The sequence below is a fragment of the Pseudomonas sp. THAF187a genome, assembly GCF_009363395.1.
GTDB lineage: Bacteria > Pseudomonadota > Gammaproteobacteria > Pseudomonadales > Pseudomonadaceae > Aquipseudomonas > Aquipseudomonas khazarica.
This window is the reverse complement of the sequence record NZ_CP045349.1, coordinates 57,672-169,341: the sequence shown is the minus strand read 5'-3', so window position 1 is coordinate 169,341 and position 111,670 is coordinate 57,672. Positions and strand designations below refer to the sequence as shown.

Genomic DNA, 111,670 nt, shown 5'->3' with positions numbered 1-111,670 from the left:
AAGGCGTTGGACAGCAGGTTGCGCAGGATCTGCTCGGCGCGCTGACGGTCGGTGAACAGCACGTCCGGCAGGTCGCCCTGCAGGAGGATCTCGAAGCCGAGGCCGCGTTCACGGGCCAGCGGCCCGAACACGTCGCGCAGGCCCTCGAGCATGCCCGCCAGCTGCGTGCGCTCGGGACGGACCTCGAGCTTGCCGGCCTCGACCTTGGCGATGTCGAGAATGTCATTGATCAGGTTGAGCAGGTCGTTGCCGGCGGAGTAGATCGACTCGGCGAACTTGACCTGCTCCTCGTTGAGGTTGCCCGCCGGGTTCTCCGCCAGCAGCTTGGCCAGGATCAGCGAGCTGTTCAACGGCGTGCGCAGCTCATGGCTCATGTTGGCGAGGAACTCGGACTTGTAGCGGCTGGCCCGCTGCAGCTCCTCGGCACGCTCCTCCAGCTGCGCCTGGATACGGCCCAGGGTGGTGTTGCGCTGGTCCAGCTCGTCGCGCTGGTCGGCGAGCACCTGGGTCTGCTCGGCAAGCTTCTCGTTGGTCTGCTCCAGCTCGGCCTGCTGGGTCTCCAGGTGCGCCTGGGACTCCTTGAGCACGCGGGCCTGCTGCTCGAGTTCTTCGTTGGCGGCGCGCAGCTCTTCCTGCTGGGTCTGCAGCTCCTCGTTGAGCTGCTGGGTCTGACCCAGGACTTCCTGCAGGCGCTGGCGATAGCGCGCCGCCTCCAGCGCGGTGCCGACGTTGCTGGCAATGGCCCCGAGGAACTCGCGCTCACGCGCATCCAGCTGGCGCATGAACGCCAGCTCGACCACACCGTTGATGCGGTCCTCGGACTGCAGCGGCACCAGGGCGACGCTCACGGGCAGGCCCTCGCCGAGACTGGAGGCGACCTTGATGTAATCACCCGGCAGACTGTCCAGGTAGACCGGACGACGCCCCTGGGCGGCCCGCCCGACCAGCCCCTCGCCCCGGTAGAACTGTTCCTTCAAGCTGGCGTCCTCACTGAAGCCGTAACCGGCCACGCGCTGCAGGTCGCCGCTCTGGGCATCGCGCAGATAGAGTGCCGCGACCACGCAGTCGAGGTACTCGGCGAGGAACTCCAGCGAGCGGTCGGCCAGTTCCTGCACCCGCGGCTGGCCGAGCAGGCGCTCCGCCAGTTGGGTCTGGCCGGCACCCAGCCAGGCCTGATCGCCCTGCTTCACCGCAAAGTCCGCCTGCCTGGCCATGGCCTGTGCATAGGTGCTCGAGAGGTTCATCAGTTCGCGGCGGCCGAACAGCGCGAGCAGCGCGCTGAACAGGATGCTGATCACCAGGTAGGTGCCGGCGCCCCACAGGGTGCCCGTGCTGACCTCGGCGTTGCGCTGCTGGCGCAGCTCACGCTCGCTGCTGATGAAGGTGTCCAGCTCGCGGCGCATGCCATCCATGAGGTTCTTGCCGCGCCCACTGCCGACGTCGCCGAGGAAGTCGCCCCCGTCGCGACGGCTGGCGATCACCTCCTCGGCATAGGTGTCCCATTGCTCCTGCAAGGCACGCAGACGCTCGATGCGCTGTATCTGCGGCGGATTGTCGACGACGATCTCGGCGAGCTGTTCGGTCAGCGGGCCGAACTTGCCGCGTGCGAGTTCGTAGGGCGCCAGGTAGTTCTCGTCGGCACTGAGCAGGAAACCGCGCATCCCGGTCTCCATGTCCAGCGTCAACTTGTACACCTCGCTGGCCCGGTTGAGCACCTGGTCGGAATGCTCGACCCAGCGCATCACGTTGAGCAGGTAGCCAATCAGCACGGCGAAGAACAGTGCGCCTACCAGCCCCAGGCCGAGGGGCAGCCCGACATTGCGATTGAGGATTCGGCGAAAACCAGCCTCGTCCATGGCGGACTCATTCGACATTGGGACGTCCATTCGATGATTGTCTCGCTGCTTCTTATAGTGGGAGGTGGCCTGTGGCAAACTGACCATGCGCAGACCCGGAAGTTTGCCAAACATTTGCGTCTTCTGCGCGCCCAAACAGAGAGCCCCATGACCGCGACCGATTCCGCTGCCGAGAAGACCATTCTGCTGGTCGAGGACGATGACGTCGTTCGCCACCTGACCGTGGAGGTTCTCGAAGAGTTCGGCTATCGCGTCCACGCCCTGCGCGACGCCCCCAGCGCACTGGAACTGCTGCGCGGCGACCAGGCCGTCGACCTGCTGATGAGCGACATCGGCCTGCCCGGCATGGACGGCCGCGAACTGGTGCAGAACGCCCGCCAGGTGCGGCCGACCCTGCCAGTGTTGTTCGCCAGCGGCTATGACGAGCGCGAACTGCTGGAGGAAGTGCGCAGCCGCGACGCCGGGGCCGCCACGGCCAGCATCGTCAAACCCTACGACTTCGCGCTGCTGGCCAGCCGCCTGAGCGAGCTGCTCGAGGCCTGAGGCCGCGACGACGGCAGGCGCCGCCATGCATCGCCGGTCATCATCCTCATCGATAGCGCTTGCCTGCCGGCACGACTCACCCCCAGGCTGACTCGATCAGCCACCGAGGAAGTCGCCATGCCCAGCCTCAACCCCAGCCGCGAACAGATGCGCGCATTCGCCGAAGCGATGCCGGCCGATACGCCGATCGTGATGCTCAACCTGCTGCGTTTCAGCCCCCAGGCCAACTACCCCTCGGGCTGCGACGAGACACCCTGCAGCGGGCGCGAGGCCTACGCGCGCTACAGCCGTACGGCGCTGGCCAAGGTGCGCGGCGTCGGTGGCGAAGTGCAGTGGCTGGGCACGGCCCATGTCGCCGTCATCGCGCCAAACGACGAGCACTGGGACCAGGTCCTGCTGGTGCGCTATCCATCCTCCAGCGCCTTTCTCGCCATGCTCGCCGACCCCGAGTACCAGGCCGCGACGGTGCATCGCAGTGCCGCGCTGGCCGACTCGCGCCTGATCGGCACGACACCGGCCTGATCACTCCCGGCGGGCGGCGTTCTGCTGGTTCAGCACCAACAAGCGCGCGGCGGTCTCGGCATCGGGCTGGCCATCGTAGTTGGCCGGGCGGTACTTCATCTGGAAGGCGGCGATGACATTGCGCGTCGCCTCGTCCAGCTCACCCTGCCGAGGCACGCTGTAGCCGTTGCGCGCCAGCTGCTCCTGGAACCACTCCACGCTGGGCAGGCTGAGGGCGAACAGTGCCTGCTGACGCGCCACCGCAGCCTCGTCCGGCCAGGGCACCAGCCCCTCGTCGGCCAGGCGCTTCCAGGGGAACAGCGGGCCCGGATCGACCTTGCGCTGAGGCGCCACGTCGCTGTGCGCGATGATCGAGCCCAGCGGCAACTGGTGACGCTTGACGATATCCTTGAGCAGCACGATCAGCTTGTCGATCTGCTGCGCCGAGAAGGGCTGCCAGTAGCGCCCGGCAGCGGTCTGGTAATAACCCTGATTGACCAGCTCAATGCCGATCGTCGTGCTGTTCAGCCAGGTGCGCCCCTGCCATTCGCTGACCCCCGCATGCCAGGCGCGGCGGTCCTCGTCCACCAGGCGGTAGACGGTCGCCGGGGCATCGCCGATCAGGTAGTGGCTGCTGACCTCGGTGTGCGTCAGCAGGTCGAGCGAGCGCTGCAGATCGGCGGAGGTGTAGTGCAGCACCACATACTGCACGCGACTGTTCTGGCCAGTGGCCGTGTGACTGTCATCGATACGCAGGCCGCCCGTGCAGCCCGCGAGCAGAACAACGATTAAAGCGAGGCAGAAAGACTTCATGCGTGACCGAATACGCTCTGCAGGTTGTCCAGCAGCATGTCGACGCTGAGCATGATCAGCAGCATGCCCATCAGCCGTTCCACCGCCATCAACCCGCGATTACCAAGAAAACGCTGCAGGAACGAAGCCTGCAGGAGAATGAACGCCGTCGCCGCCCAGGCCAGGATCAAGGCCAGATACAGCTCCCAGATCGGCCCGACATGGGTGTTGCGCAGGGTCATCAGCACCGCCAGGGCCGAGGGCCCGGCCACGGCCGGCGTCGCCAGCGGCACCAGCATCGGCTCGCCATCCGGTACATCGCCGAGCAGCCCCTGCGGGCTGGGGAAGATCAGGCGCATGGCGATGACGAACAGGATGATACCGCCGGCGATGGCGGTTGCCTCACGCGACAGGCCGAGTCCGGTGAGGAATTTGTCACCAAAGGTGAGGAACAACAGCAACAGTCCGAGGGCGAACAGCAGCTCGCGCGCGGCCACCCACAGACGCCGACGTGGCTCGACGTTCTTCAGCGCAGCGATGTAGATGGCGATGTTGCCGAAGGGGTCGGTAACCAGAAAGATCAGCACGGCGATGCTGAAGATGTCCATAGGCGCCTCCAGTGGCTAGTGCGCATAGTCTAGGGGTTGCGCCAGGCGGGTGCGAGCGGACGTAACGGTCCGCCTGCGGGCGCCAGGCCGGAGTGAAGCAACTTCGTGACCGGATCGAGGGGAGGCGTCCTGACAAAGACCACTCGTAGAAATGTATACAAATAGTTAGATTTTTAACCCATAAAATGTATACATTGACCCAACAAGAACAACAGCGAGTAGTTTCCCATGACCTCCCCCGCCCAGCGCCCCGAGGACGAGAACCTCGGTCTTGGCTCCAACCTGCTCTACGGCCTGCAACACGTACTGACCATGTACGGCGGCATCGTCGCCGTGCCCCTGATCGTCGGCCAGGCAGCCGGCCTGACGCCGGCCGACATCGGCCTGCTGATCGCTGCCTCGCTCTTCGTCGGTGGCGCCGCCACGCTCCTGCAGACGCTCGGCCTGCCGTTCTTCGGCTGCCAGCTGCCGCTGGTGCAGGGCGTGTCGTTCGCCAGCGTCGCCACCATCGTCGCCATAGTCGGTGCCAACGGCGGCGAAGGGGGCTTGCCGGTGGTGTTCGGGGCCGTGATCGGCGCCGCGCTGATCGGCCTGCTGATCACGCCGGTCTTCTCCAAGATCACCAGGTTCTTCCCGCCGCTGGTGACGGGCATCGTCATCACCACCATCGGCCTGACCCTGATGCCGGTCGCGGCCCGCTGGGCCATGGGCGGCAACAGCCAGGCCGCAGACTTCGGCAGCATGGCCAACATCGGCCTGGCCGCCTTCACCCTGGCCACCGTACTGCTGCTGAGCAAGGTCGGCAGCGCCAGCATCTCGCGCCTGTCGATCCTGCTGGCCATGGTGATCGGCACCCTGGCCGCCCTGGCATTCGGCATGGCGGACTTCTCCCGCGTCGGCGCGGGCCCGTTGCTGGCCTTCCCGACGCCGCTGCATTTCGGCGTACCGGTGTTCAAGGTGGCGGCGATCATCTCGATGCTGATCGTGGTGATGGTGATCCTGGTGGAGACCTCGGCAGACATCCTCGCGGTGGGCGACATCATCGACACCCGGGTCGACTCCAAGCGCCTCGGCAACGGGCTGCGTGCAGACATGATCGCCAGCGTCGTCGCGCCGCTGTTCGGCTCCTTCACCCAGAGCGCCTTCGCGCAGAACGTCGGGCTGGTCGCCGTGACAGGCGTGAAGAGCCGCTACGTGGTGGCCACCGGCGGCCTGATCCTGGTCACCCTCGGCCTGCTGCCGGTCATCGGCCGGGTGATCGCCGCCGTGCCCACGTCGGTGCTTGGCGGTGCGGGCCTGGTGCTGTTCGGCACGGTCGCCGCCAGCGGCATCCGCACCCTGGCCAAGGTCGACTATCGCAACAACATGAACCTGGTGATCGTCGCGACCTCGATCGGCTTCGGCATGATTCCCATCGCCATGCCGAGCTTCTACCACCACTTCCCGGCCTGGTTCGAAACCATCTTCCACTCGGGCATCAGCTCGGCTGCGGTCATGGCCATCCTGCTCAACCTGCTGTTCAACCACTTCACCGCCGGCAACTCCGATCAGCAGTCGGTGTTCGTCGCCGGCACCGAGCGCAGCCTGCGCTATCAAGACATCGCCGCCCTGCACGAGGGCGACCACTTCATCGGCGGCAAGCTGTACGACGCGCAGGGCATCGAGGTGCCGTTGCAGGAGGACGCGGCTCACGCGCCTCGGCCACGGGCCGCCGGGGCAACCCCGGCGACAGGCAGGAGCGAGGAGAAGCTACCGTCCTAGCGGGACGCACGCGCGAGGCAGCGCCGCCTGTTCGCTGATCAGGCGGCCTGCTCGACCCGGTTGCGACCAGCACCCTTGGCACGATACAGCGCCTGGTCGGCGCGCTCGAAAGCCGTCTCGGCCGATTCGCCATCGCGGAACTCGGCGATGCCGGCGGAGAGGGTGATGGTCACCGGCTCGCCCTTGAAGTGGAACGGGCAGGCCTCGACCGCGCTGCGCAGGGTTTCGAGCAGCTGCAAGCCACCCTCCAGCGGCGTCGCCGGTACCAGCAGGACGAACTCCTCGCCGCCGAAGCGCGCCATGAAGTCGGTCTTGCGCAGGCGCCTGTTCAACTCACCGGCGATGATCTTCAGCACCCGGTCCCCGGCCAGATGGCCGTAGCCATCGTTGATCCGCTTGAAGTGATCGATGTCCAGTACCGCCATCAGCAGCTGGCCGCCATAGCGCTGGCGGCGGGCGACCTCCAGCTCGAGACGCTCGCTCCAGGCGGCGCGGTTGGGCAAGCCGGTCAGGGGATCGAGCAGGGACTTCTGCCGCTGTTCCTCGATGTGCGCACGGAACTGCTGCGCCTCGCTCTCCATCTCCGCGACACGCTTGACCAGGCCCTGCAAGCGCTCGGCGACATCGTCCTCGGCGCTGTCGCGCTGGCGCTGATGGTTGCTGACGCTCTGCAGCAGACCTTCCAGGCGCTGCTCCAGCGCCTGCTTGAGCGCGTCCAGGTCGACCGCTTCCTGCACGCTGTTCTGCAGGTCGGTGACCTGATCCTGCAACTGCTGGTTGAAGTTGCGCGCGCTCTGCGCCGAAGCGCCGTAGCCCTCGTGCGCCTCGCTCAGGGTCTGGATGAAGGCCGCCAGGCGCTCGTTGAGCTGCTTCAGGTAACCGGCGAACTCGCGCTGGCCGCCGTTGTTGACCGCCAGTAGCAGCACCGCCAGGTCGTCCAGCACCGGTACCAGCTCGTACCAGTTGAGATTGCCCTCCAGGCGCTCGCGCAAGGCTTCGCCCTGCGGCAGGTGGCTGGCCGGCAGGTCCAGCTCGTCGAGCAGGTTGCGCAGGCTGTTGGCGATATGCGGCGCCACGGCACTGTAGCCCGGCTCGCTGCTGGGCAGGGAGAACGGGCCATCACCCTCGTCATCCAGCGGGACCAGGCCAGGCGGTACCGGCAGGCTGTCGAGTACCGCCGGCACCTCGGCGGCCTCCTGGCGCACCGGCGCCGCACCGGCAGCGGCCTCGGCGACAGGTGCAGGTGCAGGTGCAGGTGCAGGTGCAGGTGCAGGTGCAGGTGCAGGTGCAGGTGCAGGTGCAGGAATTGACGCAGGCGCAGGCGCGGCCGGCAAGGGCTCGTCGACAGGCAGCGACGGTGCAGCGGGCTCTGCCGCTGGCGGCACATCGGCGGCGGGTGCGGGCGCCGGTGTCACGGGCGCGTCGCTGGCACTCTCGCTGCGCGAGCCGAACAGGCGCTGCAGCAAACCGGGTTGATCCTGCGCAGGTGCCTGCTGCACGGCCAGCGCCTGCGCCTGCAGATTGCTCAACTGGCTGAGCAGGGCCGGCAGCAGGTACTGATGGCTGGCCGCCTCGTCCAGTTGCTTGCCCAGCGCCTTGAGCGCCTTGCGCACCTCGCGGGGCGGCTCCAGGTCCTGCAACTGCGTGACCAGGCGCGCCAGGGCAGTGGCCGCCTCCGCAGCGCGCTTCTGACGGCGCTGCTCGGATTCCAGCACGGCCTTTTCCAGGCGCGGGATCAGGCCACCCAGTGCCGCGTCCATGTCATCGCGACGCAGGATATCGCGCATCTCCTGCATGCACTGATCGACCGCCTTGTCGGCGCCCTCGGCAGCCAGACTGCTGCGCACCAGACCCCGGCGCAGCAGATCCAGGCGCAACTCCCAGCGGCGCTCGAGCTTTTCGTGGCGCTCCAGGCTACTCAGGTATTTGTCTTTCCAGCGTTGCGCGTCTTCGCTCATACGGCTCACTCGGCAGATGGCGTCTTCAGCATAGGCAGTTGCCCCGTATTCTGGGCCTGCGGCAGGCGGATTTCCACGGCCACGGGCAGGTGATCGGAAATCGGCTGGCTGAGGACATCGACGCGCCCCAGCTCCAGTTCGGAACTGAGCAGGATATGGTCGAGGCAACGCTGCGGGCGCCAGCTGGGGAAGGTCGCCTGCGCCTGCGGCGCGACCAGCCCGAGGTCGCGCAAGGGGGAGTTTTCCAGCAGGTCGACGGCATGGGTGTTCATGTCCCCCATCAGCACCAGGTGGCGGAACTCGCTGACCCGTTCGCGGATGTAGGCCAGTTGCCGGACGCGGGTTCGCGCGCCCAGCGCCAGGTGCATCATGACCACGCCGAGCGCCTGCTCACCCTCGCCCAGGCGCAGGAAGATGGCGCCCCTACCCGGCGGCCCCGGCAGCGGGTGATCCTCCAGCAGCGTCGGCCGCAGACGACTGAGCACCCCGTTGCTGTGCTGGGCGAGGCGGCCGAGATTGCGATTGAGCTGTTGGTACCAGTAGGGGAAGGCGCCCTGCTGGGCCAGGTACTCGACCTGATTGACGTAGCCGGAACGCAGGCTGCCGCCGTCGACTTCCTGCAAGGCCACCAGATCGAAATCGGCGAGCAGATCACCGATGCGCTGCAGGTTGCCGGCGCGCCCCGCGTGAGGCAACAGGTGCTGCCAGCCACGGGTGAGGTAATGGTGGTAACGCTGGGTATTGATGCCGACCTGGACGTTGAAACTGAGCAGGCGCAACAGGCCGTCGGCTGGCCAGTCGCCCTGTGGCGAACACTGCGGGTTGACCTGTGGATCGCACAGGCCAACCGTACGTGTCTGTCGCCAGCGGCGCAGCATGTCTTGCGCCTGCGGCCGCTTACAGCGCGGCGCGTTCCTTGGCGATCAGGTAGTCGGCAACACCGAGGGCCTCACGCGGGCCGCCGGAGGAGCCGATGTCGAAGCGGTACTTGCCGCCGACGATCATCACCGGTACGCCAGTGACCTGGTACGCCATGGCCAGCTTCTTGGCCTTTTCCATCTGGCCTTTGACGGCGAAGGAGTTGAAGGTGCTGAGGAAGGTGTCGCGGTCCACGCCCTGAGTGGCGACGAAGTCGGCGAACTCTTCGGCGGAAGCCAGCTTCTTCTTCTCCTGGTGGATGGCGTTGAACACCGCGTCATGCACCTTGCCCTCGACCTTCATGCTTTCCAGGGTGAGGAAGGCCTGGCCGTGCACGTTCCAGATGCCACCGAACAGCGCCGGGACGCGGACGAAGTTGACATCTTCCGGCAGCTCCTCGACCCAGGGATTGAGGGTCGACTCGAACTGATAGCAGTGCGGGCAGCCATACCAGAACAGCTCGACGACCTCGACCTTGCCCGGTTTGGAGATCGGCACCGGGCTTTTCAGCTCGACGTATTGCTGGCCGGCAACCGGCTCGGCGTGGGCGCTGAGGCCGAAAAGACTGCTGATCGCCAGAGCGGCGCCGAAAATCAGGTTACGCATGGGGGTACTCCTTGGCTGGAAAGCGTCGCCCTGGTGGCGATTCGAGACTATGACTCGCTGGCACCGGGCCGGTTCCGCCCATTGTAGCCACCGCGCCCAATAAAAAGGGCGGCCGCAGCCACCCTTTGTCTTACCAAGTGCAACGGCGGTCTGTTAGTGCAGACCCTGGATGAAGCTGGAAACCGCTTCGATGTCCTTGTTGCTCAGCTTGGCGGCGATGGAACGCATGATCATCGAGTCGCCGTCGTTGGTGCGGTTGCCTTCACGGAAGTCGGTCAGCTGTTTGGCAACGTACTGCGCGTGCTGGCCACCCAGGTGCGGGAAGGCAGCAGCGGCCAGGCCAGCGCCGTTCGGCGAGTGGCAACCGGTGCAGGCCGGCATGCCTTCTTCCAGCTTGCCGCCACGGAAAAGCGCTTCACCACGCTGGACCAGCTTGGGATCGGCAGCACCGACGCTCATCTTCTGGCTGGAGAAGTAGGCAGCGATATCTTCCAGATCCTGGTCGCTGAGGTTGTCCAGCATGCCGGTCATCTCGACCACCTGGCGGTTGCCGGACTTGATGTCGTGCAGCTGCTTGAGCAAGTAACGCTCGCCCTGACCAGCCAGCTTGGGGAAGTTTGGAGCAGGGCTGTTGCCATCAGCGCCATGGCAGGCGCCACAGACAGCGACTTTGCCCTGACCGGCTTCGGCATCGCCAGCAGCCTGCGCCACGCCAGTGAGGCCCAGGGTCAACAGCAGACTCACGAGTACTTTGTTCATCAGCTAATCCAACTACGGCTAAGAGAGAAAAGGGTTATCGGTCGGGTTTACTCATTCGCTCATCAATTTGATGACCGCCTGGTAATCCTCGGCCGTGCAGTCCATGCACAGGCCGCGCGGCGGCATGGCATTCAAACCATTGGTGACGCTCTGCACCAGTGCATCCGTCCCCTTGGCCAGACGCGGCTCCCATGCGGCCTTGTCGCCCTTCTTGGGCGCCGTGGGAATCTGGCCGTTGTGGCAAACACCACAGGCACGGTCATACACAGCTTGCGGATCCTGAGCAGCATAGCCGTTGAAAGACAGCATCAACACGGCAGCTGCGAGCAGCATTTTCTTCATCAGATCAACCTCATCAGGGTAGAGAGCGTTCTGCTTTCTATCGAGCAGAGATGTAATCGCTCCCAGCAATCGGGTTCCTGCGGGTGGGACAAAGCGCACACAAAATCTGCGGCATTATATACTGGCAACGCTGAAACGGAAACGACGCCGCTTGCCGCGCCACCTGGCGTACGGTAGGTGCGCGGAAATGTCGCAAGCCCTCGAGCGCCTCAATCGCCTCGCGGCAACCACCGGATACCCCCATGCTCCCGAAGAATCCCATCATCGGTCTGTGCCAGCAGGCCAGCTTCCTCATCAGTGCCGCCAAGGTCGATCAGTGCCCCGAGGACAGCGGTCTGGAAGTCGCCTTCGCCGGCCGCTCCAATGCGGGCAAGTCGAGCGCCTTGAACACCCTCACGCATGCCAGCCTGGCGCGCACCTCGAAGACCCCCGGGCGCACCCAGCTGCTCAACTTCTTCAGCCTGGACGAGGAGCGTCGCCTGGTGGACCTGCCCGGATACGGCTACGCCAAGGTACCGATCCCGCTCAAGCAGCATTGGCAGAAACACCTCGAGGCCTATCTGGGCAGCCGCGAGAGCCTGTGCGGCCTGGTCCTGATGATGGACATCCGCCACCCGCTGACCGAGTTCGACCGCATGATGCTGGACTGGTCGGTGGCCAGCGGCATGCCGCTGCACATCCTGCTGACCAAGGCCGACAAGCTGGCCTTCGGTGCGGCGAAGAACGCACTGCTCAAGGTTCGTCAGGAGATCCGCAAGGAGTGGGGCGAAGGCATCAGCATCCAGCTGTTCTCGGCGCCCAAGCGCATGGGCGTGGAGGAGGCGCAGATGGTGCTGGCCGCCTGGCTGGACCTGCTGCCGGAGGAAGATGAGGAAGGCACTGAGGCCTGAGTCAGGCTGCGGCTAGGGGCAGCTGAAGAAGATCGTTCAACGCCCGCTTTGAGTTGGGATGCCTCAAAGAAGCCCGCTCCCGCCCTTCGGGAACCCCGGCTTTGGCATCCTCCTGCATCCACGCAGTCGTCACCCATAAATGGGAGAGGCTCAGCAGAATGCCGCTGGCGGCCGCTTTTTTTCAGGCAAAAAAAACCCCGAGCTTCGTATGGGGAGGGAGAAGTTCGGGGTTCAAGGTCTGAACCGCTAGGGCGGGGTCCAGATGTCTGCCAACACTTAACACAACAAAGGAGCATTGAAGGGCTTAACGGCCATTCACGAACTCTGACCTGGCTGCCTGGCGGAAAGTTCATCGCTTTTTTAAAAACCATTTGCAATAAGAAAGCGCCGTTTGATGCCCTGAAACCCATAAGCTAGAGCGGCCGCGGCTTTGCGCCGCGGCACCGGGTATCAATGCGCTTCATCCCAGTTGGCACCGACACCCACTTCGACCAGCAACGGCACATCCAGGTCGGCGGCGTCCCCCATCAGGCTCTGAAGCTTGGCACCGACCTCGTCGACCAGGTCCTCGCGCACCTCCAGCACCAGTTCGTCGTGGACCTGCATGATGATTCGCGCATCCACGCCGCTGTCCTGCAACCAGCCGTCCACCTTGATCATCGCGCGCTTGATGATGTCCGCCGCCGTGCCCTGCATGGGCGCGTTGATCGCCGCCCGCTCGGCCCCCTTGCGCATGGCCTGGTTCTGCGCGTGGATCTCCGGCAGGTACAGACGCCGGCCGAACACGGTCTCCACGTAGCCCTGCTCGGCCGCCTGCGCACGGGTGCGCTCCATGTAGCTGAGCACGCCGGGATAACGGGCGAAGTAACGGTCGATGTAGGCCTGGGCCTCCTTGCGCTCGACGTCGATCTGCTTGGCCAGGCCGAAGGCGCTCATGCCATAGATAAGACCGAAGTTGATGGCCTTGGCCTTGCGCCGCTGATCGCTGCTGACCTCGTCCAGCGCCACGCCGAACACCTCGGCTGCGGTGGCCTTGTGCACGTCCAGGTCATTGCGGAAGGCTTCCAGCAGGCCTTCGTCCTTGGCCAGGTGGGCCATGATGCGCAACTCGATCTGCGAGTAGTCCGCCGCCATCGTGCGGTAGCCCTTGGGGGCGACGAACGCCTGGCGGATCCGCCGCCCCTCGGCGGTACGGATCGGGATGTTCTGCAGGTTCGGGTCACTCGAGGACAGGCGCCCGGTCGCCGCCACCGCCTGGTGGTAGCTGGTATGGATGCGCCCGGTACGCGGGTTGATCTGCTCCGGCAGCCTGTCGGTGTAGGTGCTCTTGAGCTTGCTCAGGGAGCGGTACTGCATCAGCACCTTGGGCAGTTCGAAGTCCTGCTCGGCCAGCTCGGCGAGCACCGCCTCGGCGGTGGACGGCTGACCCTTGGCGGTCTTGCTGATCACCGGGTAACCGAGCTTCTCGTAGAGAATCACACCGAGCTGCTTGGGCGAAGCCAGGTTGAACTCCTCGCCGGCGATCTCGAAGGCCTTGCGCTCCAGTTCCACCAGCTTCTCGCCCAGTTCGACGCTCTGCTGACCGAGCAGCCGGGCATCGACCAGCGCACCGTTGCGCTCAATACGCGCCAGCACCGGCACCAGCGGGATCTCGATCTCGCGCAGCACTTTGGCCAGTGACGGCACGGATTCGAGGCGGCCCCAGAGTTCCTGGTGCAGACGCAGGGTCACATCGGCGTCCTCGGCGGCGTACGGCCCGGCCTGCTCCAGCGGAATCTGGTCGAAGGTCAGCTGCTTGGCTCCCTTGCCGGCGATGTCCTCGAAGCGGATGGTGCTGTGGTTCAGGTACTTCAGCGCCAGGCTGTCCATGTCGTGACGGGTGGCGGTGGAGTCCAGCACGTAGGATTCGAGCATGGTGTCGAAGGCCACGCCCTGCACCGCGATCGGCGTACTGGCATTGGCCAGCACATTGATGTCGTACTTGGCATGCTGGCCAACCTTGGCCTTGGCCGGGTCTTCGAGGATCGGCTGCAGCGCCTTGAGCACGGCATCGCGGTCGAGCTGCTGCGGCACGCCCATGTAGCTGTGGGCCAGCGGCACGTAGGCGGCCTCGCCGGCCTTGACCGCGAAGGACAGGCCGACCAGTTGCGCCTGCTGGGCATCGACGCTGGTGGTTTCGCTGTCGAAGGCGATCAGCTCGGCCTGCTCCAGCTTCTTCAGCCAGGCATCGAACTGCGCCTGCTCCAGCACCAGCTGGTAATCCCCGCTGCTCGCCGGCGCGGGTTCGGCAAGCGCCTCGGCAGCACCGGCGACCGGCTCGGCGAACAGATCACCGGCAGGCGCAGCGGCCTTGGCCGCCAGGCCCTTGTTCTGGCGCAGCAGGTCGTCCAGCCAGTTCTTGAATTCCAGTTCGCCATACAGCTCGACCAGCGCCGCCTGATCCGGCTCGCCCGGATGCAGGTCATCGATGGCGATGTTCAGCGGCACGTCGGTCTTGATGGTCGCCAGCTGATAGGAGAGGTAGGCCATCTCGCGGTGTTCCTCGAGCTTGGCCGGCAGGCCCTTGGCGCCGCGAATCGGCAGCGCCGGCACCTTGTCGAGATTGGCGTAGAGCACGTCGAGACCACCACCGATGCCGACCAGCAGGCCGAGCGCGGTTTTCTCGCCGACCCCGGGTACGCCGGGAATGTTGTCCACCTTGTCGCCCATCAGGGCCAGGTAATCGATGATCAGCTCGGGACCGACACCGAATTTCTCCTTTACGCCACCTTCGTCATAGACGCTTCCGGTCATGGTGTTGACCAGCGTAACGTGCGGGCAGACCAGTTGCGCCATGTCCTTGTCGCCGGTGGAGATCACCACGTCGCGCTGCTCGCCGGCTGCCTGCCGGGCCAGGGTGCCGATCACGTCGTCGGCTTCCACGCCTTCGACGCACAGCAGCGGCAGGCCCAGGGCACGCACGCTGGCATGCAGCGGCTCGACCTGGACACGCAGCTCGTCCGGCATCGACGGGCGGTTGGCCTTGTACTCGGCGAACAGCTCATCGCGGAAGGTGCCGCCCTTGGCGTCGAAGACCACGGCGAACGGACTGTTCGGGTATTGCTTGCGCAGGCTCTTGAGCATGTTCAACACGCCCTTGACCGCCCCGGTGGGCATGCCCTTGGACGTGGTCAGCGGGGGCAGGGCGTGGAAAGCGCGGTACAGGTACGAGGAACCGTCGACCAGAACGAGGGGAGCTTGGCTCATGCGCGGGATCAACCTTTTCGGCGGGTGCAGCGGTAGAATGGCTGCATCGGTGAATATCAAGGAGCAAGGTTATCATGGGTACATTGAATCGCCTGTTGCTGGTCAGCCTGCTGGCCTGTCTTCCGCTCGCCGCTCACGCCGAGGACCCGGTTTCCGCTGACCCCGACGTAACCATCCGCCAGGACGGCGACCGCACCATCCAGGAATACCGGGTCAATGGCTTCCTCTATGCCATCAAGGTCATTCCGAAGAATGGCAAACCCTATTTTCTCGTGCGCGCCGATGGCAGCGACGGCAATTTCATTCGTTCGGACGATCCGGACATGCTCATCCCGTCATGGGAAATCTTCAGCTGGTAAGGCAATAAAGGTCTGATATGTCGGTATTCACCCCCCTGGAGCGTCATGAGCTCGAAGTCTTCCTGGCGCCCTACGGGCTCGGGCGCCTGCGTGATTTCCAGGGTATTGCGGCGGGCAGCGAAAACAGCAACTTCTTCGTCAGCCTGGAGCAGGGCGAATACGTTCTGACCCTGGTCGAGCGCGGCCCGGTGGGCGACCTGCCGTTCTTCATCGAACTGCTCGACGTCCTGCACGATGCCGGCCTGCCGGTGCCCTACGCCCTGCGTACCCAGGATGGCCTGGCCCTGCGCAGCCTGGCCGAAAAGCCGGCACTGCTGCAGCCGAGGCTGTCCGGCAAGCACGTGCGCGAGGCCAATGCCCACCACTGTCAGGAAGTCGGCCGCCTGCTGGCGAACATTCACCTGGCGACGCGGGCCACTCCCGTCGAACGACGCAGTGATCGCGGGCTGGACTGGATGCTCGCCGAAGGCCCGAGCCAGGCCCTGAAACTCGACGAGCAGGCGCTGCCTCTGCTGCGTGATGCGCTGCAGGAGATCGCCGAGCTGAAGCCGCGCATCCTCGCTCTGCCACGCGCCAACCTGCATGCCGACCTGTTCCGCGACAACGTGCTGTTCGACGGCAATCACCTGGCGGGCGTGATCGACTTCTACAACGCCTGCTCGGGGCCGATGCTCTACGACCTGGCCATCACCCTGAACGATTGGTGCTCGCACGAAGATGGCAGCCTCGATGGTGCCCGTGCCCGCGCGCTGCTCGGCGCCTATGCTGCGCTGCGGCCGTTCACGGCGGCAGAGGCCGAGCTGTGGCCCGCGATGCTGCGCGTGGCCTGCGTGCGCTTCTGGCTGTCACGCCTGATCGCCGCCGAGTCGTTCGCCGGGCAGGAGGTGCTGATTCATGACCCCGGCGAGTTCCAGCGTCGCCTGGCGCAACGCCAACAGGTAGACCTGCCCCTGCCGTTCGCGCTGTAGGCTGGACCACGCTTCATCGGTCCACCGTGGCAGGCGCTGCGGTGGATGAGAAGAGCGTCATCCACCCTACGCAGGGGTTTGCCAGCAGCGACAGACTTGCAGAGCGGGCGAGCCGCCAACACCGTAGGGTGGACCACGCTTCACCGGTCCACCGTGGCGGGCGCTGCGGTGGATGAGAAGAGCGTCATCCACCCTACGCTGGAACTTGCCGTCAACTGCCGGAAACCAGCCCCGGCAGTTGCTCGGCCAGCTTGGCGTTGTTGATCGGCGCGCGGATGAAGCCGCGCTGGGTGCCATCCGGGCCGACGATCACCAGGTTACCGCTGTGATCGACGGTGTAGTTTTCCTTGCTGGTGTCGGCCGGGATGTAGGGGATGCTCACCGAATTGGCGAACTTCTGCAGCGTCGCCTCCTCACCGGTCAGCCCTTTGAAGCCCGCATCGAAGTAGCCCAGGTACTTGCTCAGTTGCTCCGGCGTATCACGGTGCGGGTCGACGCTGACCATCACCACGTTCAGCCGCGCACGGGTTTCTTCCGGCAGCTGGCCCTGCAGCTGGCGCAGCTGGGCGAGGGTGGCCGGGCAGATATCCGGGCAGAAGGTGTAGCCGAAGAACAGCAGGGTCCAGTCGCCCTTGAGCTGATCGACCGCCACGGCCTTGCCATCCTGGTTGGTCAGGGTCAGCGCCGGCAGGCTGCGAGGCTGCGGCAACAGGACGATGCCGGCATCGAGCAGCGCCGCCGGATCACCCTGGCCCTTGCTGCTGAGCACCTTGTTGACGGTCAGGCCCAGCACCAGGGCCACGATGGCGACAAGAACGAAGACGGTTATGTGAGTACGAGTCATGAAAGCCCTTAGCACGTCGTGAAAGCCAGCTGCGCCGCCGCGGCTCGCTAGACATTCAGCAGCAGGTAGTGATCCGCCAGCAAGGCGATGAACAACAGGAACAGGTACCAGATACTGTACTTGAAGGTGTTGATCGCCGCGTGCGGTTTGCTGTCACGGTACAGCACCCAGGCCCAGTGCAGGAAGCGCCCGCCGAGCAACAGCGCACAACCGAGATAGAGCACCCCGCTCATGTGGATGGCATAGGGCAGCAGGGTCACGGCGAACATCGCCAGGGTGTAGAGGAGGATGTGCACCTTGGTGTAATGCTCGCCGTGGGTCACCGGCAACATGGGAATGTCGGCCTTGGCGTATTCGGCCTTGCGATGAATGGCCAGGGCCCAGAAGTGCGGCGGCGTCCAGGCGAAGATGATCAGTACCAGCAGCAGCGGTTCGGCGCTCAGGTGCCCGGTCACCGCCACCCAGCCGAGCAGCGGCGGCGCGGCGCCCGCCAGGCCACCGATGACGATGTTCTGCGGCGTGGCGCGCTTGAGGAACCCGGTGTAGATCACCGCGTAGCCAAGCAGGGAGGCCAGGGTCAGCCAGGCGGCCAGCTCGTTGGTGAACAGCAGCAGCAGGCTCATGCCGGTGATGGCCAGCGCCAGGGCGAATGCCAGCGCGGCCACGGGCGAGACGCGCCCCGAGGTGACCGGTCGCTTGTGCGTGCGCGCCATGATCGAGTCGATGCGCCGGTCCACCACATGGTTGACCGCCGCCGCCGCCCCGGCGCACAGGCCGATGCCCAGGTTGCCGAACAGCAGCACGGTCCACGGCACACCGGCACGGGTGGCGAGGAACATGCCGACCAGGGAAGTGATCAGCATCAGCAGCACCACCCGAGGCTTGGTCAGCTCGAGGTAGTCGCGCCAGCTTGCGGAGGCGGCGTGAGCAGTGAGCACGGTAGCCATGGTCATTCTCCTCTTCTTGTCATTTGCCGAGTGCCGGCGCCAGCTTGCTGGCCATCACCCGTTGCACGGCAGGTTCGCCCGCCCTGGCACGCTCCACGGCGCTGCCACGCAGGCGATAGTTGATCAGCACCATCGTCAGCAGCAGGGCCGCGCCGCCAGCGTTATGCGCCACCGCCACCAGCAGCGGCAGGTGGAAGATCACGTTGCTCAACCCCAGGCTGATCTGCAGTGCCAGCGCGACCAGCAGCAGCCCGGCCAGGCGCGGCAAACCGGCCGCCCGCAGGCGCCAGGCCAGCAACAGCAGCGCCAGCGTGACCAGCAGGGCGCCGATGCGATGGCTCATGTGAATGGCGGTGCGCGCGTCACTGTCGAGCTGGCCGCCCAGGTAGTTGGGGCCGATGTGCTGGGTGAGGTGAAAGCCCTTGCCGAAGTCCATCGCCGGCCACCACTCGCCGTGGCAGGTGGGCAAGTCGACGCAGGCGACCGCCGCGTAGTTGGAGCTGACCCAGCCGCCGAGGACGATCTGCCCGATCACCAGCAGCAGGCAGGCCGCAGCCAGCGCGCGCAGGCCGGCCGGCAACTGCAGCGGTGCGAAACGCCCGGACAGGCGCAACGTCAGCAGGGTCAGCAGACTCAGGGTGGCGAAGCCGCCCAGCAGATGCGCCGTGACCACCTGCGGCCAGAGTTGCAGGGTGACCGTCCACATGCCGAACGCCCCCTGCAGGATCACCAGGGCCAGGATGGCCAGTGGCAGCTTGAGCGGCTGCGTGGCATCGGCGCGGCGGCGGATGGCCTGGGTGGCGATGGCCAGTATCACCAGGCCCAGGGAACCGGCGAAGTAGCGGTGGATCATCTCGTACCAGCCCTTGGCCACTTCCACCGGCGCCTCCGGGAAGCGCGCCTCGGCGATGGCCTGCTTGTGCTCGCTCATCGGCACGCCGAGAAACCCGTAGCAGCCTGGCCAGTCCGGGCAGCCCAGGCCGGCGTGGGTGAGCCGGGTGTAGGCCCCGAGCAGGACCACCACCACGGTCAGGAGGGTCGCGAACAGCGCTAGACGATAACCTGGCTTGTGCATGTCTACTCCTTGGGCACTGGGCTTGGCGCTCTGCCGGCGAAGGCCGGGCGGAGCCTCAACCGATCAGGGAAATCTTCAGCAGGTAGCGCAGGTCATCGAGGATGGCCTTGCCGTCACTACCGGCGGGGTAGCGCAGCACCAGGTTGCCGTGCGGGTCGACCAGCCACAGCTGGGCGCCGGATGCCGTCCCGCTGGCCTTGTCGTAGGCCTGCGGATCCAGCGGGTAGCGCCCCAGGCGCGGGTACTCACGCTCGAGCTTGGCCTGGTAGTCGGCGGGCAGCGCCTCGGCCAGGGCCAGCGCATGACTGGCCCGGCCCGTCTCGCGGTTGAGGCCGATCTGGATCTGCCGCGCCAGGTAGACCAGCTGCTGGCAGTCGGCATCGCACGCCCCAGGCGCCGTGACCAGGATCTGCCACACCGGCTGCACCTCGCCCTGCACGCCGAGATCGGCCAGGGTGCGGCCATCGCCGATCAGCACGCCGTGGTAGCTCCGCGTCTCCGGCACCCAGAAGCGCCATTTGTACATGGCGCTGGCGAGCAGCATCGGGCCGATGACGATGGCCAGGATCAGCAACAGCTGCAGGCGGCCACGCCCCTTGCGCGGAGCCTCAGGCATGGCGATGGCTGGGTTCATGGCGAATCTCCCGTGCGTTGTGTATTCCGAGATAGATGAACAGGCCGAGCAGTGCCGCAGCCAGAGCGAACCACTGCACGGCATAGCCCACATGCTTGCTGGGGCTCATGGAGACGATCGGCCAGTCGACGCGATAGCTGGCGGGCCCGGGTTCCAGGCGCACCTCGAATGGCAGGCCACCGCGCCCCAGGCGCTGCCACAGGTCGGGGGCCTCGACCTGGGTGATCAGCCGGGGCCAGCCGTCCATGACACCGGACTGCAGGTGCAGGCCGCCCGCAGGTGCCACGTAGACCCAGGCCGTGAGCTGCATGACGCCGTCGGGGCTGGCGAAACGGGGCGGCGTGCGCCGGTCCGGCCAGGGCAGCCAGCCACGGTTGAGCAACACCCAGAGCCCGCTGGGCTGGTCGTAGAAGGGTTGCAGCAGTTCCACGCCGGCATGGCCGTCACGAATCCGGTTGTCCAGCAGCAGGCTGTGCTCGCTGTCGAAGTAGCCATGCAGCTGCACGCGCCGATAGGCGGGGTCGCGCAGTGGCTCGAGCTGGTCGAGGCTGATCGGCTCGGCCTGGCGCCGTGCCTCGAAACTGGCCAGCAGCTGGCGCTTCTCGTCACCGCGCTGCAGTTGCCAGAAACCCAGCCACAACAACCCCGGCAGGAGCAGGGCGACCAGCAGGCTGGGCAGCCAGCCGGGACGGAAGGCGCTCATCGCAACCTGCCGTTGGGCTTGGAGTGGCTGGCTATACTGCACTGCATCAGTCGATTCCCCCGGAGTCCCGCATGCTCAAGGCCGCGATCATCCTCTTGCTGCTGGCCACGCTCACCAGCCTGTTCAGCGGCCTGTTCTTCCTGGTCAAGGACGAAGGCCATGGTTCCCGTGTCCTCGGCGCCCTGGCCCTGCGCGTCGGCCTGACCGCCATCACCGTCGCCCTGATCGCCTGGGGCTTCTATTCAGGGCAACTGGTGTCCCACGTCACCTGGTAGCGCAACGCCTGCGGTGATCCGCAGCGCGTTTCTTGCAGCGTGAAGCGTGTGGCTGACCGCTGCCTCACAGCACGTAGACGAAGATGAACAGGCCCAGCCAGACCACGTCGACGAAGTGCCAGTACCAGGCGGCGGCCTCGAAACCGAAGTGCTTGTCGGCATCGAAATGCCCGCGCAGGATGCGCACCAGCATGACGGTCAGGATCAGGGTGCCGAGCGTCACGTGGGCGCCGTGGAAACCTGTGAGCATGAAGAAGGTCGCCCCGTAGATGCCCGAGCCCAGCGTCAGGCCCAGCTCGGTGTAGGCTTCGATGTACTCCTCGACCTGGAAGAACAGGAAGCTCAGGCCCAGCACGATGGTGGCCGCCAGCCAGGCCTTGAGCGCCCCCCGGTGATTCTTCTTCAGGGCATGGTGGGCGAAGGTGACGGTGAAGCTGGAAGACACCAGCAGGATGGTGTTGACCAGCGGCAGGTGCCACGGATCGATGACCCCGGTGGGCGGCGGGAACAGCTTGGAGTCGGGGTTCTGCAGCAGGGGCCAGTTGTACTCGAAGCCCTCCCAGAGCATGTTCGCCACACCCTTGTCGCCTTCACCGCCCAGCCAGGGCACGGCAAAGGTGCGGATGTAGAACAGCGCGCCGAAGAAGGCGGCGAAGAACATCACCTCGGAGAAGATGAACCAGCTCATGCCCCAGCGGAACGAGCGGTCCATCTGCGCGCTGTACAGGCCGCTGCGACTTTCCTTGATGACGTTGCCGAACCAGCCGAACAGCATCCAGGCCAGGATCAGCCCGCCGACGAAGAAGATCAGCGGGCCGTTGGAACTCTCCCGCCCCGCCGACAGGTCGTTGAACCAGGTCCCCACGCCGAAGAAACTCACCAGCAACCCGATACTGGCGACGATGGGCCACTTGCTTTGCGCCGGTACGTAATAGTTTTCGTGACTCGACATTGTTGTTCTCCTTATGGAGTCGCCCGAGCAAGGGTCGCCTGTACCACTGGCGGTTTGCGTTCGGTGATATCGAACAGGGTGTAGCTCAGGGTCAGGTGTTTCACGTCCTGTGGCAGGTCGCGGTCGACGATGAAGCGCACCGGCATCTCGATGCGTTCGCCGGGCTGCAGCACCTGCTGGCTGAAGCAGAAACACTCGGTCTTGTGGAAGAAGGCCGCCGCCTTCGAAGGCGAGATGCTGGGAATCGCCTGCGCGGTCATCGGGTGGTCGCTGGGGTTGTAGGCGACGAACAGCATGTCGCGGGTTTCCCCCGGATGAACCAGCAGTTCGTCGGCCTTGGGCGCGAACTCCCAGACCATCTCGGCCGAGTTGGTGGCGAGGAACTGCACGCGCACCTGGCGCACCTCATCGACCACCTGCTCGCCCTGATAGGGGCCGGCGGTCTTGCCGTTGATCCCGAACACGCGGCACATGGCGTCGTAGAACGGCGGCAGGACGAAGACGCCGAAACAGAACATCACCACCACCACGACCAGCAGGCGGGCGACCAGGCGACGCGTCGCGATGACCTCGCTCACGGCGGACCTCCTACTTCACTTCCGGCGGCGTGCTGAAGGTGTGGTAGGGCGCCGGCGAGGGCACCGTCCACTCCAGCCCCTCAGCGCCATCCCAGGGCTTGGCCGGAGCCGGCTTGCCGCCGCGGATGCACTTGATGACGATGAACAGAAACAGCAGCTGGGTCGCCCCGAACAGGAAGGCGCCGATGCTGGAGACCATGTTGAAGTTGGCGAACATCAGGTTGTAGTCGGGGATGCGCCGTGGCATGCCGGCCAGGCCGACGAAATGCATCGGGAAGAAGGCCAGGTTCATGCCGACGAAGCTCATCCAGAAGTGCAGCTTGCCCAGGGTCTCGTCATACATGTGGCCGGTCCATTTCGGCAGCCAGAAGTAGGCCGAGGCGAAGATGCCGAAGATCGCACCGGGCACCAGCACGTAGTGGAAGTGGGCCACCACGAAGTAGGTGTCGTGGTACTGGAAGTCCGACGGGGCGATGGCCAGCATCAGCCCGGAGAAACCGCCGATGGTGAACAGGATGACGAAGGCCACCGAGAACAGCATCGGTGTCTCGAAGGTCATCGAGCCCTGCCACATGGTGCTGGCCCAGTTGAACACCTTCACCCCGGTGGGCACGGCGATCAGCATGGTGGCGTACATGAAGAACAGCTCGCCGGTCAGCGGGATGCCGACGGTGAACATGTGGTGCGCCCAGACGATGAACGAGAGAAAGGCGATGGCCGCCGTCGCATAGACCATCGAGGTGTAGCCGAACAGCGGCTTGCGCGCGAACGCCGGGATGATCGAGCTGACCGCACCGAACGCGGGCAGGATCATGATGTACACCTCGGGGTGGCCGAAGAACCAGAACACATGCTGGAACAGCACCGGGTCACCACCGCCGGCGGCGTTGAAGAAGCTGGTGCCGAAGTGGATGTCCATCAGCATCATGGTCACCACGCCGGCCAGCACCGGCATCACCGCGATGAGCAGGAAGGCGGTGATCAGCCAGGTCCAGACGAACAGCGGCATCTTCATCAGCGTCATGCCGGGCGCACGCAGGTTGAGGATGGTGGCGATCACGTTGATCGCGCCCATGATCGAGCTGATGCCCATCAGGTGGATGGCGAAGATGAAGAAGGTGGTGCTCTCCGGCGCATAGGTGGTCGACAGCGGCGCGTAGAAGGTCCAGCCGAAGTTGGGCCCGCCGCCCTCCATGAACAGGGTGCTGACCAGCAGACCGAAGGCCGCCGGCAGCAACCAGAAGCTGAAGTTGTTCATGCGCGGCAGGGCCATGTCCGGCGCGCCGATCATCAGCGGGATCATCCAGTTGGCCAGGCCGACGAAGGCCGGCATCACCGCGCCGAAGACCATGATCAGGCCGTGCATGGTGGTCATCTGGTTGAAGAACTCCGGCTGCACGATCTGCAGGCCCGGCTGGAACAGCTCGGCACGGATGACCATGGCCATCGAGCCGCCGAGCAGGAAGGCGCAGAAGCTGAACCACAGGTACATCGTGCCGATGTCCTTGTGGTTGGTGGTCAGCACCCAGCGCATCAGGCCCTTGGCCGGGCCATGGTGGTGGTCAGTATGACCGTGGTCGATCACTGCACTCATGTCCTTACTCCTGCGCCTTGGAGAAATCGAGAATGTCCTTGGGCGTGACCATGTCACCGACATTGTTGCCCCAGGCATTGCGCTCGTAGGTGATGATGGCGGCCAGGTCGACCGGCGACAGCTGCTTGCCGAACGCCGCCATGGAGGTTCCCGGCCTGCCGTGGAAGACGATGTCGATATGGCCTTCGGCCGGCCCGGTGGCGACGGGCGAACCCTTGAGTGCCGGGAACATCGGCGGCAGGCCTTCACCGGTGGGCTGGTGGCAGGCGGCGCAGGTGGTGTTGTAGGCCTTCTCGCCACGCGCCATCAGCTCTTCCATGGTCCACTCCTTGCTGGTCAGCTCGCGCTCGGCAGCGGCCGCCTGCTTGCGCTCGGCCAGCCAGGCGGCGAAGTCCTCCTTGGACTTGGCCTCGACCACCACGGGCATGAAGCCGTGGTCCTTGCCGCACAGCTCGGTGCACTGGCCACGGTAGATGCCGGGCTCCTCGATGCGGGTCCAGGATTCGTTGATGAAGCCGGGAATGGCATCCTTCTTCACCGCCAGAGCCGGCACCCACCAGGAATGGATCACGTCGGCCGCGGTGATGAGGAAGCGCACCTTGGTGCCCACCGGCACCACCAGCGGCTCATCCACCTCCAGCAGGTAGTGTTCGCCCTTGTCTTCGCGGTTGGTGATCTGCGTGCGCGGCGTGGCCAGGTTGCTGAAGAACTCGACATCCTGGCCCAGGTACTTGTAGTGCCACTTCCACTGGTAGCCGGTGATCTGGATGTCCAGCTCGGACTCGGACGAGTCGTAGATGTCGATCAGCGTCTTGGTCGCGGGAATCGCCATCGCCACCAGGATGAACAGTGGCACCACGGTCCAGAGAATCTCGACGGTAGTGCTTTCATGGAAGTGCGCGGGCTCCTGGCCGGTGGAGCGGCGGTGCAGGATCATCGACCAGAACATGGCACCGAACACCAGGATGCCGATCACCACACAGATCCAGAAGATGGTCATGTGCAGGTCGAAGACGGAACGGCTGACCTCGGTGACACCGGGCGCCATGTTGACCGTCCACTGGGCGTGCGCCGAGCCCAATGCCAGCCACAGCAGGAGGCCCATCCAGACTCGTGGATGTCGCATCATTGCGGGTTCCCCTTGATTGTTCTTGTTATCCCGCCGGCTGAGCCTGCGGCTAAGGGATCGACTGCCATCGACGAGGTAGCACCTGGCTCACTGCCTGGGCTGCCCCGCCTGACTGCTGGCAACTGCTGTCAAAACCTTTCCGTGCCTGAGCCCGTCCGGTTCCATCAGGTACTGCCTTTCGAAATCGAGTATAGACGGCGACTTTCAGCCCGCAATGTGCCGGAAAGGCCCTCCATGCCCTCCCGACGCCGATGCTGAAGAGCGCGCCCGGCGCGGGTTGTAGCGTTTCTGATACAGGTAGATATAGCGGACTCGCATAAGTATGAAAAAGTTATGACAATCGCGTCTTAGCCCGCGAATTACGCCGGCTAAGGTTCACGTCCATGTCCTGAATTCGTAGGAGCAGTCATGAACACCGCCGCCCTTCGCCAACTGATCGCCCAGGCCCGCCAGCAGGAAGCCGGCGAGCAGACCCTCGCCCGCTTCCTCCAGACGCAGCTGGAACGCCTGCATCCCTCCATCCGCCTGCCCGAAGACAATGCATCGGGGGCGCTGAGCGCTTTCGTCATCGCCTATATCGAAGAGGTGCCGGACGTCCTCGACGCGGCCGCCGACGTGGCCCGCGAAGCCGGGATCGAGGCGGCGGTGAAACCGGTGCTGAAGATCGCCGAGCAGTTCTTCCTGCAGCCGCCGACGCTGGTGGCGGGGCACGAAGGGCTCGAAGGCCTGCTCGACGAGGCCTACCTGGCGCATCGCCTGGTCGAAGAGGTCAACGACCGCTACATCGCCCACCTCGGGCAGCCATTGATCCCGCTGGATACCACCCGCGCCAACCTGATCGCCCACCAGTTGATCGGCGAGCCGTTCGCCAACCAGCTGGACGAAGCGGTGCACCATGCCCTGGCCGGCATGCTCGACGACAGCAGCTTCGACCAGCCGTCCGTGCAGGCCTACCGCGAGCGCCTGGCGGCGCCGAATACCGCGTCGGCCTGGCAGCGCTGGCCCTGCCTGTCGCAACAGCTGGGGGTGGAGCTGCAGCTCACGGCGTGATCAGCAGCAGGATCAGCGACAGGGTGAGCAGCGAGCCCAGGGTCGAGAACAGGATCGCCCGCGACACCAGCCCGGCCTCGCGGTCGTAGTACTCGGCCAGCATGAAGGGTCCGGTGCCGGTTGGCAGCGCGCTGAGCAGCAGCGCAGCGTGTGCCCAGAAGGGTGGCAGGTCGAGCAGGACGAAGGCGATGAACCAGGTCACCAGCGGCTGCAACACCAGCTTGAGGCCTACCAGGGGCCAGGCCCCGGCGCCCGAGCCGCTTTGCCGCTGCGCCAGGAACAGCCCCAGCGAGACCAGGGCGCAAGGCACGGTGGCAGCCCCCAGCAGGCGCAGGAATTCGTCCAGCGCCGCGGGCAGCTGAGCCCCGCCCAGGGCCCAGGCGGCGCCGAGCAGCGGCGCCACCACCAGCGGGTTCTTCAGCAGCGCGACGAACACCTGGAGGATCGCCCCGGCCAGCCCCTTCTTGCTCTGCAACCCCACCTCGATGCACACCACCGCCAGGCCGAACAGCACGCAGACCACCATCAGCGAGGCGATCAACGCCGGCGCCATGCCGTCGTCGCCGAGCACCAGCACGCACAGCGGAATGCCGATGTAGCCGGTGTTGGCGTAGCCGGCGCTGAGGCCATCGATACTGGCGTCGACCAGACTGCCCGTGGCTTTCCAGCGATACGCCAGGGTGATCAGGAACACCGCCAGCATGCCGCCGGTGAAGGCGAGCAGGAAACCCGGCTGCCAGATATGCGCCCAGTCGGCCTTGGCCGTGAGGCTGAACAGCAGTGCCGGCAGGCCGAGCCAGACCACGAAGCGGTTCATCTCCGAGGCGGCGGTCGGTCCCAGGCGGTTGGTACGTCGGCAGATGTAGCCGATCAGGATCAGGCCGAAGATCGGCAACAGGACATTGAGAACGGTGGACATCGTACTGCGCCAGCGAAAGGGGAGACCGAGACTAGGGGCCCGCGCCTGCCAGAGCAAGCCGTCGTCTGTGATTCCACCTCGCCCGCCGGCGTCTAGGATTGACATGCCGGGGCAACCCGGCGCCGCCGCGAGCCAGCCCAAAGTCAGCTGCGCGTCGGCCATGCTGCTCGAAGGACAAGCTCGAAATGCTCATTCACCGCTCGTAAAGTCGAGCGCGACTCCTACCGGTCCTCGCCTGCTTGATTCGCTGGCGCTCACCCTTCGGGCCAGCCCTGGGCTGTGCATCCCGCTGGTCGTTGCGCCTTGCATGGCTCCAGCTCGCGAGACTTTGAACAGGCTCTACCCATGCAAGCGCTGTTGAACGAAATTCTCGATGAAGTCCGCCCGCTGATCGGCCAGGGCAAGGTCGCTGACTACATCCCCGCCCTCGCCAGTATCGTCCCCGATCAACTGGGCATCGCCGTGTACGGCAACGATGGCCAGCTGCATGTCGCCGGCGATGCGCGCACGCCGTTTTCCATCCAGAGCATCTCCAAGGTCTTCAGCCTGGTGCAGGCTATCGGCCACAGCGGCGAAGACATCTGGCAGCGCCTCGGCCACGAACCCTCGGGGCAGCCATTCAACTCGCTGGTACAGCTCGAGTTCGAACGCGGCAGGCCGCGCAACCCCTTCATCAACGCCGGCGCCCTGGTGATCTGCGACATCAACCAGTCGCGCTACGCAGCACCGGCGCTGTCGATGCGCGACTTCGTCCGGCGCCTGTCGGACAACCCGGAGGTGACGGTGGACAACCATGTCGCCGAGTCGGAGTACCAGCACCGCGCACGCAACGCGGCGGCGGCCTACCTGATGCAGTCGTTCGGCAATTTCCACAACGAGGTGGAAGCGGTGCTGCGCAGCTACTTCAGTTGCTGCGCCTTGCGCATGAGCTGCGTCGACCTGGCGCGAGCCTTCGGCTTCCTGGCCAACCAGGGGTTCTGCCAGCACAGCGGCGAGCAGGTGCTGTCACCGCGCCAGAGCAAGCAGATCAACGCCATCATGGCCACCAGCGGGCTGTACGACGAAGCCGGCAACTTCGCCTATCGCGTCGGCCTGCCGGGCAAGAGTGGCGTGGGTGGCGGGATAGTCGCGGTGGTGCCGGGGCAGTTCAGCGTCTGCGTGTGGTCACCGGAGTTGAACGCCGCCGGCAACTCGCTGGCCGGCATGAAGGCCCTGGAGCTGCTCAGTCAGCGCATTGGCTGGTCGGTGTTCTGAGCCGATGGGCTATGGTCGCTACAGGCCGCACCGTCGTGCGGCCATCGAGAAGACCAGGAGTGCCCATGTCGATGCCCGAGTACCACATGTTCACCGCAGCCCCCGCACCGGTCGCGCCGTTCTCCCACGCCTGCGAAGCCGATGGCTGGGTGTTCGTCACCGGCCAGCTGCCCATCGAGCCGGGCGATGAGTCCGCGCCCCTGCCCGAGGGCATCGAGGCGCAGACCCACAAGACCTTCGACAACCTGCTGGTGGTGCTGAACGGCCTTGGCCTGGGCCTGGAGAACGTGGTTTCGGCCCGCGCCTTCCTCACCGATTTCCACGCGGATTACCAGCGTTTCAATGCGGTGTACGCCAGTTACTTCCCCGAAGGCAGGCGCCCGGCCCGTACCTGCATCGGCACCACCGGCCTGGCCCGCCATGCGCGGGTGGAGATCGACTTCATCGCCAGGCGGCCATGACGGCCATCTACAGCAACTTGCGGTACTGGACGAAGCCCGAGCGCTCGCCGATGCGCTCGTAGAGCAGCTTGGCCTGGCTGTTGCTCTCGTGCGTCAGCCAGTGCACCCGCGAGCAGCCCGCCTCACGCGCCTGCTCGTAGACATGCTGGATCAGCCGGCGGCCGACACCGCTGCTGCGCTGGCCGCGCGCGACGAACAGATCCTGCAGGTAGCAGTAGTCGCCCAGCGTCCAGGTCGAGCGGTGCATGACCCAGTGCACCAGCCCGATGGCCTGCTCGCCCTGCCAGGCCAGGGCCGCGCCCATCGGCTCGGCGGGGTCGAGAAAGCGCTGCCAGGTGGCGGCGCTGGCTTCGGCTGGAATGTCGGTCATGTAGAAGCGCTGGTAGCCCTGCCACAGGGGCAGCCAGGCTTCGTGGTCGGCAGCAACTACGGGGCGAATCTCGACGCTCATCGTCCTTCCTCTGTGGGCAGGTGGATCAGTCGTTCATCTCACCACAGAGATCGCGCGCCAGCCAGTGCTCGACCTCGTTCTGCAGCAGGCCGGCCCCGAGCAGGGCGAACAGCTTGCCCAGCGCAGCCTCGCGCGTCATGCCGCCACAGGACACCAGGCCGACCTCGGCCAGGCGACTGCCGGCGGCGTACACACCGAACTGCACATGGCCCTGCGCGCACTGGCTGATCGCCGCCAGCACCACGCCACGCCCGTGCGCCTCGCGCAGCACTTCCATCAGCTCGGCATCGCCGGCAGGGCCGGTACCGCTGCCGTAGCACTCCAGCAACAGGCCCTGGACACCGCTCGCCAGCAGGGCTCGCAGGTGCCCGGCCTGCACGGCGGGGTGCAACGGCAACACGGCGACGTTCACCGCACGGCGAGCCTGGCGATAGTCGATGCGCGCGGTGATGGCCGCCCGCTCGGCCTGACGCTCGCGGGGCAGCACCTGGAAGGCGTCGAAGGCGTCGCTGCGCAGCTTCGAGCAACGTGCACCGTGCAGCAGGTGGCCGTTGAAGAACAGATGCACCCCCGGCTTCACCCCACGATGCAATGCGCGCATCGCACCGAACAGATTGGGCCAGGCGTCGCCGCCTTCGACACCCGCCGGCTGCATGGCGCCGGTCAGCACCACCGGCACGTTGAAGCCCAGCAACAGGAAGCTCAGCGCCGCCGCGCTGTAGGCCAGGGTATCGGTGCCATGCAGCACCAGCACCGCGTCATGCTCACCCGCCTCGACGGCCTCGACGATCAGGTCGCGCAGGGCCAGCCAGTGGCCAGGGTTCATGTTGGCGCTGTCGATCAGCGGCAGCAGCTCGCGAAACTGCCAGAGCGGCAGCTCGCTGCCATCCTCGCGCGCCTGCTGGTCACGCATGCGCGCCTCGAAACCGGAGGCCGGCGCCAGGCCGTCCGCGCTCATCTGCATGCCGATGGTGCCGCCGGTGTACAGCACCAGGAGTCTTTCTGGGGTAGCCATGGGCTCTCCTCGCAAATCACGGACATGAACCCCTTACAGGGGCTTCAGGCGTCCTGGCGGCGCCCTCTACAGGCAACCACCTAATATGACAGGCCAAAAAAAGGGGGCCTCGCCCCCTTTTTTCCGGATCAACTCAACGCTGGAAAACGCGGTCACCGACTTCCGCAGGGTCTGCGGCATTGCTCGGCTGGCTGCTCCACACAGCGGGGTCGAGGTCCAGATCGGCGAACTGCTTGGCGTCGAACACCGGGGACTCGACGCCAGCCTTGATCTGGCTATCGTAGTCGCGCATCAGGCGCACGCCTACCTTGAACAGCAGCGCCAGGGCGATGAGGTTGGCGATGGCCAGCAGGCCCATGGTCACGTCGGCGAAGGCGAACACGGTGCCCAGGTCCTGCACCGAACCCCACAGCACCAGAACCACCACCAGCACACGGTAGACCATCACCGGGGCGCGCTTCTGGCTGAAGAAGCCCAGGGCGTTCTCGCCGAGGTAGTAGTTGTAGATCAGGGTGGTGAAGACGAACAGCAGCAGGGCGATGCTGATGAACACGCGGCCCCACTCACCGACCACGGCGGCGACGGCAGTCTGGGTCAGGACCACACCGGCCTCTTCCATGCCCGGCTGATAGACACCGGAGAGCAGGATGATCAGCGCGGTGCAGCTGCACAGGATCAGGGTGTCGATGAACACGCTGAGCGACTGCACGATGCCCTGCGCGGCCGGGTGTTTGACCTCGGCGACGGCGGCCACGTTAGGCGCGCTGCCCAGGCCGGCCTCGTTGGAGAACAGGCCGCGCTTGACGCCCATGATGATGGCGGCGCCGATGCCACCGGCAAACGCCGGCTCCAGGCCGAACGCGCTCTTGAAGATCAGCGCGAAGGTGGCCGGCACTTCGGAGATGTTCAGGCCGATCACCAGCAGCGCCATGGCGATGTAGGAGAACGCCATGACCGGTACCAGCACGTCGGCGAACTGGGCGATACGCTTGATGCCGCCGAAGATGATCAGGCCGATCACCACGGTCAGGGCGATGCCGCTGACCAGCGTCGGTACGCCGAAGGTGTCATGCAGCGAGCTGGCCACGGTGAACGACTGCACCGCGTTGAAACCGAAACCGAAGGTCGCCAGCAGCAGGATCGACACGACGATGCCCAGCCAGCGCTGGCCGAGGCCATGCTGGATGTAGAACGCCGGGCCGCCACGGTAGGTGCCGTCGGCTTCGCGGCGCTTGTACAGCTGCGCCAGGGAGCACTCGAAGAAGCTGGTGGCCATGCCGACCAGGGCAACGACCCACATCCAGAAGATGGCGCCCGGGCCACCGAGCATGATCGCCACCGAGACGCCGGCGATGTTGCCCGCACCCACGCGGCCGGCCACCGACAGCATCAGGGCCTGGAACGAGCTGAGCTGGCCAGGCTGGCGCTGCAGCGCTTCGCTGAAGATGCGAAACATGCTGCCGAAGTAGCGGAACTGAACGAAACGTGAGGCGACGGTGAAGTACAGGCCGAGACCGATCAGCATCACGATCAGCAGCTTGCTCCAGATGAGGTCATTGAGAAGATCGAGCATGGGAGGCTTTCTCTCTTGTTGTTCTGAATAGGGAATGCGCCCGCCGGGCGGGAGGCGCAATGGTTGGTGAAGGCGCCGCAGGGGACAATTTCGCAGGTCGCGGCGAACTGACGCGAGTTGATGCTAGAATCGCATCTTTCGCATCAGCTGGAGAGGTCATATGTCCGATTCCCTCGGCAGCAACCTGAAACTGCTCTGCAGCCACTACCGTTCGATCGCCGAGGTGTGCCGCAAGCTGGCGATCAACCGCGCCCAGTTCAACCGCTACCTGGCGGGCCAGAGCAGGCCCACCGCGCACAACCTCAAGCGCATCTGCGATTTCTTCGGCGTCGAGCCGTTCGAACTGGCCATGCCGAGCGAGCAGTTCGCCCGCCTGATCGGCGCACGCAGCGCTGATGCGCCCAGCCATGGCGCCAGCGACCCCCTGCTGGAGCTGTTCGCCCCCCTGCGGCGCCAGGCCAGCCCGATGGACCGCTACTGCGGCTACTACTTCGAGTATTCCAACTGCATGTCGGTGCCCGGCCACGTGCTGCTGTCACTGGTGCACCTGCGCGAGGAGCGCGGCAACTACCTGTTCGAGCGCCAGGAACGCCAGGAGCGCCAGGAGCAGACCCGCGGCGGCAGCGAGGACTGGGTGCGCTGCCGCTACCTGGGCACGGCGCTGTTCCTGCAGGACCGCCTGTTCCTGGTGGACTACGAGTCGCTCACCGGCAACGAGATGAGCCAGACCATCCTGATCCCCAGCTTCAAGAGTCGCATCATCCGCCTCAACGGCATCAAGACCGGCGTCTCCAGCGGTGACCGGCGCACGCCGGCCTGCACCCGTGTGGTCTGGCAGTACCTGGGGCACGAGATCAACCGGGTCAACGCCTATCGCCAGTTGATGCTCTACGCACCGGATGACCCACGCATCGACGACGACGTGCGCCAGCGCCTGAGCGGCGCGCAACTGCGTGACGGCCTGTTCGAGATGGAGTAGCGCGACGCGCTGGACCGGCACATCGCCATTAACTAGCATGCCCGCCTCACGCCCGCATGCCTCACATCAAGGACGACCTGCCGATGCTTCACTCGACCACCCTGCGTGCCCTCGCGGCGATGCCCCTTCTTGCCCTGCTGCTGAGCGGATGCAGCATCCACGGCACCTACCCGGACGCCGGCGAAGCCGACGCGGCCAAGCTGCGTTTCATAAGCGGCCTGGATAGCGCCACGCTCGCGGTATTCGATGCCCAGCACTGCGCAGGGCAAACCACTGGAATACTCAATAACCTGTTCGTGGCCAACACCGCACGCCGGGTGGACATGTCCATCGCCCCGCCTGCCGACGCGGAGCCCTATCTGGAAATACGTCTGAAACCAGGCCGGGAGGCCGTGCTCATGGTGAACACCCAGGGCCGGAGCAGCGTGTGCGGGAGCATGTTCAGCTACACGCCACAGCCCGGAGCGGAATACGAGCTGACCTTCGAGTACGCCGACAAGATGTGCCGTGCAATGTTGAATCGTCTGCATCAGGTCGGCGACCAGGTATCGCGTTCCCCCGTGCCATTGCTCAGCAAGGGGCTGCCTGAATGCACAGGCAGCAACGGGCTGTTTCCCGTGACGCCTGAGGCGCAACCCGATACCCAGGAACGTGTCGGCATGATCGAACGGATCATCGCAGAGAGCCTCATCGAATCGATGAAGACCGAGCTGCCGCCGCTGGACAAGACGCTGCTCGGCGACAACTTCGACAAGCAGATCGACGAACGCACCCGACGCATGGGGTTCACTCTGCCAGCGGCCTACTGGGACGAGTACCAGCGGAACATCGACATCGCCACGCAGGAGCTCTCGACCAGCAAGCAGAGAACACTCGAACGCTACGAGAATGAATACGGCAAGTACCTCAGGCAACTGGACACGGCCGAACTGCGCAAACTGGTCCCCAACAGCACAGCCACGGACAAGACCCTGGCGCTCACAGTCAATATCCGCATGCTGCGCTACTACCGCAAGGCGGGTCAGGAGGTGCTGAAGGAAAGCCTCGACAGTCACCTGACACGCATGGCCGACCTGGACAAGCGCTATGCCGTGTGCGAGCGCTTTGCCGACTGCTGGAAGAAGTGATTCGCGTCATCGCCCACCAGGCCGGTACAGCCTCGAATCAGCCGCGCAGCGCCTCCAGGCGCTGCCGCTGCTGGCCCTGCTCGTCGAAGTTCTCCGCCGCCAGCCACAGCTGAAACGCATTCCGGCAGCCCGGCCACTCGCCGTCGATGATGGAGAACCAGGCGGTGTCGCGGTTGCGCCCCTTGCGCACCATGTGCTGACGGAACAGACCCTCGCGGGTGAAGCCAAAGCGCTCGGCGGCCCGCTCCGAGCGGGCATTGGCCGCATCGCACTTCCATTCCAGGCGGCGGTAGCCCAAGTCATCGAAGGCATGCCGCGCCAGCAGGTAGATGGCTTCGGTGGCACCGGCCGTGCGCTGCATGGGCGCGCCGAAGGCGACGTGGCCAATCTCGATGCTGCCATCGAGCGCCATGATGCGCAGGTAGCTGAACAGGCCCAGGGCGCAGCCCGTGGCCTGGTCGATCACGGCATAGAACAGCGGATCGCGACTCTCGGCATTGCCCGTCAACCAGGCGTCGAAACTGGCGCGCTCGGTGAACGGACCGTAGGGCAGGTAATCCCACAGCGCGGGATCCGGCCCCTGCAGGGCGCACCAGAGGTCCTCGCCATGACGCGCCACATCCAGCGCCTCGAGGCGCACGAAGCGGCCCTGCAGCACGCGCTGGTCCGGCTGCGGACGAGGTTGCCAGTGGGTGAGATCGGTGGTCATCAGAAGAGCTTCCTGTACTGGATGAAGCCGGAGCGCTCGCCAATGCGGTCGTAGAGCATGCGGCCCCGGTAGTTGGTTTCCTGGGTCAGCCAGTGCACGCGACTGGCACCGGCGGCCCGTGCCTCGCGGTAGACGTGCTCGATCAGCGCACGCCCGATCCCGGCACCGCGAATGTGCTCGGCGACATAGAGGTCCTGCAAGTAGCAGTAGTCGCCGCTGGTCCAGCAACTGCGGTGGTAGATGAAATGCACCAGGCCGATCGCCTGGCCCTCCTGCCAGGCCAGCGCAGCGTGCATCGGTTCGGCCGGGTCGAGAAAGCGCTGCCAGGTCACGGCGCTGGTTTCGGCCGCTATGTCAGCCTGATAGAAACGCTGGTAAGCCTGCCAGAGCGGCAGCCAGGCCGCAGGGTCGTCGGCGGTTACAGGGCGAATGTCGAGCATTGGGCACTCCTTGTGTCTCAGTCGGTTGGATTCATCTGCTGGGCCAGCTCGCGGTCACTGGCACGGGCCGACTCCGCCAGGCCCGCACGCACGCCGGCCTGGTCGCCGGCCGAACGGTTCTGGCTGAGCTTCCACTTGCCCTCGATGCGGCGGATCGGCAGGGCGAAGCCGACGATGGCGCGCAACATGGCGTCGATGTAGGCGCGCGGTGCGTCGCTCACCGCCCAGGGCCGGGCACGCCCCTGTTCATGACGGTCGCTGAGGCGGCTGACCAGGCGCAGCAGGCGCTCGGGGTCGTCGAACACCTCGGCCTGCCCCCAGGCATGCACGGCGATGTAGTTCCAGGTCGGTACCACCTTGCCGTGCTCGGCCTTGGCCGGGTACCAGCCGGGATGCACATAGCCATCCGCGCCACTGAACACCACCAGGGCCTCGGTGCCAGTGGCGAGGTCTCGCCAGTGCGGATTGGCCCGGGCGAAGTGGCCGTAGAGCGTGCCGAACTCGCCTTCGTGCGGCTCCAGCAGCAACGGCAGGTGGCTGGCCTGCAGCCCCTGTTCGCCGGCACTGCTGAGCAGGGCGAGGCCGCTGGCCTGAATCTGCTGGTGCAGGGTGGCCAGGTCGTCCTGGCGAAAAGCGCTGGGGCAGTACATGAGCAGCTATCTCCGATGCGATAGCGCCATGCTAGGCGGGATATTGGTCTGCTGTAAGATCCATTACCGATCATTTCCATGGAGCCAATCAGCCACCATGAAGCCTTCCGCACCGCTGTCGTTCGACCTCTCCGGCATCCAGCTGCAGGCTGGCCGTGGCCTGGCGCGCCAGCTCTACCAGGCGCTGCGCGAGCGCATCCTCGATGGTCGTCTGGCGGGCGGCACGCGCCTGCCGGCCAGCCGCGAGCTGGCGACATTGCTGGGCATTTCCCGCAACACCGTGACGCGTGCGCTCGATCAGCTGTATGCCGAAGGCTATGTGGCCGGGCGCGTGGGCGACGGCACCTATGTCGCCGAACTCGAGGCGCGCCGCCCGGCACCGCCACCGAGCGCCAGCGCGCTGCCTTGCAACCCGGTCCTGCAGCGCTTGCAGAGCCATCATCTGGCAGTGCCGCCCAGCGGTGCGCCACGCGCCTTTCGCATCGGCGTCCCGGCGTTCGACCTGTTCCCCTTCGACATCTGGGCGCGCTTGCACGCACGCTTCTGGCGCAAGCCCGCGCTGGCGCGCCTGGGCTACGGCGACCCGGCCGGCGACCTGGAACTGCGCCAGCTGATCGCCGCCTACCTGCGCACCGGGCGCGGCCTGGACTGCGACCCGCAGCAGATCGTCATCACCTGCGGCGCCCAGCAGGCCATCAGCCTCTGCGCCCAGCTGCTGGTGCAGGCGGGTGACCGGGTCGCGCTGGAGAACCCCGGCTACCGCGCTGCCGGCCATGCCTTTGCCCTGGCCGGCGCGCAACTGCAGGGCGTGGCCGTGGATGACGACGGCCTGCAGGTCGCGGCCCTGCAACGCATCGACGACTGCCGCCTGGTCTACCTGACCCCTTCGCACCAGTACCCGACAGGCGTGACCCTGTCGCTTGCCCGGCGCCTGGAGTTGCTGGAGTGGGCCAAGCGCGAGGACGCCTGGATCATCGAGGACGACTACGACGGCGAGTACCGCTACAGCGGCACGCCGCTGGCGCCGCTGGCAGCCCTGGATCGCCAGCAGCGGGTGATCTACATCGGCACCTTCGGCAAGCTGGCCTTCCCCGCGCTGCGCCTGGGCTACATGGTGCTGCCTGCGGCACTGGCGGAACCCTTCGCCCGTTGCCGGGCACTGGACATGCGCCACTCTGAAGTCGGCACCCAGGCGGTGATGGCCGAGTTCATCGCCGCCGGGCACTTCCAGCGGCACGTGCGGCGCATGCGCCAGGCCGCCCGGGCGCGCCGCGATGCGCTGCTGCAGGCCTGGCCGCACACGCTGCCCGGCTGTGCGCCGCTGCCGCAGGTGAACGCCGGGCTGCACCTGTGCGTACGGGTCGACAGCCTGATGCGCGAGCGCGAGCTGCTGGATGCGGCACACGCCGCCGGGGTGGAGATGAACGGGCTGAGCGGCTACTGGCTGGAGGACAGCCAGGAACCCGACGATGAGCGCGCCGGCCTGGTGCTGGGCTTTGCCGCCGTGCCCGAGGCGCAGATCGTCGACGCCGTGGCGCGCCTCAGGCAGGCCTGGCGCGTGTAGAGCACCAGACCAGCACGCTGCGTTCCACGGCCGCAGTGTTTCGCAGCAGCGGAAGTATCCGCGATCGGCGGCGTGGGCCATCCTCACAGCTCTGCGAATCGGGTCACTCCCGCAGATCCAGGGCCTTACGCTGCAACTGCAGTTCAGGCGCTGGGTCGCGGCTGGATTCCCTCGTACAGAGTGCGCAGGCAAAAAAAGGGATGGCCTGGGCCATCCCTGAAGGGTGAGGCTGGTGAGGCCTCCTATGAAATCGTATGCGCCAGGTTGTGGATAACCTGACGCCGAAGAACATCAAGCCTCGTTGTCGCTGTTATAGACGTCGCGATCCAGTTCGTTCTCGCTGCGCGCGACCAGGGTGGTGGTCATCAGGTCGCCCGTGACGTTCACCGTGGTGCGGGCCATGTCGAGGATGCGGTCGATCCCCGCGATCAGCGCCACGCCTTCCAGCGGCAGGCCCACCGAACTCAGCACCAGGCCGAGCATGATCAGGCCCGCACCGGGGATGCCGGCAGTGCCCACCGAGGCCAGGGTCGCGGTGAGGATGATCATCAGGTACTGGCCGGCACTCAGGTCGATGCCGAAGGCCTGGGCGATGAACAGCGCCAGCACGCCCTGGTAGATCGCGGTGCCGTCCATGTTGATGGTGGCGCCCACCGGCAGCACGAAACCGGCCACGCCCTGGGATACACCGAGGTTCTTGCGCGCGCACTCGATGGATACCGGCAGCGTGCCGGAACTGCTCGAGGTGCTGAAGGCCACCGCCAGCGCCGGTGCGATGCCACGGAAGAAACGCAGCGGGCTGAGGCGCGCCAGGCCACCGATCAGGCTGCCGTAGACCAGCAGCATATGGGCGATGCTGGCCAGGTAGATCACACCGATCACACCGGCCAGGGGCAGCAGCACTTCGATACCGTGGGAAGCCACCACCCCGGCGATCAGCGCGAACACGCCGATGGGCGCGAAGCGCATCACCAGGTCGGTGAGCTTGTAGAGCACCTCGGCCAGGCTGTCGAACAGGCGAATCGCCGGTGCGGCCTTCTCGCCGACCAGGTTCATGCTCACGCCCAGGGCGATGGCGAAGACGATGATCTGCAGGATGTTGCCTTCGGCGAAGGCGGTCACCGGGTTGGTCGGCACCAGGCCCACCAGGATCTGCACCAGCGACGGCGCCTGCTTGGCCTCTGCGCTGCCGCTGGCGACCATGTGCATGCCCTCGCCGGGGCTGAACAGGGTGCCGAACGCCAGGCCGATGCTCACCGCGAAGGCGGTGGTGATCAGGTAGATGGCGATGGTCTTGACGCTGATGCGGCCGAGCTTGGCGCTGTCGCTCATGGCGGTGATGCCCGCCACCAGCGAGATGAACACCAGCGGCACGATGAGCATCTTGATCGCGTTGAGGAACAGCGCACCGACCGGGGCCAGTGCCAGTGCACCCGGCTTGTACAGCATGCCGACGACGACGCCGAGTACCAGGCCGACGAGAATCTGCTGCCACAGCGGCACGCGCGCAAGGAGAGAAGGGGAAGCGGTGTTGCTTTGACTCATGTGGTTGTCACCCGGATTGTCATTGTTGTGGGGTCGTCTGCCCGACCTCGGGCACCGCCTGCCGGCAGGCCATGGGGCAGAAAGAAACGCGCCGCACTCGAATGAGTGCGGCGCCGATGTTGCCGGTCGAATCAGCTCTGCAGCGGTACCAGGCGCGGAGCGATCATGTTCTCCGGGCGCAGGATGTCGGCCAGGGTGGCCTCGTCGAGCAACTGCTCTTCACGCACCAGTTCCAGCACACCGCGACCGCTCTCCAGAGCGACCTTGGCGATGCGGGTGGCGTTCTCGTAGCCGATGTAGGGGTTGAGCGCGGTGATCAGGCCGATGGAGTTCTCCATCAGTGCACGGCAATGCGCCTCGTTGGCGGTGATGCCGTCGATGCACAGCTCGCGCAGCATATCCATGGCGCGGGTCAGCAGGCGGATCGAGTCGAAGATCTTGTAGGCGATCAGCGGCTCCATGACGTTCAGCTGCAGCTGGCCACCCTCGGCCGCCATGGTCAGTGCCAGGTCGTTGCCGATCACTTCGAAGGCCACCTGGTTGACCGCCTCCGGGATCACCGGGTTGACCTTGCCCGGCATGATCGAGCTGCCCGGCTGGCGAGCCGGCAGGTTGATCTCGTTGATGCCGGTGCGCGGGCCGCTGGAGAGCAGGCGCAGGTCGTTGCAGATCTTCGACAGCTTCACCGCGGTGCGCTTGAGCATGCCGGAGAACAGCACGAAGGCGCCCATGTCGCTGGTGGCCTCGATCAGGTCGGCGGCCGGCTTGACCGGATGACCGCTGATCACGCCCAGGCGCTTGACCGCCAGGGCCTGGTATTTCGGGTCGGCATTGATGCCGGTGCCGATCGCGGTGCCGCCCAGGTTGACCTCGTGCAGCAGGGTCGGCGCGAGCATCTTCAGGTGCTGCAGGTCTTCGCCCAGGGTGGTGGCGAAGGCATGGAACTCCTGGCCGAGGGTCATCGGCACGGCGTCCTGCAACTGGGTGCGACCCATCTTCAGCACATGGCCGAACTCCAGGCCCTTGGCCGCCAGCGACTGGATCAGCTTGTCCAGGGCGTTGAGCAGGCTTTCGTGACCCAGCAGCAGGCCCAGACGGATGGCAGTGGGGTAGGCGTCGTTGGTCGACTGCGCCATGTTCACGTCGTTGTTCGGGTGCAGGTGCTGGTACTGGCCCTTCTCATGGCCCATGGCTTCCAGGGCGATGTTGGCGATGACCTCGTTGGCGTTCATGTTGGTCGAGGTACCGGCACCGCCCTGGATCATGTCGACCACGAACTGGTCGTGGAACTCGCCCTGGATGATGCGGGCACAGGCGGTGCTGATCGCCGTGTGCTTGGCCGCGCTGAGGTGGCCCAGCTCGCGGTTGGCATCGGCCGACGCCTGCTTGACCATGGCCAGGCCGATCACCAGTTTCGGGTAGTGCGACAGCGTCACCCCGGACAGGCGGAAGTTCTGCACGGCACGCAGGGTCTGGACGCCGTAATAGGCATCAGCGGGGACTTCGAGGGTGCCGAGCAGGTCTTTTTCGACGCGAACAGATGCAGCAGAGGACATGATAGCGATGACTCTTGGGAAATACGGCGAGTGCCGCGATGCCCATAGAATATGGCCTCATGCCGTCTTGCGACCAATGCCGTTGCTTGCTGCCCTATGCACAATCGGCATAATGTCGACGTGACGTTCGCTGCATTCGCAACGTATGAGCCCAGGGTGGACGACGCTTCGCCTGCACAACCTCGCCCGGCAACGGAGACGCGATGAATCTGGAAACCAAATGGCTGGAGGACTTCATCGTCCTGGCCGCCACCCGCAGCTTCTCCCAGGCCGCCGCCAAGCGCTTCGTCACGCAGCCGGCCTTCAGCCGGCGTATCCGCAGCCTGGAGGCCATGCTCGGACTGACCCTGGTCGACCGCTCCTGCACCCCCATCGAACTGACCGAGTCGGGCCGTCTGTTCCTGGTCACCGCGCGCAGCCTGGTGGAACAGCTCGGCGAGGTGGTGCGCCATCTGCACAATCTGGAGGGACAGCGCGGCGAGGTGCTGTCGATCGCCGCGGCGCACTCGCTGACCCTGGGCTTCTTCCCCGAATGGATCGCCCGCCTGCGCCGTGAAGGGCTGCCGCTGACCACCCGGCTGGTGGCCACCAACGTCGGTGAAGCGGTGCACTCGCTGCGCGAGGGGGCCTGCGACCTGATCCTCGCCTACTACGACCCTGACGCGGCCCTGCAGATGGACCCGGAGATCTTTCCCTCGCAGCACCTGGGTGCTACCTCGATGCTGGCGGTCTGTGCGGTGAATGAGACCGGCGCGCCGCTGTTCGACCTCGACGCCGGGCAGAGCGTACCGCTGCTGGCCTACAGCGCCGGCGCCTTCCTCGGCCGCTCGGTCAACCTGCTGCTGCGCCAGCGCGCCCTGCGCTCGACCACCGTGTACGAGACCGCCATGGCCGACAGCCTGAAGAGCATGGCCCTGCAGGGCATGGGCGTGGCCTGGGTGCCACGCCTGTCGGTCACCGCCGAGCTGGCGCGTGGCGAGCTGGCCATCTGCGGTGGCGAACACTGGCAGATCCCCCTGGAAATCCGCCTGTACCGCTGCGCCCTGGTGCGCAAGGCGGCGGTACGCTTGCTCTGGCGCAAGCTGGAGACGGGGGAGCCGGCGCGTGCATGAGGACGCCACGCCACAGGCAGCGCGCCCTGGCCGACGTCAGGACTGACCGACCACGACCTCGCTGATCTGCATCACGGGCACCAGGTCGGTGTAGTTGGCGATGTCCGCGAGAATCTCCTGCGCATGCGGCGCAAATCCAGCTTGAAAGGCTTCGACGGAGTCCGCATAGACATGACACATGCCAACGTAGGCGGGCGGATCATCGGGCGAGCCACCGGCCACTCCCTTGTCGACGGTGTAGAACAGGCAGGCATCGCCCATCCTGGCTTTCACCAGCGGCATGTGCGTGTCGCGGTAGTAGGCGTGGTCGAAACGCGCGCCCGGCTTGTAGGGATACATCACACTGACCTTGATCATCTGGCTCTCCTGAGTGCCTGCAGAACGCCACGGCGACATCGGCCCGGCGCGCAGGGAAAGATAGCTGAAGCAGAAGCTGGCAGACTGCTGCAGCGCCCCCTTATCCACAGCTGACACGCGAGAGACGACGATGGCACCCACAAGACCCGGCCTGCGGCTCATCGCTGCGATGGAAGCCTGCAAAGGCCTCATCTCGCTCGTGGTCGCGCTTGGCCTGCATGAGCTGGCCGGGCGCAACCTGCAGCAGGTGGCCGAGGCGCTGGTCAGCCATGCGCACCTCAACCCTGCCAGTCACCTGCCCGGCATTTTCCTGCACGCGGTGAAGTCGCTGCCCGACATCGACCTGTCACTGCTGGCCATCGGCGCACTGGCCTACGCCGTCATCCGCCTGATCGAAGCCTATGGCCTGTGGAAAGGGCTGCTCTGGACGGAGTGGTTCGCCTTGGCCAGCGGGGCGATCTACCTGCCGTTCGAGGTCTACGAAATGCTGACCCGCAGCAGCGCCCTGAGCGCCGCCGTGTTCGTGCTCAACCTCCTCGTGGTCGGCTACATGGCGCGCGTGCTGCTGGTGCAGCGGGGGCAGGCCAGCCACCCGCGCTGACGCCCGGCACGACAGAGCGCACGGAATGCGTGCGCTCTGCAGGAGTGGCTTCAGCGACTCACTTGCCCGACTTGATCGACGTCCAGGCGCGGGTGCGCACGCGCTCGATCTTCTGCGGCAGCGGCTGTACCACGTACAGCGACTTCTGCATCTCGGCGGTCGGCGTCAGGTCCTGATCGGCGGCGATTTCCTCGCTCACCAGCTTCATGCCTGGCACGTTGGGGTTGGGGTAGCCGAGGAAGTCGCTGATCGGGGCGATGACCTGTGGATCGAGCAGGTGATTGATGAAGGCAAGCGCCTCATCCTTGTTCTGCGCGCTCTTGGGAATGGCCCAGGTGTCGAACCAGATCGGCGCGCCTTCCTTCGGCAGACGCCAGTTGATGACCACGCCATTACCCGCCTCCTTGGCGCGGTTGGCGAACTGATAGAAGCTGCCGGAGTAGCCGATGGCCACGCAGATGTCGCCGTTGGCGATGTCGGTCATGTACTTGGCGGAATGGAAGTAGGCCACGTACGGACGCACCTTCAGCAGCAGCTCGGTGACCTTGTCATAGTCGGCCGGATTGGTGCTGTTCGGGTCCAGGCCCAGGTAGTGCAGGGCGATGGGGATGATCTCGCTGGGCGAGTCGAGCATGGCGACGCCGCAGGATTTGAGCTTCTCCATGTACTCGGGCTTGAACACCAGGTCCCAGCTGTTCACCGGTGCATCCTCACCGAGGGCGGCCTTGACCTTGTCCGGGTTGTAGCCGATCAGCACGGTGCCGTACATGTAGGGCACGCCGAACTGGTTGCCCGGATCGTTCTTCTCCAGCAGCTTGAGCAGCACCGGGTCGAGGTTCTTCCAGTTGGGCAGCTTGGACTTGTCCAGCGGGGCGAACACGCCGGCCTTGATCTGGGTTTCGAGGAACTGGTTGGACGGGATCACCAGGTCATAGCCGGAGTTGCCGGTGAGCAGCTTGGCTTCCAGCGCCTCGTTGGTCTCGAAGGTGTCCCAGGTCAGCTGGATACCCGACTGCGCCTGGAAGTCCTTGGGCACGGACGGCAGGATGTAGTCCGCCCAGTTGTACACACGCAGCTCCTTGGCCTGTACCGCACCGCTGAGCAGGGTGGCGCCGCACAGGGCGGCGCCGAGCATCTGTTTGATGGCTTTCATCGTTTCTCACCCCTGAAGTGTCGTTATTGGTTTTTGGGTAAGGTGGACGACGCTTTATCCGTGCACCGAGCGTATGGCGGTGGACGAAAAAAGCCTCGTCCACCCTACGCGCCTTCGAAACCTTCCAGCACGTTGACCGCGTTGACGCCGATGGCCTCGACCGCGTAGCCGCCTTCCATGATGAACAGCGTCGGCAGGCCGAGCGCGGCGATTCGCCGGCCCATGCTCAGGTAGTCCGGGCTGTCGAGCTTGAACTGCGAGATCGGGTCTTCCATGTAGGTGTCCACGCCGAGCGATACCACCAGCACCTCGGCGCCGTATTCGGCGATGCGCTGGCACGCCTGCTCCAGCGCCGCGCTCCAGGTCTCCCAGGAGCTGCCCATCGCCAGCGGGTAGTTGAAATTGCAGCCTTCGCCCTCACCCTCGCCCAGCTCGTCGGCGTAACCGAGGAAGAACGGAAACTCCTCGGCGGGGTCGCCATGGATCGAGGTGAACAGCACGTCGCTGCGGCGATAGAAGATGTCCTGCGTGCCGTTGCCGTGGTGATAGTCGACATCGAGGATCGCCACCTTCCTGCGCCCCTGGTCGATGAAGGCCTGGGCGGCGATGGCGGCATTGTTCAGGTAGCAGTAGCCCCCCATCACGTCGGCGGCGGCATGATGGCCTGGCGGACGGCACAGGGCGAATGCAGCGTGGGCGCCAGCAGCGATCTCGGCCTGGGCGCTGAGGGCCACCTGGGCGGCGCTGTAGGCGGCCTGCCAGGTGCCGGCGGTGATCGGTGCGCCACCGTCGAAGCTGTAGTAGCCGAGCTGGCCATGCAGGTCACTGGGCATCATCGCGCGCAGGGTGCGGGCCGGCCAGGTGAACGGCAGCAGGTCACCCTTGCCGCCCTGTGCCTGCCAGCGCGTCCAGGCGCCCTGGAAGAAGTCGAGGTAGGGCTTGCTGTGGATGCGCTCGATCGGCGCCAGGCCGAAATCCCTGGGCGCATGGACATCGCCGAGCTGGCGGTCCCTGACGCGCGCGAGGACATGATCGGCACGCTGCGGCTTCTCGAAGCAGGGCATCAGCTGCCCGTCGATCAGCTCGCACTTGCCGTGATGCAGGTGGTGGTCGTCACTGTAGTACGTGAGCATGCAAAGCGCTCCAGGCCTGTTGTTGTGCCTGCATTGTTCGCTCACTCGCGCCGCATCGAGAACGCTGACAATGGCCAAAAGGGGATCGAAATGGCCAAATCTCGCTGTCACCGGGGGACTGATCGCTCCTCGCGCTGCGCGCAGGACGCTACGGCGGCCAGGCAGCGCAAACGGGGATACCTTGGCAGGTACGTCAGTGCCGAGGGCTTTCGCGGCTGAAGCCGCTCCTACGGAATCGAGCCAGCCTGTGGCCCGGCGCGCTATGCGCGGAAACGACTCGGCGGCACGCCGCTCCAGCGCTGGAAGGCATGACGAAAGCTGGCGGTCTCGCTGAAGCCGAGCACCTCAGCTATCCGGTACACCGGCCACTGCTCTTCGCCGAGCAGGGCCTTGGCCCGTTCGAAGCGCAGCTCATCGAGCAACCCCTGGTAGCTGGTGCCCAGCTCCTGGAGGTGACGACGCAGGGTGCGCGGCGAGCAATGCATCTGCTGCGCCAGGCTCTCCAGCCCCGGTGGCTCGGCCAGTTGCGCGGCAAGCAGCTGACGCACCCGCTCCAGCCACGCCTGGCGGCTGCTGAACTCGGCATTCAGGCGGCGGCAGCGCTCGACCATGTCACCGTGGGTGACGCTGTCAGCCAGCGGCAAACGGCGCTCCAGCAAGGCAGCGGGAAAGGCGAAGGCGTTGCGTTGCGCATCGAACCGCAACGGGCAGGGAAAACTGAGTGCATAGCGCGCCACGTAATCCGGCTGTGCATGGGTGAACTCGGCACCCTCGAGCGCGAGCGGCTGACCGAGCAGCTCGTCACCGATCAGCTTCAGCGAAGCCAGGCACATCTCCACGTTGAATACCTCCAGCGCCTCGGCATCGCGATAACCGCTGGCGCAGACCCAGGCCAGTTCGCCCTCGACCTGCAACTCCAGGCGGAAGTAGGTGCCGAGCAGCGCCGGGTACTGCAACAGCAGGCGCCAGGCGTCACCAAAGGTGGCAGCCGACAATGCGGCGTAACCGAGCAGCCCATAGGAGGAAACATGCAGGCTGCGCCCCAACTCCAGGCCCATGTCGGCTCGCAGGGTCAGGGCATTGGCGCACACCTGCAGTTCCTGCACTCGTTTGATGCGTACGTCCGGGCTGTCCAGATCGGCCGCACCAATGCCGCTTCCGGCCAGCAAGCGCGGGTGCAATTGCGGATGGTCGGCGAAGCGTTGCAGAACCAGGGAAACGACGTGCAGGGTGGTCAGAGGAGCGTGCAGCATGATGCGTTCCGTGTGCGCAGACGAGCAAAGGAACGCAAGAAACATGCCGCGAGGCGGGCCGAAACCCGTCCGCGCCGGTCAGCGGTTACGCAGGATGGCGTTGATGAAGTCGCCCTGATTCGCTTCTTGCGGATGGGTGGTGAACAGCAGCTGTCCGTCCTTCTCGTGCAGTTTCAGCCCCTCGCCGAAACGGCAGTCGACACCCTTGAGGGTCTTGGCTTCGGCCTTGTAGCGATCATCCTTGCCGCACAGGTAGGCCATCTGGCTGACCACCTCGCCGCAGAAGCTCGGCACGCTGAGGCTCATCAGTTGCTCGTCGGAGAGCGCACTCCAGTTGACCTTGGTGCCCAGCGGGGTCGCGCAGGCCTTGCTCGCTTCGCCGTCCATCTCCTCCAGGCGCGCGCTGTAGTCGGCCACACGCTGCTTGCGATCGAACGCCGCGAGGCTCGCCTGCAGGCCATCTTTCTCCTGTTTCTGATAGAGCGCCAGCAGGTCGCCGGTCTTGAGCGACTTGGTCTTGCTCTCGTCATAACTGAGTTCGAAGCCCTGGGTGTTCGGCAGGTTGAGCTGGTAGCTCTCGCCGCCCCAGGCACGGCGCTTGTTCAGCAGGTTGTAGTCACGGCCATCGAGGCGGATGCCGTAGTCGCGCTGTTCGTTGCCCAGCTCACGGATATCGGTGAGGAACACCACTTCATCGAGCGGATGGTTGATGCCGCGCACTTGAACCAGCGCCTGCTTGCCGTCAGCCGACGGCGCCAGCGCCAGGCTTACGCCCTGGCCGGCATCGAATACCTGCGGGTGCTTGGCCAGCTCGACGGCCGAGACGTGTAGGGAAAGCACGGAAAGGGCAAACAGTGAAACGTACTGTTTCATGGCGATACGTCCTTGTAGGAATGACAGACGCACAGTATAGCCACGCCACCGGCGATGATCTGTGCGCCCGTCCGCGCTCGGCCTGTAGGAAATCTGCCTATCCGAAGCGGTTCTCAATCAGAACTGCAACACGATCCGCCCCTCGATCTGCCCACCACGCATCTGTTCGAAGATGCCATTGATGTTATCGAGTTTGTCGCTGTGCACCGTGGCCTTGACCAGGCCCTCGCCTGCGAAGTCCAGCGCCTCCTGCAGATCCGCTCGGGTACCGACGATGGAACCGGTGATGCTGATGGCCTTGAGCACCACATCGAAGATCGGCGTCGGGAAATCGCCTGGTGGCAAGCCGACCAGCGCTACCGTGCCGTGCCGGCGGGCCATGCCGATGGCCTGGCCGAACGCCGCGTTGGACACGGCGGTGACCAGCACGCCATGGGCGCCGCCGATGTCGCGCTGCACCACCTCGGCCGGGTTCTCCTTGCGGGCGTTGATGGTCAGGCTGGCGCCCAGCTTGCGCGCCAGCTCCAGCTTGGCGTCGTCGACATCCACCGCGATCACATGCAGGCCCATGGCGCGGGCGTACTGCACAGCGACATGGCCGAGGCCACCGATGCCGGAGATCGCCACCCACTGGCCGGGGCGTGCCTTGGTCTCCTTGAGGCCCTTGTACACCGTCACACCGGCGCAGAGGATCGGGGCGATCTCGAGGAAATCGACATTCTTCGGCAGGATGCCGACGTAGTTGGGGTCGGCCAGCACGTATTCGGCATAGCCACCGTTGATCGAATAACCGGTGTTCTGCTGGCTTTCGCAGAGGGTTTCCCAGCCGGTCAGGCAGTGTTCGCAGCAGCCACAGGCGGTGTACAGCCAGGGCACCCCGACGCGGTCGCCCTCCCTGACCCGCGTCACGCCACTGCCCACCGCCGCCACGTAACCAACCCCCTCGTGGCCGGGAATGAATGGCAGGCTGGGTTTTACCGGCCAGTCGCCTTCGGCGGCGTGCAGGTCGGTGTGGCACACACCCGAGGCCTCGATCTTCACCAGAATCTGTCCGGGGCCGGGCAGCGGGATCTTCACCTCCTCGATACGCAGCGGTTCGCCGAAGGCGTGGACGACTGCGGCTTTCATGGTCTGGTTCATGCGCTGTTCCTCTTCCATGCGAGTGTCTCGCCAGTGTGCGCGCCTGACGCCCACGGGCATTGCTCCAGAGCAAGGTTTAGGCGGTTTCCCCGAGGCGCCACGGCTGGCATGACAAACGGTCATGGCAACTGCCCGCCCGCCGTGGCTTTACGGTATACTGCGCGGCCTTCGGCCGGCAGCACCCGGCCAACCGAACATTCACAAGCCACGCTGGCCTGCCCGCGTGGCTTGTTGGTTTTTGACGCGCCCTGCGGGGCACACCTTTGACGCGCCGCGAGGCGCCCGAGATGAAGAGGCACGACGATGAGCGCACTGGTTGGCGTGATCATGGGCTCCAAGTCCGATTGGTCCACCCTTAGCCACACCGCCGAGATGCTGGACAAGCTGGGCATTCCCCACGAGGTCAAGGTGGTCTCCGCCCACCGCACCCCGGACCTGCTGTTCCAGTACGCCGAGGAAGCCGAAGCACGCGGTATCCAGGTGATTATCGCGGGTGCTGGCGGTGCGGCGCACCTGCCGGGCATGTGCGCGGCCAAGACCCACCTGCCGGTGCTCGGCGTACCGGTGCAGTCGTCCATGCTCTCGGGCGTCGACTCGTTGCTGTCGATCGTGCAGATGCCGGCCGGCATTCCTGTCGCCACCCTGGCCATCGGCAAGGCGGGGGCAGTCAACGCGGCGCTGCTCGCAGCCAGCATCCTCGGTCACCAGCACCCGCAGTTCCACACGGCGCTCAAGCAGTTCCGCGAGGAGCAGACCGAGACCGTATTGAGCAACCCGGACCCGCGCGAGGCCTGATGCCCATTCCATCAGGGGCTGCGACACGGCGCCTTTGCACGCCGTCCGCTGCCCGGAATGCTCATTTACCGGCGTAAACTCCGCTTCCTGCATTGCAGGCAGCGTTCAACAGCTTGGTCTCGCCACCTGCTAAAAAGGGGTTTTGTTATGAAAATCGGTGTGATCGGTGGCGGCCAGCTGGGCCGCATGATGGCGCTGGCGGGGACTCCGCTGGGCATGAACTTCGCCTTCCTCGACCCGGCGCCGGACGCCTGCGCCCAGGCACTCGGCGAGCACATCCGCGCCGACTACGGCGACCAGGACCACCTGCGCCAGCTGGCCGACGAAGTCGACCTGGTCACCTTCGAGTTCGAGAGCGTGCCAGCCGAAACCGTGGCCTTCCTCTCGCAGTTCGTGCCGGTCTACCCGAGCGCAGAAGCCCTGCGCGTAGCCCGTGACCGCTGGTTCGAGAAGTCGATGTTCAAGAACCTCGGCATTCCCACGCCGGAGTTCGCCGACATCCAGTCGCAGGCCGATCTGGACGCCGCCGTGGCCAGCATCGGCCTGCCGGCCGTGATGAAGACCCGCACCCTGGGCTACGACGGCAAGGGCCAGAAAGTCCTGCGCCAGCCCGAGGACGTGACCGGCGCATTCGCCGAACTGGGCAGCGTGCCGTGCATCCTCGAAGGCTTCGTGCCCTTCACCGGCGAAGTTTCGCTGATCGCCGTGCGTGCCCGTGATGGCGAGACCCGTTTCTACCCGCTGGTGCACAACACCCACGACAGCGGCATTCTCGCCCTGTCCATCGCCAGCACCGACCACCCACTGCAGAAGCTGGCCGAGGACTACGTCGGCCGCGTGCTGGACAAGCTCGATTACGTCGGCGTGCTGGCCTTCGAATTCTTCGAGGTGGACGGCGGCCTCAAGGCCAACGAGATCGCCCCGCGCGTGCACAACTCCGGGCACTGGACCATCGAAGGCGCCGAGTGCAGTCAGTTCGAGAACCACCTGCGCGCCGTCGCTGGCCTGCCGCTGGGCTCCACTGCCAAGCTGGGCGAAAGCGCCATGCTCAACTTCATTGGCGAAGTACCGCCGGTGGACAAGACCATCGCCATCGCCGACTGCCACCTGCACCACTACGGCAAGGCCTTCAAGGCCGGGCGCAAGGTCGGCCACGCCACCCTGCGCAGCGCCGATCGCGCCACGCTGGAGGCGCGCATCGCGGACGTTGAAGCGCTGATCGCCAAGCGCTGAGCGAGCATTTCGCAGCTAAGCTCTTGAACGACGGTGGTCGTTCAAGAGCCTCCCATGAAGTACCTCTTTTCCCTGCTGCCTCTGTTGTTCGCCCTGACCTGTGCCGGGGCTGAGGACGCATTGCGCGTCGACTTCCGCGAACGCCCACCGGAGATGCGCGCAGTCGATGGCATGCCCAGCGGCCCGCTGATCAGCGTGCTGGAGACCGCGGCCGGGCGCATCGGCGTGGACGTGCACTGGCGCCTGGCGCCCTTCCTGCGCAGCCTCGACGATCTGCGCTCGGGGCGAATCGATCTGGTACCACGCGTGCTGATGACCGAACCTCGCAGCGAGTACATCCATTTCCTTCCGAGCATCGGCAGCCAGCAGCTCAACGTGCGCTTCATCGTGCATCCCGGCAGGGAAGGCGAGCTGAACCGCTACGAAGACCTCCATCGACTGTCCGTCGGGGTCAAGCGCGGCACCGCCTACTTCGAGCCCTTCGACAGCGACGGTCAGCTCGATCGCGTCTACGCCAGCGACGATGCACAACTGGTCGCCATGTTCCGCGCCGACCGCCTCGACGCCATCGCCGTGCTCGACGCGATTCCGATGGAAACGCAGCTCCAGGCCATGAACTTTCGCGACTACAGCTACGCGCACTATGCCCATCAGCAGACCCTGGACAACCACTTCGGCGCATCGCTGGCACGCTACCAGGGCGACCGGCACGCACTCTACGACCGCCTTGCCGCCGAACTGGAGCGCATGCGCGCGGACGGCGAAATTGCACTGATCTACCGCCGCCATGGCGTTGCGCCACCCGATGAGGCGAACTGATTGCCCCGCCGGGCTGTCCGATACAGACACTGACTCAAGGAGACCCGCCAATGGGCATTATCGGCACCATCTTCATCGGCCTGATCGTCGGGCTGGTTGCACGCTTTCTCAAACCCGGCGATGACAGCATGGGCTGGATCATGACCATCCTGCTGGGCATCGGCGGCTCCATCGCCGCCACCTACGGCGGCCAGGCACTGGGCATCTACCAGGCCGGCCAGGCGGCCGGTTTCATCGGTGCGGTGATCGGCGCCATCGTTCTGCTGGTAATCTACGGCGCTATCAAGAAGGGCTGAGTAGCCGCCTGGCGGAGCCGGGGGACTCACTCGGTCCCTGCCGGCTCCACCGCCTTCGCCGCCACGAGATACCCCTGCCATGCGCCACCTGCTCCTCTCCCTGCTGCTCCTGTCCAGCCTGGCTCATGCCGAACTGCCGGAAACCGACTGGCTCGACCTGATGCCCGCCGAAGACCGCCAGGCCCTCGAAGACATGCCCGAGATCAGCCATGACAGCCCTGAAGGCGAAAGCGCCTTCTACGGTGCGGACGGCCTGCGCCAGCAGGACAAGGACCTGCCTGCCGTGATGTATTCGGCCAAGACCGTCGCCGCACTCGACGGCAAGGCCATCCGCCTGGGCGGCTATCCGGTACCGCTGGAAAGCGACGAGAAAGGCAACAGCACCCTGTTCTTCCTGGTTCCCTACCCCGGCGCCTGCATCCACGTACCACCGCCACCGCCCAACCAGCTGGTGCTGGTGCGCTATCCCAAGGGCATTCAGCTCGAGAACATCTACGCGCCCTTGTGGGTCAGCGGTGAACTCAAGGTAGAGACGATCAGCAATGAACTGGCCGACGCCGCCTACGCCATGGATGCCGGCGAAGTACGCCTGGTGACCGACGAAGACCTCTGACAGACGACCAACCCCGGCCCGGAGCCCAAGCATGAAAGCCGCCACCCTGCTGTTGCTGTGCCTGCTGTCCAGCGTTGCCCTGGCCATGGAACCTGGCGAGCGCCTGGCGCCGTGGACGCTGCTGGATCAGTTCGACGCGCCCTACACCCTGAACGACGAGACTCACATCCTCCTGGTCGCTCGCGACATGGGCGGCGCCAAGCTGGTCAACGCCGCGCTGGAAGGCCAGCCCAAGGGCTACCTGGAACAGCGCCAGGCGGTCTTCCTCGCCGACATCAGCCGCATGCCGAGCGTGATCGCCACCCTTTTCGCCCTGCCGAAGATGCGCGACTACAACTACCGCATCCTTCTCGACCGCAACGCCCGCATCGCGCCGCGCTACCCGGCCAGCGAGGGCGAGGTGCTGTGGCTGCAGCTGGGAGATGGGCAACTGCTGGAACAGAAGGTGTTCAAGGACGCGGCGGCGTTGAAGCTGGCACTGGATTCAGTGCAGGCACCATGAGAATCCACTCCGCCAGCACCTGATCGCCCTGCGTCGCACCTCGCTCTCGAAGCAAGGCCAGCGCGGCAGTCAGATAGGCCCCCTGCTCTCGGCCTCCGCTGGCAACGTACAGTGCGGCATCGTCCCGCGCCTGCATGAGTACCTTTTCATCACGCCCTTCGATTGCCGCTGATGTCCACATGAACGGCGCTGTCGTCGCCATGGTGGTCAGAATCGGGGAGTAGAGCACCAGCCCTGACGATATCAGTGGGTCATTGAATTCGACGTCACCTACCGCCTGGGCGTCTGCGAACCAGCATGACCCGATCAATGCAGCCAGCAGTGTGGCGCCTGGCCGGCGAAGGCCTGCCATCTGGCCGCATGCGGGCCGCAAGAAACTGCGTAAATCATTCGACACGATGTTGGAGGGCCTCACCATTCTTCCTTATTGAGTTTCCTGAGCGGAAACCGGCTTCCGAGCCGCGTAGCCGTAAAGGCCGCTTTCTACCTGGCGATGACCAGGCCATCGCATTCGACCAGCCAGGCCAGAGACTCGCCTCAACGTGTTCAAACACACAGTGACGTCTTCCGCAGCTGGCGTCCGCTCGCTCGGATCGTCCACGCCCTTCAGGAAGTCAGTCGCCTGGAGAGCATCACCATTAACACTGTGCCCCCCTGATGTGCCAATGCGAGCCAGGCACTCAATCGTGACCGGTTCCTTTCTTGCTCCCCTGCAATGCCAACAGCGTGACCCCACTGATACAGGCCAAACCGATGAAAACTGCAGACAAGGTCAAGAGATAATCGAGTTCATCGGTCCCCCTGCCGCCCCCCGTCACGGCGCCTGCGACTCCCCCCATCCATAGCAACGCCGAAAGCAACGCCAGAACCCCGAACAGCAACGTGGCGATGATCAACAGTACCTTCATTGTTTTTTCCTCCTTGAATCAATTTCCAACAATCGTGAAAGGCGGCTTCATCGCACGGCCTCAGCGTGCCTTGACAGGCACTGCTACGCCTTGAACATTGACACTTGTTCAGAGCCAGTGAGTCTGCATATCAATCATCGACCTTCACATGAAAAGGCGGAATCCAGGCTCGGCTATGGCATAACGGCCCGCAGACAAGAGCCGTACTGTCGTGAACACAACGCGGTGCATTTCAAGCATTTTGTTTACAAGCGCTTCTGCCTTGCCCCTCACTTCAATTCATCCGGTTTCCAGTCGATGGGTTTATCAGCATCGTATCCCTGGGTCGGATGAGGGGGGAGAGGGTGGTCTTTTAGCAGATTGGGAAAGCGCAGATCAGGGTCGGCTTCAAGCTGCGCATTTATCCGACCATAGAGCTCTTTCAGCTTTTCATCTGGCGCGTAATAAAAGGCCAGATGAGGTGGGGTTCTTTTATCGAAGGCACCCTCTAGGATCATTGCAGAAGTACCATGCCCCAATGATACTGCCATTTGATGATTCCTCACTGCAAGAGGGAAATTACCTTTAATATTATAATACATCCCCAACTCATAATAGGCCTCAGCATAGTTTTGTTCAGCAGAACAATTAACATACTTCAGACCCAGACCATCCTCTTTTAACTCGTAAATATAAATCTGCCCCAGTCTAAGTTGAGCAGCCGGATTACCCAACTGTGCAGCTTTATCGAGATAGGTCAAACCATCCGTCTCTGGATTGGTCACTCCATTACGGTTGCCAATCATCGCGCCCATATCGTAGAAACCCTGTGGGATACCCAGTTGCACCATACGCTCATAGAGGTCCAATGCCTTCTGCGGATCTTTGTCCAACGCACCAGGCCAGCCAGTACGGTATAACCCCGCCAAATTATGCATGGCCTTCCAGTGATCGCGGGCTGCAGCTTTATGGTAAAGCGCCAGAATGTCCTGACGGACGCTGCCACGTATTTCATATTGGCGTTTGGTCAGGGAAAGCGCCTCTTTGTACCAAACATCGGCCTCTGCATCCAAGAGTGGCAAGTGGTCTTTTTCATGGACGCATACAAAGTTACGATAGTCGGACTCGGCCATCGCATAGTTTCCTTCAAGCAACAACAAAACAGCCATGAAAGAAACAATAACCTTCATGCTCAGCCCACTGCCAATACAGATTTGTCAAAAAGGACAGATTCATCCAAGCCAAGTCAAATGACGTCAGCAAATAAATCTGTTCCTTTTTGTTCCCTGGAAATATGCTTGCCTACCGGGCCAAGTCCTCACGAATGCTTTCACTGAGTTTCTTGAAGCGAGGGATGACTGCTTCCGGTGGCGGCGTATGCTGGGACAGGTCGTCCGTGCCTTTCTGAAAGGTGGTCATCTGTACTGCCAACAAGGGAGAAGCCGTGCCACCCCGGTGTGCCAGGGCGAACCAGGCACGCTCCTGCTCACCAGACTCCAACTTGGGATCCAGGCGCCAGCCTTCCAGACCTGCCAGGCGCTTGCCAAGCTGAATGCGCTCGATAAACGGAGTTTTCTGCCATTTTTCGGCGTCATAGCCTGGGCGATAGTCCGTGTCATAGGTACCTAACGTGGGCTTGGTTTGCCAAGGATCGTTGGCTGAGGCATTGATCAGGGTAAAGATCACGTTGGGAGTCTGGGTGAAACGCAGACTATTCTTGATGCTGTAGGCGGTCTTGCCATCATCGGCGATAAACCCGTAGGGGAAGCAGAACCCTGGGCCTTTGGGCACTTCATACAATTCACGCGGCTGAAAACGCTCCATCAGCGCCTTGATACGCTTGGCGGAATCGGGGCCGGCCTTGGCAAAGGCGAAGTAGTAGACGCGATTGTTGCGCCAAAGCAAAGCCTTGCCAGGGGCGAGATGCCCGCCCAGAAAATAGGCATCGGGGATGCCAAGATCGTATTCATGAACTGTAGCTAGAGGCAGCTGACGCTCGAGTTCCTCTATGGACTTTATGAAACGCTCCACGGCCTCCTTAGTTGCGTTGGTACTTTCTTTTTCATCCAACACTCTCAGTTCACTAAGCAGTTTCTTATCAGCCTCCAGATTTTTCTGCAGTTCCTTCTGGTAAAGACGCGCCGTGCCTTTGATATACCTTGCAGCGCCATCGAACATGTCACGTCCGACGACATCACTCACGCGAATAGTCAGCCCGTCATAGTCATAACTGCCAACGTCGCCTTTAGCCGTAACTTTAGGGGTAAATACATGCCCGCCCCGTCCATCAGTGATTCTGTCAGTTCGCGGACCATCATAGGTTGCCCATTGCATTTCTTCAGGCACATCAAAAATTATGCGCCCGAGGCACTCTTGTCGCGGTGCGTCGGCAAGCGCCATACCTGCGGGAATTATCAGACCAAGACTCAGATAGTGAAAAAGGACTCTCATGCACGCTGGATCTCTTCTTCGTGCCCGTAGTCAGCCTGGGCCAGTGCGCGACTACGTTCAGGGTTTTCAAGTACCTGGGCTAGAATGCTCAGGTTTATACCGGAATCATTGTTCTCACCACGCGTCCAGTTGACGGGCAAAGCGCAGATAAAGCCTTGTACACCAACGGGTGAGGAGAAGCTTTTAACGGCAGCCAGAGTATCGGAGTGCCAGAAGCGCTCTTCATAGGGCATGGGCTCCATTAGTTCTCCGCCATGATCAATATTGTTTAGATCGCGGTAAGCCCAGGTTGGCCAGGTGGAGGCAGGGAATCCGTTCAGATAGCCTGTCATATCGGGCGTTTTGCGCGACTGAACCTGACTGATGTTTTGTGGAATAAAATCGAAGGACCTTTCATAGAGGCGGGTATTCAGCAAAGCCCTTTCTTGTATCGCCTTCCAAGTGCCCTCCGCCGCGGGCTGCTCCAGATACTGCTCCAGCCCGGTTGCCGGAGTGACGCTGGATGAGCCTGCGGCCATGGACAAGCCAAAGTGCTTCTTCCATAGATCGACTCGTAACTGATGCACGGCCTTACCGACGGTATGTACCTGCTTGCCGTCGAGCTTGGCCTGCACCGGAGTACTATCGCGAACGATGACTGCCAGCTCGGAATCACGGGTACCCAGTAGGCTACGGTCATTGATATTCGCACTACCGAGAATGGCCACACGATCATCAGCGATCAATAACTTACTGTGCACGTAGATCTGTTCAGTAACCACACGCCCCGTCAAGCTTTCCCAGGTGCGCAGATTAAGCAGGGTCAGGTAGCGACTCCAGTCCTGTTGCTCGTATACAGGCCGGTTGGTTGCGTCCTTGCGCTCGATGACCTTGAGTGCCTCGGCGCGGCTCACTTTGCGATCCAGCAGTTCGCGCAAGGCCATGCGTTTCTGGATACGTTTGATCAGACTGTTCTCGCCAAAAGCCAGACTCTGCATGGTCAAACTAACCTGATGCATGATGTTTAGAACGTTCAGCGCACCTTCTGGATGCACCGGTAGAATCATGTAGACATGAAAGGGACGCCCCTCATCGATAGCCCGCCCAATACGGTTGGCCAAGGCCTCGCCAATGCCATTGATCAGTCCCCTCTGCGCTGCACCCAACTTGTGGGTTAGCCAGCCCTGGACATTGATGCCCCACATGGCCTGCAAACTTTTCAAAAACTGGCGCGCCTCGGTACTGGGCTCCTGGGCAATGCTATCGATTTCCTTCCAGTCCAGCTGCCAGATATCCTCGGCCTCCAACGCTTCGCGCAGCCGCACGCGAGCGACGTAATCCTGGCGCAAACTGCCAGGATCACGCAGGCTCGCCATCGGGCCAGAAAGAGGAGCGTCATCAAAAATTTCGCGCTCGTCTCCATACGCACTCTGAAAGAACTGGTTCTCGATATAGATGAAGTGCTGCGAGCTAGAGATAGCCTGCAGCATGGCGGCCTTACAGTTTGCCTGGACTCCTCCATTGTCGATACCCGCAGGCAAGGGCAGGTTGACGCCTGCCTTGCCTCTCCCCACCTGCTCCTGCTGGGTCATACGGCTGGAGGCACTGCGCAGCACCTGCACACTCATGCCACCTGGCTGTGCGCTGGGCGCCACGGGCAACTGTTCGGAAGCATTGATCCATACAGGTTGTGGTTTGGGGAAGTTCAGGCGCGGAGCATCGCTCACCTTGAGTTTGACACCCAGACGTTCCAGGCCGAGATCACTTACCAACGTATTGAGCCAGCGTACGACTGCCTCTAGCAGATTACGCACCAGCGTGGTGTCCTGCAGTGCAGGCGTATCGGCGAGGTAGGCTTGCTGCCCATTCCAGCGGTCGATGAAATTACGCGCCACGTCATATACGGAGGGACCTTCGATGCGGCAGTGCACATCCTGCCAGGGCATGCGCGGCTGATCCTCCGCCAAACGACCATTGTCCGGTGACGCCAGTGGCTGCGGTTCCTCATGCAGATAAGCATAAGGCTCCAGATGCTGCCCCGAGCGTTCCTGTAGCAAGTGATAGATGAACCAAAGCATCGAGCTGGCCAACTCGTTGGTCCTCTCCCGATATGTGCCGGGAATATCATCGAAACTCTTGCCGCTGAGAACGGTAAGCACCTGACCAAGCTCGGTCTCACTCATCCACTGGCTGATCAGCTGGATGCTCTTGATACGTAATGACTCATAAAGATTACCCGCTGCCTCACGAAGCTCCTGCAACCACTCTCGCAAGCGTTGCTTCAACTCCTCTGCCATCGGAACTGTATCGAGGTTGTCGCCAATCAATCTGGCCATAGCCTGGATACTTTTCCCGACCATCTGGCGCTGGACAGCACTTAGACGCTCAAAGCCCTCGTCGAGGTTTTCCTGTGCGCTGTTCTTGGCGCGATTCAACCACTGCAGAGCGGAGAACGGTGGGCTGCGGAAAAAGTCCGCAACATGGCTAGCACCGTTTAACGCCGTACTCCTGCTGAGCGGAATCAGGCTGGTCTCCGACACGGGCCTGGACATGTCGAACAGCGTGGCCATCATCAGCCCCATCGAGCTGACATGCTTATCCAGATCCATCCACCCCAACTTCGGCAGCCCAGGGTTGTAGGCATCATTACCCTGCCTGGTACTGGCATCCAGGCTGAAGTTATTGTCGTCACGCCGCCCGTAGGCAAGGTCGATCCCTCCGACATAGGCGATTCGGTTGTCGATTACGACTGATTTCTGGTGGTGAGAAAACGCAACGCCGAGTCCCTTCATATCACTCTGTTGGATAGCCGGCGTGCAGAAGGCGCGAGGGCCGCCCGGCAGACCAGCGTTGAGCTGAAAGACAGCCAGCATGGTCTCGAAGTCGTAAGTACCTACACTGCCGGATGGGCTCAGCCAGGGCATGACATAAATCTTCAAGGTCGACTGGCGTTTGAGAGCCTGATGCAGGCACTGCCAAAGGCTTCGCTTGCCATCGAGCAAGACGTCGTAGTTGACCTGCCAGCCAGTGATAAAAATGCATCGACTGGCTTGATCGATGGAAGCTGCAACGTCCTTGAAGTAGTCACTTCCCGTCGTAAAAAAACGAACCTGATTACCCGTACGCTTGGGTGCAAACAGATTTTCTCCGTTGAGAAAGAAATCCGGAGCGGAGTAGGCCGCATAGGCACGCCCGTCCTGCGCATTAATCTGATTGAGTTCTTTTGCGCGGATCCCGTTGTAGGCAGAGTCAGTTGCCATGAGCATTCATTCCTTGGATTGAAGGTGGGTAAACAGATCGCTACTGCACTGGCTATCCTGCTGACTACGATCTTTCTCCAGCAGCGCATTACCTTTGGAGTTACGACTGACGCAGCTACTGAAGTCCATCGACCCCAGTGCATAACGCTCACTGTCCCAACCCTGCTGCTCCATGTGAACACGCAAGGCTATTCGCTGGCCGGGGTAGCTAAGCCAAAGACTTCGAGGCGCCTGAGCGTATACCTTCGATAGTTGTTTCTGCTGAGTGTCATCAAGCGACACACGACCATCAGCATCAGCCTCACCTTCCATCAGCAACTCGTTCTCGTCACCCCGCTCGATACGCCATGGCGCGTATGCCAAAGGAAAGCCCTCATCGCCTGGAACATCCTGCAGACGAATGTTGAATCGGTATTCGCGTGGATCTGCCGGCTCAGTGATGGACAAGCTGCCCAGGACCTGCTCCAGCACATCCCCCGCCTTGTCGCTATCCGCCGCGCCCGGCAACACGGGTGGCTTGATGCCGATACCCGAGCCCTTGCCCGGCGAGCCGCCGGCATTGAGGCGGGCCAGCGGGCCGGAGATGGTGATGCCGCCCGGGTCGAGCTTGATGAAGCTGCCACCGGCCTTGAGGGTCAGTTCGATGCCGGCCTCGATGACCATTTTCTGCCCGGCCTTGAGGTGGATCTCGCGGCCGGCCTTGGTCAGTTGCGCGGTGCCCAGCTTGATGTGCTGGTCGGTACCCACCGTCAGGTGGTCCTGCGGCTTGACCTCGACCTTGCGCTCGGCGGTGACGGTGAGGTGTTCCTCGGCCTTGAGTTCGGTGTAGCTGTTGGCCTCGACGGTGTCATGGCGCTCGTTGCCGACGCGGATCTTCTGGTCGTGCTCGATGTTTTCGTCCCAGTCGCGCTGGGCGTGGACGTAGATCTGCTCGGCGCCCTTGCGGTCCTCGATGCGCAGTTCGTTGTAGCCTCCGCCGCCAGGGCTGCTCAGGGTCTTGAACACGCTGCGGGTCTTGTTCGCCGGCAGGTCGTAGGGCACCACGTGTTCGGCGTGGTACAGGCAGCCGGTGACCAGCGGCTGGTCGGGGTCGCCTTCGAGGAAGGTGACCAGCACTTCCATGCCGATGCGCGGGATGGTGATGGCGCCGTAGCGATCGCCGGCCCAGCTGGAGCTGACGCGCAGCCAGCAGCTGGTCTTGTCGTCGGCCTGGCCTTCGCGGTCCCAGAAGAACTGCACCTTCACCCGGCCGTATTCGTCGCAGTGGATCTCTTCGCCGGCCGGGCCGGTGACGACGGCCGTCTGGCTACCCAGCACCTTGGGTTTGGGATGCTCGAGTGGCGGGCGATAGGGCACATCCCAGGGCGTGGCGAGGAAACGGTTGCGGTAGCCCTGGTGGAAGTCAGCACCCTCGCTGGAGTCCGCTTCGCCGGTCACGCCACGCAGCAGTCTGGAGAGGCCCTTGCCCAGCACCGAATCACTGGTGATGGACTCCTCCAGCACCTGCGGCTGCTTGCCTTCGTGCAGCACTTCGGTGAGCAGCCAGAGGTCGTTCCACTCGCTGCGTGGGTGTTCGGAGATTTCCAGCAGGTGGCCGCTGAGCAGGCGCGGTTCGTCGCTATTGCCTTGCAATTGCTGATAGTCCGCGCGGTGACGCTCCAGAGCGCGCTTGGCCAGGTGCTTGCCGCGCGCTCGGTCGGTGTAGCGACCGGGGTAATCGTAGTCTTCCAGGTCCGGCAGGCCGTCGTTCTCGCCGGCCTGCTCGCCCTGGTAGGTCGCCTCGAGCAGCAGACGTGGCTGCTCGAAATCGTAGTCGCGCCGCGTGGTACTGCGGGTCCGGGTCTCCAGGCGCAGGGCCAGGCGCTTGATCACCGGGTCGTCGGCGGTCATGCCGCTGTCCTGGATGTAGGGCGTCGGTCGGCCCAGCTTGGCGAATGCCGTCTGATCATCACCAAAGGTCAGCACGTGGCCGCTTTCGCTGTGCTGGAAGTGATAGTGAATACCTTCCTCTTCACACAGGCGCTGGACGAAGTGCAGGTCGCTCTCGTCGTACTGCACGCAGTAGTCGCGCTCGGGGTAGACGGTCGGACCAAGCTGGAACTGGTAGCCACCTTCCACGATGCCGTGCTCTTCGAGCACCTGGGCAACGATCTGCGGCACCGTCAGGTGCTGGAAGATACGCTGGTTGGTGCGGTGTGCCAGGTAACTGAGCTGCGGCACGATGGCCAGCCGATAGCGGGTCATGCGCTTGCCGGACTCGCCCTGTTCGACACGGTGGATGAGGCCGTGAATACCCTCGCCGTTCGGGCTGAAAGCGAGAAAGGCACGCTGGTGCAGCAGGCTTTCCAGATCGATGTCCGGGCGTTCGCTGATCAGCTCCACATCGAAGCGATAGGGCTGGCTGATGGCCTCGCGGCCACTGAACTCGAGCACCTGCAGGTCATGCTCGACGCCTTCGATGTTCAGGCTGAAATGGGTTTCGTTGGCCGGGTTGAACATATACGTATCCTTTCGAGTGAGTCCTTTTCAACAGCCTGTCATGCTCTGCCCAGCCAGCGTTGCAGGCGCGACGCCGGCGGCCGGCGAAATGCCTCCAGCAGCTCGCTGCAACCTATCTGCCGCTGGCCTTCGTCGAAGGCCAGCGCAGTACGCAGGGCCTGCCAGCAATGCAGCGGTACCTGCGCCGGTCGTTGCAGTTGCTTGTCCAGCTCCATGCTCTTGGCCTGCTTGGCGCTGAGGCGACGGAACGGGTGTTGCCCGCCGGCCAGCTCGACCAGGACGCAGGCCACCGCATAGACATCCGCAGCCGCCGACAGGGCGGCGCCCTCGAGCAGTTCCAGGGCAGCGTAGCGTGGCGTCCAGGCGGCGATGCGGTTTCGGCACAAGCGCGGCAAGCCCGGCAACAGGCCCTCCACGGGCTGCCCCAGACCATAGTCGAACAGCCGCAGACCGTCTTCGGCCAACATCACATTGCTGGGTTTCAGGTCGCCGTGCAGCACGCCCAGTTCATGGGAGTAGGCGAGCGCATCGAGCAGGGCGATGGCGATGCTGCGCAACTCGTCCCAGGGCAGGCCCTCGGGTCGTTCGCAGAGCAGCTGATCCAGGGTCAGACCGCGCATCAGCTCCAGCGTGATGAAGGCGCGCTCGCACGTCGTATCCACCTCGAAGCCGAACAGCCGCACCACATGCTGGTGGTTGAGCCGCGAGGTGAGGGCGAACTCGCTGTAGAGCAGGGCATTGGCATCCGGGTACTCGGCGAAGTCGTCGCTGAGGGTCTTCAGCGCGACATAGGGTTCGGGGTCGCCGAACTGCTCGCGCAACAGGTCGCGGGCACGGTACACCGCGCCCATGCCGCCCACGCCGAGCAGGCGTTCGATCTTGTACCGGCCGCCGAGCACGTCCGGCAGTTCGCCCGGCGCCTGGCGCGGCGTTTCGCGCAGGGACGGGCTGGCTGCGGTGGCGGCCAGGGCAACGTAGGTGAGGTCACTGGCTTCGGCGGCTTCGGTCATCGGCGAATCACCACGGCGCTGAGGTTGTCACGGGCCGGGCCGTCGAGTACGCGCTGGAACAGTCGCTCCACGGCCAGGTGTGGCGATGGCAGGTTCAGGCAGGCGCCCAGCTCGTCGGCAGAGAGGCCCTGATAGAGTCCGTCGCTGCACAGCAGGAAGACATCGCCCGGCAATACGTCGAGCTCGAGGATATCCAGCTGCAACGTCTCGCAGGCGCCGATGGCACGCGTCAGTGCATGAGCCGCCGGATGGCGCGCGGCTTCCTGCGGAGTCATGCCCTGCTCGTCGATCAGTTGCTGCTCCAGCGAGTGATCCCGGCTCAGCTGATACAGCCGTGAGCCGCGCCACAGGTAGCAACGGCTGTCACCTGCCCAGACGCAGGCGGCGCGCTCGCCCTCCAGCAACAGGGCGACCACGGTACTGCCGATCACCGTGTCCGGGCGCTCGGCAGTCACCGTCAGCTCCTGGCCGAGACGGTGGTTGAGCCGGTGCAGACTCTGGCGCAGCTGCGCCAGGCGCTGCGTCAGGTCACCTTCCGGTATCTCGGCCAGCTGCTCGACGATCAGACGGCTGGCCAGGGCGCCGTTCTGGTGCCCTCCCATACCGTCGGCCACCACCCAGAGGCCCTGCTCGGGCAGGGCCAGGAAGGCATCCTCGTTGCGCGCCCGCACCTTGCCGGTGTCGGTGCGCGCAGCGCTGCGCCAGGCGTTGGCGACTTCACTCATCAGAGTGTCGCCGGCAACTTGAAGCTGCGCAGCAGGCCGATGTCGAACGGGTTCGGCGAGCGCTGGCTGTGCAGCAGGTAGTTGGCGTGCAGACCGCCGAGGTTGGCCTTGAGGATCAGCACGTCACGGCCGCTGTGGTAGTCCACGTCCATCAGATCGAGCAGGCGGAACAGCGACCAGGGGCCGGTGTTCTTCTCGATGCCGACACGGCGACCGCCGAGCTCCTCGACCACCAGGCTGGTACGGTCCTCGTCGCTTGCCGCCGGCCAGCGGAAGGCCGTCGCGACGATCGGGCCATGGCGATACTCCATCTGCTGGTTGCCGAAGCGGAAGTCGGCGCGGCTCAGGCTGGAGTCCAGCGAGTAGGGCTCGAGCTTGAACAGCACCTGCGGCTCGGCCGGATTCTCGGCGAAGAAGCTGCGGCGGATCACCTGGGCACGGCTCATCTGCAGCAGGAACTCACGCGACAGCGGCAGGCCACGGCCGTCGACGCGACGCAGGCGATACTGGTCGGCGCTGCCGCTGACGAACGGCCGCAGGTAGCTGTCGAAGAAGCGCTCGGCAATGCCCTGAGCCTTGAAAAACTCGCGGAAGTCGGCCACCGCCACGTCGCTCTCGCTATGCGCACTGAACGGGTAGCGCTGCTTCAACGAGTTGTCGTAGGCCGCGTACAGCTCGCTCTGATAGCGCTGGTTGAGGAACTGGTAGGCGTCGTTCAACACCAGGCTCCAGCTGTCCTCGGCCAGCAGCGCCAGCCAGTTGCCCACCGGCTGCGGCAGGCGTGCCGCGGCGCTGCGCACCTGGTTGATAGCGTCGCGCTTGCCGCCCATGCGTGCCTTGGCCATCTCGAACGCGGCCTGGTCGCTGGCACCGGCATTGGCCAGGCTGGCCAGCTGACGCTGCAGGTCATCCAGCGCCTGCAGGCCGGCGGCCAGATCGACACCCGCACCACCGTTCTCGTCGAGCAGCTTGTGCAGACTTTCGAAACGGCGCTCCAGGGTCTTGCGCGCGGTATCCGGGGTGTTCTTGGCCAGGGCCTGCTGCGCCTGCTCGGCGGCGGCACTGGCCAGCTTGGCGGCCTTGCCCACCTTGCCCTTGGCGCCTTCCAGCGCGTCGGCGGCAGCGCCGGCGTCATCGGCCGCCTCGGCGAGCCCCTTGAAGCGGGTGTTGTCACGCACCTCGACGAGCATCTGCAGCAGCGGCGAATTGGCTGCCGTCAAGCCGCCCAGCAACGCGGCGCCACGACCGGCGCTGCCGATCGGCTCCAGGCTGAGCTGGGCGATGGCCTCACCCCAGTAGTTGCCGTAGTCGCGGAAGTACAGCTGCTCCAGCTCGACCATCAGGCGGCTGAGGTCGGCGGCGCTGAGGGTTTCACCCTCGCCCAGCACCCAGTTGTCACGCAGGATCTCGCGCACCAGGTTGGCGCCCTGGGCGGTGAAGGTCTTGCTGTAGCCGGTCTGGGTGTAGAAGCCGGGGATGGCGTAGTCGCTGCCCACGATCAGGGCCGCCTGCGGGCCAAGCTTCTGGCTCAGGCGATAGTCGGGCAGGCTGCGCGCCTGTTCACGCAGCATGCGATAGACCACGTTGGCCAGCGACTCGCTGCGCAGCACCTGGCGCGCCTGGGCGACCAGCTGGGCGTTGAGCGCGTAAGGCGCGAACGACTCGTCCAGCAGGCGGGCGAAGTGCGTGTTCAGGCCATGCTGCGCCGGGCTGTTACCGGTGTAGCGCAGCGACCAGTCGGCGGCCACCCACTCCTTGAGGAAGTCGGCGTCGCGACGCTCTTCCAGGTTGAGCATCAGGTAAGCACGCAGGCTGCCGAGCAGGCGCTCGCGGTCGCTGAGGTTGGCACGAATCTGCGCCTCCAGCTGACGGGCAACGCGCGGCAGCAGCAGGTTTTCCAGTTCGGCACGGTAGGTCGAGTACACGGGCGGATTGACCGCCTCACCCTGGAACAGGCCGGTACGCTGCAGGTAGGAAACGTCACCCTTGGGCGGGAATACCTGGGTCGCGGCGTAGCTGCTGTCCAGCGCCTTGAGGACCTGCAGGGCGTCGTCCTGAGGGTTGACCGCATCATGTTCGCGGGTCAGCTTCTGGGCGATCTCGCGCAGTTCTTCCAGGCGCCCGTGGTTGGCCGAGAAGCCCGTGGCCCAGAGCACGCCGAACAGCGCCAGCACCGCGAAAGCGGTGGCGTACATCGCACGCTGGCCCCAGTCGATACGGCGCACTTCCTTCTGGTCCAGGCTGGCCAGGTCGGCCTCGGGGAAGATCACCCGGCTGAGCAGGTGATGGATGAAACGCGCCCGACCACTGCGGAAGGTCGGCAGCGCGCTACCCGCCAGGCCGAGGTTGCGGCCGATGCCAGCGGTCAGCGGATCGAGCTGCTCGTTGAGCTGCGGCGCACTGGTCAGGTAGAAGCCGCGCAGCTTGCTGGCCCGCTGGTAGCGGTTGCCGGCAAAGGCCAGCTCGACGAACAGGCACAGACGCTCGCCGATCTGGCCGAGCTGGTGCGGGAAGTCGAGGATGCGGCCACGGCGCTGGGTGTCGCGCTCCTGGTGCATGCGCAGGATCACCTGGCTGTTCAGACGGCGCAGCAGTTCTTCGAACTCCTGGCGCACCACGGCCACGTCGGTGGCGTTCTGCTCCTTGCGGAAGCTGGCGCCCAGTACCTGCTCGCTTTCCTCGCGCGACAGCTGGTCGAAGAACTCGTCGAAGCCGAGAATCTTGTCGGCCTTGTTGAGCACCAGATAGACCGGCACGTCGGCGCCGAGGCGCTGATGGATCTCCTGCAGGCGCTGGCGGGTCTGGCGGGCCAGGGTTTCCAGCTCCACCTCGCTGCCGCCTTGCAGCTGCTCGACGGGAATGCTCACCAGCACGCCGTTGAGCGGACGCGCGCGGCGCTGGCGCAGCAGACCCAGCAGGGTGCCCCAGGCACGGCCATCGATCTGCGCATCGGGTTGGGTCAGGTAGCGGCCGGCGGTGTCGATCAGCACGGCGTGATCGGCGAAATACCAGTCGGCGTAACGGGTACCCGAAACGTCCTTGGTCAGACGCTGGTTCTCACCGCGATTGAGCGGGAAATCCAGGCCGGAGAAGTCCAGCAGGCTGGTTTTGCCGCTGCCCTGCGGACCGAGGATCAGGTACCAGGGCAGGTCGTTGCGCCACTTCTCGCTGCGCCCGCGATACAGGCTGGAGCGCTTGAGGGTGCGCAGGGCGTCCTTGAAACGGTGACGCAGTTCGGCCTGTTCCTCGTTGATCTGCTCTTCCCGGCGCATGCGCTCCTGGGCATCGGCATCGTTCTCGGCGGCCTTCTTGCGTGCGGTGGCGCGCCAGCTGGCGAACACCATGGCCAGGCCCCAGAGCAGGAACAGCAGGCTGATGGTCAGCAGGCGGCTGGTGGCGGACTCCCAGAACTTGTAGTCATTGACGGCCAGCAACGGCCCGACGAACCACACCAGCAGCGCGAGAATCAGGACCAGGAGCAGGCTCCAGACCCAGGTCTTGCGGAAAAAGGCGCCAAGTTTGGCGAAGAAGCTCTTCATTTCACGTCATCCATGCTGACACCCGAGGCCGGGTCGAGTTGCTGATACGGCTTGAGGACGGTGTCGCGCTGCTCGCCGAGTACCCAGGCGAAACCGGCGTACATCATCACCAGGCACATCAGGGTGAACAGCGCCACCAGCCACCACGGCACGATGCGCACCAGGCGCCGACGGGTGTCCTTGAGCCCCTGCCAGTGCGGCGAAACTTCACGCGGGACGTCGCCCCGCAGCTGGCGGATCTGCCGGTAGAGGCTGTCGCGCACGGCCTCCAGCTCGAGCATGCCGCGCTGCAGCACGCGGTACTTGCCCTCGAAGCCGAGCGACAGGCACAGGTACATCAGCTCCAGCATCGGCAGGTGCTTGACCGGGTTGCGCGACAGACGCTCGAGCAGCTGGAAGAACTTCTCGCCACCGAAGGTCTCGTTGTGGAACGAGGACAGCAGGCTCATCTGCGACCATTCGCTCTCGTTGCCCCAGGGCGTGGTCACCACGGCCTCGTCGACCACGGTGCACAGCACGTAGCGCGCGGCCATCACCTGGCTGCTCTCGGCGCCATCGTGCAGCGCCCGGTGCTCGAACACCTTGATCTCGCGGGTCAGGCGCTGGTTGAGGGCGTCCAGATCCTCGCTTTCGAAGCTGTGCTTGAGGCGCACCACCTCGGAAAGCAGCGAGGAGGCCGCCGCCACCAGCGGGTTGAGACTGATATTGAAGCTCTCCGCCGGGCGCAGGCGCGCGGCGAAGATCATGCGCTCTTCCAGCTGTTCGAATTTCGGCGGCGCGCTGAAGTCGGTCAGCGGGCTTTCGGCGCGGGCTTCACCCTGGCGGTTGAGGATGACGGTCTTGTCATCCTGGCCGTATTCCATTTCCTTGGTTGTCATGGTCAGTTCCTGATCGCCCAGAATTTCAGCTCAAGCCCGGAGAATTCGCCGGACACGTGGAAGGCGAAGCCGCCGGAGCGTTCCAGCTGCGCCAGTTCCTCGGAGCTGAGCTCCAAGGCGAAGTAGGTCTTGCCCGAGTGGAAGGGAATCTGGCGCGGCGCCACCGGCAGCGGTTTGACCTTGATCCCCGGCAGGTGCAGGTTGACCAGCTGGCGGATACGCTCGACCGGGCCGACCTTGAGGTGGGCCGGCAGGCGCTGACGCAGCTCCTCGGAATCGCACTGGGCGCTGGCGGCCAGCACGAAGCTGGAGGTGCCGAGCAGCTTGTGGTCGTGCAGCGGCGAGACCTGGATGCCGTACTGGCGCTGCTGCAGCAGCAGTTCGATGGCGTGCTGTTCGAGCACCATCGACAGCACCTGGCGGATGGCGTCCATCAGCTTGCGGAAGCTCATGCCCTGGTCGCTGTGCAGGTAGCGGCCCTCCAGGCGCGGACGCTTGGTCTCGCTGGAGAAGGTGGCCAGCTCGCCGAGCAGCCCGACCAGTTCACGGTAGATCTGCTCCGGGTGAACCTGCTCGACCCCCAGGTGGTGGCGCAGGATCGGCTCGTAGCGGTTGATCAGCTGCAGCATCATGAAGTCGCCGACCTCGGCGCCGCCCACCTTGCCCGTGGCGCGGATACGCTCGGCGAGGATGTCGCCACGGTGCGCCAGCATGCTGATCACTTCCTTGAGGCAGCTCAGCAGGTAGCCCGAGGCCTGGAAGTTGACGTAGGTCGGGCTGAACTCCGGGTCGAGGCTGATCACCCCGTCAGGCGTGGTGTCGAGCACGTCGCACAGCTTGATCCGCACGTAGCCCTGGTCGCTCTGCTGCTCGCCGAGCAGCAGGCGGAAATCCGGGCGGCCGGTGCTGACCTGGCTGACGCTGCTGTCACCGGCGTTGGAGTCGGTCACTTCCTCGTCGAAGGCGATGTAGCGGGCCAGCACGTCCTGCTGTTCGGAACGGCGGCTCTCAATATGGTTGCCCGTGACCAGCGGCAGCGCCAGGTAGACCGGGGTATTGCCGGTATTCGGCGGCACGTCCAGGCCCAGCGGCTCGCGCTCGGCACCGAGGTCGAAGAGGCTGCCGTCAGGCAGCACGCCGCTGGCCTTGCTCACCACCAGCTTGCCCATGTTGAGGAACTGGCGGTCGATCTCCAGCTCGAAGAACCCCCAGGCGTAGCTGGCCAGTTTCTGCGTACGCAGCTTGAGCTGCTGATCGACGTAGCGATCGTTCTGCTGGAAGTGCTGCGGGCGCAGCAGCATGCCTTCCTGCCAGATGACTTTGTGCTGGCTCATCGACTCTGCTCCTGCTCGTCGTCGAGGTTGCGGATGCCGCGCTCGTCGAGGCGCAGGTTCGCCGCGTTGCGCTCCTGCTCGTCGATGTCGATCACGAACCGCCAGCTGGCTTCCGGCAGGTCGCGGTAGGCGGCGAGCACGCCGACGTAACGGCTGCCTTCCTGCACCGAGAGCTTCAGTTCACGGGTTTCACCCGGGCGCAGCTCCAGCTCTTCCTGAGCCACCAGGTCCGGGGCCAGGGCCTCCTTGGGACGCTGGTAGAGGGAGAAGAAATCGGCGTTCTCGAAGGCGACCGGGTGCTTGAGCTCCATCAGGCGCACCACGATCGGCGACGGACGACCATTGAGGTCGGGATTGAGCTGATCGCTGCCGGCCAGGCTCAGGTCCAGCTTGGTCATGTGCGAGTAGGGCGACAGCGCGGAGCAGCCGCTCAGGGTCAGCAACAGGGCGCACAGCGCCAGAGAAAACAGGCGAGGCATGGGCATCATCCTTGAAGGTCGGTATTGAGGGTGGCGATCAGGCGGACCTGTTCTTCGTAGGCATTGGCGAAGTCGCGGGCGAACAGGCGATCGCTCCAGTCGTCGTTCTGCTCCAGCGAGGCATGCAGGCGACGGTAGGCACGCCAGCGGCTGCCGTCGGTGGCCAGCAGCGGCTTGCGTCCGCTGCGCTCGAAGCGCAGGGTCAGTTGCTCGGGGTCGAACTGCTCCAACATGCCTTTGACCGCCGCACGGCTGGCGGCGAGCAGCGCCACCTGGTGTGCCTGCAGGTCACGGAAGCTGCGGCTGATGGCCTGCTCCGCGGGCAGTTGCCCGGCCTTGCCGCCACGCAGCAGGGCGCCCAGCGTCTCGCTGCTGTCCAGGCCGTGCTTGAGCGGGTTGTTGCCGGCACTCTGCACCGTGGTCAGGGCCAGACGCAGTTCGTTCTTCAGCTCGCTGCGCGTACGCAGTGCCTGCTGCAGGCTGCCGACGCTCTGCTTGAGCAGCCGGGCGGCATTCAGCGCCAGGGCCTGACGCGCGTCTTCGTCGAGGTCGTCGAGGCGAACCCCGAGCGCGTCGGAGAATTTCTCCCAGAAGCTCGGCGGCAGGCGCTCGGGCTCCGGCGCAGGCTTCGGTTGCGGCGCGGGCTGCGGCACGACCAGCTCGGGAACCAACAGGTTTTCCTCGTCGATCTGCGCATAGTCGCGCTGCTGCGCATGGGCGGTGTCGGGCCGCAATACGGCGGTCAGGTCATCCACCTCGGCGTAGACGCGCTCCTGCTGATCCAGGGCGGTCAGCGGGTCGAGGTCGAGAAAGGCGTCGTCGGGGATGATGCTGCCGGCGGCCTGCGGCAGGCCGATATCGCCCTCGAACATCGCCGGGTCCTGAATCAGCCGAGCGCGGATCTCGAAGTCGCCCAGGCAGTAGACGCTGCCGTGCTCGATACGCTGCGGTCGACCCTTGCCGAGACTGGCGCCGCTGTCTTTGAGGGCGATGCCGTTACTGCTGGTGTCGGTCAGGTAGAAGGCGCCATCACGGTAGCTGACTTCCGCATGACGGCTGGACAGCACGCGCTTGCGATCCGGGATCACCCAGTCGCATTCCTCAGCGCGGCCAATCACCCCGCCGGCCTGCTTGAAGGTCTTGGTGGTCAATAGACCTGGCACGAACTGCTGTGCGCTGACCACATCGAATACCAGTTCCATGGTGAACCTACTCCTTGCGGTCAGTGGCCGCGTTTCTCGGCTTGCGGATCGCCCAGCGGGCGGTATTGATCGTCGCTGAACTTGTAGTTGCCGGAGCAGCCGGCCAGAACGATGGCCAGCGCCAGCAGGGCGGCGGCGCGATAGCGATGCAACATGGAATGCGCTCCTAGGAGGTAAGTGGATAAGAAACGGGCGAGCATGCTCAGACCTCGCTCGGGCTGATCTTCAGCCGATTCATGCGGTACAGGAGGGTGCGCCGGGGCAGACCCAGTTCGTTGGCGGCGTTGGTCTGGTTGCCGCGGTTCTTGCGCAGGCAGTCGAGCAGCAGGTTGCGCTCGAGGCGATCCATGCGCTCGCGCAGGCTCAGCGGCTCGTTGCCCGTGCTCTGCATCTGTTCGAGGTTGAAGTGCTCGGGCAGCAGCTCTCCGCCTTCGCAGAGCAGCACCGCGCGCTCGACCAGGCCCTTGAGTTCGCGCACGTTGCCTGGGAAGCCATAGCCGGCCAGGTGCCCCAGCGCGGCGTCGCTCCAGCGGCAGGCATCTCGCTGCAGCAGGCCGCTGGCCGTGCTGGCGAAATGACGCGCCAGCAGCAGGATGTCCTCGTCGCGCTCGCGCAGCGGCGGCAGCTCGATGGGGAAGTGCGACAGGCGATAGAACAGGTCCTCGCGGAAGCGGCCGTCCTCGACGCGCTTGCGCAGTTCCTGATGGGTGGCGGCGACGATGCGCACATCCACCTTGTGCGTTTCGCTGCTGCCCAGGGGGCGCACTTCGCCTTCCTGCAGCACGCGCAGCAGCTTGGCCTGCAGCGCCAGCGGCATGTCGCCGATCTCGTCGAGGAACAAGGTGCCGCCGTCGGCTGCATCGAACAGGCCCGGCTTGTCACGGTCGGCGCCGGTGAAGGCGCCCTTGCGATAGCCGAACAGCTCGCTTTCCAGCAGGTTCTCCGGCAACGCCGCGCAGTTCTGCACGATGAATGCCTTGCTTCGCCGCGCCCCGCAATCGTGGATGGCGCGGGCGACCAGTTCCTTGCCGGTGCCGGTCTCGCCGGTGAGCAGGACGCTGACCGGGCTGTGCAGCACCTTGCCGATCAACTGATAGACGCGGCGCATGGCCTGGCTCTGGCCGAGCAGGCCATAGCCACTGGCGCAGGGCGTACCGGGAGCGGAGGCCACGGGCGCGGCCAGCGCCTCGCCGTCGGCCGTCGGCGCACGCAGGCGCCGCAGCAGGTGCAACTGAGCCAGGGCGAAGCCACCCAGCTGGGCGAAGGAACTGGCGAAGCCCTGCAGGATGCGCCGCTCGTGGCTGGCGACCAGCAGCAGGCCACGGACGTGACCGGCGCCGTCATGCAGCGGCAGGCACAGCAGGCTGCGCCAGGCACGGTTGGTCTCCGGCAGGCAGGCGATGGAATGCAGCGCGCTGTCCAGTTCGGTGATGCACAGCACCTGGTTCTGGCACAGGCAGTACTGCAGCAGCTGCTCGCCGTCGTAGTCGCTGGGCAGGCTGGCCGCCTCACGCGGTTGCAGCACGCCATCGAGCCACTCGGCCGTCAGCGCCAGCCGGGTATTGGTGTGGTCCAGCAGGTAGAGCTGCCCCAACGCGCAGTCGGCCAGCTCCGCTGCCGCGCGCACCAGGCCGGCGAGCAGGCTCTCGGCACTGGCCGCTCCAGCCAGCTCGGCATAGCGGCCGAGCAGGGCCTCGGCGTAGCGCAGGGGTTGCGGGACTTCGGCGAACATCGGCGGCACCTCAGACGAACTCGCAGGTCACGGCCGAATCGGCGTCCAGCGTGGCGTGCACACGTTGCAGGGTCTCCCCTGCGGCCATGGCGTCGAGCAGGCGGTCGACCACCAGCGGCTGCAGGTGCTGGTCGATCAGGTGATCGATCAGGCGGGCACCGCTGTCGCCATGGGTGCACCGTTCGGCCAGGTGCTCGACCAGACCGTCGCAGTGGCTGAACGCGAGCTGGCGACGCGCCAGGCGCTCGCCGAAACGGGCCAGCTTGAGGCCGACCAGCTGGCGCAGCAGGTCGCCGTCCATGGGGTAGTAGGGCACCACACGCATGCGCCCGAGCAGCGCCGGCTTGAAGTGCTGGCTGAGCTGCGGACGAATGGCCAGCTCCAGGTCCTCGGCCGCCGGACGCTCGCCGCCGGCACAGAGGCTGGCGATGCGCTCGCTGGCCAGGTTGCTGGTCATCAGGATCAGGGTGTTGCGGAAGTTGATCTCGCGGCCTTCGCCGTCGTTGGCCACGCCCTTGTCGAAGATCTGGTAGAAGACGTTCATCACGTCCGGATCGGCCTTCTCCACTTCGTCGAGGAGAATCACCGAGTAGGGCTTCTGCCGTACCGCCTCGGTGAGCATGCCGCCCTCGCCATAGCCGACGTAGCCGGGCGGTGCGCCGATCAGGCGCGAAACGGTGTGCTTCTCCTGGAACTCGGACATGTTGATCACGGTGAGGAAGCGCTCGCCGCCGTACAGCAGGTCGGCCAGGGCCAGCGCGGTCTCGGTCTTGCCGACACCACTGGGGCCGACCAGGAGGAACACGCCCACCGGCGCATCGGGCTTGTTCAGGCCGGCGGCGGTGGCGCGCATGGCCTTGTCCAGCGCCTGGATCGCCTGCTCCTGGCCGCGCACGCGCTGGCGCAGGTCGTCGGCAAAGGTGATGACCTTGGTATTGTGCTCACGGGCCAGCTGGCTCAGCGGCACCCCGGTCCAGTGGCTGATCACTTCCGCCACCAGGCGCGGGCAGACTTCGAAGCTGACCAGGCGCTCGCTGGCCTGGGCGCTGGCCAGTTCGACCTGAATGGCACGCAGTTGCTCTTCCAGTTCTTCCAGGCTCGCACGCGGCGCTTCAGCCGACTCGTCGCTGGGTGCCTCGTCGCCGGCCAGGCGGGCGGCGGCGCATTGCTTGCGCTGCTCCAGCAGGCGCTCGGCCAGCTCACGCTGCACACTCCAGCGCGTTTCCACCTGCTCCAGCTCGGCGCGCGCGGCAACCAGACGACTCTCCAGGGCATCCAGCGCTTCGCCGTCGATGTTCAGGCCCGCATCCAGGTCCCGGCGCATGGCCTCGCTCTGACGCTCGCCCTCGGCGATCTCGCCACGCAGGCGCTCCAGCGCTTCGGGGGCCGCCGCCAGGCTGATGCGTACACGGGCGCAGGCGGTGTCGAGCACGTCCACGGCCTTGTCCGGCAGCTGGCGACCGGCCAGGTAGCGCGCCGACAGTTCGGCGGCGGCGACCACCGCATCGTCGCGCAGGTAAATGCCGTGGCTCTTCTCGTACACCGGCGCCAGGCCGCGCAGGATGGTCACTGCCTCCTCCACGGTCGGCTCGTGCAGCTGCACCGGCTGGAAGCGGCGGGCCAGGGCCGGGTCCTTCTCGAAGTACTTCTTGTATTCGCTCCAGGTGGTGGCGGCGATGGTGCGCAGCTCACCACGGGCCAGGGCCGGCTTGAGCAGGTTGGCGGCATCGCCGCTGCCCGCCTGGCCACCGGCACCGATCAGGGTGTGGGCTTCGTCGATGAACAGGATGATCGGCTTGGGCGAGGCCTTCACTTCATCGATCACGCCCTGCAGACGACGCTCGAACTCGCCCTTGACGCTGGCACCGGCCTGCAGCAGGCCGAGGTCCAGGCACAGCAGCTCGACGCCCTTGAGCACCTGCGGCACCTCGCCGGTGGCGATGCGCAGGGCCAGGCCTTCGACGATGGCGGTTTTGCCGACGCCGGCCTCGCCCACCACGATCGGGTTGTTCTTGCGGCGACGGGCGAGGATATCGACCATCTGGCGGATCGCGCCGTCACGGCACAGCACCGGGTCGAGCTTGCCGTCGCGGGCCTGCTGGGTGAAGTTGTGGGTGAAGCGCGCCAGGTTCGACTCGCCAGGCGCGGCCGGCTTGCCGCCTGCGCTCTGCGGCTGCTGGCTGAGGGCGAAGTCACGCAGCCGCTCGGCATTGAGCTTGCCGAGCAGGGCCTGGTAACGGCTGCCGGCATAGCGCATGGGGTTGCGCAGCAGGGCGAGGATCAGCGCCGCCTGGTCGATCTGGCTGGCGCCCAGCTCCAGGTTGGCCACCAGCAGTGCATCCTGCAGCCACTGCACCAGCTCGGCGCTGAATACCGGGTTGCGCGACTCGCTGTGCTCGCCGCGCGGCTGCAGCGCCTGGGCCAGTTCACCGGCGTCCAGCTCGGCATCCTGCAGGGCACGCGCCAGCAGGCTCTCCGGGCGCTCCAGCAGACCCAGCAGCAGGTCTTCGACGAGGATCTTGTTGCCGCCACGCACCACGCAGCGCTCGGCGGCCATCTCCAGGTCGCGCTTGCTCGCGGCGTCCAGGGCTTGAACCAGTTGTTGCAGGTCGACGTTGATCATTTCATCTGTCCTTAATGAATCTTGCTGCCGAGCGTCACCAGGCCGTCGGCGTTCTCACGACCGAGCCAGGTGGTCCAGCCCAGCAGGCAGGGGTTGCCTTCGCCGATGCGCAGGTCGCGGATTTCGTCCTGACGCAGCTCCAGGCGGATGTCGTAGTCCAGCGGATCGCGCAGGGTGAAACGCACCAGCGCGCACAGCGGCTGGTACCCCGTGCCGATCGGCAGGAATTCGTGAAAGCGTGTCCAGCCCAGCTGGCGCACGTGGATGCGGAACTTGCCGCCACGGTCGCGCACGCGCTCACCGAGCACGGTGTCCTCGCCCAGCAGGCTGTTGGCGCGGCCGAGGCGATTGCGCTGCTCCTCCAGCACCACCACCTGGCGCTCCAGGCACTGCTCGATAAACAGCTCGGCATGCTTGAAGTAGTAACGCAGCACCGACTCGATCAGCGCTGCGGAGTGGGCGCGCAGGCTGAGCAGGCCGAGGTAGGGCAGCAGGCGCTTCCAGTTCAGCTCCTGGGCCTGGCGAATCTGCTCGCTGCCCAGCCCGATCAGGGCGAACAGGTGCGCCGAGAACGCATCCAGCGCACCGCTCTGGAAGCAGGCGCGATAGCGGTACTTGCGCCAGATCGGCAGCAACAGGCGTTGCAGGCGGTTGTTGAACAGGTCGAGGAAGTCGCGCGTCGGGTTGCCGTCCTCGCTGTCACCCAGGGCCTGCTCGCTGTAGAACGCCGGCAGCGGCGAGCCGCCACCGAACAGGCCGACCAGGTTGACGCGCATGCGCGCCCGCAGCTCGCCATGCTCCTCGAAGAACTGCACGCGATCGATATCGCTGCCCGGAAAGCCCAGGCTCGGGTTGGCCTGGAATTCCAGGTACTCGTACAGGCGCTCTTCATCCAGATGCGGATGGGCGGCCCCGAGGCGCTCCAGCACCAGCTGCACGGCCTGGAACAGGCTGTACTCGCGGATGCCTCGGCTGAACCGATTCAGAGTAGGGGCTGCTGCCCCATACGTGGCGTCCATTTGTACAACTCTCCCTGTGTGCTCTGTACCTGCAGCTCGTGATACGAGTTGAGGCTGGCGTACAGCGCGAAAAATTCATTGAGTACCGAAGCGAAGAGGAACAGGTCGCCTTCGCCCAGGTAGCCCTCCGGGTTCATCACCAGTTCGGTGCGCACCCCGCGCACTGGCAGGCCACGGTGCAGGCGGTCGACATGGCGGTGGCCGATCTTCTTCAGGCCGCCCAGCAGGCGCTTGCTGACTCGCTCGGCATGCTGGTCGTAGTAGCGCGGCAGGTCGTAGGTCTCGAGGATCACCTTGAGCGCCTCGACGTTGGCCAGCGACAGGTAGTTCAGCGACATGTTGGAAATCAGCTTCCAGAGGAAGTCGCGATGCAGCGGTGGCGCGTAGCACGGCGTGACCGCGCTGATGTTGCGGAAACTGAGAAAATCCGGGGTGTCCTCGCTGGGCAGGCAGATGTCGCCCAGGCTCAGCTGACGCGGCAGGTTCTGGTTGGTGCAGGTCAGCTCGATGGACAGCGTCTCGTGGCGGTCCAGGTTGCGCAGGCCGAAACTGAGCCAGGTCTCCAGGCCATCACCGAGCATCGACGGCTGCTGGCGCACGCTGTAGTGCGGGCGCGCCATCGGCACGTCGAAGCTGGGATCGTGCTCGAACGACTCGAACGGCACGTACTCCTCGTAGCCCATGCCGCCCGGCTTCCAGCCGGTGACACGGTCGACCGAGAACACGCCGCAGTGCTGTGCATCGAACTCGGCGGGCAGCAGCAGGTACTGGTCCTGCTTGCCGTCGAGGCGGATGGGAATGGCGTCATGCTGGAACAGGTTGACCACCGGCGTGCAGTACAGGCGGACGTTTTCCAGGGTCGGGCGAATACGCTGCACGCCGGCCTTGTGGATATCGAAGCGCAGCTCCAGGCCGCGCGCCTGCTTGAGCAGGTCCTCGGGCAGGCTGTTGACGGCATCCAGGCCGAGCAGGTCGACGAACAGGAACTTCTCCTGGAAGGCGAAGTACTCCTGCAGGTAGCGGTAGCCGCGGAAGGTATTGAGCGGGTAGGGAATCAGCGCCTCGTCTTCGGCGAAACCTACCGGCTGCACCAGCTCGGGCTTGAGCTGGAGGGTGCCGAGGGCCTGGCCGAAGGCATCCAGCAGCGGCTTGCCTGCGGCATCGAGGGGCACCACCTGGATGCCACCGAGGTTGCGCAGCAGCGCCAGATAGAGCATCTGGCCGATGTATCGCTCGCCGGCCAGGTGCAGGCGCAGCTTGTTCAGGCCGATCTCGCCAATGTGACCATCGGCGGTCATGCCCAGGCGCAGGCTGAGCAGCGCGCCATCGCCCTTGACCGAGTAATCCAGGCCGGTCAGCGACAGCGGCAGCACCTCGGTGGGGAAGCACGTGCGGAAGCGGCAGGTAACGCCCTCGATGGCCTTGGCTTCCACCGGCGTACCGCGATTGACCGGCAGCGCCGGGCCGGGCCGGGTCAGCGGATCGAACTGCAGCATGCTGAAGGCCGGCAGCGGGCGCATGTAATTCGGCCACAGCAGGTGCATCAGCGAGTGAGTCAGCTCCGGCAGCTCGTCATCGAGCTTCTGCCGCAGGCGCCCGGTGAGGAAGGCGAAGCCCTCCAGCAGGCGCTCGACGTCCGGATCGCGTCCCGCCTGGCCAAGGAACGGCGCCAGCGCCGGGCTGCGCTCGGCGAAGCGCTTGCCCAGCTGACGCAGGGCAGTGAGTTCGCTCTGGTAGTAATGGTTGAAAGACATTAGCGGGCCTTCTCCATGGCCGATTCGGTGCATTGCCAGAGGCTGTCCGGCATCTCTTCTTCGCGCTCTGCGAGGTGTTCCGGCTGCAGCAGCAGCCGTGGCAGCTTCATCGGTTCTGACGAGCATCCCTGCAGGCTGATCCAGCCGCAGCGACGCGTGTGATAACCCGGGGCACTGACCGAGAGCGCGGTCAGGCAGCGTGGCGCATCGGCCAGCCGGGCCATCAGGCGATGGTCGCGTCGCTCGGCAAAGGCGAAGTGCCCAGCGGAATCGCTGAGGGTTTCGGATAGCCACGACGCGTCACTGCGAACCTGCAGCTCGAGCGTGGCGCCCGCCACGCCCAACCCTGTCTCGGCAGACAGCACACGGCCCTCGATGGCAGCGTTCCGGATCACCGAGTGCGGGTAGGGAACACAGGCACCGAGTGCAGAGAACGCAGCGAGCATCACGCTGAAGCCCAGTGTTCCCTGAGGCGCAAAGTCGCCCTGATAGCCATGATGGAAAGACATCAGACAGACGACTCCAGGTCATTGCCGGCAAAGGCGTCCTGCAACTGCACATACTCACGCCAGGCTTCAGGGTGAGCGGGGTTGTGCAACCAGTCGCTGCGCTGCTCCTGAGTCAGGGACTGCCAGTAAGGCCACCAGCAGTGATGCCACCAGTGCTCGAGATTGCCCTGCAGGCTACCCAGGCCACTGGCGTCGACATGGGGAAAGAGTTCCCATGGCGCGGGCGGTACGGGCAGAGGACTCGAGGACGGGTTCATCACCGACATCTCAACCACCGATCAACACGGTGCCGGAGCCTGCAACCACGGTATTGCCATGGCTACCGACGCTACCGACCACCGCCGCCGGCTTGCCGTTGATCAGCACGGTGGGAATCACCGCGCCGGCCATGGCGCCGCCACAGGCGGAGGCATCGCCCATGCGCGCGGCGGGCAGGGCGTCGAACAGCACGTCGGGCGAGCCGGCGGCGATCGGGTTGGTGCCGTGGCCCGGGATCGGGCATGCGGTGGGATCACTCAGGCGAGCGGCGGGTTTACCGGACATGGGAGGCTCCTGGGTTGACGTTGACCTGACCGCTGCCATCCAGGCTCGCGGAGAAACTGACCTGACGCTTGATACCGTCCATCTCCAGCATCGCGTCGATGGCGAAGGCCTGACGCAATGGGTCATGGGTGCGCGGCAGGGAAATCACGCGCACCTGGGACAGTCTGGGTTCGTACGCTTCGATGAAGCGTTCGATGGCGATACGCGCCTGCTGCAGCGAGTCGTGCAGCGACAGGCGCATATCGTTCAAATCGGGCAACCCGTAGTCGGGCAGCGTCTGCACGCTGCCCGCACGGGTGCTGAGCATCTTGGCCAGATGGGCAGCCACCGAGGCCATGGCGGCGACCTCGCGGCTCCAGCCGGCACGTTGGCCGGCCTCGCCACCGAGGCGCTCGAACAGGCTGCCGTAGGCCATCGATGCTTACTCCTTGTCCAGCTTGCCGACCAGCGACAGGGTGAAGTCGGCACCCATGTACTTGAAGTGCGGACGCACGTTCAGGCCGACGCGGTACCAGCCCGGCTCGCCTTCGACATCGCTGACGATGACCTGGGCGGCACGCAGCGGACGACGGCTACGCACTTCGGCGCTCGGGTTCTCCTGGTCGGCCACGTACTGGCGGATCCACTTGTTCAGTTCCAGCTCGAGGTCGGTGCGCTCTTTCCAGGCGCCGATCTGCTCGCGCTGCAGCACTTTCAGGTAGTGGGCCAGACGGTTGATGATGAACATGTACGGCAGCTGGGTGCCCAGCTTGTAGTTCAGCTCGGCGGTCTTGCCTTCTTCGCTGATGCCGAAGAACTTCGGCTTCTGCGCCGAGTTGGCGGAGAAGAACGCGGCGTTGTCGCTGCCCTTGCGCATGGTCAGGGCGATGAAGCCTTCCTCGGCCAGTTCGTACTCGCGGCGGTCGGAAACCAGCACCTCGGTCGGGATCTTGGTCTCGATCTCGCCCATGCTCTCGAAGTGGTGCAGCGGCAGGTCTTCAACCGCGCCACCGCTCTGCGGGCCGATGATGTTCGGGCACCAGCGGAACTTGGCGAAGCTGTCGGTCAGACGGCTGGCGAAAGCGTAGGCGGTGTTGCCCCACAGGTAGTGCTCGTGGCTGTTGGCCACGTTTTCCTTGTAGACGAAGGTCTTCACCGGGTTGTCTTCCGGGTCGTACGGGTTGCGCAGCAGGAAGCGCGGTACGGTCAGGCCGACATAGCGGGCGTCTTCCTGTTCGCGGAAGCTCTGCCACTTGGTGAACTGCGGGCCTTCGAAGTGATCCTTGAGGTCCTTCAGGTCCGGCAGGCCGGTGAAGGTTTCCAGGCCGAAGAATTTCGGGCCGGCAGCAGCGATGAACGGCGCGTGGGACATGCAGGCCACCGAGGCGACGTACTGCAGGGTCTTGACGTCCGGGGCGCTCGGATCGAAGAAGTAGTTGGCGATCAGGGCGCCGACCGGCTGACCACCGAACTGGCCGTACTCGGCGGTGTAGATGTGCTTGTACAGGCCGGACTGAACGATTTCCGGGCTGTCTTCGAAGTCATCGAGCAGATCCTGCTTGGAGGCGTTGAGGATCTCCAGCTTGATGTTCTCGCGGAAGTTGGTGCGATCCACCAGCAGCTTGAGGCCGCGCCAGGAGGATTCCAGGGACTGGAACTGCTGGTGGTGGAGAATTTCGTCCATCTGCCGGCTGAGCTTGGCGTCGATCTCCGCGATCATGCGGTCGACCATGGCCTTTTTCACCGGCTCGTTTTCGTTCTGCGGCTTGAGCAGCTCTTCGATGAAGGCCGACACGCCACGCTTGGCGATGTCGTAGGCTTCGTCGTCCGGAGTCAGCTTGGTTTCAGCGATGATGCGGTCGAGGATACCGAGGTCGGCGGCGCTTTGGCTGCTTTCTACGGCTGCGCTGGTCGTGCTCATGAATATGCGTCCTTGTCAGTGAGTATCAGGAGTCGAGCTTGTCTTTGGCGGCCAGGCCCAGTTCGCCGAGCACGCGGTCACGCGAGTCGTCGTCGGAGAGCACGCTCTCGATGGCCTTGCGGAAGGCCGGGGCGTTGCCCAGCGGGCCTTTCAGGGCGACCAGGGCGTCGCGCAGTTCCATCAGCTTCTTCAGCTCCGGGACCTGATCGACCAGGTTGGCCGGGTTGAAGTCCTTCATGGAGTTGATCTTCAGCTGCACGGCCAGCTCGTCGTCGGTCTCTTCGTCCTGCAGACGGTTCGGTACGGCGAAGGTCAGGTTCAGTTCCTGCTTGGCCAGCACTTCGTCGAAGCTGTTCTTGTCGATGCTGATCGGCTTGCGGTCTTCGATCTTGCGATCGTCAGCGCGCTGGGTGAAATCGCCGAGCACCATGAGCTTCAGGGGCAGTTCGATTTCTTCCTGGGCGCCGCCAGTGGCGGGTTTGAAGGTGACGTTGATGCGTTCCTTGGGGGCTACCGAGCCTTCTTTGGCCATGGGTGTTCTCCTTTGCGTTGATGGCCCGGAGGCCTTGATTGGCGTATTGGCGCCTTACTCCAGCACCACCTCGAGATCGAGGTGGCACAGCCTGCGATAGATCTCGTCCTTGCTGTCACGCACCGCATGGTTCTGCGGCAGCAGCTCGCAGCAGTTGTGCAGCAGACGCAGCACGTCCAGGGCGAGATCGGGTTCCCACTCGCCGAGGCCGGAGGCCTGCAGCGTCTGGTCGAGCGATTCGAGTTGGGTCTTGGCCAGGTCGTACTTCTTCGCCGCAAAGCACAGACGGGCCAGGGTCAGTTGCCAGAAGAAGCGTTCGCGGCCGCCGCGGGCGCGCGACATGCCCTGCTTGAGCTGCTGCACGGCGGGCTTCAGGCCGTCCTTGCGCAGGCCAGGCAACACCTGCTGCAGGGCCTCTTCCCATGGCGGCGTGACGCCTTGCTCAGTGGCGCTGGGCTTCTTCTCGACTTCCGGGGCCTGCAGGTGCGGCAGCACGTGAGCGCCGATCCAGGCACGGGTCTCGGCGTCGGCGAACGGCACGCCGTCGTGGAAGCGCAGTTCGTCGAGACCGGGCACGCGCTGCAGGAACAGCGCCAGCTGGATCTCCACCTCGCGCACGGCCTGCTCGGCCTTGAGCTCCTGCAGGCACTCCCAGACCAGGCGCTGGCCATCGAGCCAGAACGGCGCACGCGCGATGCTGGCCTCGAGGTCGGCCAGCAGGTCGGCATAGGCGCCCTGGGCGAAGCGCTCCTTATAGGACGCCAGCTTGTCGGCAGGCAGGCCACGCAGGGCGGTGATCTGTTCAGCGTTACGCTCCGGCAGCGACTCGATGGGCAGCCAGAGCAGGGTGCGTGACAGGCGCAGCGGCTTGAGGTCGGTGGCCTTGTTCTTCAGCCACCAGCTGCACAATGGCCGAGCCGCGTCCTGCTGGGTGCGCAGGGCCTTGTGCGCATCCTTCTCGCTCTCGATCGGGCCAGTGCCGGTGATGATCTGGGTCGCGACCTGCTTGACCTGCGCAATCGCCGCTCCCACCGCGCCGGGCTCGGCCTGGCCCTGGCTGGCGCGCTTGATCTGCTCGTCCAGGCGCCGGCACAGCGGCAGCAGCAGGGGCGAGTCCTCGCCCAGGTGGCTGGACAGGCTGGCTTCGAGCCCGTGCAGGTGCTCGGCGATGCGCCGGAACAGCGGCAGCTGCTCGCTGATCGGCACGTGTTCGGCCAGCGCCTGTTCCAGGCGGGGCAGCAACCAGTTGATGGCGGCGGTGCGGGTACGGGCCTTGCGCGGATGCAGCTCGTGCCAGCGCTGTTCGCAGAGGTAGTGCAGCAGGTTGAGGCCGGCCTGAAGACCGGCGAAGGATTCGCGCTGGAACAGCCCCCAGGTCAGCCAGGTGGCGGCCCGCAGGTCCTTGGACTGGGTGCTCAGCAGGCTCTCGCTGCCCTCACGCACTTTCTGCCAGTCGATGCCGCCGGTTTCATGCAGGGAGGCCGCTTTGCCGAGTTCGGTTTCCAGCAATTCGTATTCACTGGAATAGCGCACATCCTCGCCGGCGAAGTTGCCTTCATTAATAGGCGTCCTGGCCAGATCGAGATAATGCGCTGTCAGCTTGCTGGAGTACGTCATTCCATGACTCGACTATTAAAGTGGGCAACTTCCACGGCATCGCAAACGGCCATCCGGCCATCGCAAAAACACCGCAGTGCGCAACTTTTTGCGCAGCTGTTTGTGCAACAACTTGCGCAAGATCCTTATGAGTCGGGCATCCTAGCCCCATGATCGAAGGTGGGCAACCGCCCAAAGTGTGAAATGCCTAACATTCGTCGACATCTTCCGGATTATTGCCGGAACGTCAGTACCTGGTATTTGTCGCGCACTTCCAACAAGTTGTTATCGATGTTTTGCCGTACGGATAAGTTCTTCGATAGTTGTAGGAAATAACTTACTAGCAAATTAGTGGCGCATCACATTTGATGGCTTATTGATATTGTCCTTTTGTGATGCCGACCACTGTTTGCAGTGCTGGCTTTATGCCAGAGCGACAGCTGGGGACGACGCCCGTCAGGGCGCCGTAGCCTCGCTGGACAGGCGTAGCTGCAATCGATGCCGTTCGTCGCTTTCCAGCTGCACGACATCCTCCAGCAGGTTGGCGGTCTCGATGCACAGCATGTTCTGCCAGGCCTCATCGGGAAACTGCGACAGGCGCCTGGCCTTGTCGACCCACGGGTTCCACAGCACCGCCGAGCGTGACCCGGTGCTGTCCAGGTGAATGCGCCGCCCCCAGGCCGGGTCGACGATGCTCAGGCGAGCCGGTGTGTCGAGGTAGATGCGGTCGGTCTCGCCGGCGAATCCTGGCGCGGCCTCCTGGCGCAGCTCCTGCCAGTCCTGCAGGGTGTCGATGTAGCGGCACCCCTGCAGCCCTTCCACGTGAACCTGGCGCACGTCGCTGACGGCGAAATAGGTGTGCAGTGCCTGGCTCAGGGTCAGCGGGTGGTCGCTGCGATTCTGCGTCTCCAGGCGCAGCTGCAGGTCGTCTCCCAGGCGGATGTCGAAGTGCACGGCGGCATCGCGCGGCCAGCCGGGCAGCGGCTGTTCGCGGCTGTCGAAGGCAAAGCGCAGGTTGACCGCGCCATCCTCCTCGGCGATGCCCAGCAGTTGCCAGTCCAGGCCACGGACCAGGCCGTGCGCCGGCGCCTCGTCGTGCTGATAGTGCGCTTGCACCGCCTCGGGGTTGCGCCGCAGATCGCCGAACCAGGGCCAGCAGACGGGCACGCCGCCACGCACGCTCTGGCCATGCCGATAGGCCGCGTCGGGGCTCAGCCAGATCAGCGGGGGCTGGTCATCCTGCTGGTAGCTGAGAATCTGCGCGCCCTGCTGGGCAACCAGCAGCTCGCTGCGCTGCGCCCGTATGCGCCAGCAGGTGAGCTGGTCCAGCTCCACGCGTTCGACTTGGGTCTTGCTCATGAGGGCCTCTCGCTCCACGAAGTAGGGTCTGGTTGAAGCATGCCGTGCACAGGAAGCAAAAACGCCCGTCACAGGGACGGGCGTCTGCTCACTGCAAGCTATGACCTACGGACCATAAACCTGTTCCGGCAGCCAGGTGATCAGCCCCGGGAACAGGTAGGCGATCACCAGCAGCAGAATCTGGATCAGGATGAACGGCAGCACGCCCTTGTAGATGGTGCTGGTCGCCACGCTGGCCGGTGTCACGCCCCGCAGGTAGAACAGCGCGAAGCCGAACGGCGGGGTGAGGAACGAGGTCTGCAGGTTGAGGGCGATCATCACGCCCAGCCAGATCGGGTCCAGACCCATGGCCAGCAGTACCGGCCCGACGATCGGCACCACCACGAAGGTGATCTCGATGAAGTCGAGGATGAAGCCGAGCAGGAAGATCACCAGCATCACCAGGAAGAACGCACCGAGCACGCCACCCGGCAACTGGGCGAACACGTCCTCGATCAGCACTTCGCCACCGAAGCCACGGAACACCAGGGAAAACAGCGAGGCGCCGATCAGGATCATGAAGACCATGGCACTGATTTCGGTGGTGCCGTAGGCCACTTCCTTGAGCTGGCCGAGGTTCAGCTTGTTCTTGCTCAGGGCCAGCAACATGGCACCGACCGCGCCCAGCGCAGCCGCCTCGGTGGGCGTCGCGTAGCCGGCGAGGATGGAGCCGAGCACCGCGCCGATGAGGATCAGCGGCGGAATCAGCGCCTTGGCCAGCTTGCCCCATTCGATCGGGCCGAGCTCTTCCTGCGGCAGCGCCGGCAGTTTCTTCGGCTGGAAGATCGCGACGAAGATGATGTAGGCGATGTACAGGCCGACCAGCAGCAGGCCGGGCAGCAGCGCGCCGACGAACAGGTCACCGACCGATACGGTCTTCGGCGAGAAGATACCCATCTTCAGCTGCGCCTGCTGGTAGGCGCTGGACATAACGTCACCCAGCAGGACCAGGACGATGGACGGGGGGATGATCTGCCCCAGGGTGCCGGTGGCGGCCAGGGTGCCGGTGGCGATCGCCGGGTCATAGCCACGCCGCAGCATGGTCGGCAGCGCCAGCAGGCCCATGGTCACCACGGTGGCGCCGACGATGCCGGTGCTCGCGGCGAGCAGGGCGCCGACCACGCACACGGAGATCGCCAGGCCGCCACGCAGGGTGCCGAACAGGCGCGACATGGACTCGAGCAGGTCCTCGGCCACCCGTGAGCGTTCCAGCATCACCCCCATGAACACGAACAACGGCACGGCGAGCATGGTCTGGTTGTTCATGATGCCGAACAGACGGTTCGGCAGGGCGCTCAGATAGCCCGCGTCGAAGGTTCCGGTGAGTACGCCGATACCGGCGAACAGCAGGGACACGCCGGCCAGGGTGAACGCCACCGGGAAGCCGGCCATCAGGGCCACGCAGATACTGACGAACAGCAGAATCGCCATCAACTCAGCCATGTTTCACCTCCGGAGCCGGCAGGCGACCGCTGATGACGCAAAGTGCCTTGATCAGGTTGGAAATGCCCTGCAGCACCAGGCTGGCGACCAGCACCAGGATGATGCTCTTCTGCAGGTAGACGAACTTCAGGCCGCCCGACTCGCTGGAGGCCTCCAGCGTCGACCAGGAGTTGCTGACGTAGTCCCAGCTGGCCCAGCCAAGGAACAGCGCCACCGGCAACAGCAGCAGCAGGTTGCCGAGCACCTCCACCAGCGCCTGACGGCGGCCGCTGAAGTTCTGATAGAAGATGTCCACGCGGACGTGGCCGTTGCGCTGCAGAACCCAGGCGGCAGCACCCATGAAGACCAGGGCATGCGCGTAGAGAACCGCCTCCTGCAGGGCGGTGGCGCCGATACCGAAACCGTAACGCAGCACCACGACGATGGCGGTGCCGATCACCAGGAACAGGGTCAGCCAGGCGCAGGCCTTGCCCAGCCAGGCGTTGAGAGCATCGATCAGGTACGCAAGAGCGAGGGGGAGTGGAGGCTTGTCGGACATAGTGAGTCCTTTATCGTTATGAGTAGGAGACAGGACAGCAAACCGGTTGGCTGCACATCACGCCGCCCGCGTCCTTGTGGGCCGCAGGCCGGGGATTCTAGGCAGGCTACCGGTGATGCAGCAATGCCCGTACTACTTTAGTCGTAGCAACTAGGCTTGTGGGTCACGACCCCCTATGTTATTCACGCCCGGTCTACCTTCGGCGATCCCGTGGTCAGACCAATACAACAAGAAGGAGCATTGCATGAAACGTCGCGACATACTCGCCGCAGCGGGCGTAGGCCTTGCAGCAACCGCACTGGCTGGCTGCAAAGAAGAGGCCAAGAGCAGCGCAGCACCTCAAGAGGGTTCGAGTGCCCAGACCTTCACCTGGAAGATGGTCACCTCCTGGCCGAAGAACTTCCCTGGCGTCGGCGTGGGGGCCGAGCGCTTCGCCAAGCTGGTCGATGAAATGAGCAACGGCCGCCTGAAGGTCAAGGTGTACGCAGCCGGTGAACTGGTTCCGGCCCTGGAAGTGTTCGATGCAGTCTCTCGCGGTACCGCCGAAATGGGTCATGGCGCACCGTACTACTGGAAGGGCAAGGTGCCGGCCGCACAGTTCTTCTGCGCCCTGCCGTTCGGCCCGAACGCCCAGGAAATGAACGCCTGGCTGCACTACGGCGGCGGCCAGGCCCTGTGGGAAGAAGTCTACAAGCCATTCGGCGTGCTACCGATGGCCTGCGGCAACACCGGCGTACAGACCGCTGGCTGGTTCAACAAGGAAATGAACTCGGTCGACGACTTCAAGGGCCTGAAGATGCGTACCCCGGGTCTGGGCGGCGAAGTGCTGACCAAGATGGGCGGCACCGTGGTCAACATGCCGGCCGGTGAGATCTTCACCGCCATGCAGACCGGCGCCATCGACGCCACCGAGTGGATCGGCCCATACAACGACCTGGCCCTGGGCCTGCACAAGGCAGCCAAGTACTACTACACCCCGGGCTGGCAGGAGCCGAGCGTCCTGTTCGAACTGGACATCAACATCAAGGCCTGGGAAACCCTGCCGGCCGACCTCAAGGCGATCGTTCGTGCCGCCGCGCGTGACGTCAACGGCGACATGCTCGACGACTACAACGCCAAGAACATGGAAGCCCTGGAGCAACTCAAGGCCGATGGCGTCGAAGTGCGTCGCCTGCCCGACGAGGTGCTGGCACGCCTGAAGGAAGTGGCGGGTGAAGTGGTCGAGGCCAGCGCAGCGGCCGACCCGGCAGCGGCCAAGGTCTGGGAACACCAGAAGGCCTACCTGCAGCGCCTGTACGACTATGCGGAAGTGGCCGACAAGGACATCTACAACATCCGCGGCTGATCACTCGGCAGCAAACAAAACGCCGGCTTGTCGCCGGCGTTTTCGTTCTTGCTGTTCGCTTTCCCGTTTCGCGGTCGCTCAGCCGCGACGTGGCGGTACCGGACGGGTGCGGCCACTGCCGTCGATGGCGACAAACACGAACACCGCCTCGGTCACCTTGCGCCACTCGTTGGACAGCGGGTCGTCGCTCCACACCTCGACCATCATCTGGATCGAGCTGCGACCGACCTCCAGCGCCTGGGTGTAGAAGGACAGCTGTGCGCCCACCGCCACCGGCACCAGGAAGGCCATGCGATCGATGGCCACGGTGGCCACCCGGCCGCCAGCGACCTTGCTGGCCATGGCGGTGCCGGCGAGGTCCATCTGGGACACCAGCCAGCCGCCGTAGATATCACCGAAACCATTGGTCTCACGCGGCAGCGCGGTGATCTGCAGGGCGAGGTCGCCCTGGGGTATCGGGTCTTCCTGTTCGTAGTCGTTCATCGGCTCGAGACTCGCGGCGCGGTTGTTGTTCTGGGCGCGGAACCCGCATGGCAGGCGCTGCGAGTATACCGACTGCGCAGTCGACGGGCGACCACTCTGGCAAGCGCCGGCGCGTCATGACGCCTGACCGATCGGGCAAAACGCACGACCGGCACAGGCCCATTCGGGCAGGATGCCCGCCAGGTTCATCGCTGGAATTTCGTAACCATATGATTTTCAAGAACTTTAATTATCAGAAAAGACTGGCACGGGCGCTGCAATACCTTCAGTGAGCGACCTGTCATGTACCGGTCGCAGCGTTGAAGGAAGAGACGGACCCGCCAGCAATCCGAGCGATCCGCCTCAGGTGCAACAGGAGAACCGCCATGTGGATAGTCGCCCTGGTACTTGCCAGCTTGCTGCTTCTGCTCGGCCTGACGCTCGCCAGCGTCCTGCTGATCGGCCAGACCCTGTGCGCAAGCCGCAACACCGCCGAACTGGAGCTGCCCACGGGCAACTCGCCGCAGCCGGCCGTTGCGAGCGACACGCAAGACCCATGGCCTGCCTGGGCCATCACTCACTGAGTCATCGAGGAGAAACGCCATGCTGAGCTGGGCACTTACCTTTCTGATCATCGCCATCATCGCTGCTGTACTGGGCTTCGGTGGTATCGCCGGCACCGCTGCAGGTATCGCCAAGATTCTATTCGTGGTGTTCCTGGTGCTGTTCATCATCTCGTTCGTGATGGGCCGTCGCCCCCGCGTGTAAGGAGACCTAGATGCAGTCGATCCACGCCATTGCCGCCGCCCTGCTGATGGGCGGCGGCCTGGCGGCTCAGGCCGCCGATCGAGACGCGAGCTTCCACCCCGGTGAACTGCTGACCAGCAACGCCGAGTACCGCGAAGCCTGGCAAGACCTTGTCAGGGACGAACAGCGCCTGCCGGAATGGCTGATGAACCTCAGCGGCCTTTCCACCCCCATGCAGGCCGTGGAGGCCGAGAGTGATCGCTTCCTGGTCGGTCAGGTGTGCGAAGCGCACAACTGCTTCAACCAGCGCGTCTACGTCGCCTTCGAATGGGAAGACGACGATGCCTATGCGCTCTACGTACAGGTGCCGGACGGTCTGCCGGAGGACCGCGCCCCCAGCGAACATGCCAGCCTGCGCTGGCTGGGCGATCCGGACGAAGAGGTCCGTGAGCTGCTGGAAGAACAGCTGCGCAGCGACCCGAACTGGTACTGACGTCCGTACGCTGGCCGCAGCATTGAAGCGGCCGGCGCGCTATCATCCCCCGCCATAACCCAAGGGGGATCGCAATGCTCAACGGCCTGTGGCTGAGCTTCTTCGTGCTGGGCGCCATCGCCGCCCTGGCACGCTGGCTGATTGGTGGCGACGCCAGCGTATTCGGCGCCATGGTCGAGAGCCTGTTCGCCATGGCCAAGCTCTCGGTGGAGCTGATGGTGGTGCTGTTCGGCACCCTGACCCTGTGGCTCGGCCTGCTGCGCATCGCCGAAAAGGCCGGGCTGGTCGACCTGCTCGCACGCCTGCTCGGGCCGCTGTTCGCCCGCCTGATGCCTGAAGTACCGCGCGGCCATCCGGCGCTCGGCCTGATCAGCATGAACTTCGCTGCCAACGGCCTGGGCCTGGACAATGCCGCGACGCCCATCGGCCTCAAGGCCATGCGCGCCCTGCAGGATCTCAACCCCAGCGCGACCACGGCGAGCAACGCGCAGATTCTGTTCCTGGTGCTCAACACCTCGTCCCTGACCCTGCTGCCGGTGTCGATCTTCATGTACCGCGTGCAGCAGGGCGCCGACGACCCGACCCTGGTCTTCCTGCCGATCCTGCTGGCCACCAGCGCCTCGACCCTCGCCGGCCTGCTGGCCGTGGCGGCGATGCAGCGCCTGCGCCTGTGGGACCCGGTGGTGCTGGCTTACCTGATTCCCACCGCCCTGCTGCTGGGAGGCTTCATGAGCCTGCTCGCCGGCATGAGCGCCACGGCCCTGGCCGCGCTGTCCTCGCTGCTGGGCAACCTCACCCTGTTCGGCCTGATCCTGCTGTTCCTGGTCGTCGGCGCCCTGCGCCGCGTCGCGGTGTACGAAAGCTTCATCGAAGGTGCCAAGGAAGGCTTCGACGTGGCCAAGAGCCTGCTGCCCTACCTGGTCGCCATGCTCTGCGCCATTGGCGTGCTGCGTGCTTCCGGCGCCCTGGATTTCGGCCTGGACGGCATCCGCTGGCTGGTCGAGGCACTGGGCTGGGACACACGCTTCGTCGACGCGCTGCCGACCGCGCTGATCAAGCCGTTCTCCGGCGGCGCCGCACGCGCCATGCTGATCGAGACGATGGAGAACTTCGGCGTCGACAGCTTCCCGGCGCTGATCGCCGCCACGGTGCAGGGCAGCACCGAGACGACCTTCTACGTGCTGGCGGTGTACTTCGGCGCGGTCGGCCTGCAACGCGCACGCCACGCCGTGGGCTGCGCCCTGGTCGCGGACGCGGCCGGCATCGTCGCCGCCATCGCGGTGTGCTACTGGTTCTTCGGCTGAGGCCCGCTAGTCGGCGAAGCCCAGCGTTCGCCCGGCCCAGGTCAGCAGCGGGTCGTCATGCCGGTACTCGCGCAGCGCGCGCAACTTGGGGGCGATGAATGCCTCGAAGTCGCCGGGCTCTTCGAAGTAGATGCCGGTGAAGATCGTGAACATGGATTTGTTGCCCACCGTGACATAGAACAGGTTGCCGACCGGCTCGCCGTCCTGGGTCAGCAACTTGAGGCTGATGCGGCTGGCCAGCTCGGTCTCCAGGGGCAGGTCCTGCTGCTCCAGACCGCTGTCGCGCAGGCCGAACGACGCCCCGAAGGTCTCGGCGTAGCTGGTCATCAGCGCATCGCTGGCGCGCGGATACAGCGACACCCCGCTGTAGAGGTAGAACCACTCGTTGTCATCGCTCTCGAAGCTGAGGTCGATGGTGCGCGCGGCGTAGGTCACCTGCTTGTCGTAGTGGCCGTCCACCGGCACCTCATAGGCGGCGAAGTCCTCGCCACTGAGCAGCAGGTGCTGCTCCTCGGCCAGCGGCACTTCATCCTCGACGCAGCCGGCGAGCGCCAGCAGGCCCAGCAACAGTATCGGTCTGAACATGGCATTCCTCCCTGAATGAGTACAGGCAGCTTGCCCGATCCGGCCCCGCCTGACCACCCGGGCCGGCCGAGGCTGTGCGCGCGGGCACACCGTTCGTCCGCCTGGCGCGAATCGCCAGTGTCGCTGACCGGCTGTGTCACTGCTCGCCTCACCCCATCCACCTAGGCTGGGCGTCGACAGGAACGATCCGCACCCGGCCAGCCCGGCAGGAGACCGCCATGCGTGTTCTGATCACCGGCGCCGCCGGCTTCATCGGCCATCAACTGCTCGAGGAGCTGGCCATCCAGCACCCGGAGTGGACGCTGATCGCCGCCGACATTCGCCCCCTCGATGGCCGTGGGCTGAAAGCCAACATCGAGCCGGTGCTGCTGGACATGGGCCGCCCGGCCCAGGTCCGCGCGTGCATCAGCGGCTGGCAGCCGGATGCCATCGTGCACCTGGCCACGGTGATTCGCCCCCCACGCGACATGAGCGAGGCGCATCTGCACGCCATCGAGGTCGGCGGCACCCAGTGCCTGGTGGACAGCGCCGTCGCCAACGGCGTGCGCCAGCTGATCGTGACCAGTTCCGGCGCCGCCTACGGCTACAGCGCGGACAACGCCGAGTGGATCGACGAGAACCACCCCCTGCGCGGCCATCCGCGCTTCGCCTACGCCAGGCACAAGCTGGAGATCGAACAGCTGCTGGCGCGCTGCCGTGGCGAACATCCGCAACTGCGCCAGCTGGTACTGCGCCCCGGCACCATCCTCGGCAAGCGTCTGAACAACCCGATCAGCGACCTGTTCAGCAAGCGCGCGGTGCTGGGGGTGCGCGGCCATGCCAGCCGCTTCGTGTTCATCTGGGAACAGGATGTGGTCGGCATCATCCGCCAGGGCCTGGAAGAGACCCGGGAAGGCATCTACAACCTGGCCGGCGACGGCGCCCTGAGCCTGGCGGAGATCGCCGGGATACTCGGCAAACCCTACCGCCCGCTGCCGGCGGCGTTGCTCGCCGGCGCACTGCACCTGCTCAAGCCACTGGGGTTGAGTCAGTACGGCCCGGAGCAACTGGACTTCCTGCGCTACCGCCCGGTCCTGGCCAACCGGCGCCTGAAGCAGGAGTTCGGCTATCAGCTGCGCTACACCAGCCGCGAAGCCTTGCTCGCCTTCCTCGGCGCCCAGGGCATCAGCTACCGCTCAGGCGAAAGCCTACCTTGAGCGTCACCTGGTAATGCCCCACCTTGCCGTTCTCGATGTGGCCACGGGTGTCCACCACTTCGAACCAGTCCATGTTGCGCACGCTCTTGGCGCATTCGGCCAGGGCATTGTCGATGGCCTCTTCGATGCTGGTCCGCGACGAACCGACGATCTCGATCTTCTTGTAGGTGTGATGGTTGGACATGCTGGCACTCCGCTCGTGATGAAAGGCTCACGCTGAAGACTAGACGCTCGCAGGCGCAGGACATGCCTTCACGTCATCGCTCCCGAGCGGTTGGGCCGCACCGGCGCACCCCGATGCGGCCCGGGCCGGGGCTCTAGAACTCCACCTGGTAGGCCAGGGTGAAGGTGCGCCCACGGCCCTTGAAGTTGTAGTCGTCGGCGACCCGCGCGGACTGCGAGTAGTAGGTGAAGTAGTCCTCGTCGAGCAGGTTGTCGATGCCCAGCGACAGGCTGCCCAGCGGCAGGCGGCGGCTGACGCTGGCCGCGAGCAGGGCATAGCCGTCGAACTTCAGCCGTGGGTCATCGAACTCGCGGCTGCGGTACAGGTTGTACTGCAGGTAGCTGGCCCAGTCGTCGTTCCACTGTGCGTTCCAGCTCAGGCTGAACTGGTCCGGGGCGATGTTCAGGCCGGTCAGCTTGGTGTCCACCTTGCCGTCGTCATCGGTGTCGGATTCGCCCTCGCTGTGGGTGTAACTGGCACGCAGGCTGTGGTCCTGGTTCAGGCGCCAGTTGCCGGTCAGTTCGTAACCCTGGATTTCCACCCGTTCGCGATTGGCGATGTAATTGCCGGCGCTGTTCACCGACAGCCGTTCGCCGAGGTTGGAGGAGGATTCGTAGTAACTCAGCTCAAGGTCGACATCGCTGAAGTTCAGGCGCAGGCCCAGCTCGTTGGAGCGGGTGATGATCGGCTCCAGCTCCAGCAGGTTTTCCACATCCTGCCCGGGCGTGTCGACGGCACGCAGCACACGACCGATGTCGGGCATGCCGAAGCCTTCCGAGTAGCTGCCGTAGAACTGCGCCCAGTCGTTGGCCTGGTAGGTGAAGCCGTAGTTGCTCAGGGTCTTGGCGAAGGAGAGGGTACCGCCGCCGACATCCACGCCTCCGGCGTTGTTGGTGCCCCATACGGTGTGGAAATCATCCACGTCCAGTTCGGCATGCTCGCGACGCACGCCGGCCATCAGGGTCAGGCGCTCGCTCAGGTGCAGGTCGCCCTGGAGGAAGCCGGCCTGGTTGTCGTAGGTCGACGGCGGCACGTAGCTGCGGTTGCTCAGCACCAGCACCTGCTCGCCCTCGTCGCGCATCAGGTCGAGGCCGCCGGCCAGGTCCAGCAGGCCGTCGAACAGGCCCGTACGGCGCAGGGTCAGCTTGCCGCCGAGTTTCTCCGAGTCACTGCGGCTCTGCTCCCAGAACGTGCCGACGGGGGCGATGCCCGGGTCCTGGAAGGAGCCGCTGAGCAGGGCGCCGAACTGGCCGCGATAGCGCTGCTGGTACAGCTGCACGTCGAGGATGTTGCCGAACCAGTCCGAGTGGCTGTAGTCGAGGCTGTACTGACGGTTCTCGTTGAACGGCGCCTCGCCGGGCACGTCGCCGCGCGTCGCGCTGGTCGGGATACCGGCGTCGCGGTCGCCGAGCACCGGCAGATAGTCGTTGTTGCCGGTCAGGCGGTAGTGGTTGGCGCTGAACTGCAGGTGCTGGGCATCGTCGATCCAGTAGCCGAGCTTGAGCATCAGGTCGCGGTCACGGGTGTCCTGGATCTCGCCGGGATAGGCCACGCCAATGCGCGTGTTGTCGCCGTCGTAGAACATCCCGCGCGATTGCCAGGTGCTGCCGAACAGGGCCTCCCAGTCGCCCTGCTGGGCACTGACGCGGTAGTTGAGCTTGTAGCCGAAACCGTCGCTGCTGAAGGCGTCGTCGCTCTCCAGGCTGACCCCGGCGTGCTGGCGCACGCCATAGCCCTGCGGACGACGGCTGATGAAGTTGATGATGCCTCCGGTGGCACCGCCGCCGTGCTCGGCCGAGGCGCCGTGGATCACTTCGATGCGCTCCACCTGTTGCAGGTCGATGGTGTAGCTGCTGCGCCCGTCGTTGCGCAGCGAGCTGGCCTGCGGCACGCCGTCGACGAGGAACTGCGGCGCCCGCCCGCGCAGGGTCTCGCCGGCGTTGGACAGCTTCTGCCCGCTCGGCGAGTAGGACGGAATGAGGTTGGCGAGCACCGCCCCAGGGTCGCTGCTCAGCGCCAGCTGGCGCTCGATCTGCTGGCGGTCGATGACGGTGACGCGCTGGCTGGTCTGGCCCACGGCCGTATCACCGCGCAGGGTGCTGACGGTCACCTCGGTGTCCTGCAGGCGCAGCACATCGCCAGCGATCCGGCTGGGTGCCGGACTGGCCACAGCGGCCTGTGGTTGCGGGGTCAGGCCGTAGACGCCCTCGGCCTGGCGCACCGCCTGCAGACCACTGCCCTGCAGCAGGTGGGCAAAACCGTCCTCGACGCCATACTGGCCCTGCAGCCCCTGGCTCTGCCGGCCCTGCAGCAGCGCCGCATCGAACGACAGGGCAACCCCGGCGGCGCTGGCGAAGCGGCCGAGCACCTCGGCCAGCGGCCCGGCACCGATCTGATACGCCTGCGTGTGCGCGCTGTCGGCCTGAGCCAGTGCCGGCAGCGCAGTGCCCAGGGCCAGGCCGGAACAGAACAGGGCATTGCGGATGGCGCTACGAAGCGCAGAGCGGGTGGAGCGTGGTGACTGCATGGCGGATCCCTGACGACAAGACGCGGAGTGGGTGCTTGCAGGGAGGGCCGAAGCAGCGCGGCAAAAAGTGCAAGGAACCGGAGATTTTTTCGCCGTGCCGCGCTCCACCCGTAGGAGCGGCTGTAGGAGCGGCTTCAGCCGCGATCGAGGCTCACCGTTGAATACCCTCTACAGCCGAAAACGGATGGCATTCAGCAGCGCTCAGGCTGCCAGGCCGCCCTGCTGGTGGATGGATGAAGCGTCATCCACCCTACGGGTAGAACCCAACGAACCCGTAGGAGCGGCTTCAGCTGCGAAACGACCGCACCGCCGAAGTGCCTTCTGCAGCCGGGAGCGGATGGTTTCAGCTGTACTCAGGCTGCCAGGCCGCCCTGCTGGTGGATGGGTGAAGCGTCATCCACCCTACGGCGAGAACCCGACAAATCCGTAGGAGCGGCTTCAGCCGCGAAACGACAGCACCGCGGAAGTGCCTGCTGCAGCCGGAAACGGATGGCCTTCAGCTTTGCTCAGGCTGCCAGGGCGCCTTGCTGGTGGATGGGTGAAGCGTCATCCACCCTACGGGTAGAACCCAACGAACCCGTAGGAGCGGCTTCAGCTGCGAAACGACCGCAGCGCCGAAGTGCCTGCTGCAACCGGGAGCGGATGGTTTCAGCTGTACTCAGGCTGCCAGGGCGCCCCGCTGGTGGATGGGTGAAGCGTCATCCACCCTACGGGTAGAATCCGACGAATCCGTGGGAGCCGCTTCAGCCGCGAAACGGCAGCAGCGCTCAGGCGCCACGCGGTACCAGTGTCACCCAGTAGTCGCTGCGCCGTACCACCTGCAGCGGGAAGCTGTGTTGCAGGGCGGTCAGCGCGCGGTCGCTGTCGAGCAACGGGAAGCTGCCGGAAACCTTCAGCCCGGCCAGCGCCGGATCCACCCGCAGGATGCCATGGCGGTAGCGCGCCAGCTCCGCGACCACCTCACCCAGTGGCTGGTCGATGGCCAGCAGGCTGCCCTCGGCCCAGGCCGTGCTGCGCGCATCCAGCGGCTGCGGTGCGCCGATCCGCTCGCGCTGCAGCAGCAGTTGCTGGCCGGCCTGCAGGCGTTGCCAGCGTGCGGGCTGCGCCGCGCAACTGACCTCGACGGAGCCTTCGAGCAGGGCGATGCGGCTGCCATGCGGGTCGCAGCGCAGGTTGAGGCGACCGCCACCGGCGCGGATCAGCCCGTCACGGGTCAGCACCTGCAGCGCCTGCGGCCCATCGGCAATGTCCAGCTGCGCCTCGCCGTCGAGCAGCTGCAGCTGGCGCCGGGGCCCGTCGAACTGGGCGGCGCCGGCACTGCCGAGCAGCAGGCGACTGCCGTCGGCCAGTTGCCAGTGGCGTTGCTCGCCGACCCCGCTGCGGTAGTCGGCGCTCCAGTAACGGCGACTGTCACTGCGCCAGGCGAACCAGCCCAGTGGCAGCGCGGCGCCGGCCAGCAACAGGCTGCCGAGCACGCGCCGACGGCTGTAGGCGGCGCCTCGCAGGGTCGGCGCAGCGATCTGCGCCGGCAGCAGGCCGAGCTGATCGCGCAGCCGCTCGATCTGCTGCCAGGCCTGGCGATGCACGGGGTCGGCGTCGTACCAATGCTGCCAGGCCTGCTGCTCGGCCGCGCCACTGCTGCCGGAGTTGAGGCTGGCATACCAGCTGCTGGCGGCCTTGAGCGCGGCGCGCTCGCCGGGGGTGGGCGTGCTCATGCCTGCCAGCCCGCCTGCAGCAGGCAACAGTGCTCCACCGCACGGGCCATGTAGGTGTTCACGCTGCGCAGGGAAATGCCCAGATGCGCGGCGATCTGGGCGTAGGTGAGGCCATCGAGCTGGGACAGGATGAACACCTCGCGCACCTTGGCGCCCAGCCCCTCGAGCAGGCGGTCGACCTCCATCAGCGCCTCCAGCAGCAGCGCCTGCTGCTCCGCACCAGGCTGTTCGGCCGCAGGCTGACTGGCCAGCACGTCCAGGTAGGCTTGCTCCAGCGAACGCCGGCGTAGGAAGTCGACCATCAGCCCCCGCGCCACGGTGGCCAGGTAGTGGCGTGGCTCGCGGATGCTCGCCGCATTGCCGGCACGCAGCAGGCGCACGAAAGTGTCCTGCGCCAGGTCGGCGGCATCGCAGCGGTTGCCCAGGCGCCGGCGCAGCCAGCCCTGCAGCCAGGTGTGGTGATCGTGATAGAGACTGTGCAGGGCCTGGGCGTCGACGGACATGAAAGCGAATACGGATCAAATGACAATGAATCGCATTGTCATTCATCCCGACACGCTTGCCAAGCGTCGGCAGACCGCGCCCGCGACGCGCAGGCACGGATGCCGACACGGAGCGGCGCTTAGAACGCCACTTCGTAGCCCAGGGTGAAGGTCCGTCCGCGACCCTGATAGTCGTACAGGTAGGCCGGGCCATAGGTCGGCGAGTAGAACAGCGTGGCGCGTTGCCCCCAGACGGTGCTGTAGCGCTCGTCCAGCAGGTTCTGGATACCGGCGCTGAAGGTGCCGTAGTCGGTCTGGCGCTGCGCGGTCAGGTCGAAGGTGGTGTAGCCGTCGATCTCGTGGCCGGCGTCGTCGTCCAGGTCGACGGCATGGTTGGCCTGCAGCCGTGCACTGCTGTTGCCGTCGCTCCAGCCGACGAAGGCGGTGTACTTGGACAGCGAAGCGTAGCGGGCATCGCGCTTGATCCAGCCACCGTCGGCGTCCTCTTCCTCGGAACGCACCAGGTGCAGGGTCGCACCGGCCTGCCAGCCGCTGTCGAAGTAGTGGCTGAGGGCCCCCTCGAAACCGAAATCGCGGCTCTTCTGGTCTTCCACGTCGATGGTCAGGGTGCTGCTGTCGTAGCTGATCACCTGGTCCGACCAGATGTAGTAGAGCGCGGCCTGCGCCTGCCAGCGGCTATCGGCAAAGCGCCAGCCCAGTTCGCTCTGGCGGCTCTTGATGCCGGCCAGCGGGTTGTCCTCCACCGACAGACCGGGCTTGCCGTAGTACTTGGCCGGGTCGGCCAGGTCGAAGCCTTCGCTGTAGTTGCTCCACAGCTGATGGCCGTTGGCGAAGTCGTAGATGACACCCAGGTTGTACAGGTTGACGTCATAGTCGTTGCGGCCACCGGCCACGCCCTTGAAGTCGCCGACCTCGACATCCATGCGCTGGTGGCGCGCGCCACCGGAGAGGGTCAGACGCTCGGTGAGCTTCCAGTCCAGCTGGGCATAGGCCGACAGGCTGTCCACCACGTAGCTGGGGTATCGCGGCGCGCTGCTGGCGGTGTCGAGCACCAGGCCCCCGCTGGCGGAGGAGGTCTGCTGGTCGAAGACCTTCTGCTCGGCATTGAAGCGCTCATGGTCGAAGTCCAGCCCGTAGGTGAGGGTGAAGCGCTGCCACTGCTTGCTGAACAGCCCCTTGAGCCCGCTCACCTCGAAGTTCTGCTGCGAACCGGCGAAATACACGCCGTTGCTGCCGCGCGGGCTGCCGGAGTTGTAGTAGGGGAAGGGATAGAAGTTGTTGTCTTCCCGGCGGTAATAACCCTGCAGGTAGAAATCCTGGCCCAGCAGGTCGCTGTGGTGGTAGCTGGCGTTGAGCAGGGCGCGACGGGTGCGCGGTTGCAGGTCGGTATCCAGCCCGCTGCGAATCTCGGCGTCGTTGAGGTCGGACGGCGCCCGGTAGTTCAGGTTGGGGAAATAGATACCGGTGCTGCCATCGTTGCCGGAGTCGTAGTACTGCGCCAGCAGGTCGAGGCTCTGCTCGTCGCTGAAGCGTGCGCTGAGGTTGCCCAGCACGTCGATGGCGCGGTTGTACTGCAGGTCGGTCTGCGTGTTGTCGATAAAGATCTGCTCGCCGTCGCCGTCGTAGAAGGCTTCGTTCTTCTCCACCGAAACGCCGATGCGCCCGCTCAGCCGCTCGTTGCCGCCACTCACCGACTGCGCCAGGCGCATGGCCAGGTCATCGCTGTTGTTGAAGCCGCTGCTGACGCTGGCGCGCGTCTGGTAACGGGCCTCGCCCGGCTCACCCTTGCGCGTGATGATGTTGATGATGCCGCCGGTGGCCCCGCCGCCGTACAGCGCGTTGGCGCCCGAGAGCACCTCGACCCGCTCGATGTTGAACGGCGAGATGCTGTCGAACTGGCGTGACAACCCGCGCGAGCTGTTCTGGCTGACCCCGTCGATCATCACCAGCACGCTGCGCCCGCGCATGTTCTGGCCATAGTTGGTACGCCCTTCCGGCGCCAGGTCGAGGCCAGGCACCAGCTTGCCGAGCGCTTCCTTGAGGCTGACGCCGACGTCGAGCTGCTCGCGCAACTGGGTCTGGTCCACCACCCAGACGGTACCGGGAATGGCGCTGATCTCGGTCGGGGTACGCGCGGCCACGCTGATCTGCATGGACTCCAGCTTGAGCCGCCCGGACGCGTTCGGGCCGCGGCGCTGCAGCAGCACGGTGCGCGCATCGGTGAAGGTCCAGCTCAGGTCGGTGCCGGCGAGCAGACGCTGCAACGCCTCCTCCACGGTGAAATGGCCGTCCAGTCCGGCGCTGCGCAGCCCCTGCAGGTCATCGGAGTTGAACATCAGGTGCAGATCGGCCTGGTCGGCGAACTGGGTCATCGCACTGTCCAGGCTGAGCGGGGCGATATGCAGTTCGACGCTGATCGGTTCGGCGGCCTGAGCCAGCGGGGTGGCGCCGCCGAGCAGCGAGGCGAGCAGCAGGGCACGGTGCAGCGGAGAAACATGACAGCGCATTACAGAGGTTTCCATGTCGTGTGGCAGGTGGCGCTACTTAGGAATAAGTCGCGTTCATACCCACGACGAAACAGCCGCCAGGATCTTGCAGCCGCGTGCAGAAAAAATTCTCCCCGTCAGCCGCGTGGCGCCGGTCGTACCAGGATCAACCAGGGCAGCCGGGTGATCTGCACCGGCTGCAGGCGCTCCAGCGTGATCAGCAGCGCCTGCGGGTCGTCGAGGTCGAAGACGCCGCTGATCTTGCGCCGGCGCAGTGTCTCGTCGCGCAGCAGGATGCGCTCGGGCAGGTAGCGTTCCAGCTCCGCGAGCACCTCGCCCAGCGGACGCTGGTTGAAGATCAGCTTGCCGCGCTGCCAGGCACTGGCGCTGCTCGGGTCCAGCGCCTGCACCGCACCCGGCGCCACCCCGGGTCGATAGCTCACGCGCTGCCCCACGCCGAGGCACAGCGGTGCGGCGCCACCGCTGGCCACCTGCACCACGCCCTCGCTGACCGTCACCTGCGCCTGCGCGCCATGCAGGTCCACGTCGAAGCGCGTCCCCAGCGCCTGCACCTGGCCGTCCCCGGCGCTCACCACGAAAGGCCGCTGGCGATCCTTGGCCACCTCGAACAGCGCCTCGCCGTGGTACAGCCGCACATCGCGCCGCGTGGCGCTGAAATCCACCGACAGGGCGCTGCCGCTGTTGAGCCACACCCGGCTGCCGTCATCCAGTTGCACCAGGCGTCGTTCGCCGACGGCGGTACTGTGGTCGGCATACAGCCCGACCAGGGTGCGCGGCGCCGCCAGCAGGCCGAGCAGCAGTGCCAGGCACAGCACCGCGGCCATGGCCGGCAGGCGCCAGCTGCGCTGCGCGGTCCGGCGATGGTGGGCCGCCGCCTGGGTGTGCCCCAGCGCCTGCCACAGCACCTCGGCTTCGCGGGCCGCATGTTCGTGCGCCGCGCTCTGCCTGCGCCAGCGCTGGAATTCCGCACGCTCCCTGGCCCCCGCAGTGCCACTGTGCAGGCGCAGCAGATGATCGACGGCCTGATCGTCCAGGCTGAGAGGCTCGACCTCGCTCATCGCTCACCTCCCTGCTGGCTGCGCCACTGGCGGCAATGACGCATGGCCTGGGCCAGGTACTTGCCGACCATGCTCTCGGACACCCCCAGGCGCCGTGCGATCTGCGCGTGGGTCAGGCCGTCGAGGCGGTTGAGCAGCAAGGCCTCGCGCGCCTTGGCCGGCAACTGTGCGAGCACCGCATCGAGCTGCACCAGGCTTTCCCGCGCCAGCAGGTGCTTTTCCGGTGCCGCCAGCGGATCGCTGAGCTCGTCGAGCACGTCCTCCTCCACGTGCAGCTCGGCCAGGCGGCTGTCACGCCGCAGGTTGTCGATGGCCAGGTTGCCGGCGACGCGGAACAGATAGGCGCGCGGGTTCTCCACGCGCTGCTCGTCCGGATGATCGGCCAGGCGCAGCCAGGTGTCCTGCGCGACGTCCGCCGCACGCTGGGAGTCGCCCAGGCGCCGGGACAGGAAGCGCAGCAGATCCCCGTAGTGGGTCTGGAAGCTGTGCAGCAGGGAGGAGGGAGCGCGGCGCCGCATGAGGATCGCAAGGTTCTCGAAGGCCCGGCGCATGCCGGACCGCTGAAAGGGGCCGCCAGCATACACGCAATCGAGAATAGTTATCACCAGCATGAAGCCGATCGCCCGCACGTCACCGGGATCATGGCGCGCGCTGCAGTTCATGGCGCAGCCAAGCGGCCAGGCGTTCGCTGCGCGGGTCGTCCCGCCGCGCCCAGAGCGCCAGACGAGCCGGCGTGTCGATGAAGCCCCAGGGCGCGCTCAGGCGCCCGGCGGCCAGGTCGTCGGCTACCAGCAGTTGCGGCGCGATGGCCACGCCGAGCCCGGCGGCAGCGGCCTCCAGCAGGTAGTAGAGATGCTCGAAGCCCTGCCCCAGCTTCAGCCCCGCCGGCGCCAGGCCCTGGGCTGCCGCCCACTGCGGCCAGGCCTGCGGCCGCGATGCGGTATGCAGCAGCGGCTCCCCCAGGAGCACGCCCGCTGCCTGCCCGGCCAGTTCGGCATGACGGGCATGGCGCGAGCTGAGCACCGGGCCGATGCGCTCGGTCGCCAGCTCGTACACCTGCATGTCGCCAGGCCAGGGTGGCTCGGCGAACAGCAGGGTGGCGTCGATACCGGGGCGCCGTGGGTCCAGCTCGCCTTCGCTGGCCGACAGTTGCAGGTTGAGCTCAGGCAGCTCGCGCTGCAGGCGATCCAGCCGAGGAATGAACCAGCGCGCCAGCAGACTGCCCGGGCAGCCGAGCACGAACGGGCGCTCTTCGGCCTCGCGCCGCAGCTCGGCGCAGGTGCTGCGCAGGCGCTCGAAGGCTTCGCCTGCGGCATCGCGCAGGCGGAGGCCGGCATCGGTGAGTTTTACGCCACGCCCGTCCTTGGCCAGCAAGCTCAGGTCGAGCTGCTCTTCCAGTTGCCGGATCTGCCGGCTGATCGCCCCGTGCGTCACGTTAAGCTCGCTTGCCGCCTGCTTCAGGCTGCCCAGGCGGGCCACGGCTTCGAACGCACGCAGCGCATTGAGGGGAGGCAGGCTGCTCTTCATAGGTGAGTTTTCCTGACGTATTGCGGCGATCTTATCGCTTTTTTTCCCCGCTGCATGCAGTTAGGGTGGACACATCGCGTAGGAGCCGCCTCCTACATGGAGAATCCCAGGAGAGCTTGCCATGACTTCACTGCGTAACGGCCCGGACAATCGCGGCCTGTTCGGTCGCTTCGGCGGCCAGTTCGTCGCCGAAACCCTGATGCCGCTGATCAACTCGCTGGCCGCCGAATACCAGAAGGCCAAGGATGATCCGGCGTTCCTCGACGAGCTGGCCTACTTTCAGCGCGACTACATCGGCCGCGCCAGCCCGCTGTACTTCGCCGAGCGCCTGACCGAGCACTTCGGCGGAGCGAAGATCTTCCTCAAGCGTGAAGACCTCAACCACACCGGCGCGCACAAGATCAACAACTGCATCGGCCAGATCCTCCTGGCCAAGCGCATGGGCAAGCGGCGCATCATCGCCGAGACCGGCGCCGGCATGCACGGCGTGGCCACCGCCACCGTGGCCGCGCGCTTCGGCATGCAGTGCGTGGTGTACATGGGCACCACCGACATCGACCGTCAGCAGGCCAACGTCTTCCGCATGAAGCTGCTCGGCGCCGAGGTGATCCCGGTCACCGCCGGCACCGGCACTCTGAAAGACGCGATGAACGAGGCGCTGCGCGACTGGGTGACCAACGTCCACAACACCTTCTACCTGATCGGCACCGCCGCCGGCCCGCACCCGTACCCGGAAATGGTCCGCGACTTCCAGTCGGTGATCGGCAACGAAGTGCGCGAGCAGATGCAGGAGAAGGAAGGGCGCCTGCCCGATTCGCTGGTCGCCTGCATTGGCGGTGGCTCCAACGCCATCGGCCTGTTCCACCCCTTCCTCGATGATGCCGGCGTGCAGATCGTCGGCGTCGAAGCGGCCGGCCACGGCATCGACAGCGGCAAGCACGCGGCGAGCATGGCCGGCGGCGCGCCGGGCGTGCTGCACGGCAACCGCACCTTCCTGCTGCAGGACGAGGACGGCCAGATCACCGACGCCCACTCGATTTCCGCCGGCCTCGACTACCCCGGCGTCGGCCCCGAACACGCCTGGTTGCATGAGATCAAGCGCGTCGAGTACGTGCCGATCAGCGATGACGAGGCCCTGGAGGCCTTCCACCACTGCTGCCGCCTGGAAGGCATCATCCCGGCGCTGGAGTCTTCCCACGCGCTGGCCGAAGCCTTCAAGCGCGCACCCAAGCTGCCCAGGGACCACCTGATGGTGATCAACCTGTCCGGTCGTGGCGACAAGGACATGCAAACCGTGATGCACCACATGGGCGAACAGGAGAAACACGCATGAGCCGCCTGCACAATCGCTTCGCCGAACTGAAAGCGGAGAACCGCGCCGCGCTGGTCACCTTCATCACCGCCGGCGACCCCGACTACGCCACCTCGCTGGAGATCCTCAAGGGCCTGCCGGATGCCGGTGCCGACGTGATCGAGCTGGGCATGCCGTTCACCGACCCGATGGCCGACGGCCCGGCCATCCAGCTGGCCAACATCCGTGCGCTGGACGGCAAGCAGAACATGGTGAAAACCCTGCAGATGGTCCGCGAGTTCCGCGCCGGCAACCAGGACACGCCGCTGGTGCTGATGGGCTACTACAACCCGATCTTCTGCTACGGCGTCGAGCGCTTCATCGCGGATGCCAAGGCCGCTGGCGTCGACGGCCTGATCGTGGTCGACCTGCCGCCGGAGCACAACGACGAGCTCTGCGAACCGGCCCAGGCCGCCGGCATCGACTTCATCCGCCTGACCACGCCGACCACCGATGACGAGCGCCTGCCGACCGTCCTCAACGGCAGCTCCGGCTTCGTCTACTACGTGTCGGTGGCCGGCGTCACCGGCGCCGGTGCGGCGACCATGGATCATGTCGAGGAAGCCGTGGCGCGCCTGCGCCGCCACACCGACCTGCCGCTGTGCATCGGCTTCGGCATCCGCACCCCCGAGCACGCCGCCGAAGTGGCCAAGCGCGCCGAAGGTGCGGTGGTCGGCTCGGCACTGATCGACAAGATCGCCGAGGCGACCTCGCCGAGCGAAGCGGTCAACGGCGTACTGAGCCTGTGCCGCGAACTGGCCGAAGGCGTGCGCAGCGCGCGCCGCTGAGGCCATAGCGGGCGCAATCCTCGACGTCGCGTGCGCCGGCCCGAGTGATTGCCGCCCCGGATGGCACGCAACAAAAAACCGCTGCCCTGTCGCCAGGTGCAGCGGTTTTTTTCGTCAGGGCCTCAGGCCTTCACTCGCCCGCCCCGGCACGCTTGAGCAGTTGCTTGCAGCGCTCGGACAGGTGCACCACGCGCAGGTGCTTGCCGGCGCGCTCGTAGCGTTCGCGCAGGGTTTTCAGCGCGGCGATGGCGGAGTAGTCGACGAAGCTCAGGTGGCGGCAGTCCAGCGTCACCTGCTGCGGATCGTCGGCCGGCTCGAACTGATTGAGGAAGGTGGTGCAGGAAGCGAAGAACAGCGTGCCATGGGCACGGTACAGCTTGCTGCCGTCGGCCTGCAGGTCGCTGTCGGCATACAGCTCACGGGCATGCTGCCAGGCGAAGTTGAGCGCGGCGATGACGATGCCGCAGAGCACCGCGGTGGCCAGGTCGGTGACCACCGTGATGGCGGTCACCGCGACGATCACCAGCACGTCGTTGGCCGGCACCTTGCCGGCGACCCGCAGCGAGCCCCAGGCGAAGGTCTGCTGCGCCACCACGAACATCACGCCCACCAGCGCGGCCAGCGGGATGCGCTCGATCAGCGGCGAGAGGAACAGCACGAAGAGCAGGATCATCACCCCGGCGACCACACCGGACAGCCGGCCACGGCCGCCGGAGCTGAGGTTGATCATGGTCTGGCCGATCATCGCACAGCCGCCCATGCCGCCGAACGCGCCGGAGACCATGTTGGCAGCACCGAGCGCCACGCACTCGCGGTTGGTGTTGCCGCGGCTCTGGGTGATCTCGTCGGTGAGGTTGAGGGTCAGCAGGGTTTCCAGCAGGCCGACCAGCGCCATCAGCACCGCGTAGGGGGCGATGATACGCAGGGTCTCCAGGTTCCACGGAATGTCCGGCAGGGCGAATTGCGGCAGGCCGCCGGCGATATGTGCCATGTCGCCGAGGGTGCGCGTGGGCAGGTCGAGCAGGTACACCAGCAGGCCGACGCCGAGGATCGCCACCAGCGCCGGCGGCACCGCGCGGGTCAGCTTCGGCAGCAGGTAGACCACGGCCATGGTCAGCGCCACCAGGCCCAGCATCCACGACAGCGCGGCCCCTTGCAGCCAGCCGCCTTCGGCATGGAAGTGCTCCAGCTGCGACATCGCGATGACGATGGCCAGGCCGTTGACGAAGCCGAGCATCACCGGGTGCGGCACCATGCGCACCAGCTTGCCCAGGCGCAGCAGACCGAACAGGATCATCAGCACGCCACCGAGCAGCACGGTGGCCAGCAGGTACTGCGCACCGTGTTGCACCACCAGGGCGACGATCACCACGGCCATCGAGCCGGCCGCACCGGAAACCATGCCGGGACGGCCCCCGAACAGGGCGGTGAGGGTGCAGATGATGAAGGCTCCGTACAGCCCCATCAGCGGGTTGAGCTGGGCGACCAGGGCGAAGGCGATGCACTCCGGCACCAGGGCGAAGGAGGAGGTCAGGCCGGCCAGCAGGTCGGCGCGTATGCGTGCGGGTTTCATGACGTCTCGGCTAGCCGGCTGGACCGGGCGATGGCGGATGAAGAAAAAAGGGGGGCGCATGGTAGCGCCCATGCGCCTGGGCAACCAGTGAAGCGGGCAAAACACTGACTGATGGCAAGGGGCCAAGCTCGCCGACAGAGGGCGGTGGCGGCATTCCGATCTGCGTGCAATGCGGGTTGGGCTGGATGGCGCGCGCGGGTAACCTGAGCGGAAACCGACGAGGATCCCGCTGATGAGCAAGAACCTGCTGATTACCGGTGCGAGCCGTGGCATCGGCCGCGCCACTGCCCTGCTGGCCGCCGCGCAGGGCTGGACGGTCGGCGTCAACTATCGCGAGGATCGCGCGGCCGCCGACGCGGTGGTGGCGCAGATCCAGGCGGCCGGCGGCCAGGCCGTCGCACTGCAGGGCGACGTGGCCATCGAGGCCGACGTGCAGCGGCTGTTCGAAGCCATGGATGCACTCGGCCCGCTGCAGGGCCTGGTGGTCAATGCCGGCATCGTTGCACCGCCCCTGCCGCTGCTGGACATGAGCGACGAGCGCCTGCGGCGCATGTTCGAGGTCAACGTGCTGGGCAGCTATCTCACCGCCCGCGAAGGCGCCCGGCGCATGGCCCGCAGCCGTGGCGGCGCGGGCGGCTCGATGGTGCTGGTGTCGTCGGTGGCAGCCAGCCTCGGCTCACCCTTCGAGTACGTCGACTATGCCGGGGCCAAGGGCGCCATGGACGTCCTGACCCATGGCCTGGCCAAGGAGCTGGGCGGCGAGGGCGTGCGGGTCAACGCCGTGCGTCCGGGGCTGATCGATACCGACATTCACGCCAGCGGCGGCCAGCCGGATCGTGCCGAGCGCCTGGGCAAGGGCACCCCGCTGGGACGCGCCGGACGTGCCGAGGAAGTCGCCGAAGCGATCGTCTGGCTACTCGACGACAAGGCCAGCTACGCCACCGGCGCACTGCTCGATATCGCCGGCGGGCGCTAGTCCCAGGGCAGCAAGGGCGCGCCATACCACCGAAACACGCAAATGATAATCAATGTTATCATCCGCGTTTTCGACGCCCCGGGTGACGCCCATGGTCCAGCCCCTGCACGCCCCATGCCTCTACTCGCTGGATGACCTGCGCCAGCTGGGCCGCCGTCATCATGTGCACTACAGCCTGATTGGCACACAGCATGAAGACAACCCGTGCGTGATGCGGGGCTACATCAACGAGCAGCAAACCCGTCTGGGCATGACCCTGGTCAGCTCCGAGGTGCACACCTTGCATGGCTACCAGGCGCAATCCTTCACCGCCCCCAGTCTCACCATGATCGTCCTGCTGGAAGGACAGGCCCAGCTCGACGGCACGACCTCCACCACCCTCACGCCGGGTCAGGGCGTCACCCTGCTCAGCCAGGACGGGCCTGGCCAGAGTGCCCGGCATCACGCTCATCACCACCTACGTGGTCTCAACCTGTCCATCGCTGACATCGATGACCTGGCGGACGAGCAACTGGCGGATCTGTTGCGTGCCAGCCTCCGACAGCGCCGCGTGTACACGCAACGCTGGAGCGTTCCGGCAGACCTGCAGCCTGCCCTGCAGGCCCTGGCCGGCGAACGCTCGCACGGTTGCCTGCAGCGCCTGCTGCACGAAGGCCTGGCACTGCAGCTGTTGGCACATGGCCTGAACGCCATCGACGCCGACGAGCGCCACGCGCCCTCGCTCAACCCACGTGACCGCAGCCTGCTGGAGCGGGTCCGCGACTACCTGCATCAGGAACCTGGAGCCGAGCACAGCCTGCATCAACTGGCACAGCTGGCGTGCATGAGCCCCAGCTCCCTGCGCCAGAAGTTCCAGCAGGCCTATGGTGTCAGCGTCATGGCCTACCTGCGCCAGCGCCGCATGGAGCTGGCCAGGCAGTACCTCGGACAGGGCTGGCGCGTTCAGGATGTCGCCCACTACGTCGGCTACCGCCATGCCAGCAACTTCGCCACCGCATACCGGCAGCACTTCGGCGTAGCGCCCCGCGAATCCATCTAGCCAGGCCCGACAGCATCCTCGCAGCGTCGTTCCAGGCCTGGCATCCGGCAAAGGAAGACTGGCGTCGAGCAAAGGTATCGCCCGGTCAAATGTGAATAATTCTCATCGACAAATTTTCCCGATGAGACGCCTGCAATGTCGAAATGCTCGATCCTCCCGCTCACCCCGACCCTGCGCCGCGCATTGCTCGCCAGCGCCCTGCTGCCCCTGGCGGCAGGCGCCGCCGCGCAAGAGGACGTTGAAGACACAGACGCACACGAAAGCAGCCTGACGCTGCCGGCGATGAACGTGCAGGGCACGCAGCTGCCGCAGTCCGAAACCGAGGGCACCGGCAGCTACACCACCGGCAGCATGTCCACCGCCGTGGGCCTGCCGCTGTCGATCCGCGAGACGCCGCAATCGGTGAGCGTCGTCACCCGCCAGCAGATCGAAGATCGCGGCCTGCGCGACACCGCCGCGATACTCGCCAGCGCCCCCGGTATCTCGATGAGCCGCAGCGACAGCAATCGCGTGTCGTTCTCCGCTCGCGGCTTCGACATCGACAACTTCCAGTTCGATGGCCTGGCTTCGCCGATCAACAACTTCTGGAACTTCGGCGCCACCGATGTCGATTCGGCGATCTACGATCGCGTCGAGATCGTGCGGGGCTCCACAGGGTTGCTGACCGGCGCCGGCAACCCTTCGGCAGCGGTCAACTTCATCCGCAAGCGCCCGCTGCCAGAGTTCGCCATCGGCGGCTCGCTCGGCAGCGGACGCTGGGACCAGCGCCGTGGCGATATCGATGTCTCCACCCCGCTGACTGCCGACGGCCGGATCGCAGCCCGCGTAGTGGCGGCCTACTCCGAGCGCGATACCTTCATCGACTATCAGCACTACGAAAGTGAAACCCTGTACGGCGTGATCAGCGCGGAGCTGACCCCACGCACGCAACTCACGCTGAGCCTCGAACACCAGAAGAACGATACCGACGGCATGGGCGCAGGCGTGCCGATGTTCTATGCCGACGGGTCGCGCACCCACTATGGCCGCTCCACGGCCAACAACACCCAGTGGTCGTACTTCGGCACCGAGTCGAACACCGCCTTCATCGATCTCGAACACCAGTTGGAAAACGACTGGAAACTACGCGCGGCCTACAGCCGCACCGAGGCCGACTACGCGATGCGCTATGTGTTTCGCGGCGGCTATCCGGACCGCAACGACGCAGGCATGAGCGCCAGCTTCCTCAAGTATGACGGCGAGCGCACCCGCGACGACTGGCACCTGACCGGCAGCGGGCCGTTCGAGCTGCTGGGCCGCACGCATGACGCCGCGTTCGGCTGGATGAGCATCGCCGACGACCTGCAGATGGACCAGTACCTGCCGCTGCCCGGCACCGCGCCAATTGCCGACTCGCAACTGGACTGGAGCAACGGCGCGATTGCCGAGCCCATCTGGTCGGGCACGCGCGCCAACGGCGACCGCACCGATATCCGCCAGACCGGCGGCTATGCGGTGACGCGCCTGTCGCTGGCCGATCCGCTGCATCTGATCCTGGGGGTTCGCGTCAGCACCTGGGAGATCGAACAGAACTACTTCGGCACCCAGCGCACCTATCGCTACAGCGACGAGGTCACGCCCTACGCCGGCCTGGTCTATGACCTCGACCGGACCTACAGCCTGTACACGAGCTACACCAGCATCTTCAAGAACCAGACGCAGCGTGCGCCGGATGGCAGCTTCCTCGATCCGGTCAGCGGCGACAGCTACGAGCTCGGCATCAAGGCCGGCTACCTGGACGGCCAGCTGAACGCCGCCCTGTCGGTCTATCGCACCAGGCAGGAAGGCCTGGCCGAGGCCATTCCCGATACCTTCCTGATCGCCGACCCCAGCCAGCAGGCCTACAAGGCCGGCGAGGGGGCCGTGGTCGACGGCTTCGACCTGGAGCTGAGCGGCGCGCTGAGCGAGGCGTGGAACCTGTCCACCAGCTACACCCACTTCATCGCCCGCAATGCCGAGGGCAAGGCGATCAATACCACCCACCCACGCACGCAGTTCAAGCTGTTCACCACCTACCGGCTGGACGGTGTACTGCGGGACCTGACCCTGGGCGGTGGCACGACCTGGCGCAGCGGCATCTCACGCGCCAACACCGGCAGCCCCAACGGCCCGGTGGACGTCAGCGCGGACAGCTATGCCCTGGTCGACCTGATGGCCAGGTACCAGATCAGCGAACACATCGCGGCGACCGCCAACCTCAACAACGTCTTCGACAAGCAATACCTCGAGCACGTCGGCTTCTACAGCCAGCTCTGGTATGGCAAGCCGCGCAACCTGCAATTGACCCTGAGCGCGAGATTCTGAGCGTCGGCTGCCATCCAGCCCCGGTTGGCAGCTGCTCGCATGGGCCCCGCGCTGACGTCACTCGCGCGGACCGGCAGGCTCAATCCCAGCGCGGCGCGAAGCCCGGGTTGGCCACCCGCTCAGCGCGCTCCAGGGTGGCGATGGCGGCCATGTCGGCGTCGCTCAGGCGCAGGTCGGCGGCGGCCAGGTTGGCGGCCAGGTTCTCGCGTTTGGTCGACGACGGAATCACCGCATAGCCCTGCTGCAGCGACCAGGCCAGGGCCACCTGCGCCGGGCTGGCGCCATGCGCGGCAGCGATGCGCTGGATCTCCGGCTCGACCAGCACCTTGCCGTAGGCCAGCGGCATGTAGGCCGTCAGGTGGATGCCCTGCTGGCGGGCGAAATCGACCAGTTTGCGGTTCTGCAGCAGCGGATGGATTTCCACCTGGTTGGTCGCGATCTCCTCGACACCCACCGCAGCGATGGCCTCGCGCAGATGGGCGATGGTGAAGTTGGAGACACCGATGGCCGATGTCAGCCCCTGACGCTTGGCCTCCAGCAGTTCCTCCAGGTACTGCGCCACGGGAATCTCGTCGTTCGGCGATGGCCAGTGGATCAACGTCAGGTCGACGCGCTGCAGAGCCAGGCGTTGCAGGCTCTCCTGCAGGCTGGCGAGCACCCGGCCACGGCCGAGGTTCTCGGTCCAGACCTTGGTGGTGACGAACAGCTCGTCGCGGGCCACGCCACTCTCGGCGATGGCCTGACCGACCGCCGCTTCGTTGCCGTAGGCTTGCGCGGTGTCGACATGCCGGTAGCCCAGTTCGAGGCCGCTGCGCACAGCGTCGATGGCGACCTGGTCCTTGAGGCGGAATGTGCCAAGGCCGACAGGGGGAAGAAATGTCATGACGGGTCTCCTCATGGGTTGCGCAGCGCTTACCGAGCGCGGAGTGGCTCAGGGAATGAAAGGTTCGGCCCGCTCACTGCGGGAAAAGTTGCACGGCCGCAGCCAGGATGCACATGGCGCCCGGCCAGACAGGGCGAGCAGGCTTGCTGGAGACGCAGTATCCGGGCCAGACTCATGCGGAAAAAGCCGACAACCTGGCAAACACCTTTGACTGAAGTTCAACAATGAAGACCAGCCTGGAAGAAATGCTCGCCTTCGTCAGCGTGGTCGACAGCGGCTCGATCAGCGCCGCCGCCGAACAGCTGGAGCAGACCGCCTCCGGCGTCAGCCGCGCCCTCAGCCGCCTGGAAGAAAAGCTCGCGGTGACCCTGCTGCGCCGTACCACGAGACGCCTGGAGCTGACCGAGGAGGGCGAGCTGTTCCTCGCCCAGGCCCGGCGCATCCTCGCCAGCGTGGAGGAGGCCGAGGAGCAGATGGCCCTGCGTCGCCAGGCACCCGCCGGGCGCCTGCGCATCAACACCGCCTCGCCCTTCATGCTGCACGTGATCGTTCCGCTGATCGGCGAGTTTCGCACACGTTACCCGCAGATCGAGCTGGAGCTGAACAGCGACGACCGCATCATCGACCTGCTCGAGCGGCGTACCGACCTGGCCATCCGCATCGGTCACCTGCCGGACTCCAGCC

General features: G+C 65.3%; 106 protein-coding genes (2 of these 106 only partly in view). 33 read left to right on the top strand and 73 right to left on the bottom strand.

The window, feature by feature from the left end; translation table 11 throughout:
* Positions 1-1,874: the 5' portion of a response regulator gene (locus tag FIV02_RS00790; RefSeq protein WP_152487535.1), read on the bottom strand. Its footprint begins 1,630 nt before the window's first position; only the first 1,874 of its 3,504 coding nucleotides appear in the window; its start codon is at positions 1,872-1,874; its stop codon lies beyond the left edge, outside the window.
* Positions 1,875-2,003: 129 nt separating this feature from the next.
* Here FIV02_RS00790 and FIV02_RS00785 point away from each other — a divergent pair, with 129 nt between their 5' ends.
* Together FIV02_RS00785 and FIV02_RS00780 are read left to right on the top strand one after the other, a co-directional pair.
* Positions 2,004-2,399, top strand: coding sequence for a response regulator (locus FIV02_RS00785; protein WP_152487534.1), 396 nt, complete (start codon positions 2,004-2,006; stop codon positions 2,397-2,399).
* A 117-nt stretch (positions 2,400-2,516) separates the two neighbouring features.
* Entirely contained in the window at positions 2,517-2,921 is a 405-nt protein-coding gene (locus FIV02_RS00780; RefSeq protein WP_152487533.1) for a DUF1330 domain-containing protein, read from the top strand.
* Here FIV02_RS00780 and FIV02_RS00775 read toward each other — a convergent pair whose 3' ends face one another.
* Both FIV02_RS00775 and FIV02_RS00770 read right to left on the bottom strand, forming a co-directional pair.
* Complete coding sequence (locus FIV02_RS00775) at positions 2,922-3,713, bottom strand: N-acetylmuramoyl-L-alanine amidase (RefSeq protein WP_152487532.1); 792 nt, start codon at positions 3,711-3,713, stop codon at positions 2,922-2,924. It abuts the gene before it with no gap.
* Positions 3,710-4,300 (bottom strand): MarC family protein, encoded by a 591-nt coding sequence (locus FIV02_RS00770; protein WP_037053937.1) that lies wholly within the window; start codon positions 4,298-4,300, stop codon positions 3,710-3,712. Before FIV02_RS00770 ends, FIV02_RS00775 begins: the two co-directional genes overlap by 4 nt.
* 228 nt (positions 4,301-4,528) lie before the next feature.
* Between FIV02_RS00770 and FIV02_RS00765 the strand changes: the two genes are divergently transcribed.
* The gene (locus FIV02_RS00765; protein ID WP_152487531.1) at positions 4,529-6,061 is read left to right on the top strand and encodes a nucleobase:cation symporter-2 family protein; all 1,533 of its coding nucleotides are present in this window, start codon (positions 4,529-4,531) and stop codon (positions 6,059-6,061) included.
* Between the two features lie 38 nt (positions 6,062-6,099).
* On the opposite strand, the gene FIV02_RS00760 is transcribed toward FIV02_RS00765, so the two are convergent.
* From FIV02_RS00760 to FIV02_RS00740, 5 genes are all read right to left on the bottom strand, one after another.
* A complete protein-coding gene (locus FIV02_RS00760; RefSeq protein ID WP_152487530.1) occupies positions 6,100-8,019 on the bottom strand; it encodes a GGDEF domain-containing protein in 1,920 nt (639 codons plus the stop codon).
* A 5-nt stretch (positions 8,020-8,024) separates the two neighbouring features.
* Positions 8,025-8,897: an endonuclease/exonuclease/phosphatase family protein gene (locus FIV02_RS00755; RefSeq protein WP_152487529.1), complete on the bottom strand. Its 873-nt coding sequence runs from the start codon at positions 8,895-8,897 to the stop codon at positions 8,025-8,027.
* 19 nt (positions 8,898-8,916) lie between these two features.
* Complete coding sequence (locus FIV02_RS00750; RefSeq protein WP_152487528.1) at positions 8,917-9,543, bottom strand: thiol:disulfide interchange protein DsbA/DsbL; 627 nt, start codon at positions 9,541-9,543, stop codon at positions 8,917-8,919.
* Positions 9,544-9,696: 153 nt separating this feature from the next.
* Complete coding sequence (locus tag FIV02_RS00745) at positions 9,697-10,302, bottom strand: cytochrome c (RefSeq protein ID WP_037053950.1); 606 nt, start codon at positions 10,300-10,302, stop codon at positions 9,697-9,699.
* A 51-nt stretch (positions 10,303-10,353) separates the two neighbouring features.
* Positions 10,354-10,644 carry a cytochrome c5 family protein gene (locus FIV02_RS00740; protein ID WP_037053953.1) on the bottom strand — a complete coding sequence of 97 codons (291 nt, stop codon included), beginning with the start codon at positions 10,642-10,644 and terminating at the stop codon, positions 10,354-10,356.
* Positions 10,645-10,886: 242 nt separating this feature from the next.
* On the opposite strand from FIV02_RS00740, the gene yihA reads away from it, so the two are divergent.
* The gene (yihA, locus tag FIV02_RS00735) at positions 10,887-11,534 is read left to right on the top strand and encodes a ribosome biogenesis GTP-binding protein YihA/YsxC (protein ID WP_047584511.1); all 648 of its coding nucleotides are present in this window, start codon (positions 10,887-10,889) and stop codon (positions 11,532-11,534) included.
* A 450-nt stretch (positions 11,535-11,984) separates the two neighbouring features.
* On the opposite strand, the gene polA is transcribed toward yihA, so the two are convergent.
* Positions 11,985-14,780 carry a DNA polymerase I gene (polA, locus tag FIV02_RS00730; RefSeq protein WP_152487527.1) on the bottom strand — a complete coding sequence of 932 codons (2,796 nt, stop codon included), beginning with the start codon at positions 14,778-14,780 and terminating at the stop codon, positions 11,985-11,987.
* 74 nt (positions 14,781-14,854) lie between these two features.
* Here polA and FIV02_RS00725 point away from each other — a divergent pair, with 74 nt between their 5' ends.
* Positions 14,855-15,139, top strand: coding sequence for a DUF2782 domain-containing protein (locus FIV02_RS00725; protein WP_037053961.1), 285 nt, complete (start codon positions 14,855-14,857; stop codon positions 15,137-15,139).
* Positions 15,140-15,156: 17 nt separating this feature from the next.
* Positions 15,157-16,107: a homoserine kinase gene (locus FIV02_RS00720; protein WP_152487526.1), complete on the top strand. Its 951-nt coding sequence runs from the start codon at positions 15,157-15,159 to the stop codon at positions 16,105-16,107.
* A 211-nt stretch (positions 16,108-16,318) separates the two neighbouring features.
* Here FIV02_RS00720 and FIV02_RS00715 read toward each other — a convergent pair whose 3' ends face one another.
* The 5 genes from FIV02_RS00715 to FIV02_RS00695 are packed head-to-tail and all read right to left on the bottom strand — an operon-like array spanning position 16,319 to position 20,310.
* The gene (locus FIV02_RS00715; protein WP_037053965.1) at positions 16,319-16,951 is read right to left on the bottom strand and encodes an SCO family protein; all 633 of its coding nucleotides are present in this window, start codon (positions 16,949-16,951) and stop codon (positions 16,319-16,321) included.
* Between the two features lie 47 nt (positions 16,952-16,998).
* On the bottom strand, positions 16,999-17,898 hold the full coding sequence (gene cyoE, locus FIV02_RS00710) for a heme o synthase (RefSeq protein ID WP_152487525.1): 900 nt from the start codon (positions 17,896-17,898) through the stop codon (positions 16,999-17,001).
* Between the two features lie 19 nt (positions 17,899-17,917).
* Positions 17,918-18,973, bottom strand: coding sequence for a heme A synthase (locus FIV02_RS00705; RefSeq protein ID WP_037053967.1), 1,056 nt, complete (start codon positions 18,971-18,973; stop codon positions 17,918-17,920).
* Between the two features lie 55 nt (positions 18,974-19,028).
* The gene (locus FIV02_RS00700; RefSeq protein WP_134677561.1) at positions 19,029-19,607 is read right to left on the bottom strand and encodes a hypothetical protein; all 579 of its coding nucleotides are present in this window, start codon (positions 19,605-19,607) and stop codon (positions 19,029-19,031) included.
* On the bottom strand, positions 19,582-20,310 hold the full coding sequence (locus FIV02_RS00695) for an SURF1 family protein (RefSeq protein WP_051800620.1): 729 nt from the start codon (positions 20,308-20,310) through the stop codon (positions 19,582-19,584). Before FIV02_RS00695 ends, FIV02_RS00700 begins: the two co-directional genes overlap by 26 nt.
* A 71-nt stretch (positions 20,311-20,381) precedes the next feature.
* Here FIV02_RS00695 and FIV02_RS00690 point away from each other — a divergent pair, with 71 nt between their 5' ends.
* Positions 20,382-20,585 (top strand): twin transmembrane helix small protein, encoded by a 204-nt coding sequence (locus tag FIV02_RS00690; protein ID WP_037053973.1) that lies wholly within the window; start codon positions 20,382-20,384, stop codon positions 20,583-20,585.
* A gap of 64 nt (positions 20,586-20,649) precedes the next feature.
* On the opposite strand, the gene FIV02_RS00685 is transcribed toward FIV02_RS00690, so the two are convergent.
* Genes FIV02_RS00685 through coxB form a run of 4 tightly spaced genes read right to left on the bottom strand, consistent with a single transcriptional unit; the run spans position 20,650 to position 24,838 of the window.
* On the bottom strand, positions 20,650-21,537 hold the full coding sequence (locus FIV02_RS00685) for a cytochrome c oxidase subunit 3 (protein ID WP_037053976.1): 888 nt from the start codon (positions 21,535-21,537) through the stop codon (positions 20,650-20,652).
* A gap of 11 nt (positions 21,538-21,548) precedes the next feature.
* The gene (locus tag FIV02_RS00680; RefSeq protein WP_152487524.1) at positions 21,549-22,115 is read right to left on the bottom strand and encodes a cytochrome c oxidase assembly protein; all 567 of its coding nucleotides are present in this window, start codon (positions 22,113-22,115) and stop codon (positions 21,549-21,551) included.
* 10 nt (positions 22,116-22,125) lie between these two features.
* On the bottom strand, positions 22,126-23,709 hold the full coding sequence (gene ctaD, locus FIV02_RS00675) for a cytochrome c oxidase subunit I (RefSeq protein ID WP_047592770.1): 1,584 nt from the start codon (positions 23,707-23,709) through the stop codon (positions 22,126-22,128).
* A gap of 4 nt (positions 23,710-23,713) precedes the next feature.
* Positions 23,714-24,838, bottom strand: coding sequence for a cytochrome c oxidase subunit II (gene coxB, locus FIV02_RS00670; RefSeq protein WP_134677557.1), 1,125 nt, complete (start codon positions 24,836-24,838; stop codon positions 23,714-23,716).
* A 408-nt stretch (positions 24,839-25,246) separates the two neighbouring features.
* Here coxB and FIV02_RS00665 point away from each other — a divergent pair, with 408 nt between their 5' ends.
* Entirely contained in the window at positions 25,247-25,888 is a 642-nt protein-coding gene (locus FIV02_RS00665) for a hypothetical protein (RefSeq protein ID WP_037053988.1), read from the top strand.
* On the opposite strand, the gene FIV02_RS00660 is transcribed toward FIV02_RS00665, so the two are convergent.
* The gene (locus tag FIV02_RS00660) at positions 25,878-26,807 is read right to left on the bottom strand and encodes an AEC family transporter (protein ID WP_152487523.1); all 930 of its coding nucleotides are present in this window, start codon (positions 26,805-26,807) and stop codon (positions 25,878-25,880) included. The genes FIV02_RS00665 and FIV02_RS00660 overlap by 11 nt on opposite strands.
* Positions 26,808-27,152: 345 nt before the next feature.
* Between FIV02_RS00660 and glsB the strand changes: the two genes are divergently transcribed.
* Positions 27,153-28,061 carry a glutaminase B gene (glsB, locus tag FIV02_RS00655; protein ID WP_037053994.1) on the top strand — a complete coding sequence of 303 codons (909 nt, stop codon included), beginning with the start codon at positions 27,153-27,155 and terminating at the stop codon, positions 28,059-28,061.
* A 65-nt stretch (positions 28,062-28,126) separates the two neighbouring features.
* Entirely contained in the window at positions 28,127-28,522 is a 396-nt protein-coding gene (locus FIV02_RS00650) for a RidA family protein (RefSeq protein ID WP_037053998.1), read from the top strand.
* Positions 28,523-28,529: 7 nt separating this feature from the next.
* Here the strand turns inward: FIV02_RS00650 and FIV02_RS00645 are convergent, their stop codons facing one another.
* From FIV02_RS00645 to FIV02_RS00635, 3 genes are all read right to left on the bottom strand, one after another.
* Positions 28,530-28,973, bottom strand: coding sequence for a GNAT family N-acetyltransferase (locus tag FIV02_RS00645; RefSeq protein WP_037054000.1), 444 nt, complete (start codon positions 28,971-28,973; stop codon positions 28,530-28,532).
* Between the two features lie 25 nt (positions 28,974-28,998).
* Positions 28,999-29,988, bottom strand: coding sequence for an asparaginase (locus FIV02_RS00640; protein ID WP_152487522.1), 990 nt, complete (start codon positions 29,986-29,988; stop codon positions 28,999-29,001).
* Positions 29,989-30,121: 133 nt separating this feature from the next.
* Positions 30,122-31,561 (bottom strand): sodium:alanine symporter family protein, encoded by a 1,440-nt coding sequence (locus FIV02_RS00635; RefSeq protein ID WP_037054005.1) that lies wholly within the window; start codon positions 31,559-31,561, stop codon positions 30,122-30,124.
* Positions 31,562-31,721: 160 nt separating this feature from the next.
* Here FIV02_RS00635 and FIV02_RS00630 point away from each other — a divergent pair, with 160 nt between their 5' ends.
* Positions 31,722-32,540, top strand: coding sequence for a helix-turn-helix transcriptional regulator (locus tag FIV02_RS00630; protein WP_152487521.1), 819 nt, complete (start codon positions 31,722-31,724; stop codon positions 32,538-32,540).
* An 83-nt stretch (positions 32,541-32,623) separates the two neighbouring features.
* Positions 32,624-33,667: a hypothetical protein gene (locus tag FIV02_RS00625; RefSeq protein WP_152487520.1), complete on the top strand. Its 1,044-nt coding sequence runs from the start codon at positions 32,624-32,626 to the stop codon at positions 33,665-33,667.
* A 37-nt stretch (positions 33,668-33,704) separates the two neighbouring features.
* On the opposite strand, the gene FIV02_RS00620 is transcribed toward FIV02_RS00625, so the two are convergent.
* The 3 genes from FIV02_RS00620 to FIV02_RS00610 are packed head-to-tail and all read right to left on the bottom strand — an operon-like array spanning position 33,705 to position 35,466.
* Entirely contained in the window at positions 33,705-34,376 is a 672-nt protein-coding gene (locus tag FIV02_RS00620) for a GNAT family N-acetyltransferase (RefSeq protein WP_152487519.1), read from the bottom strand.
* Entirely contained in the window at positions 34,376-34,816 is a 441-nt protein-coding gene (locus FIV02_RS00615; RefSeq protein ID WP_152487518.1) for a GNAT family N-acetyltransferase, read from the bottom strand. The genes FIV02_RS00620 and FIV02_RS00615 overlap by 1 nt, the downstream gene beginning before the upstream one ends.
* 17 nt (positions 34,817-34,833) lie before the next feature.
* The gene (locus tag FIV02_RS00610; RefSeq protein ID WP_152487517.1) at positions 34,834-35,466 is read right to left on the bottom strand and encodes an FMN-binding negative transcriptional regulator; all 633 of its coding nucleotides are present in this window, start codon (positions 35,464-35,466) and stop codon (positions 34,834-34,836) included.
* A 97-nt stretch (positions 35,467-35,563) separates the two neighbouring features.
* Here FIV02_RS00610 and FIV02_RS00605 point away from each other — a divergent pair, with 97 nt between their 5' ends.
* On the top strand, positions 35,564-37,030 hold the full coding sequence (locus FIV02_RS00605) for a PLP-dependent aminotransferase family protein (RefSeq protein WP_152487516.1): 1,467 nt from the start codon (positions 35,564-35,566) through the stop codon (positions 37,028-37,030).
* A gap of 291 nt (positions 37,031-37,321) precedes the next feature.
* Here FIV02_RS00605 and FIV02_RS00600 read toward each other — a convergent pair whose 3' ends face one another.
* The gene (locus FIV02_RS00600; protein ID WP_152487515.1) at positions 37,322-38,575 is read right to left on the bottom strand and encodes a dicarboxylate/amino acid:cation symporter; all 1,254 of its coding nucleotides are present in this window, start codon (positions 38,573-38,575) and stop codon (positions 37,322-37,324) included.
* Between the two features lie 131 nt (positions 38,576-38,706).
* Positions 38,707-40,131, bottom strand: coding sequence for an aspartate ammonia-lyase (locus FIV02_RS00595; RefSeq protein WP_037054020.1), 1,425 nt, complete (start codon positions 40,129-40,131; stop codon positions 38,707-38,709).
* A 203-nt stretch (positions 40,132-40,334) separates the two neighbouring features.
* Here FIV02_RS00595 and FIV02_RS00590 point away from each other — a divergent pair, with 203 nt between their 5' ends.
* Complete coding sequence (locus FIV02_RS00590; protein WP_152487514.1) at positions 40,335-41,243, top strand: LysR substrate-binding domain-containing protein; 909 nt, start codon at positions 40,335-40,337, stop codon at positions 41,241-41,243.
* Positions 41,244-41,279: 36 nt separating this feature from the next.
* Here the strand turns inward: FIV02_RS00590 and FIV02_RS00585 are convergent, their stop codons facing one another.
* Positions 41,280-41,600, bottom strand: a complete 321-nt coding sequence (locus tag FIV02_RS00585) for an EthD family reductase (RefSeq protein ID WP_152487513.1) — start codon at positions 41,598-41,600, stop codon at positions 41,280-41,282.
* 130 nt (positions 41,601-41,730) lie between these two features.
* Between FIV02_RS00585 and FIV02_RS00580 the strand changes: the two genes are divergently transcribed.
* Positions 41,731-42,201: a DUF2127 domain-containing protein gene (locus tag FIV02_RS00580; protein WP_037054027.1), complete on the top strand. Its 471-nt coding sequence runs from the start codon at positions 41,731-41,733 to the stop codon at positions 42,199-42,201.
* Positions 42,202-42,259: 58 nt separating this feature from the next.
* Here FIV02_RS00580 and FIV02_RS00575 read toward each other — a convergent pair whose 3' ends face one another.
* The 5 genes from FIV02_RS00575 to adhP form a co-directional block, all read right to left on the bottom strand.
* Positions 42,260-43,354: a polyamine ABC transporter substrate-binding protein gene (locus tag FIV02_RS00575; RefSeq protein ID WP_037054030.1), complete on the bottom strand. Its 1,095-nt coding sequence runs from the start codon at positions 43,352-43,354 to the stop codon at positions 42,260-42,262.
* A gap of 104 nt (positions 43,355-43,458) precedes the next feature.
* A complete protein-coding gene (locus FIV02_RS00570; RefSeq protein ID WP_152487512.1) occupies positions 43,459-44,487 on the bottom strand; it encodes a histone deacetylase family protein in 1,029 nt (342 codons plus the stop codon).
* Positions 44,488-44,747: 260 nt separating this feature from the next.
* Positions 44,748-45,740: an AraC family transcriptional regulator gene (locus FIV02_RS00565; protein ID WP_152487511.1), complete on the bottom strand. Its 993-nt coding sequence runs from the start codon at positions 45,738-45,740 to the stop codon at positions 44,748-44,750.
* Between the two features lie 78 nt (positions 45,741-45,818).
* A complete protein-coding gene (locus FIV02_RS00560; RefSeq protein WP_152487510.1) occupies positions 45,819-46,613 on the bottom strand; it encodes a hypothetical protein in 795 nt (264 codons plus the stop codon).
* Positions 46,614-46,730: 117 nt separating this feature from the next.
* Complete coding sequence (adhP, locus tag FIV02_RS00555) at positions 46,731-47,753, bottom strand: alcohol dehydrogenase AdhP (RefSeq protein ID WP_037054062.1); 1,023 nt, start codon at positions 47,751-47,753, stop codon at positions 46,731-46,733.
* A 303-nt stretch (positions 47,754-48,056) separates the two neighbouring features.
* On the opposite strand from adhP, the gene purE reads away from it, so the two are divergent.
* The 6 genes from purE to FIV02_RS00525 all read left to right on the top strand — a co-directional run bounded on the left by purE (position 48,057) and on the right by FIV02_RS00525 (position 52,011).
* Complete coding sequence (gene purE, locus FIV02_RS00550; protein ID WP_152487509.1) at positions 48,057-48,548, top strand: 5-(carboxyamino)imidazole ribonucleotide mutase; 492 nt, start codon at positions 48,057-48,059, stop codon at positions 48,546-48,548.
* A 147-nt stretch (positions 48,549-48,695) separates the two neighbouring features.
* Complete coding sequence (locus tag FIV02_RS00545) at positions 48,696-49,781, top strand: 5-(carboxyamino)imidazole ribonucleotide synthase (protein WP_152487508.1); 1,086 nt, start codon at positions 48,696-48,698, stop codon at positions 49,779-49,781.
* 54 nt (positions 49,782-49,835) lie between these two features.
* On the top strand, positions 49,836-50,600 hold the full coding sequence (locus FIV02_RS00540) for an ABC transporter substrate-binding protein (protein WP_152487507.1): 765 nt from the start codon (positions 49,836-49,838) through the stop codon (positions 50,598-50,600).
* Positions 50,601-50,650: 50 nt separating this feature from the next.
* Positions 50,651-50,896: a GlsB/YeaQ/YmgE family stress response membrane protein gene (locus FIV02_RS00535; protein ID WP_047590125.1), complete on the top strand. Its 246-nt coding sequence runs from the start codon at positions 50,651-50,653 to the stop codon at positions 50,894-50,896.
* 79 nt (positions 50,897-50,975) lie between these two features.
* Positions 50,976-51,509: a DUF3299 domain-containing protein gene (locus FIV02_RS00530; protein ID WP_152487506.1), complete on the top strand. Its 534-nt coding sequence runs from the start codon at positions 50,976-50,978 to the stop codon at positions 51,507-51,509.
* 31 nt (positions 51,510-51,540) lie between these two features.
* Positions 51,541-52,011: an FAD/FMN-containing dehydrogenase gene (locus tag FIV02_RS00525; RefSeq protein ID WP_152487505.1), complete on the top strand. Its 471-nt coding sequence runs from the start codon at positions 51,541-51,543 to the stop codon at positions 52,009-52,011.
* On the opposite strand, the gene FIV02_RS00520 is transcribed toward FIV02_RS00525, so the two are convergent.
* The 28 genes from FIV02_RS00520 to FIV02_RS00385 form a co-directional block, all read right to left on the bottom strand.
* Positions 51,959-52,147: a DUF2388 domain-containing protein gene (locus FIV02_RS00520; RefSeq protein ID WP_256663140.1), complete on the bottom strand. Its 189-nt coding sequence runs from the start codon at positions 52,145-52,147 to the stop codon at positions 51,959-51,961. The genes FIV02_RS00525 and FIV02_RS00520 overlap by 53 nt on opposite strands.
* 544 nt (positions 52,148-52,691) lie before the next feature.
* Positions 52,692-52,919 (bottom strand): hypothetical protein, encoded by a 228-nt coding sequence (locus tag FIV02_RS24875; protein ID WP_178114233.1) that lies wholly within the window; start codon positions 52,917-52,919, stop codon positions 52,692-52,694.
* Between the two features lie 269 nt (positions 52,920-53,188).
* Positions 53,189-54,088 (bottom strand): tetratricopeptide repeat protein, encoded by a 900-nt coding sequence (locus FIV02_RS00510; RefSeq protein WP_152487504.1) that lies wholly within the window; start codon positions 54,086-54,088, stop codon positions 53,189-53,191.
* Positions 54,089-54,200: 112 nt separating this feature from the next.
* On the bottom strand, positions 54,201-55,349 hold the full coding sequence (locus tag FIV02_RS00505) for a T6SS immunity protein Tli4 family protein (protein ID WP_206596359.1): 1,149 nt from the start codon (positions 55,347-55,349) through the stop codon (positions 54,201-54,203).
* On the bottom strand, positions 55,346-58,588 hold the full coding sequence (locus FIV02_RS00500; protein WP_152487503.1) for a phospholipase D-like domain-containing protein: 3,243 nt from the start codon (positions 58,586-58,588) through the stop codon (positions 55,346-55,348). The genes FIV02_RS00505 and FIV02_RS00500 overlap by 4 nt, the downstream gene beginning before the upstream one ends.
* 6 nt (positions 58,589-58,594) lie before the next feature.
* Positions 58,595-61,087, bottom strand: a complete 2,493-nt coding sequence (tssI, locus tag FIV02_RS00495; protein WP_152487502.1) for a type VI secretion system tip protein TssI/VgrG — start codon at positions 61,085-61,087, stop codon at positions 58,595-58,597.
* Positions 61,088-61,125: 38 nt separating this feature from the next.
* A complete protein-coding gene (locus FIV02_RS00490; protein WP_152487501.1) occupies positions 61,126-62,097 on the bottom strand; it encodes a serine/threonine-protein kinase in 972 nt (323 codons plus the stop codon).
* Positions 62,094-62,822, bottom strand: coding sequence for a PP2C family serine/threonine-protein phosphatase (locus FIV02_RS00485; protein WP_037052104.1), 729 nt, complete (start codon positions 62,820-62,822; stop codon positions 62,094-62,096). Before FIV02_RS00485 ends, FIV02_RS00490 begins: the two co-directional genes overlap by 4 nt.
* Positions 62,822-66,361, bottom strand: coding sequence for a type VI secretion system membrane subunit TssM (tssM, locus tag FIV02_RS00480; RefSeq protein ID WP_037052107.1), 3,540 nt, complete (start codon positions 66,359-66,361; stop codon positions 62,822-62,824). The genes FIV02_RS00485 and tssM overlap by 1 nt, the downstream gene beginning before the upstream one ends.
* Positions 66,358-67,239, bottom strand: coding sequence for a type IVB secretion system protein IcmH/DotU (gene icmH / locus FIV02_RS00475; RefSeq protein WP_037052109.1), 882 nt, complete (start codon positions 67,237-67,239; stop codon positions 66,358-66,360). The genes tssM and icmH overlap by 4 nt, the downstream gene beginning before the upstream one ends.
* Positions 67,240-67,241: 2 nt before the next feature.
* Positions 67,242-68,573, bottom strand: a complete 1,332-nt coding sequence (tssK, locus tag FIV02_RS00470) for a type VI secretion system baseplate subunit TssK (RefSeq protein ID WP_152487500.1) — start codon at positions 68,571-68,573, stop codon at positions 67,242-67,244.
* Positions 68,570-69,052: a type VI secretion system lipoprotein TssJ gene (gene tssJ, locus FIV02_RS00465; RefSeq protein ID WP_037052114.1), complete on the bottom strand. Its 483-nt coding sequence runs from the start codon at positions 69,050-69,052 to the stop codon at positions 68,570-68,572. Before tssJ ends, tssK begins: the two co-directional genes overlap by 4 nt.
* A gap of 5 nt (positions 69,053-69,057) precedes the next feature.
* A complete protein-coding gene (gene tagH / locus FIV02_RS00460; RefSeq protein ID WP_037052117.1) occupies positions 69,058-70,254 on the bottom strand; it encodes a type VI secretion system-associated FHA domain protein TagH in 1,197 nt (398 codons plus the stop codon).
* 20 nt (positions 70,255-70,274) lie between these two features.
* The gene (locus FIV02_RS00455) at positions 70,275-70,409 is read right to left on the bottom strand and encodes a hypothetical protein (RefSeq protein ID WP_037052120.1); all 135 of its coding nucleotides are present in this window, start codon (positions 70,407-70,409) and stop codon (positions 70,275-70,277) included.
* A 47-nt stretch (positions 70,410-70,456) separates the two neighbouring features.
* On the bottom strand, positions 70,457-71,986 hold the full coding sequence (locus tag FIV02_RS00450) for a sigma 54-interacting transcriptional regulator (RefSeq protein WP_152487499.1): 1,530 nt from the start codon (positions 71,984-71,986) through the stop codon (positions 70,457-70,459).
* Positions 71,987-71,996: 10 nt separating this feature from the next.
* A complete protein-coding gene (gene tssH / locus FIV02_RS00445) occupies positions 71,997-74,609 on the bottom strand; it encodes a type VI secretion system ATPase TssH (RefSeq protein ID WP_152487498.1) in 2,613 nt (870 codons plus the stop codon).
* A gap of 11 nt (positions 74,610-74,620) precedes the next feature.
* Complete coding sequence (gene tssG, locus FIV02_RS00440) at positions 74,621-75,628, bottom strand: type VI secretion system baseplate subunit TssG (RefSeq protein ID WP_037052128.1); 1,008 nt, start codon at positions 75,626-75,628, stop codon at positions 74,621-74,623.
* Positions 75,592-77,382 (bottom strand): type VI secretion system baseplate subunit TssF, encoded by a 1,791-nt coding sequence (gene tssF / locus FIV02_RS00435; RefSeq protein WP_037052131.1) that lies wholly within the window; start codon positions 77,380-77,382, stop codon positions 75,592-75,594. The genes tssG and tssF overlap by 37 nt, the downstream gene beginning before the upstream one ends.
* Complete coding sequence (locus FIV02_RS00430) at positions 77,382-77,891, bottom strand: carboxypeptidase-like regulatory domain-containing protein (RefSeq protein ID WP_152487497.1); 510 nt, start codon at positions 77,889-77,891, stop codon at positions 77,382-77,384. The genes tssF and FIV02_RS00430 overlap by 1 nt, the downstream gene beginning before the upstream one ends.
* Positions 77,891-78,148, bottom strand: a complete 258-nt coding sequence (locus FIV02_RS00425; protein WP_152487496.1) for a hypothetical protein — start codon at positions 78,146-78,148, stop codon at positions 77,891-77,893. Before FIV02_RS00425 ends, FIV02_RS00430 begins: the two co-directional genes overlap by 1 nt.
* Positions 78,149-78,158: 10 nt before the next feature.
* The gene (locus tag FIV02_RS00420; protein ID WP_152487495.1) at positions 78,159-78,434 is read right to left on the bottom strand and encodes a PAAR domain-containing protein; all 276 of its coding nucleotides are present in this window, start codon (positions 78,432-78,434) and stop codon (positions 78,159-78,161) included.
* Positions 78,424-78,849, bottom strand: a complete 426-nt coding sequence (gene tssE, locus FIV02_RS00415) for a type VI secretion system baseplate subunit TssE (RefSeq protein WP_037052140.1) — start codon at positions 78,847-78,849, stop codon at positions 78,424-78,426. Before tssE ends, FIV02_RS00420 begins: the two co-directional genes overlap by 11 nt.
* Before the next feature lie 6 nt (positions 78,850-78,855).
* Positions 78,856-80,334: a type VI secretion system contractile sheath large subunit gene (tssC, locus tag FIV02_RS00410; RefSeq protein ID WP_037052143.1), complete on the bottom strand. Its 1,479-nt coding sequence runs from the start codon at positions 80,332-80,334 to the stop codon at positions 78,856-78,858.
* A 25-nt stretch (positions 80,335-80,359) separates the two neighbouring features.
* Entirely contained in the window at positions 80,360-80,866 is a 507-nt protein-coding gene (gene tssB, locus FIV02_RS00405) for a type VI secretion system contractile sheath small subunit (RefSeq protein ID WP_037052146.1), read from the bottom strand.
* A 54-nt stretch (positions 80,867-80,920) separates the two neighbouring features.
* A complete protein-coding gene (gene tssA / locus FIV02_RS00400; protein WP_152487494.1) occupies positions 80,921-82,483 on the bottom strand; it encodes a type VI secretion system protein TssA in 1,563 nt (520 codons plus the stop codon).
* 435 nt (positions 82,484-82,918) lie between these two features.
* Complete coding sequence (locus FIV02_RS00395; RefSeq protein WP_152487493.1) at positions 82,919-83,821, bottom strand: D-hexose-6-phosphate mutarotase; 903 nt, start codon at positions 83,819-83,821, stop codon at positions 82,919-82,921.
* A 105-nt stretch (positions 83,822-83,926) separates the two neighbouring features.
* Positions 83,927-85,303, bottom strand: coding sequence for a TRAP transporter large permease subunit (locus FIV02_RS00390; protein WP_037052157.1), 1,377 nt, complete (start codon positions 85,301-85,303; stop codon positions 83,927-83,929).
* Positions 85,296-85,841 (bottom strand): TRAP transporter small permease subunit, encoded by a 546-nt coding sequence (locus tag FIV02_RS00385; RefSeq protein WP_037052162.1) that lies wholly within the window; start codon positions 85,839-85,841, stop codon positions 85,296-85,298. Before FIV02_RS00385 ends, FIV02_RS00390 begins: the two co-directional genes overlap by 8 nt.
* 244 nt (positions 85,842-86,085) lie before the next feature.
* On the opposite strand from FIV02_RS00385, the gene FIV02_RS00380 reads away from it, so the two are divergent.
* Complete coding sequence (locus tag FIV02_RS00380; RefSeq protein WP_037052165.1) at positions 86,086-87,186, top strand: TRAP transporter substrate-binding protein; 1,101 nt, start codon at positions 86,086-86,088, stop codon at positions 87,184-87,186.
* Between the two features lie 78 nt (positions 87,187-87,264).
* On the opposite strand, the gene FIV02_RS00375 is transcribed toward FIV02_RS00380, so the two are convergent.
* Entirely contained in the window at positions 87,265-87,669 is a 405-nt protein-coding gene (locus tag FIV02_RS00375; protein ID WP_021442733.1) for an acyl-CoA thioesterase, read from the bottom strand.
* A gap of 365 nt (positions 87,670-88,034) precedes the next feature.
* Between FIV02_RS00375 and FIV02_RS00370 the strand changes: the two genes are divergently transcribed.
* From FIV02_RS00370 to FIV02_RS00355, 4 genes are all read left to right on the top strand, one after another.
* On the top strand, positions 88,035-88,232 hold the full coding sequence (locus tag FIV02_RS00370) for a hypothetical protein (RefSeq protein ID WP_037052167.1): 198 nt from the start codon (positions 88,035-88,037) through the stop codon (positions 88,230-88,232).
* Positions 88,233-88,251: 19 nt separating this feature from the next.
* The gene (locus FIV02_RS00365; protein WP_037052169.1) at positions 88,252-88,416 is read left to right on the top strand and encodes a DUF1328 domain-containing protein; all 165 of its coding nucleotides are present in this window, start codon (positions 88,252-88,254) and stop codon (positions 88,414-88,416) included.
* A gap of 10 nt (positions 88,417-88,426) precedes the next feature.
* The gene (locus FIV02_RS00360) at positions 88,427-88,888 is read left to right on the top strand and encodes an inhibitor of vertebrate lysozyme family protein (RefSeq protein WP_037052171.1); all 462 of its coding nucleotides are present in this window, start codon (positions 88,427-88,429) and stop codon (positions 88,886-88,888) included.
* A 74-nt stretch (positions 88,889-88,962) separates the two neighbouring features.
* Positions 88,963-90,192 carry a nucleoside recognition domain-containing protein gene (locus tag FIV02_RS00355; RefSeq protein WP_134676663.1) on the top strand — a complete coding sequence of 410 codons (1,230 nt, stop codon included), beginning with the start codon at positions 88,963-88,965 and terminating at the stop codon, positions 90,190-90,192.
* A 6-nt stretch (positions 90,193-90,198) separates the two neighbouring features.
* On the opposite strand, the gene FIV02_RS00350 is transcribed toward FIV02_RS00355, so the two are convergent.
* Positions 90,199-90,777, bottom strand: coding sequence for a hypothetical protein (locus tag FIV02_RS00350; RefSeq protein ID WP_152487492.1), 579 nt, complete (start codon positions 90,775-90,777; stop codon positions 90,199-90,201).
* A 218-nt stretch (positions 90,778-90,995) separates the two neighbouring features.
* Here FIV02_RS00350 and FIV02_RS00345 point away from each other — a divergent pair, with 218 nt between their 5' ends.
* Complete coding sequence (locus FIV02_RS00345; RefSeq protein ID WP_152487491.1) at positions 90,996-91,973, top strand: NAD-dependent epimerase/dehydratase family protein; 978 nt, start codon at positions 90,996-90,998, stop codon at positions 91,971-91,973.
* On the opposite strand, the gene FIV02_RS00340 is transcribed toward FIV02_RS00345, so the two are convergent.
* From FIV02_RS00340 to FIV02_RS00305, 8 genes are all read right to left on the bottom strand, one after another.
* A complete protein-coding gene (locus FIV02_RS00340; protein WP_037052187.1) occupies positions 91,942-92,157 on the bottom strand; it encodes a dodecin in 216 nt (71 codons plus the stop codon). The genes FIV02_RS00345 and FIV02_RS00340 overlap by 32 nt on opposite strands.
* Before the next feature lie 133 nt (positions 92,158-92,290).
* Positions 92,291-94,723 (bottom strand): TonB-dependent receptor, encoded by a 2,433-nt coding sequence (locus FIV02_RS00335; protein ID WP_152487490.1) that lies wholly within the window; start codon positions 94,721-94,723, stop codon positions 92,291-92,293.
* Positions 94,724-95,490: 767 nt separating this feature from the next.
* Entirely contained in the window at positions 95,491-96,438 is a 948-nt protein-coding gene (locus FIV02_RS00330; RefSeq protein WP_152487489.1) for a DUF4880 domain-containing protein, read from the bottom strand.
* Positions 96,435-96,941 carry a sigma-70 family RNA polymerase sigma factor gene (locus tag FIV02_RS00325; protein WP_152487488.1) on the bottom strand — a complete coding sequence of 169 codons (507 nt, stop codon included), beginning with the start codon at positions 96,939-96,941 and terminating at the stop codon, positions 96,435-96,437. The genes FIV02_RS00330 and FIV02_RS00325 overlap by 4 nt, the downstream gene beginning before the upstream one ends.
* A 119-nt stretch (positions 96,942-97,060) precedes the next feature.
* On the bottom strand, positions 97,061-99,448 hold the full coding sequence (locus tag FIV02_RS00320; RefSeq protein ID WP_152487487.1) for a TonB-dependent receptor: 2,388 nt from the start codon (positions 99,446-99,448) through the stop codon (positions 97,061-97,063).
* A gap of 116 nt (positions 99,449-99,564) precedes the next feature.
* The gene (locus tag FIV02_RS00315; RefSeq protein WP_152487486.1) at positions 99,565-100,506 is read right to left on the bottom strand and encodes a FecR family protein; all 942 of its coding nucleotides are present in this window, start codon (positions 100,504-100,506) and stop codon (positions 99,565-99,567) included.
* Positions 100,503-101,168 (bottom strand): RNA polymerase sigma factor, encoded by a 666-nt coding sequence (locus FIV02_RS00310; RefSeq protein ID WP_256663040.1) that lies wholly within the window; start codon positions 101,166-101,168, stop codon positions 100,503-100,505. The genes FIV02_RS00315 and FIV02_RS00310 overlap by 4 nt, the downstream gene beginning before the upstream one ends.
* Positions 101,146-102,033 (bottom strand): LysR family transcriptional regulator, encoded by an 888-nt coding sequence (locus FIV02_RS00305; protein WP_152487485.1) that lies wholly within the window; start codon positions 102,031-102,033, stop codon positions 101,146-101,148. Before FIV02_RS00305 ends, FIV02_RS00310 begins: the two co-directional genes overlap by 23 nt.
* Positions 102,034-102,154: 121 nt before the next feature.
* Here FIV02_RS00305 and trpB point away from each other — a divergent pair, with 121 nt between their 5' ends.
* Together trpB and trpA are read left to right on the top strand one after the other, a co-directional pair.
* Positions 102,155-103,366 (top strand): tryptophan synthase subunit beta, encoded by a 1,212-nt coding sequence (gene trpB / locus FIV02_RS00300; protein WP_037052202.1) that lies wholly within the window; start codon positions 102,155-102,157, stop codon positions 103,364-103,366.
* A complete protein-coding gene (trpA, locus tag FIV02_RS00295) occupies positions 103,363-104,172 on the top strand; it encodes a tryptophan synthase subunit alpha (protein ID WP_152487484.1) in 810 nt (269 codons plus the stop codon). Before trpB ends, trpA begins: the two co-directional genes overlap by 4 nt.
* A 130-nt stretch (positions 104,173-104,302) precedes the next feature.
* Here the strand turns inward: trpA and FIV02_RS00290 are convergent, their stop codons facing one another.
* The gene (locus tag FIV02_RS00290; RefSeq protein ID WP_037052208.1) at positions 104,303-105,745 is read right to left on the bottom strand and encodes a SulP family inorganic anion transporter; all 1,443 of its coding nucleotides are present in this window, start codon (positions 105,743-105,745) and stop codon (positions 104,303-104,305) included.
* A gap of 232 nt (positions 105,746-105,977) precedes the next feature.
* Here FIV02_RS00290 and FIV02_RS00285 point away from each other — a divergent pair, with 232 nt between their 5' ends.
* The 3 genes from FIV02_RS00285 to FIV02_RS00275 all read left to right on the top strand — a co-directional run bounded on the left by FIV02_RS00285 (position 105,978) and on the right by FIV02_RS00275 (position 110,103).
* Positions 105,978-106,721 (top strand): SDR family oxidoreductase, encoded by a 744-nt coding sequence (locus FIV02_RS00285; protein WP_152487483.1) that lies wholly within the window; start codon positions 105,978-105,980, stop codon positions 106,719-106,721.
* Positions 106,722-106,812: 91 nt separating this feature from the next.
* Complete coding sequence (locus FIV02_RS00280; RefSeq protein ID WP_172979118.1) at positions 106,813-107,760, top strand: helix-turn-helix transcriptional regulator; 948 nt, start codon at positions 106,813-106,815, stop codon at positions 107,758-107,760.
* A gap of 135 nt (positions 107,761-107,895) precedes the next feature.
* The gene (locus FIV02_RS00275) at positions 107,896-110,103 is read left to right on the top strand and encodes a TonB-dependent siderophore receptor (protein WP_152487481.1); all 2,208 of its coding nucleotides are present in this window, start codon (positions 107,896-107,898) and stop codon (positions 110,101-110,103) included.
* Positions 110,104-110,182: 79 nt separating this feature from the next.
* Here the strand turns inward: FIV02_RS00275 and dkgB are convergent, their stop codons facing one another.
* Positions 110,183-110,986, bottom strand: coding sequence for a 2,5-didehydrogluconate reductase DkgB (gene dkgB / locus FIV02_RS00270; protein ID WP_134676652.1), 804 nt, complete (start codon positions 110,984-110,986; stop codon positions 110,183-110,185).
* 224 nt (positions 110,987-111,210) lie between these two features.
* On the opposite strand from dkgB, the gene FIV02_RS00265 reads away from it, so the two are divergent.
* Positions 111,211-111,670, top strand: partial view of a LysR substrate-binding domain-containing protein gene (locus FIV02_RS00265; RefSeq protein ID WP_152487480.1) — the 5' portion only. 476 nt of this gene lie beyond the right edge of the window; only the first 460 of its 936 coding nucleotides appear in the window; the start codon lies at positions 111,211-111,213; its stop codon lies beyond the right edge, outside the window.

Coding starts and splice junctions, on each gene's coding strand:
- trpB (WP_037052202.1), top strand. CDS start 102,155: ATGACTTCACTGCGTAACGGCCCGGACAATCGCGGCCTGTTCGGTCGC.
- tssG (WP_037052128.1), bottom strand. CDS start 75,628: ATGGACGCCACGTATGGGGCAGCAGCCCCTACTCTGAATCGGTTCAGC.
- FIV02_RS00605 (WP_152487516.1), top strand. CDS start 35,564: ATGAAGCCTTCCGCACCGCTGTCGTTCGACCTCTCCGGCATCCAGCTG.
- tssH (WP_152487498.1), bottom strand. CDS start 74,609: ATGATCAACGTCGACCTGCAACAACTGGTTCAAGCCCTGGACGCCGCG.
- FIV02_RS24875 (WP_178114233.1), bottom strand. CDS start 52,919: ATGAAGGTACTGTTGATCATCGCCACGTTGCTGTTCGGGGTTCTGGCG.
- FIV02_RS00685 (WP_037053976.1), bottom strand. CDS start 21,537: ATGTCGAGTCACGAAAACTATTACGTACCGGCGCAAAGCAAGTGGCCC.
- FIV02_RS00420 (WP_152487495.1), bottom strand. CDS start 78,434: ATGTCCGGTAAACCCGCCGCTCGCCTGAGTGATCCCACCGCATGCCCG.
- tagH (WP_037052117.1), bottom strand. CDS start 70,254: ATGGAACTGGTATTCGATGTGGTCAGCGCACAGCAGTTCGTGCCAGGT.
- tssK (WP_152487500.1), bottom strand. CDS start 68,573: ATGAGCCAGCACAAAGTCATCTGGCAGGAAGGCATGCTGCTGCGCCCG.
- FIV02_RS00595 (WP_037054020.1), bottom strand. CDS start 40,131: ATGTCCTCTGCTGCATCTGTTCGCGTCGAAAAAGACCTGCTCGGCACC.
- FIV02_RS00355 (WP_134676663.1), top strand. CDS start 88,963: ATGCTCAACGGCCTGTGGCTGAGCTTCTTCGTGCTGGGCGCCATCGCC.
- cyoE (WP_152487525.1), bottom strand. CDS start 17,898: ATGGCTACCGTGCTCACTGCTCACGCCGCCTCCGCAAGCTGGCGCGAC.
- FIV02_RS00390 (WP_037052157.1), bottom strand. CDS start 85,303: ATGGCTGAGTTGATGGCGATTCTGCTGTTCGTCAGTATCTGCGTGGCC.
- FIV02_RS00630 (WP_152487521.1), top strand. CDS start 31,722: ATGTCCGATTCCCTCGGCAGCAACCTGAAACTGCTCTGCAGCCACTAC.
- FIV02_RS00370 (WP_037052167.1), top strand. CDS start 88,035: ATGTGGATAGTCGCCCTGGTACTTGCCAGCTTGCTGCTTCTGCTCGGC.
- tssF (WP_037052131.1), bottom strand. CDS start 77,382: ATGTCTTTCAACCATTACTACCAGAGCGAACTCACTGCCCTGCGTCAG.
- FIV02_RS00330 (WP_152487489.1), bottom strand. CDS start 96,438: ATGAGCACGCCCACCCCCGGCGAGCGCGCCGCGCTCAAGGCCGCCAGC.
- FIV02_RS00645 (WP_037054000.1), bottom strand. CDS start 28,973: ATGAGCGTCGAGATTCGCCCCGTAGTTGCTGCCGACCACGAAGCCTGG.
- FIV02_RS00350 (WP_152487492.1), bottom strand. CDS start 90,777: ATGTTCAGACCGATACTGTTGCTGGGCCTGCTGGCGCTCGCCGGCTGC.
- FIV02_RS00580 (WP_037054027.1), top strand. CDS start 41,731: ATGGCACCCACAAGACCCGGCCTGCGGCTCATCGCTGCGATGGAAGCC.
- tssI (WP_152487502.1), bottom strand. CDS start 61,087: ATGTTCAACCCGGCCAACGAAACCCATTTCAGCCTGAACATCGAAGGC.
- FIV02_RS00740 (WP_037053953.1), bottom strand. CDS start 10,644: ATGAAGAAAATGCTGCTCGCAGCTGCCGTGTTGATGCTGTCTTTCAAC.
- FIV02_RS00620 (WP_152487519.1), bottom strand. CDS start 34,376: ATGACCACCGATCTCACCCACTGGCAACCTCGTCCGCAGCCGGACCAG.
- FIV02_RS00535 (WP_047590125.1), top strand. CDS start 50,651: ATGGGCATTATCGGCACCATCTTCATCGGCCTGATCGTCGGGCTGGTT.
- purE (WP_152487509.1), top strand. CDS start 48,057: ATGAGCGCACTGGTTGGCGTGATCATGGGCTCCAAGTCCGATTGGTCC.
- FIV02_RS00325 (WP_152487488.1), bottom strand. CDS start 96,941: ATGTCCGTCGACGCCCAGGCCCTGCACAGTCTCTATCACGATCACCAC.
- FIV02_RS00785 (WP_152487534.1), top strand. CDS start 2,004: ATGACCGCGACCGATTCCGCTGCCGAGAAGACCATTCTGCTGGTCGAG.
- adhP (WP_037054062.1), bottom strand. CDS start 47,753: ATGAACCAGACCATGAAAGCCGCAGTCGTCCACGCCTTCGGCGAACCG.
- FIV02_RS00625 (WP_152487520.1), top strand. CDS start 32,624: ATGCTTCACTCGACCACCCTGCGTGCCCTCGCGGCGATGCCCCTTCTT.
- FIV02_RS00305 (WP_152487485.1), bottom strand. CDS start 102,033: ATGAAGAGCAGCCTGCCTCCCCTCAATGCGCTGCGTGCGTTCGAAGCC.
- FIV02_RS00430 (WP_152487497.1), bottom strand. CDS start 77,891: ATGTCTTTCCATCATGGCTATCAGGGCGACTTTGCGCCTCAGGGAACA.
- FIV02_RS00545 (WP_152487508.1), top strand. CDS start 48,696: ATGAAAATCGGTGTGATCGGTGGCGGCCAGCTGGGCCGCATGATGGCG.
- polA (WP_152487527.1), bottom strand. CDS start 14,780: ATGAGCCAAGCTCCCCTCGTTCTGGTCGACGGTTCCTCGTACCTGTAC.
- FIV02_RS00570 (WP_152487512.1), bottom strand. CDS start 44,487: ATGCTCACGTACTACAGTGACGACCACCACCTGCATCACGGCAAGTGC.
- FIV02_RS00320 (WP_152487487.1), bottom strand. CDS start 99,448: ATGCGCTGTCATGTTTCTCCGCTGCACCGTGCCCTGCTGCTCGCCTCG.
- icmH (WP_037052109.1), bottom strand. CDS start 67,239: ATGACAACCAAGGAAATGGAATACGGCCAGGATGACAAGACCGTCATC.
- FIV02_RS00340 (WP_037052187.1), bottom strand. CDS start 92,157: ATGTCCAACCATCACACCTACAAGAAGATCGAGATCGTCGGTTCGTCG.
- FIV02_RS00335 (WP_152487490.1), bottom strand. CDS start 94,723: ATGCAGTCACCACGCTCCACCCGCTCTGCGCTTCGTAGCGCCATCCGC.
- glsB (WP_037053994.1), top strand. CDS start 27,153: ATGCAAGCGCTGTTGAACGAAATTCTCGATGAAGTCCGCCCGCTGATC.
- FIV02_RS00725 (WP_037053961.1), top strand. CDS start 14,855: ATGGGTACATTGAATCGCCTGTTGCTGGTCAGCCTGCTGGCCTGTCTT.
- FIV02_RS00525 (WP_152487505.1), top strand. CDS start 51,541: ATGAAAGCCGCCACCCTGCTGTTGCTGTGCCTGCTGTCCAGCGTTGCC.
- FIV02_RS00590 (WP_152487514.1), top strand. CDS start 40,335: ATGAATCTGGAAACCAAATGGCTGGAGGACTTCATCGTCCTGGCCGCC.
- FIV02_RS00780 (WP_152487533.1), top strand. CDS start 2,517: ATGCCCAGCCTCAACCCCAGCCGCGAACAGATGCGCGCATTCGCCGAA.
- FIV02_RS00345 (WP_152487491.1), top strand. CDS start 90,996: ATGCGTGTTCTGATCACCGGCGCCGCCGGCTTCATCGGCCATCAACTG.
- FIV02_RS00490 (WP_152487501.1), bottom strand. CDS start 62,097: ATGACCGAAGCCGCCGAAGCCAGTGACCTCACCTACGTTGCCCTGGCC.
- FIV02_RS00775 (WP_152487532.1), bottom strand. CDS start 3,713: ATGAAGTCTTTCTGCCTCGCTTTAATCGTTGTTCTGCTCGCGGGCTGC.
- FIV02_RS00450 (WP_152487499.1), bottom strand. CDS start 71,986: ATGTTCGCCGAAGTCCCGCAACCCCTGCGCTACGCCGAGGCCCTGCTC.
- FIV02_RS00585 (WP_152487513.1), bottom strand. CDS start 41,600: ATGATCAAGGTCAGTGTGATGTATCCCTACAAGCCGGGCGCGCGTTTC.
- tssJ (WP_037052114.1), bottom strand. CDS start 69,052: ATGCCTCGCCTGTTTTCTCTGGCGCTGTGCGCCCTGTTGCTGACCCTG.
- FIV02_RS00360 (WP_037052171.1), top strand. CDS start 88,427: ATGCAGTCGATCCACGCCATTGCCGCCGCCCTGCTGATGGGCGGCGGC.
- FIV02_RS00700 (WP_134677561.1), bottom strand. CDS start 19,607: ATGAACCCAGCCATCGCCATGCCTGAGGCTCCGCGCAAGGGGCGTGGC.
- FIV02_RS00500 (WP_152487503.1), bottom strand. CDS start 58,588: ATGGCAACTGACTCTGCCTACAACGGGATCCGCGCAAAAGAACTCAAT.
- FIV02_RS00380 (WP_037052165.1), top strand. CDS start 86,086: ATGAAACGTCGCGACATACTCGCCGCAGCGGGCGTAGGCCTTGCAGCA.
- FIV02_RS00285 (WP_152487483.1), top strand. CDS start 105,978: ATGAGCAAGAACCTGCTGATTACCGGTGCGAGCCGTGGCATCGGCCGC.
- FIV02_RS00280 (WP_172979118.1), top strand. CDS start 106,813: ATGGTCCAGCCCCTGCACGCCCCATGCCTCTACTCGCTGGATGACCTG.
- FIV02_RS00275 (WP_152487481.1), top strand. CDS start 107,896: ATGTCGAAATGCTCGATCCTCCCGCTCACCCCGACCCTGCGCCGCGCA.
- FIV02_RS00690 (WP_037053973.1), top strand. CDS start 20,382: ATGCTCAAGGCCGCGATCATCCTCTTGCTGCTGGCCACGCTCACCAGC.
- FIV02_RS00665 (WP_037053988.1), top strand. CDS start 25,247: ATGAACACCGCCGCCCTTCGCCAACTGATCGCCCAGGCCCGCCAGCAG.
- FIV02_RS00315 (WP_152487486.1), bottom strand. CDS start 100,506: ATGAGCGAGGTCGAGCCTCTCAGCCTGGACGATCAGGCCGTCGATCAT.
- yihA (WP_047584511.1), top strand. CDS start 10,887: ATGCTCCCGAAGAATCCCATCATCGGTCTGTGCCAGCAGGCCAGCTTC.
- FIV02_RS00640 (WP_152487522.1), bottom strand. CDS start 29,988: ATGGCTACCCCAGAAAGACTCCTGGTGCTGTACACCGGCGGCACCATC.
- trpA (WP_152487484.1), top strand. CDS start 103,363: ATGAGCCGCCTGCACAATCGCTTCGCCGAACTGAAAGCGGAGAACCGC.
- FIV02_RS00650 (WP_037053998.1), top strand. CDS start 28,127: ATGTCGATGCCCGAGTACCACATGTTCACCGCAGCCCCCGCACCGGTC.
- tssB (WP_037052146.1), bottom strand. CDS start 80,866: ATGGCCAAAGAAGGCTCGGTAGCCCCCAAGGAACGCATCAACGTCACC.
- FIV02_RS00770 (WP_037053937.1), bottom strand. CDS start 4,300: ATGGACATCTTCAGCATCGCCGTGCTGATCTTTCTGGTTACCGACCCC.
- FIV02_RS00540 (WP_152487507.1), top strand. CDS start 49,836: ATGAAGTACCTCTTTTCCCTGCTGCCTCTGTTGTTCGCCCTGACCTGT.
- FIV02_RS00765 (WP_152487531.1), top strand. CDS start 4,529: ATGACCTCCCCCGCCCAGCGCCCCGAGGACGAGAACCTCGGTCTTGGC.
- FIV02_RS00720 (WP_152487526.1), top strand. CDS start 15,157: ATGTCGGTATTCACCCCCCTGGAGCGTCATGAGCTCGAAGTCTTCCTG.
- FIV02_RS00600 (WP_152487515.1), bottom strand. CDS start 38,575: ATGAGTCAAAGCAACACCGCTTCCCCTTCTCTCCTTGCGCGCGTGCCG.
- FIV02_RS00365 (WP_037052169.1), top strand. CDS start 88,252: ATGCTGAGCTGGGCACTTACCTTTCTGATCATCGCCATCATCGCTGCT.
- tssM (WP_037052107.1), bottom strand. CDS start 66,361: ATGAAGAGCTTCTTCGCCAAACTTGGCGCCTTTTTCCGCAAGACCTGG.
- FIV02_RS00505 (WP_206596359.1), bottom strand. CDS start 55,349: ATGAGAGTCCTTTTTCACTATCTGAGTCTTGGTCTGATAATTCCCGCA.
- FIV02_RS00575 (WP_037054030.1), bottom strand. CDS start 43,354: ATGAAAGCCATCAAACAGATGCTCGGCGCCGCCCTGTGCGGCGCCACC.
- FIV02_RS00745 (WP_037053950.1), bottom strand. CDS start 10,302: ATGAACAAAGTACTCGTGAGTCTGCTGTTGACCCTGGGCCTCACTGGC.
- FIV02_RS00715 (WP_037053965.1), bottom strand. CDS start 16,951: ATGACTCGTACTCACATAACCGTCTTCGTTCTTGTCGCCATCGTGGCC.
- FIV02_RS00290 (WP_037052208.1), bottom strand. CDS start 105,745: ATGAAACCCGCACGCATACGCGCCGACCTGCTGGCCGGCCTGACCTCC.
- FIV02_RS00565 (WP_152487511.1), bottom strand. CDS start 45,740: ATGCTGCACGCTCCTCTGACCACCCTGCACGTCGTTTCCCTGGTTCTG.
- tssA (WP_152487494.1), bottom strand. CDS start 82,483: ATGACGTACTCCAGCAAGCTGACAGCGCATTATCTCGATCTGGCCAGG.
- FIV02_RS00705 (WP_037053967.1), bottom strand. CDS start 18,973: ATGCACAAGCCAGGTTATCGTCTAGCGCTGTTCGCGACCCTCCTGACC.
- FIV02_RS00375 (WP_021442733.1), bottom strand. CDS start 87,669: ATGAACGACTACGAACAGGAAGACCCGATACCCCAGGGCGACCTCGCC.
- FIV02_RS00560 (WP_152487510.1), bottom strand. CDS start 46,613: ATGAAACAGTACGTTTCACTGTTTGCCCTTTCCGTGCTTTCCCTACAC.
- FIV02_RS00635 (WP_037054005.1), bottom strand. CDS start 31,561: ATGCTCGATCTTCTCAATGACCTCATCTGGAGCAAGCTGCTGATCGTG.
- FIV02_RS00530 (WP_152487506.1), top strand. CDS start 50,976: ATGCGCCACCTGCTCCTCTCCCTGCTGCTCCTGTCCAGCCTGGCTCAT.
- FIV02_RS00520 (WP_256663140.1), bottom strand. CDS start 52,147: ATGCAGGCGCGGGACGATGCCGCACTGTACGTTGCCAGCGGAGGCCGA.
- FIV02_RS00760 (WP_152487530.1), bottom strand. CDS start 8,019: ATGAGCGAAGACGCGCAACGCTGGAAAGACAAATACCTGAGTAGCCTG.
- FIV02_RS00385 (WP_037052162.1), bottom strand. CDS start 85,841: ATGTCCGACAAGCCTCCACTCCCCCTCGCTCTTGCGTACCTGATCGAT.
- coxB (WP_134677557.1), bottom strand. CDS start 24,838: ATGATGCGACATCCACGAGTCTGGATGGGCCTCCTGCTGTGGCTGGCA.
- FIV02_RS00660 (WP_152487523.1), bottom strand. CDS start 26,807: ATGTCCACCGTTCTCAATGTCCTGTTGCCGATCTTCGGCCTGATCCTG.
- dkgB (WP_134676652.1), bottom strand. CDS start 110,986: ATGACATTTCTTCCCCCTGTCGGCCTTGGCACATTCCGCCTCAAGGAC.
- FIV02_RS00485 (WP_037052104.1), bottom strand. CDS start 62,822: ATGAGTGAAGTCGCCAACGCCTGGCGCAGCGCTGCGCGCACCGACACC.
- FIV02_RS00750 (WP_152487528.1), bottom strand. CDS start 9,543: ATGCGTAACCTGATTTTCGGCGCCGCTCTGGCGATCAGCAGTCTTTTC.
- FIV02_RS00510 (WP_152487504.1), bottom strand. CDS start 54,088: ATGAAGGTTATTGTTTCTTTCATGGCTGTTTTGTTGTTGCTTGAAGGA.
- FIV02_RS00455 (WP_037052120.1), bottom strand. CDS start 70,409: ATGTTGCATCGCTATCGCGCCGCCGCCCTGCTGGCGCTGGCCATCGTT.
- FIV02_RS00610 (WP_152487517.1), bottom strand. CDS start 35,466: ATGTACTGCCCCAGCGCTTTTCGCCAGGACGACCTGGCCACCCTGCAC.
- FIV02_RS00310 (WP_256663040.1), bottom strand. CDS start 101,168: ATGAACTGCAGCGCGCGCCATGATCCCGGTGACGTGCGGGCGATCGGC.
- FIV02_RS00755 (WP_152487529.1), bottom strand. CDS start 8,897: ATGCTGCGCCGCTGGCGACAGACACGTACGGTTGGCCTGTGCGATCCA.
- ctaD (WP_047592770.1), bottom strand. CDS start 23,709: ATGAGTGCAGTGATCGACCACGGTCATACTGACCACCACCATGGCCCG.
- FIV02_RS00425 (WP_152487496.1), bottom strand. CDS start 78,148: ATGAACCCGTCCTCGAGTCCTCTGCCCGTACCGCCCGCGCCATGGGAA.
- FIV02_RS00615 (WP_152487518.1), bottom strand. CDS start 34,816: ATGCTCGACATTCGCCCTGTAACCGCCGACGACCCTGCGGCCTGGCTG.
- tssC (WP_037052143.1), bottom strand. CDS start 80,334: ATGAGCACGACCAGCGCAGCCGTAGAAAGCAGCCAAAGCGCCGCCGAC.
- FIV02_RS00695 (WP_051800620.1), bottom strand. CDS start 20,310: ATGAGCGCCTTCCGTCCCGGCTGGCTGCCCAGCCTGCTGGTCGCCCTG.
- FIV02_RS00395 (WP_152487493.1), bottom strand. CDS start 83,821: ATGAGCAAGACCCAAGTCGAACGCGTGGAGCTGGACCAGCTCACCTGC.
- tssE (WP_037052140.1), bottom strand. CDS start 78,849: ATGGCCTACGGCAGCCTGTTCGAGCGCCTCGGTGGCGAGGCCGGCCAA.